Below are 85499 nucleotides of genomic sequence, written 5' to 3' on the forward strand. Positions count from 1 at the left end.
GGTTGTGTAATTAAATAACAACGAATCTGATGCTATGGGCTTTTCGTTTTTTGATTTGGATAATGGCCTGCCAACGTAACGCTTGGTGCGGGGATCAATACTCCCGCTTGCAAAAATCAGGTGATTTTTTTGATCAACCCTTATATAATCTGCATCCAGCTCAAAATCTTCATAGGTTACCCTGGCCCGGCCATACAGGTATAAAATATCATGCTCGTTGTCAACAACGGTTGAATCCTCGGCTACAGCCTTAACTTCTGATTGTATGCCTCCGCTTTTTTTAGTGGTATCATTTGCCGGCAACGCTCCTTTGCCTACTGGTGCAAGTTGCTTTCCATCTGCCTTTTTAATTTTAGGCGTATCTACTTTACGAACTGTATCACCCGCAGGGGTTATATTGAAGGTATTGTTTAAGCCCTGGCCGTCGGCATTTTGGGTTACCTTACTTTGCTTAGATTTCTTAACTTTAAGGAGTTTCCTATCTCTTGCCTTATTAGTGTCAAGTTTGATAATAGTATCTGCTACAGATTTGTGGCTATACCTGTTATATGTACCTTTGCTTTCAGCAACAAGTACATTTACCGTCAAAATAATTGCAAGCAGAAAAAAAAGAGATATGAATTTCAAAATTGATTATGAATAGTATTTTTGCAGATATAGTTAACAGCGTTCAAAAATAATGAAAAATAGGGCATTGAAAAGATTCATTTATAGTTTATCGGTTTTGCTGGCACTTGTTTCATGTTTTCCGGTTACATCTTATGGTTTTATAAAAGCAGATACTGTTATTAATAGCGGTTTTAAAATAAAAACTATTGTTATTGATGCGGGGCACGGTGGCAAACCTTCAAGCACAGAAGGTCATTTCTCTCATGGTGCATCCGGCTCTTTTTCTTCAGAAAGAAATGTAACGCTTGCCATTGCCTTAAAATTGCAAAATGCCATAGAAAAAGATATGACGGGGGTAAAAGCAGTTTTAACACGTACAACAGAAGATGATGTTTCTTTTGAAAGACGCGCGGAAATTGCCAACGAAAACAAAGGGAATATTTTCATATCCATACACTGCAATTCATTATCTGACAGGCGCGTAAGGGAACAGGTTGGCACCAAACATCATAAACCAGTTTACCGCACGGTTAGCTTACCAGACCGTTCTGGCAAAGGGGTTTTATTATTGGTGTACGGATTGCACCGTTCTAAAGAAGAAGAAAAGACGATTATACACAACCAGGTTGAAGAAGATTCTGGAATGGATGCCGGCTTAGACCCCGATGACCCTATCACCATCATTTTAACCAATGAGTATAAAAGAAAATTCAGGCAGCAAAGCATAAAGCTGGCCACGTTAATTAACAACGAGTTTGTGCAAACAGACGGCCGCCCAAGTGAAGGCTTAAGGGAGCAGGGTATATATGTGTTATGCCATACCGCAATGCCCTCGGTTTTAGTAGAAACCGGTTATATAAATAACCCTAAAGACGAAGAATACTTAAACTCGGAAGATGGACAAAATGAAATTGTAAGTTCAATAGTACGCGCTTTATTAAACTATAAAAACGAAGTTGAAAAGGTATCGCAATAATAAAAGCATTTACTTTGCGTTTTCTGCCAAACTTAAGTAGCAGGTTAAACGTATATTAAAAGTTAACAAATATTGCTCCTGGTACAAGCAAGTGCCCTCAAAGAATTTAAACAACATCACAATCTTACTTAATGAAAATTTCAAACGAAACAAAAATTGGAGCACTTACGGTAATTTCCATTACTATACTTATTTTAGGATATAGTTTTTTAAAGGGTAACGATGTTTTTTCGGGATCAAATAAATTTTATGCAGTTTATAACAGCGTTGAAGGCTTAGGCGTATCAAAACCTGTGCTGGTTAATGGATTCCAGATTGGTAGGATCTCTAAAATGGAACTTCAACCAGATGGCCGCACCATCGTAGAATTTAAAATTGAAGAAAAATACGATGTGCCAAACAACACCCTTGCAAAGCTGGAAAGCACCGACCTGTTGGGCAGTAAAGCTATAGTTTTTGAACTGGGCAACAGTAAAATACTTGCCGAAAACAAAGACACCTTGAAGGCCGATATACAGGGAAGCCTGGCCGAAAGCCTGCAGCCAATTCAAAAAAAGGCCGAACAGTTAATGACAAAGCTAGATTCATCCCTGGCCGCTATCAACAAAATATTGAATCCAAACTTTCAAAAAAATGTTGACCGCAGCTTCATGAGTATTGCAAACTCATTGCAAACATTAGAAGGTGTTACCAAAAAGATCGATAATTTGGTGGGTACGCAAACAACCCACATTGATGCCATACTTTCAAATGCCGAAGTAGTATCTGCTAATTTAAAAACCAGCACGATACACGTAAACGGCATCACATCCAATTTTGAAAAGGTTAGTAATGATGTTGCCGCATCAAACATTAAAAACACACTGGATAACGCTAACAAAGCCATGGCCGATTTGCAGGCTGCTATTGCCAGGATAAATACCAACCAGGGTACACTTGGTTTGTTAATGAATGATGATAAGGTTTATAAAAACCTGGCTGATGCATCAAACAACCTGAATAACCTGTTCATTGACTTGAAAGCGCATCCAAAACGTTATGTAAGTTTCTCTGTTTTTGGTGGTAAAAAGGACTAAAAACAATATCGCGATATAAAATAAAAAGCTGAGCAGATAATATCTGCTCAGCTTTTTATTTTTCCGCTATAGGCTTTAGGTGCCTCTTGTACAAACAACTTTATAAAAGAAGGCTCTGGGACTTTGCAGGGTCAGGATTGTTAGCAAGAGTCAAGATTGCTTTTTTAATAAATCAGTGGCATAGCCACGGCTAATATTGTAACAACGGATTTTAATCCGTTGAAAAAGAAGCAGCACATAAAAAGAACCATAGGTTCGGCCCATATTCTCTGCTGTTAACTGTTATTTAGCATATAATCAATGGGAAATTCCGGTATCTACCTAAAAATGCACCGTGCCTATGGCACTCATTTTCATTTGGTTTATGAGCAACGGATTAAAATCCGTTGTTACAATATCTTCGAGCCAATGGCACTTTAAAAAAGATAATTAACCGGGCATTCAAATCAAATTACTCTTAGAGGCTGTCTAAAAATAAATAAATAGATTGTCATTGCCGTAAGGTACGAAGCAATCTCTACATAAGCAGATTGGCACTGTAGAGCCCCTCTGTACAGCTTAGAGATTGCTTCGTGCCTCGCAAGGACGTGTAGATATGTGCTTCATTAGAAGTATAAAACATTAATAAATCAAATCTAAACAGCTTCTTAGAGCCCGTTAAAGAATTACGTTTAATGTCCATCCACAAAACAGTTGAAAAGGGCGGATTAAAGTTTAATTTTTAGATTTTCCTGATTGTGCGAGAGCCGTTTCAGGTCTGTTATATATTAAATATTCTTCCTTCAATGGCCAGTTCGGTTTCGGGGAAAACGCTCTTAGCTTCATCAAGTAACTCATTCAGTGTTTTATACCGGGCAGAGAAGTGACCAATCACCAATCTTTTGGCATTTGTTTTTAATGCAACTTCACCGGCCTGTAATGCGGTAGTATGATGGGTATCATTTGCCCTATCCAACATATCATTTAAAAAAGTGGCCTCGTGGTATAGTAGTGTAGCGTTCGCTATCTGTTTAAAATATTGTTCACCGTACAAAGTATCTGAACAATAAGCATAAGATTTAGGCTCGTCAGAATCAATGGTCAGGTCCTCATTCTTATAAACCCTCCCGGATGGTGAAGTATAATCGGCACCTTTTTTTAGGGCAGTAAAATACGGCACCGGGATCTTTATTTCTTCTATTACCTCCTTACGCAGCTTCCGTAACCGTTTCTTCTCTCTGAAGACAAAACCGGTACAATCGATGCGGTGATTTAGCGGAATTGTTTCTACAACGATATCATTATTATCTACAATAACTTCGGCTTTTTGAGCATTGGTTTGTGTAAACACCAAAGGGAAATGCAAGGTAGTTTCTGAATATTTTAATTGCAGATCAATGATCTCCATTAAATGCGGAGGGCCAAAAAGATAAAGATTTTTTTTTCGTCCGTTTAGATGCATGGACGACAGTAGGCCTACCAGGCCCAGGTAATGGTCGCCATGCAGGTGGCTTATAAATATATAATCGATACGGCTTGCTTTGATATCAAAACGCAGCATTTGCTGTTGAGTACCTTCGCCGCAATCAACTAAGTACAAGTGCTCATTAATATTGAGCACTTGTGCTGAAGGATTTCTGTTAAAAATGGGAGTGGCCGAACTGCTTCCAAGTATTGTTAACTCAAATTTCATACCCGGGAAACAATCATTGGATTATCTTGATTCTTTTTTTAGTTCCTTTTCAATCTCTTCCATAAAAATAAGGTCGATGCCTTCTTCAGAAGTTGGAACTATAGTGAGTACGTTATCCAGTTGAGATATAGTTATTAAACGCGAAACAGCGTCATTTAAACCCGCGAGTATAAAAACGCCACTGGCGTTTTTACATAAACGATGACCTACCAACAAGCTGCTTAAGCCGGATGAATCCGCAAATTTTACTTGTGAAAGATCAAGAATTATATTTCTTTGTCCTTCCGTATTGATCAATATCAACTCGGATTTCAACTGAGGAGTTACTAATGAATTCAATTTTGATTCATTGAGTTTCACCAAAATGTATTTCTCGTGTTTATCGACAGCAAATTTCATTCTTCCTGGGATTATTAAGCTAAGATAAGATTATTTTACGTGGAAATAAAAATTACATATTATTAAGCGCGAGCTTTATAGCCCCTTCAACCCTGGCTAAAACATTCTCCGTATCCGATTTCATGAAGGCCTCGCCTGTAATTTGCTCGTATAGCTCAATGTACCGTTCAGATATAGACTCCACAATTTCCTCCGTCATGACAGGAACAACCTGCCCGTCTTTACCCTGAAAACCGTTTTCTATAAGCCACTTCCTTACAAACTCTTTTGAAAGTTGTTTTTGCGGCTCTCCTTTTTGCTGCCGCTCCTCATACCCTTCCTTGTAAAAATACCTGGAAGAATCGGGCGTGTGGATCTCATCAATCAGATAGATATCATCACCAATCTTACCAAATTCATATTTGGTATCAACCAGGATCAATCCTTGCTTCGCTGCTATTTCGGTTCCGCGTTTAAACAGCGCTTTGGTATAGGCTTCCAGCTTTTCATAATCATCTGCGGCTACAATATGCTGAGCCAGTATTTGCTCTTTTGAAATATCCTCATCATGCCCTACTGATGCTTTAGTGGTTGGGGTGATGATAGGCTCAGGAAGAATATCATTTTCCTTTAAGCCTTCGGGCAAGGCCTCTCCGCAAACTTGTCTGCGGCCAGCAGCATATTCGCGCGCGGCATGACCGGCCAAATATCCACGAATTACCATCTCTACCTTAAAAGGCTCGCAAATACGACCGATGGTAACACTTGGGTCTGGAACGGATATAACCCAATTGGGTACAATATCACTTGTTGCCTCTAAAAAACGGGCAGCTATCTGGTTAAGCACTTGTCCTTTATAAGGGATAGCTTCTGGCAGTACAACATCAAATGCCGATATCCTGTCAGATACCACCATAGCCAGGTACTTATTATCAATAGTATAAACATCCCGTACCTTGCCTTTATAGTAGCCGATTTGCCCGGGGAAATTAAAATGTGTTTCTTTTATTGCGTTCATTCTTTTAGTATCAAGTAGTTAGTATCAAGTAGCAAGTAGCAAGTACAGTAGCAAGTTATTAGTATCAAGTAGCAAGTATTAACTCTTACGATTAAAAATCTTGATACTTGATACTGGCTACTTGATACTAAATCAACTACTTGATACTACTCCACTATTGTATATCTCCGTAAGCTGCTAATATTTTACGTACCAGTTTATGGCGAACTACGTCTTCGCCGCTTAGGTATACTATTTCTATTCCACTTATATCCGTTAGTATGCGTAACGCGGTATGTAAGCCCGATTGTTGTTTTTTTGGTAAATCTATCTGGGTAACATCGCCGGTTACTATAAACTTAGCTGATGGCCCCATACGTGTCAGGAACATCTTGAGCTGCATATCGGTAGCATTTTGGGCTTCATCCAATATCACAAAACAATTATCAAGTGTACGGCCACGCATAAATGCCAATGGTGCTATTTCAATGGTACGGTTCTCCAGGTAAAACTTCAATTTCTCCGCCGGAATCATATCATCCAAGGCATCGTACAGCGGCCTTAAATACGGATCAATCTTTTCTTTAAGGTCGCCGGGTAAAAAGCCGAGGTTCTCCCCTGCCTCAACAGCCGGCCGGGTTAAAATAATTCGTTTTATCTCTTTGTTTTTTAGTGCGCGCACGGCTAAAGCTACCGCGGTATAGGTTTTACCGGTACCTGCGGGCCCAATGGCAAAAAGAATATCGCTCGTATTAATACTATCAACCATTTTGCGCTGATTGGCTGTACGGGCTTTCACCATTACGCCATTCGGGCCAAAAACAATTACCTCGCCACTGGCAAATTTATCGGCTACCTGGTCTGTAGATGGCCCGGTATTAACTTTTGATCCTAAAATACGTTCAAGATCGGTAATGTTCAGGTTCTCGAATTTTTCTACATGTTGCAACAGATGCGAGAATTTTTCCTGGAAAACATTTAGTTCGTGATCATCACCCAAAACTTTTATTTCATTGCCTCGTGCAACTAATTTAAGCTTGGGATATTGTTTCTTAATGATCTCAAAATGATCATTATTAGGCCCCCACAATACGGCTGGATTTACGTTTTCAATTGATAGCTTAAGTTCGTTCAATACTAATTGATTTTTTAGTTACAGATTTTTATGAATTAAAAATTGAATATTTGTAGCTTCAAATGCTATTACAAGATTAGCAATAAATATTATAAAATTAATGGCAATAATAACATTAACTACTGATTTGGGCGATAAGGACATTTATCAGGCTACTTTAAAAGGAAGCATCTATAAATTATTGCCTACAGTGAATATTGTTGATATTACCAACAGTGTAGCGGCATTTAACGTACAACAGGCTGCGTTTATATTAAAAAACAGTTTTTATTACTTCCCCGAGGATACTGTGCATCTTATTGGTATTGATACTGTTTATAGTGATCATACAAAGTACCTGGCAGTAAGGTACAAAAAACATTATTTTGTAGGGGCCGATAATGGAATTTTCTCGCTGATGTTTGATACCGACCCTGAAGAGATTGTGGAGATCAACATTATGCAGGATCTTAAATTCCTTCATTTTCCGCTGGCTGATATTTTTGTTAAGGCAGCGTGTCACCTCGCAAAAGGTGGAAAACTTAACGAGATTGGCATCCCTACACACGAAATTGAAAACAAAATGAACCTGCAGCCTGTTATCGAGAAAAACCTGATAAAAGGCGTGGTTATTTATATCGATTCGTTCCAAAATGTGATCACCAATATTACCAAGGAATTTTTTAATAATGTGCAACAAGGCCGGCGTTTTGTACTCAATTTTAAGCGGAACGAAACCATTAACCACCTCAGCTGGCATTATAATGAAGTCCCTATCGGTGAAAAATTATGCCTTTTTGGCATCAGCGATCATTTAGAAATTGCTATAAACAAAGGCAACGCGAGCGGTTTATTAGGTTTAAACCTTAATGACAAAGTGATCATTGAATTTCAGTAAAGTATAATATATGAAGAAACTAATACTGCTTGGCTTGCTGTGTTTTTTTGCGGTGGGCGATCTTTTAGCGCAATCTCAGTTTAATGCAGATTCAATTGCATACCAGCTTCAGCGCAAAAAAATCAATTCCATGCTGGCCGTACGTAAACAAAAATTTGGGCAGTACAGCCAAAGTTTAAGTCAGCATACTGGGATCTTTGGTTTGCAAACCAAAGATGATATCCGCCGGTCAAACAGTATTTTGATGGATATCGTAAAAACGGACGACAATATTTATAAAGAGCTAAAGATATTACTGGAGTACCGCGCTTTTCAACAAAGGCAGATTCAAAGCCACAGTAAAGAGGCAGAAACCATAAACCAGGGTTTTATAGCTACCATAAAAAAACTTAGCGCGCAAAATGCGCAGCTTAAAGCCGCTGCAGAGCAAAAGGGAACCTCAAACTTTATCTATATAACTATAATTGCGCTCATGCTTGCGTCAATTTTATATCTTATTTACAAAAAAAATAAAGTTTAGGTGTAATTTCGCGCTCGTAACTATAAAACTATAAATGGCAAGAGGACGACTGAACAGTGGCGCTAAGACCGAGACCGAATTACCTAAAGCAAAAATAAACAGGCAAAGCATCCAAAACATACGGAAACTGCTCACCTACATAAAACCTTACCGGGGTAAATTTATAGCCGGTATGCTATTCTTATTTATATCAAGCCTGGTTGGCCTCGCATTCCCCGCTATACTGGGTGCTTTGATTGATGCAGCACAGGGCAAATTTAAATACCCTTATTTACCGCACAGCTTAAATGCAATTGCCATTGCTGGCTTTATCATATTGTTTGGGCAGGCATTTATATCTTTTTTTAGAGTGGTATGGTTTGTACAGGTTGCCGAGCGCTCATTGGCCGATATCAGGCGGGATACCTATTTTAAACTGATCACCCTACCCATGAACTTTTTTGCCAACCGCCGTGTTGGTGAATTGAACAGCCGTATATCTGCGGATCTTTCACAAATACAGGATACCTTAACAACTACCATTGCTGAAATCATCAGGCAATTAGTGATCATGGTGGGCAGTGTTATTTTACTGGCAATAGTATCTATTAAATTGACCCTTGCCCTACTGGCTATCTTGCCATTCCTGGTAGCATTTGCTGTGTTTTTCGGAAAATTTATTCGCAAACTTTCTCGCCAGGCCCAGGACAAGCTCGCCGAATCAAACACCATTGTGGAGGAAACACTTCAGGGTATTGCTAATGTAAAGGCATTTGTAAATGAGGCGTATGAAGCCACGCGCTATGATAAAATTTTGCGAAATGTTGTTGATATAGCGGTTAAAGGGGCCAAATTCCGCGGAATTTTTGCCTCGTTTATTGTATTTTGTTTGTTTGGTACATTTGTGGGCGTTATATGGTATGGCTCGGTATTGGTTAGTCATGGCGAAATTCTGGTAGGTGATTTAACCACGTTTATCATGTACTCTATATTTGTGGGTGCAGCCATGGGTAGTTTCCCTGATCTTTATGCCAACCTGCAAAAGGCCGTAGGCGCAAGTGAGCGTGTGCTGGAGATATTGGCCGAACATGGCGAAGATATCTCTATGGTCGAAAACAACAACCAGGTTGATAAACTAATCAAAGGCGATCTGTCTTTTAACAATGTAGTGTTTGCCTACCCATCCAGGTCAGAGCTTACCATTTTAAAAGGCATTTCTTTTGATGCTTCTGCCGGGCAAAAAGTGGCTATTGTTGGGCCAAGCGGTTCGGGTAAATCAACCATGGCTTCGTTGATCCTCCAGTTTTATCATCCGCAAAACGGCACAATTTTATTTGATGGCCGGCCGGCAGCAGATTATTCTATTACCGATATCCGTAACCAGGTGGCCATTGTTCCGCAGGATGTATTGTTATTTGGCGGATCGATAATGGAAAACATCGCCTACGGAAGGCTCAATGCTTCAAAAGAAGATATTATACAGGCTGCCAAACGTGCAAACGCGCATCAGTTCATTACATCTTTTCCAGAAGGCTATGAAACCATTGTTGGCGAGCGTGGTGTAAAACTTTCTGGCGGCCAGCGCCAGCGTATTGCCATAGCGAGGGCATTATTAAAAAACCCATCAATATTGATTTTGGATGAGGCTACGTCATCATTAGATTCTGAATCAGAACGCCTGGTTCAGGAAGCTCTGGAAGAATTGATGAAAGACCGAACTTCCATTATCATTGCCCACCGCTTGTCAACCATCCGCGAAGCTGATAAAATCATTGTGCTGGAAAAAGGTGAGATCATCGAGAGCGGCAGCCACCAGGAACTAATTGGCAACGAGCAGGGACTTTACCGGTATTTAAGCCAGCTGCAATTTGAATCGCAGAGTAACTAATTCGTAATTATCTTTCACGAATTATCATTATTTAAATAAAAGTTCGGATATTAAACCGAAAACCCAAGAAGTTATTTAGAGGCTATGGTATATTGACCATTGCCCATCGACTTATAAAATGAAATTAACCATACACGGGGCAGCCCAACAGGTAACCGGAAGCATGCATTTGCTGGAGGTTGACCAATATAAAATATTAATAGATTGCGGGCTGGATTATGAGAAGGACCGCAGCATACAATCAAACGAGAACTTCCCTTTTCGCGCCGAAGAGATTGACGTTGTAATACTTACGCATGCACACATCGATCACTCCGGAAATTTGCCCACCCTGGTCAGGTTGGGATTTAACGGACAGATTCTCTGCACCCCTCCTACTGCCGATCTTACCGAATTGCTTTTACTTGATTCTGTAAGTATATTCATGAATAAGGCTAAAGGTAACCGGAAACGTGGTAAAGGGAAATTTAACTCCGGCAATGGCCAGCAACCCCTATACCTGCAAAAACACGTAATGGATACGGTTGATCGTTTTGTTACCATAGGCTTTAACCGCCCTTTCAGGATAAACGGCAATATCGAACTTACTTTTATCCCGGTTGGTCACCTCTTGGGTGCCGCGGCAGCAGTTTTAAAAGTGATCGAGAACGGCGAAGAAAAATCTATTGCCTTTACGGGCGATATTGGCAGGAAAAACTACCCGGTATTAAATGATCCGCAGGAATTACCTCCTGTTGATTTCCTGGTATCAGAATCAACCTATGGCGGTCGTTACCACACCAAAGGTAAATCGGTAGAGGAAACATTGATAGAGGTTATTGATAAAGCCTGCGTAAGAGAGCAAGGACGTTTAATTATCCCGGCATTTAGCATAGGGCGCACCCAATCATTAGTATACTCTTTAAACAAGATCTTCAGCGAAGGCTTGTTGCCCCAGGTTAAGGTTTTTGTTGATAGTCCTATGGCTACCATAGCAACCGGCATCTTCAGAAAATATCATAGCCTGGTAAACCAGGAAGCTCAGGATTTTTATAAGGATAAAGGCGATGAGTTTGAATTTGATAATCTTACCTACGTTGAAAACCTGAAAGATAGCCGGCAGATATCGAACTACTACGAACCCTGTATCATCATCTCATCAGCAGGGATGCTGGAAGGTGGCCGTATCCAGGATCACCTGTTTTATAATATCCAGAATTATTACTGTACGATCCTCTTCATCGGCTATTGCGCCAAAGGAACTTTAGGCCACCGTTTATTGCGCGGCGATCCCATTGTTCACATTAAAGACCGCGAACTGGCTGTTTACGCCACCATTAAACAAACAGATGTACTAAGCGCCCACGGCGATCACCAGGACCTGTTAGATAACGTAAAACAGCAGGATAAAGCCAAATTGAAGAATGTATTCCTGGTACACGGCGAAGGTGAAAGCATGAAACTACTGGCTAACTCATTGGAAGAAGAAGGATATACGGTTACGATACCAGAGAAGGATTTGACTTACAACCTCTAATACACTATATCATTGCTGTAAGTTTTACTATCCGGGGGATACTGAAAGGAAAATGACGTTTGAAAAGTTTGTCATCCTGAGTGATAAAATCCGGGAGACACTGAAGGAGAAATGACGTTAAAAAAGTTTGTCATCCTGAGGAACGAAGGATCTATTCGCAAACAGTACAGGGCGAAGAAGCACGGTGGAGAGTAGATCCTTCGTTCCTCAGGATGACAAAAGGGGTTTTAGCGAATACGTCATGGGTAGGTACGAAGCATCTATTTGCAGACTGTACAGGGCGAAAAAGTATAGCGAATAATAGATCCTTCACTGCGTTCAGGATGACAAAATTTTTTTAGAGATGCTTTTTTAACACAAATGGCACAAACTCTTTAGGAATTCGTGCCATTCGTTTTATTCGTAAAATTCGTACCCGATTTAATTCGTGAAATTCGAATCAATTCGTAGAATCCGTGCTAAAATTATTTCTTAAAGTGATCTATGATCAGATTAGCCAATTCAACACCTATTCTTTCCTGGGCCTCGTTGGTGGCAGCACCAATGTGAGGGGTTAAGGAAATTTTAGGGTGTTTCAGGATCTCTTCGCGAGGAGTTGGTTCGTTATCAAATACATCTAAAGCAGCAAATGAAACCTGGCCGCTGTTTAAAGCGTCGATCAAAGCAAGCTCGTCAATTAAACCACCACGTGAGATATTTACCAGGCCAACACCTTTTTTAGTTTGAGCCAATTCTTCGGCGCCAAAAAGAGCTTTGTCGATAAATGGAGTGTGCAGGGTAATAAAATCAGCGGTTTTGATGATCTCATCTAAGGTTGAAGTTTTAACAGCTACTTTTACTGTTGTACCACCACCTAAAACAATATCCAACTCAGGGTTAAAAGGGAACAAATCGTAAGCCAAAACTTCCATGCCTACGCCAATAGCTATTTTAGCTACTTCTTTGCCAATACGGCCAAAGCCAACAATCCCTAAAGTTTTACCACGCAATTCAATACCTTTTGCGTAAGCTTTTTTCAGATCGTTAAATTTGGTACCACCTTCAACAGGCATTTTACGGTTGCTATCTGGCAAAAATCTTACCGCGCCAAATAAGCTTGCAAAAACAAGTTCGGCTACTGATAATGATGAAGATGCAGGCGTGTTATAAACGCTAAGGCCTTTTTCCCTTGCGTATTCAACATCAATGTTATCCATACCAACACCACCACGACCGATTACCTTAAGATTAGGGCAAGCGTCAATTAATGCTTTACGCACTTTGGTAGCACTGCGCACGGTAATGGCATCGTACTCTTGTAATTTAACAGATAGTTCATCCTGTGGGATGTTATTAGTATCAACAAAGAAACCAGCTTCTTCTAAAAGTTGTTTCCCAATTGGGTCGATACCGTCATTAGCTAATATTTTGATCATCTTGTTAGTTCATTGGTTCATTAGTTCATTGGTTCATTGGTATGTTGCGTTAAATATTTAACAACCTGATGAACAAACGGAGAACTAATAAACGATTTAGAGTTAATTTATTTAGTTTAATAGTTCACCGGGCTTATTCATCAAGTCCTAATGAACTAATGAACCAGTGAACTAATGAACGACGTCTACTTATTTAATTCAGCAAACTCCTGCATTACGTCAATCAGCGCGTAAACACTGGTTATTGGCAATGCGTTATATATTGATGCCCTGAAACCACCAACACTTCTGTGGCCTTTAATACCAACTATGCCTCTTTCGTCGCATAGTTTAAGGAATGGTTTTTCCAGTTCTGGATTTTCCATTACAAAGGTAACGTTCATGTGTGAGCGGTCTTCAACAGCGCAAACAGGTTTAAATATCGGGTTGCGCTCAATTTCTTCATACAATACCCTTGCTTTGGTAATATTTTCCTGCTCAATAGCTTCAACACCACCTTTGGCCTTTAACCAGTTTAAAGTAAGCATAGAAACATAGATAGCAAATACCGGTGGAGTATTGTACATAGAACCACCTTCAATTTGAGTTTGGTAATTCAACATAGCCGGGATCTTACGATCAACTTTGCCCAGGATCTCATCCTTAACAATCACCAAAGTAACACCTGCAGGGCCCATATTTTTTTGAGCACCGGCATAAATCAAACCGAAATCGGCAACGTTGATTTTGCGGCTAAATATATCTGACGACATATCGCAAACAACCGGGATTGGTGATTTAGGAAACTCCTGTAACTGTGTACCATAAATGGTATTGTTTGATGTAATGTGGAAGTAAGCCGCATCAGCAGGAATTGTATAATCTTTAGGAATGTAAGTAAAGTTGCTTGCTTTTGATGACGCAACAATCTCCACTTCGCCAAAATATTTAGCTTCTTTTAAAGCTTTGTTTGCCCATACGCCTGTTTCCAGGTAAGCAGCTTTGCCGTTTGATGGCAGCAGGTTATAAGGAGCCATTGCAAATTGTGTACTTGCGCCGCCCTGTAAAAATAATACCGAATAACCTTCTGGTACACTGAATAATTCTTTTACCAATGCAACAGCTTCATCCAAAACTGCTTCAAATTCTTTTGATCTGTGAGAGATCTCCAGCAATGATAATCCTGTACCATTAAAATCAATAACAGCCTCTGAAGCTTGTTTTAAAACTTCGTGAGGTAAAATGCCTGGTCCGGCACCAAAATTATGTTTCATATAATTAACGAATTGTAGGTTCTGAATACTTGATTAGGAACTTTGTATTTAGTTGGGCCGAAGTTAATTAATTTGACAAAATATATAGAGATTATTTACATTTTTTGAAAAAATATACAATTAATCAACAAAAGCCTTTTTGATTGCAAATTTTAAATTAATCCTATTGGGTTAGTAGTAATTATTACAATTGTAATAACTTTTCGGGGTATTTAAGGTTTGATATAGCACCCAGCTGATTGGCCGAGTAGAACACAGAATTGCCTGCAACAAGCACATTTGCACCAGCATCTAACAATTTTGTTACATTATGCTCACCAACTCCGCCATCAACTTCTATCAGTAAACCTGGACTTTTCTTTTGGCTAAGTTGTTTTAAGTCGTTGAGTTTCTTGTAGGTATTATCAATAAATTTCTGTCCGCCAAAGCCTGGGTTTACAGACATGATAAGCACCATATCCAGGTCGGCGATGATATCCTCAAGCAATGCAACCGGAGTATGTGGGTTAAGGGCCACTCCTGCCCTGCAGCCAAGTTCTTTGATGGCTTGTATAGTACGGTGCAAATGTGGGCATGCTTCATAATGAACGGTCATACCATCCGCGCCGGCATCCTTAAACGCTTTTAAATAACGGTCGGGATCAACAATCATTAAATGTACATCCAGCGGTTTGGTGGCGTGCTTTTTAGTGGCTGCAACAACCGGGAAACCAAAGGAGATGTTTGGCACAAACATGCCATCCATAACATCAACGTGCACCCAATCGGCATCGCTTTTATTGATCATTTCAATATCACGTTGCAAGTTGGCAAAATCGGCAGCTAAAATTGATGGTGCTATCAGGTGGTTCATATGCAAATATATAAAACCCAAGGTCGGCAAAAAGTAATTATTTGTAAAGTTTTTGGCAGCCCGTCCGCCTCAACTTGTTTCAGGATCACACAGGGCAAGTGATCAGCATGAATATACCCTGCAAGAGGGATGCCGAAATAAATTGAACTATTAAATTTGATGGAGAATTTTAAAAAAGGAACAATTACAACAGCTGCACATCTGAAATCTGAAATCTGCACATCTTAAATCTAAAATCTGCACATCTGCCACTTAATCGCAATTAAGCAACAAATCATAGTACTTTTTCATCAGTACCGTATCGTAATTAACTAAGGAGCCATAAGCCTCTGCTACCAGCTCATTCAAAATTGACGAGCCAAGCTGACCACCTCCATTGGGAATGGAATCGTAGTACAGTATTAATTCTTTAACGCGGATGATCTCATATAATAATTGCTGGACCAGATCGGTATGTGCACCTGACTGCTTTCCATGCGGATTATTGTTGAGAAAATCTAAAGGATCGTTAGTAGCAGGAGTCATGTTTTTTACAAGCAGGATCGAACTTTAAGGTTTTATCAACTATTTATTAACTGATATAAAGTTTAAATAAATGCCTTTTGTTTTAATTTATTTAAAAAAAGTGTAAAAAACACAAGTTAAATAACAAAACCCTCATAAAGAGGGTTTTGTTATTTATTTAAAACTGGAATTATTTATCTGTTTTTGGAGCTTCTGGTCTTGGCAATAACGCCTTACGGGATAACTTTAATTTACCTTGTTTATCAACATCAAGTAACTTAACCCTTACCTCATCACCTACTTCAAATATACCGTCCATTTTCTCAATCCTGCGGTGATCTATTTCAGAGATGTGTAACAAACCATCTTTACCTGGCATGATTTCAACAAATGCACCAAACGGCATAATTGATTTCACTTTACCTTCGTATATCTCGCCAACTTCTGGTTTAGAAGCAATATTGCGGATACGTGATAAAGCCTGATCGATAGATGCTTTGTTATCAGCAAAAATTTGAACGATACCCTGGTTGTCTTTTTCTTCGATAGAAATAGTTGCACCGGTTTCGCGTTGCATTTCCTGGATAATTTTACCACCGGGCCCGATAACGGCACCAATAAATTCTTTATCAATTTTAATGGTAACAATACGCGGAGCATGTGGTTTTAAATCAACACGCGGAGCAGTAAGCGTCTTAGACATTTCGCCTAAGATATGTAAACGACCATCTTTTGCCTGGTTTAAAGCGTTAGTTAACACTTCGTATGAAAGGCCATTGATTTTCAAATCCATCTGTACAGCAACAATACCATTAACAGTACCTGTTACTTTAAAGTCCATATCACCCAAATGATCTTCATCACCAAGGATATCAGACAGGATAGCGTATTTAGTACCCATTTCATTGGTGATCAATCCCATCGCGATACCTGATACCGGCGATTTGATCTTTATACCCGCATCCATCAAAGCCAATGTACCGGCGCAAACCGTAGCCATTGATGATGAACCGTTTGATTCTAAAATATCAGAAACGATACGGATTGTGTATGGGTTTTCATCCTCAGATGGTAATACTTGTTTTAATGAACGCATGGCCAGGTTACCGTGACCAATTTCGCGGCGACCAGCACCCCTGTTTGGACGAACTTCGCCGGTTGAGAAACCTGGGAAGTTATAGTGCAACAGGAATTTTTGATAACCATTGATGAACGCGCCATCAATCATTTGCTCATCATCCTTAGCACCCAATGTTACGGTGGTTAATGCCTGAGTTTCGCCACGGGTGAATACTGCAGAACCGTGAGCAGATGGTAAATAACTAACTTCGCTCCATATAGGGCGAATCTGGGTAGTTGTACGACCATCTAAACGTTTACCTTCATCTAATACAAGGTTACGGATAGCATCGTACTCTACATCATGATAGTATTTTTTAGCAAGGAATTTAGTGATATCATCAATCTCGCCTAAAGTAGCGATATAGGCATCACGAACTTCTTTGAACTTGGCAGAACGCTCATCTTTTGCAGATGCAGAAGATGCGATAGCGTAAACCTGGTCATAAGTAGCAGCGTAGATAGCTTTTTTCAAATCTTCATTGCTGTGCTCATGGCTGTAAACACGTTTTTCGGTTTTGCCAACTTCAATGGTTAATTCTTTTTGAGCTAAACACTGTAATTTAATAGCAGTGTGTGCAAATTTAATGGCTTCAACCAATTCAGCTTCCTGAATCTCTTTTGATTCACCTTCAACCATGTTGATGTCATGCTCGCTACCTGCTACAATAAATTCTAAAGTAGCACGCTCAAGCTGACTTAAAGTTGGGTTGATCACTAACTCGCCATCAATTTTAGCAACACGTACTTCAGAGATAGGGCCATTAAATGGAATATCAGATACAGCCAATGCTGCTGATGCTGCCAAACCGGCAAGGCAATCAGGCATGATGTCCTTATCTGCCGAAATTAAAGAAATCATCACCTGTGTATCAGCGTGATAATCTGAAGGGAACAACGGACGTAAAGCACGGTCAACCAAACGTGAGATTAAAACCTCATAGTCTGATAAACGCGCCTCACGGCGTAAAAAACCACCCGGGATACGTCCGGTGGCCGCGTATTTTTCTTGGTAGTCAACAGAAAGAGGTAAAAAATCAACTCCTTCTTTTGCTTCCCGTGATGATACTACAGTAGCCAATAACATGGTATCACCCATTTTAATAACTACAGAGCCATCTGCCTGTTTAGCCAGTTTACCTGTTTCGATCTCAATGGTGCGGCCGTCACCTAAATCAATAACTTTTTTAATTACGTTTAAACTCATCTTCTTTTGTTTGTGGTGCACTTTTCATCTTTCGGAGCACACCGGTTTTTTATGTGTGTAATATTAGTTTCAGTATATAATTGCCTGTTACCGGCAATGATTTATAAGCTTTTTAACAGGTGGCCTATAATGTATGCAAAAGTAAAAAAGCCATCCCCAAACTTGGGATGGCTTTTAAATAAAAAAGGAGAGAATTACTTAATGATATCCCTTAGCTGTAAAGCTTTGATGATAGCACGATATCTTTCAATGTCTTTTTTGAATAAGTATGCCAGCAATGCACGGCGTTTACCTACTAATTTTTGTAGTGACAACTGGGTTGAAAAATCATGTTTGTTCTTTTTCAGGTGACCAGTTAAATGTGCAATACGGGTGGTGAATAATGCTACTTGTCCTTCTGCAGATCCTGTGTCTGTAGCACCTTTACCGTGTTTTGCAAAGATCTCAGCCTTTGCTTCTTTACCTAAATACATTACTTGAATAATATTAAAGCGTTAAATATTCTGTTAATTGTGGGTGCAAAGATAGCGTGAATGTTTCACATATGCAAGGGAAATGACAAGATGCTTTTAGTACAAATGATAATATTTAGCCTGCCTTTTGATAAGGGATATTGAAGTAAAAACAGCTTCCTTTTCCAGCGTCACTTTCTACGCCAATGTTTCCTTGCTGTAAGACAAGAAGCTGGTGGCAAATATAAAGACCAAGGCCGGTACCCGGTTTACCCATTGAACGATCAGCCTGGTAATATCTTGTAAATAACTTGGCTTGTTTTTCTTTAGGAATGCCTGTTCCGGTATCTATTATACGCACTTCTAGTTTTTGCTGCTGTTCGTCAATCGACCGCAAACTAACCTTAACGGTTACGCCTCCACTCTCTGTGTATTTAATGGCGTTACCCAATAAATTAATCATCACCTGTTTTAGTCGGAAAACATCTCCAAGAACTAATACTTCTTCGTTCCCATCAAATTCTGCGGTTAAATAAATTTGCTTATTCTCTGCCAAAAAACTCATGGCCGCTATCGCCTGGCTAATTTCCAGGCAGGGGTTAAACTCAGATAAGTTAAGTACTTCATCTTTCTGATGATCTATCTTACTGGCATCCAAAATATTATTAATGGTTTCCATCAGCATTTGCGCCGCGTGATTCATGGATGCCAATCGTTTTTGCTGATCAGGCGCACGAATGGTCTTATTTAAAATATAAATTGTTCCTGTAATGGTTGTGAGCGGATTACGGATTTCATGACTCATAATGGCCAGCAACTCAGATTTTTGCTCGGCAAGAGCAACGGCCCTTTCATTTTCTGAAAGATAAAGATCTTCTGCCCTTCCTGCTTTGCGGATGTAAATAAGCAACAGAATGATAAAAACAAGGACCATAATAATGGCCACCCCTGTAAAATTGTTAAGCTCGCCCGTTGCCATCTGGTATTGCGCCAGTGCTTCATTCCGGCTTATATCCCAGGCGTTAATGTGCATATCCTTCAATTCCTGTATGAGCTGGTGAAGCTGGATAACCAGGTCAAGATTAGCACCAATCAGCTGTTTGTTTGACTGGGTAAGATGATTATTTTCTTCATTGAGCTCCCGCACCAGTTGTTCAACCGATAAATTCTGCTTTTTAACCAATGATCGCGTCACCGAATCGCTGATCTGTTTTACCCGGTTAACTGTAATCACCCTAACGGTATTACCCGCCTGGTTTTTATTGCTAAAGGCATCCCTAAGCCGCTTAAAGAACCCTTTTTTACTGCCGGGCGCTTTTATATCTTTTACCAAGGTATCAGCTTTGGCTTTTGTTATATTAGTATGGTGCCTGTGTTGATAAGCAGCCACAATAGTTTTATTGCTCTCCCCTTGTATGCCCCTAATGGTTGTTACCGTTAAAAGTGAATCAAACCGGTGTTTAAGTTCTAATACCTCTTTTGATATTTGTAATTTACGGTTAAATGCTTTTTCAAGCTGCCCCTTACCCTGTGGAAAATATTGAGGGATATTAGATTTATACTTATCGAGTATGATATTGATCTGGCTAAAAACATTGGTGAGTTTTGTTTTATAGGTTTCCAGTTTATCGCTGCCACCATATAAACTTGCCTTCTGAAAATCATTTTCGGCGCTGTTTAAATCCAACAGAATATTATTGATTTCCTGTGCCTGTAGCGGGTCTTTGTAGTGCTGGCCTACGTATTGCAGCTTTTCTGAAATGGAGTTTCTCAAAAACAGCGAGCCAGAAGTGAGGAGGAAAATAAATACCAGGAATATAATAAATATCCTACGGAGATAATGTGTTGATCCCGCTTTTGTAATTCCCGTATTTATCAGCATCGTTTAATCATTATAATAAGGAAAAATTAATTGGTTTAGGAGCTTATTAGTAACAGATTACCTACAGATGCCTTGCCATTTTAAATAGCCAATAAAATTTTTCAAATATAGGAATTTCATCCTTATTCATTTTTTAAAATACGCCATATAAAAGCAAATCAATAATACACAATTACATTGCGAGGCTAAATAATTGTGTATAAATAACATATACCCACAACACAAAATAAGCGCTGCAGGTCATAAACACTTTTACACGCAGTTTAAAGAATAAACTGAAGTATTTTTATAGATAATGGTATAAGGGAAATACTTTTATAAATGTACAGGATAAGCGGTTTCCTGCTTTGTTTCCGACAACACGAAAAAGCTTTGCATATTCAATACATCAGGCAACCCTGTTAGCTTTGTCATGAGCAATACATTATATTCGTTCATATCACTTATGGCTATCCGGAGTAAAAAATCAAAGTTCCCGGTCATATGGTAGCATTCCATAATTTCGGGCAACTTAACCACCTCCAGCTGAAAGGCCAGCAAAGCATCCCGGGAGTGCTCTTTTAACTGTACGTGGGTATAAGCGATAAGCCCGCGGCCAACCTTTTTAGGATCAACAATGGCCACATAGCGCTTGATGTATCCTTCATCCTCCAGGCGCTTTATCCTCAGATGGATGGGCGTAACACTTTTGTGCAGCAGGTAGCCTATTTCTTTATGCGTTATTTGCGCATCCTTCTGCAATAATTCTATAATAGCAACATCGGTATCGTCAAGTTGATTGTTCTGCATGGAAATATAAGCTATACTTTAATTAAAAATGGTTCAGCTTCATTAAAAGAAAGTACACCGGCTTCCAGCATAAAGTGCTCGGCCTGTTTTACCATGTTTACCGAGCCAATAAAAATTGGTGAACGCTGGTGTAGTTCCATTACATCAAGCTCCAGTATCCTGTGGCTACCATTAGTTGCCCTGCCCCCTGCCTGTTCTATAATAAAAGCCATTGGGTTACACTCATAAACCAGGCGTAATTTACCATTGGGAGCGGCGGCGGTAACCGGGTAAATAAAGATGCCGCCTTTAATAAGGTTACGGTGCAGGTCGGCCACCATTGAACCGATGTAACGCGAAGTGTAGGGCCGTTTAGTACTTTTATCCTCCACCTGGCAGTACTTAATGTATTGCTTTACCCCTTTAGGGAAATGCACATAATTCCCTTCGTTAATGGAGTAAATGAAACCATCTTCGGGGATTTGCAAATTGGGGTGCGATAAGCAAAACTCACCAATGGATGGATCAAGGGTAAAGCCATTAACGCCTTTTCCCGTAGTGTAAACCAACATGGTTGATGAGCCGTAAATTACATAGCCTGCCGCCACCTGGGCGGTACCCGACTGCAGCACATCAGCCAGCGTGGCAGGCCCCTCCTGCGATAATCTTCGGTAAATTGAAAAAATAGTACCTATGGGCACATTTACATCAATATTAGAAGAACCATCCAAAGGATCAATGGCCACAATATATTTGGCGTTATTTGCCACCGCCGCATCTATCCTGATGATATCTTCATTTTCTTCTGATGCTACTATGCAACATTCGCCACCGCTCGCCAGTGCAGATATGAATTGCTCATTGGCAAAAACATCAAGTTTCTGCTGACTTTCTCCCTGGATATTTATGCTCCCGGCTTGCCCCAGGATATCCATCAGGCCCGCTTTGTTCACCTCTCTGTTGACAATCTTAGCCGCGATTCCAATGTCGCGCAGCAGCCTGGAAAGCTCTCCTTTGGCGTACGGAAAATCGGCCTGTTTTTCAATAATAAACTGGCCCAAAGTTTTAACTATCGGCATATACTTAGTGTAAAGTTTACGTTTTAAATAATAATAATTGGTGCTTCCAAGTTAAGTACTTAAATCCTTAAAAAACAACATTTAAGTATAATTTTTTTTATAAATCGTTAAAATATCCGCATTATGCAAAAGATACTAAGTGTAAAACAGTCCAATTTTCAAACCTGTTATTTTGACATTAAACAGCGGGCAATAGCCGTTTTTTTTAAAAGCGATACAAATTGCCCCTTCTTTTAATCTTATCAATCACCAATTGCTGCATTTTTAGTTCTTTTTTCTAAATACTGCCAATCCTATAGTTTCAGAAACTAAATACACCAACCTTTACAGTATTCAGGATGACCAACATCCTTAGCTAACCAATTACAACAATTATAACCAATGAAGCCTGTAAAAATCCTGGTGATTGGTGCCTGCGGACAGATCGGCACCGAACTGACCCGTGCCTTAAGATTAAGGTATGGCAGTAACAATGTCATTGCGGCCGACCGTTTTTTCCGTAGTACGGATGATGGTCTTTACCGGCAACTGGATGTTTTAAATATTGACGCATTAACGCATCTCATCCGCGAGGAGCATATAACGCAGATATACCTATTGGCTGCCATGCTCTCGGCAAGCAGTGAGCAACATATCCATACCGCGTGGGAGCTTAACATGAATGGCTTGCTTAATGTGCTTAAAGTAGCGGCTTCCCAAAAGCTGGACAAAATTTTTTGGCCAAGCAGCATTGCCGTATTTGGCCCCGGATCTCCTAAACACCTTTGCCCGCAGGAACCAACTGCAGAACCAAACACGGTTTACGGCATCAGCAAACGGGCGGGTGAGTACTGGTGCCAGTATTATTTTGATAAATACGGGCTTGATGTGCGCAGTCTCCGCTATCCCGGCCTTATCTCTTACTCATCGCCTCCGGGCGGCGGCACCACCGATTACGCGGTTGATATATTTTACCAGGCCATTGAAAACGGCCATTATACCTGTTTCTTGCAGGAAGACACCTGCCTGCCGATGATGTACATGCCCGATGCCGTGCGCGCCACGATAGAGTTGATGGAAGCCCCCGCCTGGCAAATCAAAATACGCACATCCTACAATCTTTCTGCATTGAGCTTTTCACCATGTGATTTAGCGGCGGCAATTCAAAAATACATACCGGCTTTAGAGGTTACGTACCAGCCCGATAGCCGGCAGGCTATTGCAAGTAGCTGGCCGGCCAGTGTTAATGACCAATGCGCCCGCACCGATTGGAACTGGCAGCCACGGTTTGATCTTAATATGATGGTAAGAGATATGCTAAAAAACCTGAAACACAAAAAAAAGGCAACTGAAGCAGCGCAGATCTGGCTCAACGATGATAATTGTGTTTTTACAAGAATAGATGAAGCATGAGAGAACTGCAAATAACCCAAACCATTACCAACCGGGAAACCCGCGCGGTAGAAACCTATCTCCAGGAACTGGGCAAAATGAACCTCATCAGCTCCGAGGAAGAGGTAACACTGGCCAAACAAGTGAGGCAGGGAGATAAGGCGGCACTTGACAGGTTGGTTAAAACCAACCTGCGTTTCGTAGTTTCTGTAGCCAAAAAGTACCAGCATCAGGGTATGCCCCTATGCGACCTGATTAGCGAGGGGAACCTGGGACTAATCAAAGCGGCCAAAAAGTTCGACGAAACCAGGGGCTTTAAATTCATCTCTTTCGCGGTATGGTGGATAAGGCAGAGTATCCTTGCGGCCCTTACAGAAAACTCACGCATGATAAGGTTACCGATGAACAAGATTCACGATATATCAAAAATCAACAAAGCGATGGCCGTGGTTGAACAGGAAACCTTACGCAAACCTTCTGCAGAACAGATTGCCGAATACCTGGATATATCACCCGAAAAAGTTAATGAAGCTTTGTCTGTAGCGCCGTGGATAACCTCACTGGACAAGCCATTTGGGGATGATGATGACTATTCGCCTTATGAGCGGCTCTACGAAAAAGATAACAGAACTGATGCGGCCCTGATGGCTGAGGATGCATCATTGGAGATAACCATGCTCCTATCCCGTTTAAGCGAACGGGAACGTTCCGTAATCGATATGTCTTTTGGGCTTTCGGGAGATGGAGAAGTGCCCGCAGCAGAAATAGCCCGGTGTTTGGGGCTCAGCAGGGAACGGGTAAGGCAAATCCTGAATGAAGCCCTATATAAACTACGCAACATAAAATCCACATGAAAAAGGTAAATGATATTGCTCAGAACCTATCACTGAAAAACAGGATTAATTACCAGTTGCCAACTGTTAAATTGGTGGAACAATGCCTGCAAAGGCAGGAAGGCGTATTAAATGACACAGGGGCCCTGGTGATATGCACGGGTGAGTTTACCGGGCGCAGTCCAGCTGATAAATTCATTGTAAAAGATGCGCTGACGGATAAAACGGTTGACTGGAATAAATTCAACAACCCAATATCTGAGGCGTCTTTTCTAATCCTTCGCCGGGATATGACTGCCTACCTCAACCAGCAAGCCGAGGTATGGGTAAGGGATGGTTACGCCTGCGCCAACCCTGAATTTCAAATCAGCATCCGGATAGTAAATGAATGCCCTTCGTCAAATCATTTTGCCGCTAACATGTTTATTGCGCCGGTTGCTGATGAGTTGAAAACCCTGCAACCCGACTGGACCATCATCCAGGCTGCCGGGTTTAAAGCAAACCCTGCAAAGCATGGCACCAGGCAAGGTAATTTCACCATTGTTTCCTTTACCCATAAAACCATCCTTATAGGCGGTACCGGGTATACCGGCGAAATCAAAAAAGCCGTATTTACCGTGCTTAATTTTATTTTACCTGTTAATCACCGGGTGTTAAGCATGCACTGCAGCGCCAATGAAGGGCCGGAAGGCGACACCGCCCTGTTCTTCGGTTTAAGCGGTACCGGTAAAACAACGCTAAGTTCAGACCCATCCCGCAGGCTGATAGGTGATGACGAACACGGCTGGGATGATACGGGTATTTTTAATTTTGAAGGGGGCTGCTACGCAAAAGTCATTAACCTTTCCGAAGAGCATGAGCCGGATATTTACCGGGCTATCCGCAAAGGGGCATTGGTTGAGAATACCTGTTTTACCAGCGATACTAACCGGATTGATTTTGCAAACAAAACGATCACTGAAAATACAAGGGTAAGTTATCCATTAAATTTTATACCAAATACCAAAGCTCCTGCCCTATCCGGCATCCCCCAAAACGTGTTCTTTCTTACCTGCGATGCCTATGGCGTATTCCCACCAGTGAGCAGGTTAACCCATGAGCAGGCCATGTATTATTTTATCAGTGGATACACGGCCAAAGTTGCCGGCACAGAAGAAGGAGTAAAAGAACCGCAGGTTACTTTTAGCACCTGTTTTGGCGCACCTTTTTTGCCGCTGCATCCTAACCTTTATGCCTTACTGCTACAGGAGAAACTCGAAAAGCATCAAACCAAAGTATGGATGATAAACACCGGCTGGTCTGGCGGACCTTATGGAACCGGTAGCAGAATAAGCCTGGCATACACCCGGGCAATGATCTCTGCAGTTCTTGCCGGGCAACTGGAGAAGGTAGCTTACCGCTCGCACCAGGTTTTCGGCGTTTTTATTCCTGAAAGCTGTCCCGGCGTTCCTGCTGCTATTTTGAACCCAAGGGATACCTGGGCAAACAAACAGGATTACGATTTTATTGCGGGCAGATTGGCCGATAAGTTCAGGGAGAATTTTAAACCATACCAGGATCAGTTACCCTCATCATTGGCTCATGCCATGTGAAGCATATGCAAATTAACTGCGGCCCGGCCGTTGTTTACTGATTGATTAGGATTTTAAAATGTCCGTCTTGGGCGTTTTTTCTTTACAGAACCGTCTGGCTTCTCCACTTTGTGATAACCGGGTGATTCAAAAGAGGGTTTGCTTGCAACAGGCGATGGCTTTTGCGCAGACGCTCTTTTATCCTCGGCTATCCTCACACTTAGTTGCCTGGTTTCTATCTCCATACCGTCAAAAGCGGCGATAGCCCTGTCTGCACCCGCCTGATCGGTCATATGAACAAAGGCATAGCCCTTGCTTTCACCTGTATCTATATCCGTAACAATCTTCACCATTTCTACCTGGCCTTCAGCCATAAACAACTCCAGCAGTGCAATTTCCTGCATGGTTCGTGGTATACCCACAACAAATAATTTTACCATATTATAATTTTAGGTATTTTACCATATAAATCTACTCAAATAACGGAGAATAGTTTCCGGCAATCATAAATTGTGCAACGTGCACACCCCTTTTGCCTTTTAGCACATGTATACCAAAACATGTTTTTTAAAAAAATTCACCGTTCAAATTGTTCGTCCGTTGATGGTTTTTACAAAATCTTTGCCGCCATCATCCAAAACCAACACCCAGTCTTGCCCATACCCGTTTGTCGGCGGTATAACCTTTTTAGTTACGTTTGGCATGTTGCCAATAGCCGTCGTTTTTCCATCACGCGGGTTATACCAGTAAGCGTATAAATTGCCTAATCATATAATGTTAGTTCTGCTTTTATACCGCCGGGCTAACCATGTGGCAAATATAGCAGCATTATTATCATTAAAAACCTCCAGACCAGCGCCCCAGGTATTTTTATATAATTTATCACCCCATGTTGGCAAAACAGCAATATTCAGGTGATACTTTTCTGCCCGGTCAATAAAAACACATTTCCGCATGAACGAAGATAGGTAAAACGCTAATCACTAAGCCTTTATTTATTCAACCAACAGCGTAGCTTAAACCCCTATAAAAATACTTATAGTCAATAAAATAATAACCAATCACCTCATCAGTATACTCACTAACAATTAATTGAAAGAAACCGTTGCCAACCTAAAAATACCTCTGCCGTATAGGGGCAATTGGGCTGTGGCCCTGCCTGATGTTTGCCTAAAGCAGAAAAAATTTAAGAATGCAATCTCATGCCTAAAAAAGAAACTTCCACTACTAATAAATAAAATTATTTATTAAGAAACACGAAATGACTTAATAGTATCCAAATTATAAATTTGGCAATTTTTTATCCATAACGATGGCCGTATTTTGATTTTTACAATTTGATTTTATATACTTACAAAATCTATTAGGTAAGCATCCTGCTTACCATTGTGATAAGGTTTAGGTTTAAAGTCCCCGGCGGCGAGCGCTTAGGGGACTTTTATTTTGATTTCGAATATTCTGCAATATGGTGTTGCCACAAAACCTTGTATTATTACACTTGCTTTCAACAGAAATAATAAATACTGATCACATAAATTACCCGGTTGTTTTCGTAATTATTTTTTTTAAAAAAAATTCGCTTTCCTGCCAGCAATAAAAAGTAATTTCGCCACCTGTTCATTCAGGATACTACTTAATTAATTTATGTCTGCAGATAATTCCATTTCACCCGTTCAAGCCGACCTTGTCCAAATTATTTCTAAATATATTTTACTTGAAGAAAGCCGCAAACACTTAAAAGGGCGCTGCCCCTTTCATAAGGACCTGGCAACCTCGTTAATGGTTTCTCCTGATAAAAATATATTTCAATGCTTTGGCTGCGGCAAAGGTGGTGGCCCCGTTGAGTTTGTAATGGCAATAGAAAATAAAACACGCGAAGAAGCGATACACCTTATCGCCACACAAAAACCTTTTTAAAGGCGGCGGGTAGCTAAATATCATCTATATTTCCAGCCCACGTTCTCCGGCCATCCGAGAACTCCCCTTTTTAATGAAATAAAAAAAGAGGCTGTATCAATTTTACATGATACAGCCTCGTTAATTAAAGGCTTTAAAAAGCGGCTATCGGGCCCTGCTATCAGGGGAATTTAACACTGTTATATGAAGATATATCAGCCGAAGGAATATTAGCATTGTATTGTTTATTAATAGCGCTTATAAACTGATTAGCCACAACGGCATAACCCCTTGGCGTTAAATGTATCCCATCCAACGAAAAAATGCCCCCGCTAATATAATTGGAGTTTAAACTTACTCCATTAATAAGCAAGCCCGATTGTTTTATGTTATTCAGGAAAGTAAAAGCATCAAAAACAGCCAGGCCTTTTGCGGCCGCAACAGATTTAATGGTTCCATTGTAAGAGTTAACATAATCAAGTGTCATAGCTGCTTCGGCTTGATCAAGCACATATTTATTATCTATAGGGGTATAAGGCGTTAGTCCGTAAGGCAGGTTGCCAAATGGCGTTGATACAGGTGTCCCAATCATACTTGTTGGAAAAGTAAGTATGATTAAATCAGACGCTGTAGCGGCCCGCGGCGCATAAGTGGTACCAGACACCAGCGCGTTTATATAAATTGCTGTAACAGCCGGATTGACCTTCTTAACCCCCGCCAAAATTGCATTCACGGTTATTGTAGTAAAGTAAGGTACCGAAGTAACATCTGGTATAGTAGCCACCACACCTTTTGCGCCACCTGTGGTAAGCTTGCCAATAAGCAGGTTATATAGCTGTGCAAAGGTATTTTTGTCTGTTAAAACATCACCTACACCACCGGCTGTTGCATATCCAAGGGCATCGTTATTACCAAGCCAGTTGGAGAAAAAGGTAAAAGGCTTCGCGGTAACAAAATCAAGATACGTAGTATTGTTTGTAGGTGCGTTACCGGGCAGCAAACGTTCAAAGTACCCATTTAGATTACCGTATGGGGCATAGGTGATGTGAAATAATTTTATGCCCGGTACTCCATAATTATTAAGTTCGCCGGCATATTTGGTATATAAAGTAACGTTACCGAAACCAGGTACCGCTAAAAAACCTCTTATAGCCAGGTTTGTTGTTACCGGCGTAGTCATAGGAGTTCCATCTGCATTAAACCCGCCCAGTTTCAAATAACCAGAGCCATTTGCCTGTTCGGGGGTAAAAAGTGGTTGCGTAAATGCCCCTCCTCCTACGCTTAACATTTGTTTGGCAATGATACTTGGGTACGAGTTTAATTGTCCTTCGCGGTAAAGGCCACCATCAGCATAACCGGCGGTTAATGAATTACCCACGGATATATAGCGTGTAAAATCTGCGGATCCTTTGGATGGTTTAAAGGTATTAATCTCTGGCTTGCAGGCTGCAAAGCCCAATACACCAAGGATAAATAAGTAGCGATAGCAATATTGTTTAAAAGTCTTCATCTGTTTTGTTGTTTAGGATTTACCAGTGGTAAGCAAGAGAAATGCCGGGGATGTATACGTCGGTTTTAAATGTGCCTGATAGTTGCGATTGAGTATTGGTTTGCGTGCGCGACATCAGGTGCTCATATTCAAAACTAAAGTCAATATCAATGTGGCTGGTGGCATGATAGCCTAAACCTGTTGTTAAAAAAATACGATTAGCATCGGGTGCTTCCGGGGTAACGTAACCATCACGAACGGCTGTGCTGGCATAACCGCCACCGGCACGGATATCAAATTTGTTATTTGCCTTGTATTGCGCGCCTGCCCTTAATGAAACCGCGTTTTTATAGTTGCGCTGAGAGTAAGTATCCTGCAATTGAGCAGTATTGGTTGCATAATTAAAAGCAAGTTGCTTGTAAACACTCCAGTTTACGTAATTAACATCAAATGCCAGCATGAGTTTTTTGTTGGGATATATACCAAAACCGATTGATGCCGTTGCAGGCAGAGGTAAAGAGGAACTAAAAGTATTAGGCTGTGGGAAACTGCTCTGGAGGGAAGCCGGTACGGTAAATATCGCGTCTCCTTTTTTAATGGTGGTATTTATTTTTGACCGATAAGATAAGCCTACGGTAAACATCTCCGATGGCTTATAATAAATACCCGCGTTCCATCCGTATCCGTTACCACTTCCTTTTATCTCGGCTTGTCCGTCCTGCCCGTTTTGATTTGATATTGGGATGGCTTGGGTTAAATCAACTGTGCTGCGGTTATAAACAAAACCTGCACCTATACTTAAATTATTAGCCAGTTTAACACTCAATGTAGGCTGAAAATAAAAGGCTTTAAGATTAAGGCTTTCCAGCGAATATCTCCCGGCCCAATCATGGCCCCAATCGGTTAGCCCGCCAAAAGGCGTATAAACGGCCAGTCCAAGTTTCCACCAGGATGATTTTGGGCCTACCGCAGCGTAAACGCTAAATGGAGTGGCAACCTTGTTGGTGGTGTGGTACTGAGCCGATGTACCATTTGGGTTAAAAACGGATTTAAATACAAGCGGGCTTATTCCGGCCTGGATGTAATTACCGGGCAACATAACAACCGCGCCGGGGTTAAAAAATACAGAAGCTCCATCTTGCACCACCCCGGTGCCAGTGTGCCCCATCCCGATCTGTTTCTGACCTTCAAGGTTAACCTGAAATCCCTGGGCGAACGCCAGAACCGGTAATAACGCGAACGCTAAGAGTAATAGTTTTCTCATAATATAATTGGTATAATTTAGGCCGCAGTTTGGGATTGCGCCTATTGTTTATTAAAAATTAAAATTACTTCGTTAAACAATCAAAAAAAGGGCTATAATGCGGAGATATTAGTCAAAAAGTCGGTTATGAAATATTTAAACCTTTTTAAGCTTTAAAATGAAGAAGATAGGACAACTCAGTTTATCAAAGTTTGCGGACCTGTATGCGGACAAGCTGGTAGGCCCTGATTTTTTTATTACAGACGAAAAACAACTCCTCTCCCTTAGTGAATACCCTTACCGCTCAGATGGTTATATTATAGGTATCTGTACGCGCGGAACCGCGCTAGTAGAGGTAAACCTGCAGGTTTACGAAGCTAAACCTGATGCCATGCTACTGGCTACCCCTTTTCATGTATTAAGGATATACCAAAGCAGTCCCGATTTTTTGTGCAGATTTATTGTTTTTTCAAAAGCCTTCCTCATAGAAAATAATGTAAATAGTCATTTCCTTGAATCTTTCAGCTATTTTAAAAGTGCATCCCTGCCGGTAATCTATCCCGATCATGAGGATGCTAAAATGCTGCTTGAAATTTATGTCCTGCTTCAGCAAAAACTCGACAGGCAGGATCACCCCTACCGGATGGAGATTTCCAGGAGTATCCTTATTACACTATTATATGAAGTAGGATCTATTTATGAAAAACAGCATGTGATGGTTAAAGGAAAACTAAACCGTAAGCAGGAGTTGAATGTACTTTTCCAGGATTTAGTATTTCATCATTATAAAGAGCACCGTAACGTGCAATATTATGCCGATGCTTTATGTGTATCATCAAAACACCTTACCGAAACCATAAAAGATGTAACCGGCCGAACTGCAGGCGAATGGATAGACGACGCCGTGATTCTTGAAGCTAAAGTTTTGTTAAGGAACCAGGAAATCAGTATAGCTAATATCGCGTATGTAATTCATTTTCCGGATCAATCATCTTTTGGCAAATATTTCAAAAAACAAACCGGCTTATCACCTTCAGATTACCGGATGGCTATTCCCCGTTAGTTAAAGCCATACTTTAGCCAATATTCTTCTTTCCGACTTTTTGACTAATATCTCCGTACTGCCGCCCTTTGCGGCAGTAGCCTTCACTTCTAATTTTACCCCCTGATTATATAACCGGATGGCGCTTGCTATCAAAATAACAGGGGGCCGGTAAAGCCTTGTAAATTTTACCAGATTTAACATAATAACCTATATGAAGATATTAGTATACATTAGCCAGGTGCCCGATACTACCACCAAAATAATATTAAAAGATAATGACACGGCCATTAATAGCCAGGGCACTACCTATATACTCAACCCCTATGATGAGTGGTACGCACTGGTTCGTGCTATTGAGTTAAAGGAAAGCGGGATTGCTACTGAGATCCACCTGGTAACTGTTGGCAAAGCTGATGTTGAGCCGGTAATACGCAAAGCACTCGCATTGGGAGGTGATGAGGCTATCAGGATTGATGCCGAAAGTATCGACCAATACCAAACCGCAGTTTATATTGCCGATTACGCTAAAAATGCGGGGTACGACCTGGTATTTTGCGGTAAAGAGTCAATAGACTATAACAATGGTACTACAGGCGTCTTGCTTGCCGAACTGCTTGATATGGATTACATAGGTTTTGCCACAAGTGTAAAAATTGAAGGTAATGTGGCCGTAGTAAATCGTGAAATTGAGGGCGGTGAAGAAACCGATAGCTGCAACCTCCCGGTTGTAATTGCCTGCCAGAAAGGAGTAGCCGAAGCACGCATACCCAATATGCGGGGCATCATGGCTGCACGCACACGCCCGTTAAAAGTGATTGCTCCATCAGCCGTAACTCCTCTGACTGCTATACTATCATACGAATTACCACCTGCCAAAGCAGGCGTAAAATTGGTAAGCGCAGATAATATGGACGAACTGGTAGCCTTACTGCATACCGAAGCCAAGTCGATTTAATAAATAGTTATTAGTACTGTAAAAACATCAAACTAAATTAAAACACATGTCTGTAATTGTATTGGTAGAACATACCGGGGGAAATATAAAAAAGAAAAGCTTTGAAGCTGTACAGTATGCTGCCCAAATTGCACAACAAACAGCCACTACCGTAACGGCCGTTGTTTTAGGAAGCATAGCCGATGCAGAAATAGAGACGTTAGGAAACTATGGAGCCAGCAAGGTGATTCATATTTCCGATAGCCGCCTTGATGAGCTTCACGCCCGGGCTTATACTACCGCTTTGGTAAATATTGCCCGCGCAGAGGATAGCAAGATCATTATAACACTTTATGATATTAATGGCCGCGCCGTTGCGCCAAGGGTTGCGGCACAACTAAAGGCCGGCATGGTAGCCGGAGCGCTCTCCTATCCCAACCTTGATAAAGGGTTCGCTATTAAAAAGTCTGTTTTTTCGGGCAAGGCCTTTGCCTGGGTTAATGTACTGAGCGAGGTAAAAATAATTATGCTGATGCCTAATACCTTCCAGCTTAGTAAAACTGAAGGTAAGGCAACGATAGAAAAAAAGGACATCAGCTTTGGCGAAAAGGATTTTGGAATTAAGGTAACCGCCGTAAATAAAGTTACAGGCGAAATAGCGCTTGCTGATGCTACCCTTGTGGTATCTGGCGGCCGTGGCATGAAAGGCCCCGAAAACTGGGGGCTGATAGAGGACCTTGCAAAAGAACTTGGTGCTGCAACGGCATGCTCACGCCCGGTAGCCGATACACATTGGCGTCCTCATCATGAGCATGTGGGGCAAACCGGGGGAACCATACGCCCTGATCTTTATATAGCCGTAGGTATATCTGGCGCCATACAACACCTGGCAGGGGTTAATGGTTCAAAAACCATTGTTGTAATTAACTCAGATCCCGAAGCTCCGTTTTTTAAAGCTGCTAATTATGGTGTTGTAGGCGATGCTATGGCGGTTTTGCCGAAGCTGACAGCAGCCGTAAAAAAGTTTAAAGAACAACATCATTAATAGTAGTATGCACGTTTTTTATGAAGGCCAGGTACTATGGTCACAGATAGATGCCAACCAGCACATGAGGCATTCGGCTTATGCCGATCTTGCCGCACAGGCCAGGTTGAATATGCTCGAAAAAGTAGGCTTAAATCCCATAAAACTTTTTGGATTCAAAATAGGCCCGGTGCTTTTCAGGGAAGAGCTATTTTACCTGCGCGAAATAGCGCTGGGCGATTATGTTACTGTAAGCTGTGAAATTACCCGCTCAAGGGCAGATGGATCTCGCTGGACCATCAGGCATGACTTGTATCGTGGTGATGGTATCAAAGCTGCCGTAATTATTACCGAAGGTGCCTGGATTGATATGGAGAAACGAAAGTTAACCATATTACCTGTTGAGTTAAGCAGCCTATTTATGCACTCGCCCCGGAGCAGCGATTATGTTGAAGACTTCCCCAAACCAAAAGAATAATAGCCCTCAATTAACTAACCATAAAATTACACCCATGAGTTTGAAAGAAAACTTTGAAACAGCCGTTAAAGAAAGCAAGGAACTAACCAAACGGCCCGATAATGAAACGTTGCTTAAATTATACAGCTTATACAAGCAGGCTACCGACGGTGACATAAGCCCAGACACACCTGTACCAAACATGTTTGATTTTGTAAATAAGGCTAAGTATGAAGCATGGAAAAGGTTAACAGGAATAACGCCCGATACCGCGATGACTGATTACATTGATCTAATTGAACAGCTAAAACGCCCGGCGTAAACTGCAATTAAAACAACCGAAATTTTGACAAATGTTTCCGCCATATGGCCCTATAGAATCCCTTACTTAATAGGATATTTGTTAACATAAACCAATTATAAATTATTCACCGCTCAGGTGGTTAAGTTTTCTGTTAAGATGCATTTGATTACTGCCAGGTTGCAGAGAGCTTCATGCAGGTGCTTTTTAGAATTATTTAATCACATGGCTATAACCCTAAAACAATGTCAGTTTGTAAAAAACATCTCACCAGGTTAGTATTAATAATGCTCACCGTAGTATCCGCAGGGTTTGTAACCAAAGCGCAGAGCGAAAAAGACAAAATTGAAGGCTTGTGGTATAATGATGTTAAAAGTGCCAAAATACAGATAACGAAAGAAAAGGATGGCAAATTTTATGGCAAGGTGGTTTGGCTTAAAGAACCATTAAAAAACGGCAAGCCCAAAGTTGATGAGCTTAACAGCGACGAAAAATTGCGCACCCGGCCCAGGCTTGGCCTGCCTGTATTAACGGGCTTTGAAAAAGATGGTGATGATAAATACACAAACGGTAAAATTTATGACCCTAACAACGGTAAAACTTATAGCTGCAAAATTACCCATAAAGGTAAAACGCTTGATATAAGGGGTTATATCGGCATCTCGCTATTTGGGCGTACCACCACCTGGGAAAGAGCAGAATAAATTATAATAAAAAGATCTATCTACATTAATACAAGCATAAACACATGAGTGCTAAACGAATTATAAAAAAAGTAGCTGTATTGGGTTCGGGTGTGATGGGCAGCCGTATAGCTTGCCATTTTGCAAACATTGGCCTGGAAGTACTGCTATTGGATATTGTACCAAAAGATGCCGATGCCAAATCAAGAAATAGGCTGGTAAATGATGCGCTGGCGGCAGCTTTAAAATCAAACCCCTCTCCCGTTTATTCGAAGGCCGTGGCTAAAAATATCAGCACCGGAAATTTTGATGATGATATGCCCAAAATCGCCGGCTGCGACTGGGTAATTGAGGTGGTGGTTGAGCGGCTTGATATTAAGCAAAAAGTATTCGAGAATGTAGAGAAATACCGTAAACCCGGCACCCTCATCACTTCCAACACATCGGGCATCCCTATTCACTTAATGGCCGAAGGACGAAGTGACGATTTTAAAAAGCATTTTTGCGGCAGCCATTTCTTTAACCCGCCCCGGTATTTGAAATTGTTGGAGGTGATACCTACCAGTGATACCTTGCCCGAAGTTGTTGATTTTTTATTGCATTACGGCGAAAAATACTTAGGCAAAACAACGGTATTAGCAAAAGATACGCCTGCATTTATCGGCAATCGTATCGGGGTGTTCAGCATCATGAGCATATTGCATTATGCAGAAAAAACCGGCATCTCCATTGAAGAAGTTGATAAACTTACCGGCCCGGTAATAGGTCATCCTAAATCGGCCACTTTCCGTACCAGTGATGTGGTAGGCCTGGATACCATGGTGCATGTGGCAAACGGCTTAAGCCAGGGCGTTCCCAATGATGAAGCTAAAGATCTGTTCCAGATTCCGGAGTTTGTAACCAAAATGGTGGCCAACAACTGGCTGGGCAGCAAAAGCGGACAAGGCTTTTATAAAAAAGAAAAAATTAACGGCGCCAACGTATTTTACACGCTCAACCTAAAATCGCTTGAATACGAGCCATCTAAAAAGGTAAAATTCCCATCGCTTGAAACAACCAAAACGGTTGATAATTTAAAAGAGCGGATGAAGATACTTTTTGCCGCTAAAGACAAGGCCGGCGATTTTTACCGTGCCATATTTTATCAGCTGTTTGCCTATTCCAGCAATCGTATCCCCGAAATTTCTGATGAACTATATAAAATAGACGCCGCTATGAATGCCGGCTTCGGCTGGGAAACAGGTCCGTTTGAAAAATGGGATGCACTGGGTGTTGAAACCACTGTTAAAGCGATGGAAGCCGGGGGCCACAAACCTGCACAATGGGTTTATGATATGCTGCAAAGCGGCGTAGCAAGCTTTTATAAAATACAGGATGGCAAACGCCTTTATTATGATATCAAATCCAAAGCATACCAGGTAATTCCCGGTACCGAAGATTTTATCCTGCTGGATAATATCCGCGCGGCAAATACCATCTGGAAAAACAGCGGCACTACCATTACCGATCTTGGCGATGGCATCATTAACCTGGAATTTCATACCAAAATGAATACCATTGGCGGCGAAGTGATAGAAGGCATTAACAAAGCCATTACCCTTGCCGAGCAAAGTTATAAAGGGCTGGTTATCTCCAACGAAGGTGGAAATTTCAGTGCCGGGGCCAACGTGGGAATGATATTTATGATGGCCGTAGAGCAGGAATTTGATGAATTGAATATGGTGATCAAAGCATTTCAAAACACAATGATGCGTATCCGGTATTCGTCTATCCCTGTTGTAGCAGCTCCCCATCAAATGGCCTTGGGAGGCAGCTGTGAGCTGTGTTTACATGCCGATAAGGTGGTAGCGCATGCCGAGCTTTATATGGGTTTGGTTGAATTTGGAGTTGGCCTGATTCCCGGTGGTGGTGGTACCAAAGAGTTTGCCCTGCGTTTAAGTGACGAATTGCAGGATGGCGACATCGAACTAAACAATTTCCGGGACAGGTTCCTGACCATTGGCCAGGCTAAAGTGTCCGCCTCAGCACAGGAAGCTTTTGAGCTGGGTTATCTTAAAAAAGGACGGGACATGGTTGTTGTATCCCGCAACAGGCTGTTATCCGAAGCCAAAAAGCAGTGCCTGGTAATGGCCAATGAAGGCTATGTACAACCGGTCCAGCGCAAGGATATCAGGGTATTGGGTAAACAGGCGCTTGGACTGGCTTATGTAGGTGCAAATACGATGTTTAGCGGTAATTATATCAGCGAGCATGATGTTAAAATATCACAAAAACTGGCCTACGTACTTGCAGGTGCTGATCTATCGCAGCCAACATTGGTAAGTGAAGAGTATTTATTGAACCTGGAACGCGAAGCCTTTTTGTCACTCTGTACCGAGCGCAAAACATTAGAGCGGATACAATCCATTTTAACCGGCGGAAAAGCATTAAGAAACTAATTTAAACACAACAAAATGAACGCATATATAGTAGCAGCATCCCGCAGTGCAGTTGGAAAAGCAAGCCGTGGCGGTTTTAGGTTTACCCGACCAGACACTCTTGCTGCCGAAGTAATTAAGCAACTGGTGGCATCTGTACCCAATGTGGATAAAGAGCAAATTGAAGATGTGATTGTAGGCAACGCCACCCCCGAGGCCGAACAGGGTTTAAATGTAGCCCGCCTGATCTCGCTGATGGCATTGGATACCGATAAAGTTCCAGGGATGACAGTGAACCGGTATTGCGCTTCGGGATTAGAAACTATTGCCATTGCCTCGGCAAAGATACATGCTGGCATAGCCGATTGCATTATAGCCGGCGGTGTAGAAAGCATGAGCCTGTTACCCATGGGTGGGTGGCGTATTGTACCCAATGCCGATGTTGCCATAGTACACCCCGATTATTACTGGGGTATGGGATTAACCGCCGAAGCTGTTGCCAGAGAATATAACATTAACCGCGATGAGCAGGACCAGTTTTCCTATCAATCGCATCAAAAGGCTATCAGTGCTATTGCAGGGGGGAAATTTAAAAATCAGATTGTTCCGGTTAATGTATCTGAAAACTATGTTGACGAAACTGGAAAAAGAAAAACAAGATCATCTATAATAGATACAGACGAAGGGCCGCGTGCCGATACATCCATAGAAGCATTGGCAAAACTTAAACCTGTGTTTGACGCCAAAGGGCTGGTAACTGCGGGTAATTCATCACAAACCAGTGATGGTGCCGCCTTTGTGATGGTGGTAAGCGAGCGTTTTATGAAAGCAAACAACCTTACACCTATTGCCCGTTTGGTAAACTATTCCGTTGTTGGCGTTCCACCACGAATTATGGGTATTGGCCCCTTGTATGCTATTCCCGCAGTATTAAAAAAGGCGGGCCTAAAACAAGATGAAATAGACCTTTTTGAACTGAACGAGGCTTTTGCATCGCAATCATTAGCAGTAATAAAGGGGCTGGGCTTAAATCCTGATATTGTAAATGTTAACGGTGGCGCTATAGCATTGGGTCACCCGCTGGGATGCAGCGGTGCCAAACTTTCGGTACAGCTGTTTGATGAGTTGAAACAACGGGATAAAAAATACGGCATGGTTACCATGTGCGTTGGTACCGGACAAGGTGCCGCAGGAATATTTGAATTATTAAATTAAGATAAAAACATTAAATACATACAATTATGAGCACAGCAACAGAAAACAAGCATTTAAAAGGTGGTGAGTTCTTGGTAAGAGAAACAAATGCTGAAGATGTGTTTATTCCTGAAAACTGGGATGAAGAGCAGCTGATGATAGCCCAAACCTGCCAGGACTTTGTGGAACAAAAAGTTGTTCCGGTGCTTGATCGTATAGATTTACAGGAAGAAGGGCTGATGATTCGTTTAGTTAACGAAGCCGGCGATTTGGGCATCCTGGGTGTTTCCATCCCCGAAGAATATGGCGGTTTTGGTAAAGATTTTACCACAGCCATGCTTATCAGCGAAAAAACCGGTCCGGGGGCATCATTTTCGGTAGCGGTTATGGCCCATACGGGTATTGGTACATTGCCTATACTATATTACGGTAACGACGAACAAAAAAACAAATACATTCCTAAACTGGCTACCGGCGAATGGAAAGGCGCCTATTGCCTTACCGAACCGGGTGCGGGTTCAGATGCAAACTCGGGCAAAACGCGCGCCACACTATCTGCCGATGGTAAACATTACTTCATCAACGGGCAAAAAATGTGGATCACCAATGCGGGCTTTGCAGATGTATTCACCGTTTTTGCCAAAATTGACAATGACGAAAATCTGAGCGCCTTTATTGTTGAAAAAGGTTTTGAGGGCTTATCCCTTAACCCCGAAGAGCACAAAATGGGCATTAAGGGCAGCTCAACCCGCCAGGTATTTTTCAATGATTGTAAAGTACCTGTAGAAAACCTACTTTCGGAACGGGGTAACGGCTTCAAGATAGCGGTAAATATTCTAAACCTTGGTCGTATAAAATTAGGCGGGGCCGCTTTGGGAGCTTCCAAATCTGTTATAACAAGTTCTGTTAAGTATGCCAACGAGCGTGAGCAATTTGGTCGCCCTATTGCAAAATATGGCGCAATCCGTTATAAATTAGGTGAGCAAGTTATCCGCGCATACGCTGCCGAATCTGCTATGTACAGGGCAAGTCAGAACATTGAAGATGCCACACATAACCTAATTGAACATGGCATGGATGCATCACAAGCCAAGCTTAAAGGCACCGAACTATTTGCTATTGAAGCGGCAATTATAAAGGTACATGCATCAGAAGCGCTTGATTATATTGTGGATGAAGGCGTACAGATTTACGGAGGTATGGGTTACAGTGCAGAAGCACCAATGGACAGGGCTTATCGCGACAGCCGCATTAACCGCATATTTGAGGGTACTAACGAAATTAACCGTATCTTAACAGTAGATATGATATTAAAGCGCGCCATGAAAGGCGAGCTTGATTTAATGGGACCGGCGCAAACAGTTGCTACCGAATTAATGAGCATTCCTGATTTTAATATTGTTGAGGAAGATCTTTTCACCAAAGAAAAAAAGTATGTATCAAACTTTAAAAAGGCAATTTTACTGGTAGCGGGTGCAGCAGTTCAAAAACTGATGGCCAACCTTGCCAAAGAGCAGGAAGTTTTGATGAATATTGCCGATATGGTTATTGAAACCTATGCCAGCGAATCAATTCAGCTGAGGGTAGAAAAATTAGCCGGCCAGCGTGGTGAAGATGCTGTTAAGGATCAGATTGATATGATGCAGGTTTATATAAGGGATGCCGGTGATAAAATATTTAAAGCAGGTAAAGAAGCATTGAATGCTTTTGCCGAAGGCGATGAACGAAGGATGATGATGACCGGCCTAAAACGCTTTACCAAAACGGAGGATATTAACACCACCGCTGCCCGCAGAAGAATTGCGGCAAAACTGATTGAACAAAATAAATATTGCTTCTAACCGGGCTCATTTAATATTTTAAAACAGGTTATATGAAGAATGTAGCAAGATTGTTTGATTGTATAAGCACACAGGCCCAAAATCCTAAAGCCGACCTGTTAAACGCCAAGGAAAACGGTGTATGGGTTTCCTATAGTACAACCGAGGTGCATGAAAAAATCTATCAATTAGCTGTGGCTCTTCTCGGGATGGGCATATCAGCCGGTGATGGTACCACGGTAGGCAGGGATAAGGTTGGCCTGATCAGTAACGGCAGACCCGAGTGGGTCATAGTTGATTTGGCAGTTCAGTTAATAGGCGCCATACTGGTACCTCTTTACCCCAACAGCAGCTTAAAGGAAATTGAGCTAATTTTAATTGAAGCAGAGGTTAAGTGCATTTTTGTAAGTGATGCCGATCTTTGCGGCAAGGTAAATACCGTAATTGATCATGTGCCATCCTTAAAATCCGTTTTTTCTTTTAATGATTTAAAAGACTGTAAAAGCTGGAAACAACTGCTTAAACCCATTACGAACGCCGACAAAGACAAAGTAAATGCAATAAGCGCCACAATTAAGGAAGATGATGTAACTACCATCATTTTCACCTCGGGCACCACGGGCCGGCCCAAGGGCGTAATGCTTAGCCACAAAAACATTGTAAATAACGTAACCGGATCGGGCGATGTACTAGACCAAATCCCTTTAGAAAATAAACGCGCGTTAAGCTTTTTACCGCTTAACCATATTTTCGAAAAAATGTGTACCTATATTTATCTCTTTTACGGTTTCTCTATTTATTATGCCGAAAGTATGGAGACTATTGGTTTTAATATGAAGGAGGTAAAGCCTTATATTTTTACAGCAGTACCCCGCTTATTGGAAAAAGTATTTGAAAAAATTATCATTGAAGGGCAAAAACTTACAGGCATAAAAAGGAGAATCTTTTTATGGTCAATTGTAATTGCAGAGGGGTTTGAGCTTACCGGTAAAAGCCCCTGGTATAAACTGCAATTAGCCATTGCCGATAAGCTTGTTTACAGTAAATGGCGCAAAGCGATAGGCGGCAATATAAAGGCGATAGTTGTAGGTAGTTCAGCATGCCCCGTTAGATTGGAGCGAATATTTACCGCCGCTAACATGGTTATTTTAGAGGGCTACGGCCTTACAGAAACCTCCCCGGTAATTTCCGTTAACCGATATGACCTTGCTCACAGAAAATTTGGTACAGTTGGGCCCTTGATAAAAGATGTGCAGGTTAAAATTGCCAGCGATGGAGAAATACTCACTAAAGGACCAAGTGTAATGGTAGGCTATTACAAAAACCCCGAACTTACTGCCGAGGTGCTGGAAGATGGCTGGTTTCATACCGGGGATATTGGCGTACTGGATAAAGAAGGTTTCCTGAAAATTACCGACAGGAAGAAAGAGATCTTTAAAACATCAGGTGGTAAATATGTTGCCCCGGGCCCCATTGAAAACCGCATGAAGGAGAGCCCATTTATTGAGCAAATGATGGTGATTGGCGCCGACAGGAAATTTACATCGGCCTTAATTGTACCCTCCTTTCCTAATCTTAAATTATGGTGCACTCAAAACAAGCTCGATATTTCTTCCAATAATGAAATTGTGACTAATGCCACGGTAATTGCATTATTTCAATCAATTATAGAATCATTAAACACGGAGTTCAACCATGTTGAACAAGTTAAAAAATTCACTTTGATTCAACACGAATGGACCATTGATGGCGGGGAACTTACCCCCACCGGTAAAATGAAACGCCGCGCTATTTTAGAAAAATACGATAAGGAAATAGAAAAAATGTATACCAGCGACATTGACAATCCAGCTGTTACTCATTAATTTTCACTTCCCTATTCTTTTTATAACCCATGTAAATGAATACACTTCAGTTAACTATTCGGGATAACCTTGCCATCATCACGTTAGATAGGGGCCGATCCAACCCCATAAATACAGAAATGATCACAGAACTGATATCATCAGTAAAGGATATTGACGCAAACGATAACATAGCAGGACTAATCATCACCGGCAAAGAAGGTTTCTTTTCTGCCGGTATCGATTTAATGGAGGTATACAATTATAACGAAGAACAGAGTAAAGATTTCTGGACCAGTTTTATGTTGATGCAAACGGTTTTGATAAACTTTAAAAAGCCCTTTGTAACCGCAATAACAGGGCATAGCCCCGCAGGCGGCTGTATCATAGCCCTATGCAGCGATTACCGGGTTATGGCCTCCGGCCAATACATTATTGGTTTAAATGAGATTCCCATAGGCATCATAGTACCTGATACCGTATTTCACCTCTATGCATTCTGGTTAGGTAGCCGCAAGGCTTACCAATGCCTGTTGGAGGGTAAATTGCTGGCTGTTGAAGACGCCCTTAAAGATGGATTAATTGACGAGGTTTGTGCCGCTGAAGATGTATTAGCATCGGCAGAAAAAAAAGTACGGGCATACATGAAATTGAACCCCGCTACCTGGAGCCAAAGCAAAATGAATTTCAGGAAAGAGCTTTCTGAAAAGCTACAGGTTGATCAAAGCGCTGCCTTAAACAGGATGCTACAGCAATGGTGGGCGCCAGAAACACGCTTAACGCTGCAAAAAATAATTGATAAATTGGTGAACCCTGTTAAAAGCAAATAATTATATGCAAGCACCTGGCAATAATGACTTTTTGAACCATCCCGATGAAGAAGAAGGGATGTTGAAGGCAAATGCATTTAAAAACAAAACCATTATTATAACGGGTGGCGGTACGGGGCTTGGTAAAGCTATGGGTACTTACTTTTTAAAGTTGGGGGCCAATTTGATAATTACAAGCCGCAAGTTGGATGTGCTGCAACAAACAGCTAAAGAAATGGAGGCCGAAACCGGCGGCAAGGTATTGGCATTAGCCTGCGACGTACGCAACTATGATGAAGTAGAAAATATGCTTACACAGGCTATTGAAAGCTTTGGTAGTGTTAACGCGCTGGTAAACAATGCTGCAGGCAACTTTATATCACCTACAGAACGGCTATCCGCCAACGCGTTTTCAACCATTATTGATATTGTACTTAAAGGCTCTGTTAACTGTTCACTGGCCCTGGGTAAGTATTGGATAAAAGAAAAAATGGCAGGCAATATTCTCAATATCATTACCACCTATGCCTTTACAGGTTCTGCTTACGTAGTGCCATCTGCCTGTGCAAAGGGCGGCGTATTGGCCATGACCAGGTCATTAGCAGCAGAATGGGGACGGCACCAGATCCGTACAAATGCCATTGCCCCCGGCCCATTCCCTACCAAGGGCGCATGGGAACGCCTGTTGCCCGGCGAAATGGCACAAAAATTTGATTTTAAAAACAGGGTACCACTTAAAAGAGTAGGGAAACACCAGGAAATTGCAAATCTTGCCGCATATTTGATCTCAGATTTTTCTGGCTATATTAACGGCGACGTAATAACCATTGATGGCGGCGAATGGCTACAGGGTGCCGGTCAGTTTAATGGCCTGGAAATGGTAACTAATGATATGTGGGATAGCATTGAACAATTAACAAGGCATCCCAAAAGCAGCTAATCTGTCAATAAACTTTTAGTAATGATTGCACAAATAATATTTATTATCATTCTTGCTGCCGCTGTTTACCTGTTCACCAAAAACGCGGGTAAAATAAGACGCAATATCCTGTTGGGCCGCGATACCGACCGCAACGACAACCCGGCCGAACGCTGGAAAACCATGGCCAAGGTGGCCCTTGGGCAAAGCAAAATGGTAAAACGCCCCTTAGCCGCGGTAATGCATATATTTATTTATGTAGGCTTCGTGATCATTAATATCGAGGTATTGGAGATTATGATTGATGGTCTCTTTGGTTCGCATAGGATATTTTCAAAGCCGTTGGGAAGTTTATACGGATTCCTGATTGGCGGGTTTGAAGTACTGGCTGTGTTAGTACTTGTTGCCTGTGTTGTTTTTTTAGCCAGAAGAAATATTGTGCACCTAAAGCGTTTCAGCGGTAAAGAAATGACCGCATGGCCAAAATCGGATGCCAACTATATCCTCCTCATAGAAATATCGCTCATGGTTGCTTTTTTAACCATGAACGCTGCCGATTACAAATTACAGGCCCTTCACGTTGGCCATTATCTAAAAGCGGGCAGTTTCCCGGCAAGCAGTTTTATCGCCCCATTGTTGCCCAACCAGGCAACAGCATTGGAAATGATTGAACGCGGGTGCTGGTGGTTTCATATCACGGGCATTTTGGCATTTTTAAATTACCTGCCCTATTCCAAGCATTTTCATATCCTGCTGGCATTTCCAAATACGTACTATTCAAAACTTACGCCTAAAGGGCAATTCAGCAATATGGCTTCTGTTACCAACGAGGTAAAAGCCATGCTTGATCCGTCTTTTGTTCCGGAGGCTACAGCTCCCGGTCGTTTTGGTGCTAAGGATGTAACCGACCTTACCTGGAAAAACCTGATGGATGCTTACACCTGTACCGAGTGCGGCAGATGTACAAGTGTTTGCCCGGCCAATATCACGGGCAAATTGCTATCGCCCCGTAAAATCATGATGGATACCCGCGATCGTATCACAGAGGTGGGTAATAATATTGATAAGTTTGGCAAAGATCATAATGACAACAAATCATTGCTTGATGATTACATCAGCAGGGAAGAGTTATGGGCATGCACCACCTGTAATGCCTGTACAGATGCTTGCCCGGTAAACATCGACCCACTGAACATTATTACCGAAATGCGACGCTACATTGTGATGGAAGAATCACAGGCCCCAGCCAGCCTGAATGGTATGTTTGGCAATGTTGAAAATAACGGCGCTCCCTGGAAATATAGCCAGGCCGATAGATTGAATTGGGCAGAGAAATAGCAGGCGGTTTTAAGCTTGCCTTCATGAAATAAATCCAAGGTTATGCCCTGGGAAAATAATAAATCCGAAATGGAAGATCCGAAATCCGAACTAAAGATACCTACAATGGCGCAAATGGCTGCCGAAGGCAAAGAACCTGAATTATTATTCTGGGTTGGCTGTGCCGGAAGCTTTGATGAGCGGGCGCAAAAAATAACACGCGATATCTGTAAGATTTTGCAACATGTTGGCATCAGCTATGCCGTGCTGGGTACCGAAGAAAGCTGCACAGGCGATCCTGCTAAGCGTGCCGGTAATGAGTTCCTGTTCCAGATGCAGGCCATGACCAATATTGAGGTATTGAATGCCTACGCCGTAAAAAAGATAGTAACAGGTTGCCCTCATTGTTTTAACACCATTAAAAATGAATATCCCGGCTTGGGTGGTAGTTATGAAGTAATTCATCATACACAACTTATTCAGCAACTGATTGATGAGGGAAAATTAAAAGCCGAAGGCGGTGAAAGCTTTAAAGGCAAAAAAATCACCTTTCATGACCCATGCTATTTGGGCCGTGCTAATAATGTTTATGAGGCCCCTCGCGCAGCCCTGGAGATGCTGGATGCCGAACTTGTTGAAATGAAACGCTGCAAAAGCAACGGCCTATGCTGCGGTGCAGGCGGCGCCCAGATGTTTAAAGAGCCAGAAAAAGGAAACAAAGAAATAAATGCCGAAAGAATTGAGGATGCAATAAACGCCAACGCTCAAATTGTTGCGTCGGCCTGCCCTTTCTGTATGACCATGCTTAGCGATGGCGTTAAACTCAAAGAAAAAGAACAGGCAATACAGGTACTTGATGTTGCCGAATTAACCGTTAGGGCGAATGGCTTGTAAGGCTTCAACGTTATACTCAAAGCAATAAATATCTTTAGTCATATACAAAGTCAGTCTTCGGGGCTGCCTAAATTTAATTAACTTGTAATGAATCACATATAACCACACCTCATTGCGAGTTGTAAAATCCGGTGGCCTTTGAAGGAGAAAATGACAAACGGCGAAAGACTTACGAAGTTTTTAAAACTTCGTAAGTCTGGGATTCTGCAACTTGTCATGGGTAGGTACGAAGCAATCTCTACATAGGTAGATCGACCTTGTAGGTCCCCTCTTTACAGCTTGAATATTGCTTCGTACCTACCCATGACGTATTTACTAAAAAAGCTTTTGTCGTCCTGAACGATTTGAAGGATCTATTCTCCGCTATACTTCTTCGACCTGTACAGTCTGCGAATAGATCCTTCGTTCCTACCCATGACGTATTGAATTTTGAGGCGTGTGGACCTGTCAGTCTGAGCCTGTCGAAGACTCGCGCGGAGAGGCCTTTGCCCGCTATCCTTCGACAGGCTCAGGATGACAGCCTTTTTTGTTACGTTATTTTCTCCTTCAGAGGCCACCAGATTTTACAACTCAGGATGACAAACTTTTCAAACGTCATTTTCCTTTCAGTGTCCTCCGGATAGTAAAACTCGCAATTGTAAAGCTTCTATAAATCACGTCATAGCTGTTATGCAGGCCTAAAAATCTCCTGCAGGTTTATTTTTAATAAGGATTTGATGTTATTGATTTACAACGTAATCTTGCAGGCATAAATCGACTATTAAAACCAAAAATATGAAACAAGGACTTTTAATTGATATGGATGGCGTGATCTACAGCGGTGAAGAGCTGATTTCAGGAGCCGATAAATTCATTAAGCACCTTATAGATAATAATATACCATTTGCTTTTATGACCAATAACAGCCAGCGTACAAGCCTGGAGGTGGTGCGTAAATTAAAAAGAATGGGCATAACTGTAGAAACCAAACATGTATATACCAGCGCTATGGCAACCGGAAAGTTTCTTGGCGACCAAAGCCCAAATGGTACAGCTTACGTATTGGGCGAAGGCGGTTTATTAACCAGCCTGCATGAAAACGGCATCACTCTTGTCGACTCGGATCCGGAATTTGTGGTTTTGGGCGAGGGCCGTAATTTCACGCTTGAAATGGTGCAGCGGGCTGTTGATATGATACTTGCCGGTGCAAAGTTTATCACAACCAACAGAGACCCTTCTCCTAAAAAACCGGGATGGAACAATTTGGGTATCGCGGCAACAACCGCCATGATTGAAGAAGCAACCGGCCGCAAAGCATTTGTAACCGGTAAACCAAGCCCGGTAATGATGAGATCAGCCCGCAAATTCCTGGGTTTGGAAACCGCAGAAACAACGGTGATTGGTGATACCATGGAAACGGATATACAGGGTGGTGTTCAAATGGGCTATAAAACTATTTTAGTACTGTCTGGCATATCAAGTAAAGAAACGTTGGGCAACTATGCCTTTAAACCCGATATGATTGCGAGTTCGGTTGATAAGATAGTTTTCCCTTTAAAATGGTGGTAAACTATTTTAAATTTATAGTGGCTTTATATTAGCCTGAGGAGTTCGAAATTAAAACGCGGACGTCATGCCGAATTTATTTCGGCATCTCACAGGACAATCACGCCTGCCAGGTCACCAACTTACCTGCTGCAGACCTATCCCGTGCTCAATGAATGTGGGATGCCGAAATAAATTCGGCATGACGTGGCGTTTTTTTTAAGGGATTCCCTGTGATCCTCTATTATCATTTATCGTATGTAATAATTTCTTTACATTTACTGCGCGCCTCTAGGTAATGCATTACAAGAAATTGTTTTTAATTGGCTGTCACTTTGAATATACATGAGCTTGTTCACTTAATCCGATTTAATAACGATGAGTCGGCATTTAACGAGCTTTACAAAGCACAGGTAGTTAAGCTTTGTCAGTTCGCTAATTCTTTTCTGGACGATAATGAAGCCAGCGAGGAAATTGTGAACGACGTGTTCGTGAAGATCTGGCTCAACCGCAGCACGCTGGATAAAATCAGGAACCCACAGGTATATTTATATGTTGTTGTAAAAAATGCTTGCCTTAATCATATCCGCAGCAATTCGTCCAGAACAGTCAGGGAACTAAATATTGCCGAATCATTTTACTTTCACCTCAATGCAGATCCGGCACAATTACTTATCAGTAAGGAACTTCATGCCGAAATCATCAGTGCTGTTAACTGCCTTCCCCCCCGCTGCAAACTCATTTTTAAAATGGTAAAAGAAGATGGGCTTAGCTGCAACGAAGTAGCATCTATCCTTGACCTATCAAACAAAACGGTGTTTGCCCAATTATCCATCGCGCTTAAAAAACTCGAAAGCGTCCTCAGCTAAGTTTCTTCCAAATTTACCGTGCACAAACCTTGGTAAAACAAATTTTAATTTTATTTCAAAATCTTTTAGGAAAATCTTAATTGTTTGGTGTCTTTATATCAGATTAACTAAACTATGGGAAAATCAAGGTTTATTGAGCTGATGGCCAAAAGCATGGATGGGTCGGCCAGTAAAGATGAATTAAAAGAACTCGAACTATTTTTAAAACAGTATCCGGGATATAAAAAGATACAGCATGTAACGGATGCTTTAACCAGCACAATTAATAAGGATGATGCTATTTTAGAGGTAACGGCGATAAACAACAAGCTTGATGAGCTGTGGGTTAAAATCAAAAGTGCAGAAGGATCAGCAACTGAAACATTAAATGATAATATAAGATCGTTCAATTATTGGAAATGGATAGGTTCGGCAGCGGCGGTAACGGTGTTTGCTTTGCTAAGCTTTTTGTTTTATTACAAACAACAGGTGGGCCGGCAGGTTGCTGAAGTTACCATAAAAAGAGTAGATGTACCTTTTGGTAAAATGATGCAGGTTACCCTAGCAGATGGCACCAAAGTTAAACTTAATGCCGGCAGCCATTTTACCTATCCATCTGTTTTTTCAAATGCGCAACGGGAAGTAAATTTAGAAGGAGAAGGTTTTTTTGAAGTGACCAAAAATGCTAAGAAACCATTTTTAGTACACACCGCCGGGTTTACTGTAAAGGTTTTAGGCACTGTGTTTAATGTAAAAGCTTACCGGGATGATAAATCAACCGAAACTACCTTATTGAAAGGTAAGGTGCAGGTAGAGTTAACAGACGACCCTGAAAAGAAGATCATTTTATCGCCTCATGAAAAGCTCACTATAAATAACCCGTTACCAATGGCTAATCACCCGGCAATTAAGGTGGATGTGGCAAAAATAAAATATGAAGTGGCTACACTGCCCAATATTAGTAATGACATTTACCAGGAAAATGCCTGGACAGAGAACAAAATCATGTTTGTTAATAATGATTTTGAAGATGTTGCCCGGCAAATGGAACGCAAATATGATGTGCACATCGTATTTGAAGATGAAGCACTTAAAAAGGAACAGATCAGCGGTGTGCTGAAAAACGAAACCCTGGAAAGTGCGCTATTGATCCTAAAACAGATTATGCCATTTCAATCAAAAATTGAAGGCAATACTGTTTACCTGGCCTATAAGCTTAAAAAATAAATACCCCAACTAATACTAACTTAATTACGAAACATGAAGAGAAACATTTACTTATCAGATTCCTGAAAACCCATAAATAAACAAGGGAAGAGTTGCACCTCTTCCCCGCAAAAATCTGGGATTTATTATTAAGAGTAAGTGTGTTATGAAGGCGCTTACTCTATCCATTAATTTTCAAAACAAATGTAATGAAAAAAACAAGAAGGGCATTTGCAAGTCCATTTGCCCCCGTATGCCTTAAAGTTATTTTGCTAATGAAAGCAGTATTCTTTCTAATTCTGGTTACTTGTATGCAGGTTTCGGCCAATGTATATTCGCAACAGAAATTCACACTCAGCATTAAGCAAACAGATGTAAGTAGTATACTTACCAAAATTCAAAAACAAAGCGATTACCGCTTTTTTTACAACTACGCGTCCCTTAAAAAATTGGGCAAGGTTGATCTTGATGTGCAAAATGCAACAATTGAGCAGGTATTAGGTGCGCTTATTGATAATAAACTACCCTACAAAATGACCGATGGCCATGTAGTTATTATCTCAACTCCCGAAGACGGTAACATCCAGCTTATTGTTAAAGGAAAAGTTGTTGATAACAAAGGCGAACCGCTAATTGGTGTAAACATCAGGTTGCAGGGTACCAACCTGGGCACCACTACCGATATTAACGGTAATTTTGTGATTAACGCTCCCGACAAAGGTGTACTGGAGATCAGCTATATCGGCTATGAAAAAAAGATTGTAACTATAAACGGAGATCAGCCTTTGGCTATTACCCTTACCGCACTGCCATCGGCCTTAACCGAGGTTGTGGTAGTTGGTTATGGTACCAGTAAAAAGATAGATGTAACCGGCGCAGTGGCCAGCGTTAAAGGGGCCGATATTCAAAACCTGCCGGTAGCTTCTGCCGCACAGGCTTTGGATGGCCGTGCCAGCGGCGTAAATATCGTTCGTAACGACGGCTCACCAGGTGCAGCTCCAAGTATCCGTATCCGTGGTACAGGTACTATTAATGATGCCAATCCGCTGATCGTAATTGATGGTGTGCCAACCAGCAATCCCGACGCTTTGAGCGATATCAACCCAAATGATATTGCGTCTGTCGATATCTTGAAAGATGCGTCATCAAGTGCAATATACGGTACCCGTGCTGCAAATGGTGTGGTATTGGTTACTACCAAAAGAGGTACATATAACCAAAAACTGGCCACATCGGTTAACTTTTACAACGGTTTTTCAAATTCAACCAAATACATTGATGTATTAACCGCCCCCGATTTGTATAAATTGAAAAGGGAGCGTTATACTAATGACGGTGCTACAATAGGCGCCCCCTGGAATGATACGTATTACGCTACCCAAAGAACAGACTGGCAACGCGCCATTATGGGAACCGGCCATGTAACCAATGGAGATGTAAGCATCAACGGAGGTAACGAGCAATCAAACTACTACTTTTCAAGCGCTATTTATAACGAGGACGGGATCATTGATAAAAGTAACTTTAAACGTTACAGCACCCGCATCAACTCCGAGCATAAAATTACGTCGTGGTTAAAACTGGGCGAAAACATCCAGTTATCGTACGGAAACCAAAATGGTTTCAATAATAACGATTCGCAAACTGGTTTAATATTCTCGGCTTTACGCTTTAACCCGGCTATCCCATTGGTTAACCCAGATGGTACGTATGGCACATCAAAGGCATTTGGTAACCAGTTAGGCGATATCAACAGTCCTTATGCAACCATACAGGAAACTGACAAATACACCAAAAAATACCGTGCCCTCGCCAATGCCTTTGCCGAAATTACTTTTTTGAAGGAACTGAAGTTAAGGGTAAACTACGCTTTTGATGGTTCATTGATCCGCAATTATAATTTTAACCTAGCCGATGTTAACCAGGCAAGGCAAAATCCAACATCTACATTAACCCAATCAGAAGAGGAAGTTTCTTCACAACTGTTGGAGTCATTCCTTACTTATGATAAGGTGTTTGGCAAAAGCCATGTGACCTTTACCGGTGGTTACTCATACCAAAACTTTAATGATTTTGGATTTAATGCCTCACGTGTTGGTTATAACGATACCAGCATTGATCAAAGGGTACTTAACACGGGAAATCTGCAATATAACTCCAACATACTGGTTCAGCCAACTTCCCTTCAATCGGGTTTTGCAAGGTTGTTCTATGATTTCGATAGCCGGTTTTTAGCTACGCTTACTTTCCGTGCAGATGGTTCATCAAAATTCCTTCCAGGCAAACAATGGGGCTACTTCCCTGCGTTTTCTGTAGGATGGAGATTATCTAATGAGGAATTTATCAAAAATATCAGCTGGATAAGCAATCTTAAACTAACCGGTGGCTACGGCGAATTGGGTAACCAAAATGTGAGGCCTTATCAGTATTTGAGCCTTATTACAATAGGCAGCACTTATGAAAATAACGGTTATACCTTTGGTGGTACAGGCGTAAGCGGTGCGGCGGTTGCCACGGTAGCAAATCAGGATATTACCTGGGAGCGTGCTGCCATGACCAATATTACGCTCGATGCCGGTTTTTTAAATAATCAGTTAAATACAACCATTACCTGGTTTAATAAAAACACCAAGGATATGCTCATCCACCCGTCGCTGGTAAGCACTTACGGCTCGGTAGCTATCCCCGATCAAAATATAGGCACCATGAATAATAAAGGTATCGAGGTTGATATTAATTACCAGGGTGGCAACAAGTTGAAATATTCATTTGGCGCAAATGCATCGTTCATAAAAAACAAAGTAACGCAGCTTAATGGTGTGGGTACTTATATCCCTTCGACGTTTTACGGCCGTTCAAACCAGGAAATTTCAAGAACCTACCAGGGGCAGCCAATTGCGTCTTTCTACGGATGGAAAACCAATGGCTTGTATCAAACCCAGGCAGACATTGACGCCGACCCGGGACTAAAAAATGATCCTAACAAAGCTAATATCCGTCCGGGCGACGTACGCTTCCGCGATTTGAATGGCGATGGGGTCATTGATGGTAGTGACCGTACAGCATTGGGTAGCCCTAATCCTAACGTTACAGCGGGTTTACAGGGAAGTTTATCATACAAGGGTTTTGACCTGGCTTTAAACTTTACAGGTGTATTTGGTGTAAGCCTTTACAATGCCGATAGGATGCAGGGCTTAGACCCAACTTATCCGTTTAACCTGTATGCCGAAGATTTAAAACGTTGGACAGGCCCGGGTACAAGCAATTCTATCCCAAGGTTATCGCTCGATCCTACAAACAATAACTACCGTACATCAGACCTGTTTGTTGAAAGTGGTAATTATGTAAGCCTTAAAAATGCTACGTTGGGTTATAACCTGCCTGTTAGCTGGACTAAAAAGGCAGCACTTAAAGGCGTGAGGCTTTATGCGTCAGGGCAAAATTTATTTTATATAACCAAATACAAAGGCTACACGCCAGAGCTTGGTTATACTAATGGTAACCTGCAAAGAGGAGTTGATGTGGCCCAGTACCCATCTGTTAGGACAATCACATTTGGTTTAACTGTTAAACTGTAAGATCATGAAATCGAAAATATCATTATATATAAGTATTGGGTTGGTGTTGTGTGGCAGCGCCTGTAAAAAAGCGCTCGATTTAAAACAGCAGGGCGTTTATACTTCCGACAACTACTTCCGTAACGAAACCGACGCTGTAACTGCCGTAAACGGTATTTACAGCCTTTTAGAAGAAGAAGACTATATTGGCCATGCCGAGGCTACGTTTGATACCCCATCTGACGATTACTGGCGTTCTGGCGACCACGGCGAGGATGAAGGGATAGAAAATTTAACCTATGACGCTTCAAACGCCGCTATCAGGTACCCATACAAATGGCGTTACGAGGAAATTAACCGTTCAACTAACTGTATCATCAACATCCCTAAAATAACCGCTATATCTGCTGATATTAAAAACCGCAGCATGGGCGAGGCCTATTTTTTGAGGGCTTTTGGATACTGGCGCATGATGCTTATTCATGGCGATGCCCCTATCATTACCGAGGATGATTATGCAAAGCAATTGTTTAACGTACCCAAGTCGCCTATTGAAGAGGTGCGTAAGCAAATAGAATCTGATCTGTTAAAAGCGGTTGATCTCTTACCTGAAACTTATGCCGCAACCGAGCATGGCCGTGTAAGCAAGGGCACAGCGCTTGGCCTGTTAACCAAACTGTATATGTACTGGGAAAAACTCCCTCAGGCTATCGCTACAGGGCAAAAACTGATATCAAACCCGGCTTATGCTTTGGCTGCCAATTACAAGGATAACTTTACCCGTGCCAATGAAAGCAGCACCGAGCTGTTGTTTTCTATCCAGGCGGTGCAAAACGTGGTTCAAAACGATTTTACAGTTTACTACATCCCAAGGCCATGGGGCGGTTACGGTTTTAGCCAGCCTTTACAAGGATTGGCCAACGAGTTTGAAGCTAACGATCCCCGCAAAGCAGCAACATTGTTAAGCGTAGGTGATAAAGTTGACCTGGGCGATGGTAACGGCCTCACAACTTTTACTGCCGATCTTTCGGCAACAGGCTTTGCATTTAAAAAGTACGCGGTATTTAATACAGCAGCAGCCGGTGGTGGAGTAGACCACTCGTTTGCAGTACCGTTGCTGCGTTCGGCCGATATTTATCTGTTGGTAGCCGAGGCGCTGATCCGTACCCAAGGTGCCGGCGCTGGCGACGCGTTGATCAACCAGATCCGTCGCAGGGCTTCACCTTTGTTAAAACCGGTTGTTGGCGCAGGTATGACACAACTGATCCATGAGCGCCGTGTTGAGTTAGCCGGCGAAGGCGAGCGTCACCAGGATTTGATGCGTTGGGACAAAGTTAAAATTGTTGATATAGCTGCTATATATGCTCTGCCTGTTTCAAAGGCACCAATTGACCAGTCAAAAACAGTGACATTCCAAAGACCTAAAAATTATTATTTCCCATTACCACAGGTAGAAATTGATAAGAGTAAAGGAGTTTTAGTCCAAAATCCAAACTTTTAAGTAATGATCAATTAAAGGCCGGTAGCCAGCAATAATTTATTAAGTTAATTTACGCTGGTTACCGGCTTTTTTATTTAAATAATACCCTATACAAAAAGACCCAGCTTAAATGATGAAAAAAGGTTTATTGATATTTATTGTTACCGCATTTAGTTTAAATACCTACGCACAGGTTGATCAAAAAGCTTCCTATGATTTTATTGAAAGGATTATTCCGGGCAAATCAGCTGCCTTTTTAATTGAACCCATAGCTCAGGACAACGGCAAAGACGCATTTGAGCTTGATAACCGCGATGGTAAAATAGTTTTACGTGGCAGCAACGGCCTATCGGTAGCGGCAGCTTTAAATTATTACCTTAAAACGTATTGCTTTTGCGATATCGGCTGGAATGGTACCAATTTAAAACTCCCGGCAAATTTGCCTGCGGTTAACAGTAAAATCCATAAATCAACGCCATACCAATATCGCTATTACCTTAACTATTGCACCTTTAATTACACCATGGCCTGGTGGGATTGGGAACGCTGGCAAAAAGAAATTGACTGGATGGCTCTCAATGGCATCAACATGCCGCTGGCCATTACCGGCGAAGAAGCGGTTTGGCAGGATGTATATAAAAGCATGGGCTTTACAGATAAAGAACTGGACGCGTTTTTTAGCGGACCAGCCTATTTCTCCTGGTTTTGGATGGGTAATATTGATGCCTGGGGCGGCCCGCTGCCACAGCACTGGATGGATAGCCATAAGGCATTGCAAAAAAAGATACTGGAACGTGAACGTTTGTTCGGGATGAAACCGGTGTTGTCATCATTTACCGGGCACGTGCCTCCTTCTTTTAAGGATAGGTTCCCAAAGGCAAAAGTTAAGAAAACCAATTGGGATGCCGGCTTCCCCGATGTGTATGTTCTTGATCCTGATGATGAGTTATTTGAATCCATCGGCAAAAAATATATTGAGGCACAAACCAAAGAGTTTGGAACAGATCACCTTTACTCGGCAGATACTTTTAACGAAAACGTCCCTCCTACCAATGATTCTACCTACCTGGATGGGATGAGTAAAAAAGTTTTCAGATCTATGACCGCTGCCGATCCCAAAGCGGTATGGGTAATGCAAGGCTGGATGTTTCACTACAACAACAAATTTTGGCAGCCACAACAAATCAAAGCATTGCTAAATGCTGTACCGGATGATCAGATGATCGTTCTGGATTTGTACAGTGATGCCCACCCGGTTTGGAACCGTACCGAAGCCTATTACGGTAAACCATGGATCTGGAGTATGCTGCAAAACTTTGGTGGTAACATCAGTTTGTTTGGCCGCATGCGTCATATAGCCGCCGATCCTGCCATTGCCCTTCATGATCCCGAATCAAAAAACATGACCGGTATAGGTGTAACACCAGAAGGGATTGAGCAAAATCCCGCATTATTTGCCCTGATGCTTGAAAACGTTTGGCGCGATACCCCTATTGACGCGGATGCATGGGTAAGCAATTATGCCCGCAGGCGTTATGGAAAAACAAATACCCATGCCGATAATGCATGGCATATATTATTGAATACCGTTTACAGCGGTGGCCTTACCGAAGGTGGCCCGGAATCTATCATTGTGGCCCGGCCAGCTATGCAAAAAACTATCGATAGGGTGTTAACTAAACTGAACTATGACCCTAAGCAATTGGCAAAAGCATGGGAGCTTTTAGTAAACGCGGCCGATAGCTTAAAACAAAGTGACGGTTTTCAGTATGATCTGATTGATGTAACGCGCCAGGTATTGGCTAATTATGCAACGCCATTACAGCAAAAAATGGCATCTGCCTATAAAAGCGGTGATAAGGAAGCATTTAAACAATACAGCACCGCGTTTTTACAGTTGATGGATGATATGGATGCCTTGCTAAGTACCCGTAAAGATTTTTTACTGGGCAAATGGATCAACGAGGCAAGGGCAAACGGCATTACCGAAAAAGAAAAGAACCTTTACGAGTTTAACGCGCGCGACCTGGTTACCCTTTGGGGCGATAAGGAAAGCGGCCTGCGCGAGTATTCAAACCGGCAATGGGCAGGTTTAATAAAAGGCTATTATAAACCCCGCTGGGAATTATATTTTTCGCAGCTTAATAAATCATTGGCAACAGGTACCGCTTTTGATGACAAAGCATTTGATGCACAGGTAAAAAACTGGGAATGGCAATGGGTTAATAAGCACGATAATGCATACCCCGATGCCGCCAAAGGCGATGGCGTTGAAAAATCAAAGGCTTTATTTGCAAAGTATAATAGTTTGGTGCAGCAGGCAGCGTATTAACCAATACCTGTTTTTTTGTAGAGACGCATAATTGCGTCTCCCGCAGGACATTCCGAATTTGCAAAGTCGATTTGCACGCTGGAGACGCAATTATCGTCTCTACATTTGAAAAACAAAACGAACCCTACGCTACCATAACAAAAAACATTGAATCATAAAACACATGATCAAAAGCACATACTTATTTGTAACAATTCTCATTTGCCTGGCATATAGCAAAACCATAAAGGCCCAGTCAAACAACGACCACATTTTTCCTCCATCGGCGGCAGCCAAACCTTATATTGATTTTGATAGTAAAGGTTTTTTGATAGATGGCAAGCGTACCTTTTTGGCATCGGCAGGGTTAGAATATGCAAGGATCCCGCACCAGCTTTGGCATGATAGATTGCTGCGTATTAAACGGGCCGGCTTCAATTGTATCGAGATCTATACCATCTGGAATTTTCACGAAGCCCGGGAAGGTAAATTTGATTTTACCGGCGACCGTGATCTCAATTTATTTTTAAAAGAAGTTAAAGATCTGGGCATGTATTCCATTGTACGCGTAGGCCCCTACTATTGCGCCGAATGGGATAATGGCGGCTACCCTATCTGGCTCAAATTTAAAAAAGGATTGCGGGTTAGGGAAGACAACCCACCGTTTGAAAAATATGTTGATCGTTTTTTCGATCACCTTTTACCCATCATATTTAATAACCAGGTAAACAAAGGTGGTTCTGTCATATTGGTTCAGTTGGAGAACGAGCATCCTAAAGGATGGGGTACCATCATGCCCGATGGCTATTTTAAACATTTGCAAACCAAGGCCCTAAGTATAGGCTTGCAGGTGCCTTACTTTTTCAGCGGCCTGCATCATGACAGCGATCCGGCTGGTAATGGTAAACTGGATGATGCAGCAAGACCCAATCCCTGGTTCTCCACGGAATTTTGGAGCGTATGGTATTCGCAATATGGTGCTAAACCGGGCGATGCAGCGCTTTATGACAGGCGCACCTGGAAAATCATCGCCAATGGCGGTAATGGCTATAACTATTACATGGCTCATGGTGGATCGAACTTTGGCTATAGCAATAATGATGAAGATGCGGCATCCTATGATTATGGTGCAGCCATCGGGCAAACTGGTGATCTGCGACCTATCTATTGTACCTTTAAACGCGCGGCATGGTTTGCCCGCAGTTTCCAGGATGTTTTGGAAAACAGTGTAAATGATTCTGCATCCTACAGCAAAATAATAACAGATCCATCATTAAGGGTAACCGCACGAAAAAGCCCTGCCGGGGGAATTATATTCCTTGATAATTCGGGTAAAGAAGCTATTACCACACAACTGCATTTAAGCGATGCTAAAGTTTTAAGCGATAAAAAGGTAACCATTTTACCGGGTGAGATTTATCCCCTGGTTCATAATTACAAGGTTAACGACCAGGTGACGCTCAATTGGGCCTTAACCAGGATCTTTGCCATTGTAAAGCAGGATAATACCACCACCATTATTACTGATGCTGAAGCAGGTATGCCAGTATCCATGTATTTTAACACAAAAGACAAAGCCTCAACGGAAAATTCTGATGTAAAAATAGATGGCGAAAATGTGCTTATCAATGAAACGATGCCTGCCAGTAACAAACCTTTGGAATATACTTTTAAAGCCGGCACTCAAACCATCCGTGTTTTAGCCATGAACAGGCAATGGACCGATAAAACCTGGATAACCAACATGGCAGATAAAAACTACATCATTACTGGTACTGCTTATTTAGGTAAAGCAGACATTAAAAACGGTCAGTTTATTGGAGAAATAGAGCGCCCGTTATCAGCAGATAAGCCCGACGAAGTATGGATCTATACAGATAAAAAAGCTATAGTTTTAAACCAGGCTCCATCCCCCAATACAAAACAAACGCAAGCCATTGCATTAAATAACTGGCAGTTTAAAAATGCTTCCGGTTTTGCTGTTGCAAATTATAACACCAGCCAATGGCTATCCTCAAAAGCCCCCTTACCTATGGGCGCCGATGGCGATATCACTGCTGATGCATGGTACAAAACATCGCTGAATATTCCTACTGCCGGGAAATACACGCTACAGGTTAATGGCAACGGCCGCGGCCAGGCTTTTATTGATGGAGAGCCAGCTGCAAATTGGAAGCTGAGCAATGCCGAAGTTTCACTTAACTTAAAAAAAGGTAAACATACCCTTGCCGTTTTTACCGCCCATGACGGCCGCGACAAACTGGCTGCCTACCTTGGCCCAATTGATGAGGTGGATAGTAAAGGTATTTTTGGCAACGCCGTTATTAAAAAAGGCGGCCCGTTCATTAGTGAATTAAACAATTGGTATTTTGTTAAAGCAGCCCATCGTGATGATGCTAAACAAGGCCCGCCGCCATTTGATACTACACTATATAAAAAATATAAAATAGGAGCTGATGCTTTTAATTTAAAGGAAGGGTACGGGTGGTTTACCACAATTATACCGCAACAACCCGCTGGCACATCAAAAATAACCATGTTATTTAAAAGTGTTGATGAAAATGCAACGGTATTTATCAATGGTAAGCAGGTATTGAGCCATGAAGGCTGGAACCAGCCTTTTGAAGTTAATATTGCAGATGCCAATATTTTAAAAGGGCCTGTTACACTTAGTGTGTTTATCGAAAATTATTCAAACGAGGGAGGTATAGATCAGCCGGTAAAAATAAATGCCATTGGTGATGCCCAGGCAGTAACCGGCTGGCAGTTAAAGGGTGGTCCGGGTGATCCGCAAGCGGTAAAGGGTTGGCAAACGTTAACATCGGGCAATAAGATAAACAGCCCTTGCTTTTACCGCAGCTCATTTACTGTTCCGCACATAAAGGGACAAACTTTCATATGGCGGTTTGAGCCTAAGGATTTAGGGCATGGCTCGGTATGGGTTAACGGGCACAACATTGGCCGCTATCCCGAAAAAATAGCGGTATCCAGTTTATATATCCCAGAATGCTGGCTCAACAAGGGCTTAAACCAATTGGTGATCTATGATGAAGATGGTAAACGCCCAACCCAAACATTAATCATAGCCGAGCCGGAAGCTGGGCGTACAATAACTCAAATAAGTGCTGATCTTAATTAATAAATAAAAAATGGCTTTAACTACTGAAAGATTTACAGCGCTCGATATCTTCCGCGGAATGACCATCTGCTTCATGATCATTGTGAATGCACCCGGTTCGGGCGCCAATGTATGGACACCGCTCGATCATGCCCCATGGATAGGTTTTACTCCAACCGATCTTGTTTTTCCATCTTTCTTATTTGCTGTAGGTAACGCGCTCAGCTTCTCTAAAAAGAGGTTTGAGAGTGATGCGGCTTTTATAAGTAAGATATTTAAAAGAACAGTCATTATATTTTTACTCGGTTACCTCATGTATTGGTTCCCGTTCTTCCATCGTGTAAATGATGGCTGGGCCTTTAACCCATTAAGTCATACCCGTATTATGGGGGTATTACAACGCATTGCCCTTTGTTATTTCTTCGGCGCTTTGATAGTTCATTATTGCTCTCAAAAAACGGCCGTAATTATATCAGTATTACTTTTAGTTGGTTACTGGGCGTTTTTAGTACTGTTTGGCGAACCCGGTAAAGAGTTCACTATGCTGGGCAATGCCGGCACAAAGCTAGATATTGTATTATTGGGCAATGATCATTTATACCACGATAAAGGCGGCCCCATTGCCTTTGATCCCGAAGGTTTATTAAGCACATTAACGGGCATAGTGAATGTAATTGGCGGCTTTTTAGCAGGCGCGTTTATCCAACGTAAAGGAAAAAACTATGAAACAGTGGCTAAGCTATTCTTGTACAGCGGCTTACTGATAGTTGCCGCTTTATTCCTGGGCCAGTTTTTCCCGATAGCCAAAAAATTATGGACAAGCACCTTTACCTTACTGACCGTAGGTATCGACCTGGCCATTTTAGGCCTGCTCATATTTATCATCGAGATTGAAAAGATAAAGCGCGGCACCAATTTCTTCCTTATCCTGGGTCGTAACTCACTGGCCATCTACTTGCTATCGGAGTTATTGCTCACTGTACTGCAAACCATATGGGTACGCCCCCAATTAAGCTTTTACGATTGGGTAAACCAGGTATTTTACCAGCGTTTATTCCCCGGGGCTTTGGGTACACTGGTATTTGCCATTTGTTATATGATGCTTTGCTGGCTGGTGGCTTATATCCTCGATAAAAGAAAAATTTATATTAAAATATAGTGGAGGGTTGAAAGAGTTGAAATCTTATTTTTTGAGAATGTTACAAGCTGGTAAAACACCTATTCACCCGTCATTGCGAGGCACGAAGCAATCCCAAACTGTACAGGGTGGATTTGCAAAGTTACTCTGTAGGGAGGGGATTGCTTCGTTCCTCGCAATGACGGGTATGTTATTAATGTACTTGTATAAAAAAAGCCATGTCATCCTGAACGTAGTGAAGGATCTATTCGCAGACTTTACAGGGCGAAGAAGCATGGCGGACAATAGATCCTTCACTACGTTCAGGATGACAAACCTTTCAAAAGGTCATTTCCCTTTTGGGGTCTACCAGACTTTTCCACTATCAATAACGATCTGTTCATTCATTTCCAAACGGCTCTTCAAACCTGTTTTTGTTTTAACCGCTACTTTAACACTCTTGTTAAACTATGATGTTTCTGCCCAACAGGCAGATCACGTGCCTTATGTAAACCCATTTATTGGTACCGCAAAAAGCGATGTTTTTACCAAATGGGGAAGCGAAGGCGGTACATATCCGGGAGCGGTTGCGCCATCGGGCTATATTCAGTTAAGCCCCGAAACAAGGGTTGCAAAAGGATATAACTACAACGATAGCAGCATTTACTATTTCAGCTGTTTTAGGCACATGAGTGGTTTTCCCGAAGGCTCTGCAGGCCGGTTTTATGTTATGCCTGTCGGCAAGAGTGCCACATTTGAAGCCGGCAAATACAGCAGGAAGTTTTCGCATGCCAATGAAAAAGCAACGCCCGGCTACTATAAAGTAATGTTTGATGACGACCGCACCATAGCCGAAGCCACAACCACGGCGAGGACAGGTATTTTTAAATTCACCTTTACGGCAGATAATATCCCGCAGATATTCATAGCCGATGCCGGCGAGATCAGTGTAATCTCCTCAAAAACATTACATGCTGCAAACGGTAATACCGTCATCAACTTTTCAGAAAACTATACATCAAAAAAGCAGGTTCAGGGCGGCTGGATCTTCACTTTTCCATCAATAGTGAAGCAAAATAAAGTTATTGAGGTTAAATTAAGTACTTCTTCGGTTAGTTATGCAAGCGCTCAAAACAATATCGATAAAGAAATTGGAGCTTTAACATTTAACCAGGTACGCAAACAAACGAGGGATAAATGGCTCAAAAAACTGGCTGCTATTGATGTAACAGACAGTAATGAGCAACATAAAACTGTTTTTTATACCGCACTTTATCATTCACTTTTAATACCATGGGTTATTAATGATGTGGATGGCCGTTATAAAGGTTACGATGGTAAAATCCACCAAAAAACAGGGGCCGATCAATATGGTGCTTTCTCTCCCTGGGATACCTTTCGTTCCCTGCACCCCCTGCTTACCCTGCTTTATCCGGATAAACAAAAAGATGTTGTTTTATCTATGCTGGATATTTATAAGCAAACCGGCCACCTGCCCACCGAATCAATGACCGGTAACCATGCTATCCCCATTATTGTGGATACTTACCTGAAAGGCATTACCGCTTTTGATAAACAGCTGGCTTATACAGCCATGAAAAAGAGTATTGTTGAGCCGCCATTTATACAGCCGGATATGGAGATCTATCAGCAAAATGGATACATTCCATTTACCCGTTCAGAATCGGTAACCCGCACGGTTGAATACGCTTATGATGATTGGGCCTTATCGCAGTTTGCCAAAAATATCATCCACAACGATAAAGACTACCAGCTTTTATTAAACCGGAGTTACAACTACAGGAACCTCCTGAACAATGATGAATTGTTGCTATTGCCCCGTAACAACAATGAGTTTAAGTTGCAGCCGGGTATGTCGGGCTATAAAGAGGGCGACAAATGGGTATACTCCTACTTTGTTCCTCACAACGCAAAGGATCTGATCAACCTTACCGGTGGCAATGAACAATTTGCCGGCAGGCTTGATTCGGCGCTGACCAACAATGTAATCCCCTTTGATAACGAAACCGTATTTCATTTGCCTTACCTGTTTAACGAGGCTGGCAAACCTGCATTAACACAAAGATGGGTACGGCAGATCATGCTTAACCGTTACAGTGCCAACCCAGGTGGTTTACCCGGCAATGATGATCTTGGTTCAACATCCAGCTGGTATATTTTTAACGCAATGGGTATTTACCCCGCCTGCCCCGGCCGGCCCTTTTACGCCATAGGCGCACCTTTATTTCAATCGGTAACGCTGCACCTTTCAAACGGCAAAAACTTCACCATTAACAGCGCCAATACTACTTTAAATAACAACTACGTCCAATCGTTAAGTGTAAACGGAAACGCCTGGCAACAGTTAACAATACCACATTCAATATTAACAAAGGGCGGTTCCATGACATTTGCTATGGGTAGCCGGGAAAGCAAGTGGCCGACGAATAAGGATCAGGCCGTGTTATCAGAAACGAAACAAAACCCGGATTTTAAGATCCTGAATTATACGGTTTCAAAAAGTATTGTTGAGCCAAACGAGCCGGTTACCATACTTTTTTCTATCGCCAACAGTGGCAGCACCGGCGTAAAAATTGTTAAACTGTTTGTAAATGGAAAACTTTATGCCTCCAAAAACTGCATGGTGGTTTCCGGAGGCGTTAAAAATGATTCCCTCGTATGCCGGTTTTATCCCGAAGGTAAAACCGAACTTCAATTACAAGGCATGGCCCCGGTAACGATTAATGTTAAATTACCGGCAACGCCATCTGCCCATCCCTTTAAAATTACAGATTTGGCTGCAAAGCCAATGGTTAAGCTTAACCAGGTGCAACAGGTTACTTATATCATCCAAAATATTGATGGTTTAAACCGAACTTTTAATATCCCGGTGATGATAAATGACTCCTTACTTTTTACAGATACAATAACACTTGCAGCAGGCGAAAGAAAAAGTATTGCGCATACTTTGCACTGCACTGTAAAAGGATTTAAGCACATCAGGGTTGATGATGCAAGCGTAGACTATAAAGTATACTATGATCATAAAGAATCGCTTCTGCTTGACCTTTCCGCCGTTGGCTATAATTCAGATAAGCTGGTAACAGATAATTCGGGATACCATAATAATGGACATATTATGCTTACAAATAATTTTGTTGAAGATAAGAAAGCTGCAAAATTAGGCTTTGAGGAAAATATTTTTGTTGAAGTTCCCAATTCGGCAAGCCTGGATAATATGGGTGAAACAATCACGATGATGGGATGGATTTACCCAACCGGAAATGAAAATGGACTGGTTGATATGATAACCAAGGGGGATAGCCATGTTTTGCAGGTAACTGACCATAAAACCCTCACCTTTTTTGCCGGCGGCTGGGGACGCGGAGATTGCACAGTTAACCTGTCCGCAAACTGGAAAAACAACTGGCACCATATAGCAGGTGTATGCACCGGCAAAACACTTTACTTATACATTGACGGTGCATTGGCAGGTAAAACGATAGTGGAAAATGATGCCGACCTATCCAACGGTAACAAGTGGACACTGGGCAGGAATGAGGAATTCCCCGCTGAAAGAATATTTCATGGATACCTGGATAAAGTAAAAGTATTTAAAGAACCCTTAACTCCCGAAGAAATTAGCACGATTGTCAACAGCGAGCGTGGTAGTTTTAAATAGCCAGGAACAAATCATATATACTATGCCTTTAGCCCAAGAGAACATTTCCTGAATAATACAGGCTGTATTATTCAGGAAATGTAAAATGGAATGATGGCAGCAAACGCAGGAGTAAACTTGAAAGGCCATTTTTGTTGTTTAAAGACGGCAAGACTACCCATTTATTTGCGGCTACCAGTGCAAGCGGCAAGCCTTATCAACCGAAAAGATCATGGAATATGGTTATCCAAAGCAAATAATAAACAATAACTGCAACTATAACAAAACAAATTACCGATTTTAACCTTTAATTAAAATACATTCAAGTCGCATTAATTATATATTTATATCGTATATAATTAAAACGTTACGTATTAATCTCTAACTAATTATTGTTTACGCTATGCCTAAAACAATCTTATTTATTGAAGACAATAAAGAGATCAGGGAAAGCACGGTGGAACTTCTTGAATTGGAAGGCTATAACGTATTGGTAGTTGACAATGGCTATGATGGAATTAATATCGCTAAGAATAATCTCCCTGACTTAGTTATAAGTGATGTTATAATGCCGGGTATTACCGGTTACCAGGTTTTTGAATCACTGCTACAGGATGAAAGCACCCGGCTCATCCCCTTTATTTTTACATCAGCCATGTCTGAAAAATCTGATGTAAAAAAAGCGTTCGCTATTGGGATGTGTCATTACCTGATCAAACCCTATGATGACAAGGAGCTTTTTAAGATAATTGAAAAAATGCTGACACCCGTTTTATAGTCTCCCTTTTGCATTAATATATACTTCATTCTTTCTTTGGATCTAAAAAATGTGCTTTAGATCAATTTACAGTATGATGATTATCACCTATGCTATATGATGAAATAGTCATATTTGTTCTGTCCCCCCAGCTACTTTACATAGCCTAAAGTATACGCTTTAATCTAATAGACCTGTCATGAAAAAGATACTTGTACTAACCAATTTTAGTGATAATTCCAGTCATGCAGCAGCTGCTGCTGTTCCGCTTTGCGCTAAACTAAATTCAAACATCATTCTGTTTAATACTTTTATTAGTCAGCCGGTTTTATCCGAGTTTGGCGGCTCGCCATATGCCATTGAGCGGATGTTATGGGAAGATGAAAGCGAGCAAAAAATGGATTTTTTGAAAGAAGATCTGCAACTACTTATTGAAGCACTACTCCCAAACCAGCACCGCCCCACTATTGACTGCCAGCGAGAGGAAGGAAGCCTTAAATTCCTGTTAGATTCTTTTAAAGAAAGAAAGGATATAGAATTGATTATAATGGGTGCCCGTACAGGCAGCACGATGGAACATTTGCTTATTGGCAGCGATACAAGCTTAGTGATAAACCGTACTAACCGGCCTGTTATCGTTATACCAGAAAATACAGACCTGGGAGCATTAAAAAAAGTAACCATTGCCTGTGATTTTGACGATAGCGATATCAATGCAGTACATTACTTAATCCAATTAGGTTGTATTTTTCATTTTCAGCTCGAAATTGTGCATGTATCACTATGGGGGCACAACGATGGCAACAACATAGAAAAGAAACGCAAATTTATCGATCAGGTGTCCAGGTTCGGGTATGAGGATGTCACCTATCAAATTCTTGCAGGCAAGGAGTTAATTAATCGCCTTAACCGCCATTGCAAAGAAAGCAAAACAGATTTGTTGGTACTGGTGCACGACAAGCATAGCCTTTTGAACAGGATATTTAAAAGCACTAACACTGATGAGTTGCTAAAGCAACAACAGGTGCCCGTAATGATTATTCCTTCGGTGATGAAAGATTAAATGAATGTTGTTAAATAAAAAAATGCCAATCTTTTCGGAAAATCAAAATCCTATTCTTTACGAAATTAATTTAAACCTACCCCTATCGGATTAAACAAAAGTGGCGTTGACAACCGGGACTGGCTCTGCCATAGGCAAATTGCCTCCTTTATTTGCGGCTACCGGTGCAGCCAGCATTCCTTACGAATGGCCAAAATCATGGAATATGATTATTCAATCAAATAAAAAATAATAATTTCAATTATAACAAAACAAATTGCCGGATTTAACCTTTAATTAAATACATTCTATTTATAAAAATACTATAAACAAATTTAGGTAGCATATAATATTAGAATATTTGGGGAAAAATGCCAAAACCTGCCTTATAATTCTCTTTTAAAATCCATTTCTAAAAAATATACTTCTTTCGCTTCCCCCTGCCGTCTGCTCAAAAATATGTTCAAATCCATTATTTAGTATGATGATTATCGCTTCGCACGGGTATTAATTGGACATATTTACTTCACAGCCAGAAATATAGCTATTAATTAATAATATTTCTTTAAAAAAATCACCTTGAGAAAGATACTTGTGCTAACCAATTTTACCGAAAATGCCAATCATGCAGCAACAGTTGCCGTTTCGTTTTGTGCTCAGCTATATTCAAACATCATACTGTTAAACACATTCATCAGCCGGCCTGTTCTGGCCGGATTTGGAAGCATACCATGTTCCGTTGTGGAGATGTTATGGGAAAATGAAAGCCATAAAAAACTAAATTTCCTGAAAGAAGATTTAGAAGAGCTTATTAAAACGCTCCCTGCAGATCATCATCACCCCAGTATTGATTGCCGGTACGAGGAGGGGAGCCTTAGATATCAGTTAGAGTTTTTTAAGAACAAAAAGGATATCGAATTTATTATCATGAGCGCCCGGGCGGGCAGTACGATGGAACATTTGCTGATTGGCAATGATACCAGTGTTGTGCTCAATCGAGCCAGCCGCCCCGTTATCATTATCCCCGGCGGTACCGACCTGGGACAATTTAAAAAAGTAACCTTTGCCTGTGATTTTAACGACACCGATCTGGATGCAGTGCATTACCTTGTTCAATTGGGCCGCATCTTTCATTTCCAACTCGAAATTGTGTATGTATCCCTCTGGGAACATAATAACGAGCAGAACATAGAGAGGAAAACAACCTTTATTAGCCAGGTCGCCCGATTTGGGTATCCAGGTATCACTTATCGAACCATCGTTGGCGAAGAATTGATTAACCGTCTTAACCGCCTTTGCAAAGAAAACAAAACCGACCTGCTTGTGTTGATACACGACAGGTTTAGCCTTTTGAACCGAATATTTAAAAGCACAAACGCAAATGAACTGTTAAAGCGACAACAGGTACCGGTTATGATTATTCCCTCCATGATGAGAGATTAATAAATTTTCTTAAACACCCCGGGCGTCAATTATCAACCCGCAGGCTTAATTAATAGAAGTGTTATAATGCAGATAACTGTTGGAACGGCTTATTAATGCCCCTTGAATTATTATATAGCATAAAACAGGGCTGTACTTTAATTGGCTGCAGTCCTATTTAGGCAGGTACTTACGGAAGGCATTACCGCCCGCGAATTATAACCACTTAGCGGCAAAATGGTTAAACTCATGCCGCAATTCGTTGATCATTTTTTCCTCCGTTACATAATCATCAGAAAGCTGATTATAAACAGCGAGTTCCCTATCGTCAATAAATTCCGGTGAGGCACTGATTTCATTTTCCAATACGCCCTGATTTCCACGGATCCGGTGTTTTAGCCCATCCAGGTAATCACGGTGGATAATCAGCTGATTCTGAAAATGTTCAACATTTTCGCCAACCTCCCGGCCGGTATTGCCGCCGGCGACTTCTTCCAGTCGTTCCCGCAAAAAATTTAGTTCCAGCTCGTAAAAACCGAGCCCTCTCATCCACGCATTATGCGCAAATTTTAAATGTTTTGTACTGATCTGTTTCATAATACAAGATACCTGAATTTGGTTATATAAAAAATAACTTACTGATTAACAGTAGCTGCAATCCTATTTTTTTGGACGAAAATACGATCTGCCATTCTACTTCATCACCAATACCGCTGCTCCATTTATTTTACCTGCTCTTAACCTGTTAATTGCCTCATTTGCCTCTGATAATTGGAATACCTCCGTTTGTGTATGTACCGATACCGATTTAAGGATATTAAAGAAATCCAATCCATCCTGCCGGGTAAGGTTGGCAACGGATTTAATCATTCTTTCGCCCCATAAAAGATCATATGAAAAGGCGGGAATATCGCTCATATGTATGCCGCCGCAAATTACCTGCCCTGCTTTATCTATATTTTTTAACGCCATTGGCACCAGTTCGCCTACAGGTGCAAAAATGATAGCGGCATCCAATCGCTCTGGCGGCACTTCTGAGCTGTTACCAGCCCACCCGGCTCCCAGGCTTTTAGCAAAGCGCTGGGCTTGTTCATCACCATCGCGGGTAAAGGCGAATACTTTTTTCCCCTGTGCAATCGCAATTTGAATAAGGATATGCGCCGCCGCGCCGAAGCCGTAAATGCCCAGGTTAATTGCGGCGGGATCTATCATTTGGTACGATCTGAAACCAATAAGCCCGGCACAAAGTAAAGGTGCCGATGAGTATTTAGCATACGCCCCATCCAACCGAAAACAAAAACGGGCGTCCGCTACAGTGTATTCGGCATACCCACCATCAATTGTATAGCCTGTGAATAAAGGATTATCGCACAGGTTTTCTTTTCCCTGCTTACAAAACTTGCAATGGCCACAGGTGTAGCCCAGCCATGGAACACCCACCGCCTCGTTTACTTTCAGCGCTGTTACCCCATCTCCCACTTTAACAATCCGACCGATAATTTCATGGCCAGGAATCAGGGGCAATTTGGGCTGACTAAGCTCCCCATCCAGAATATGAAGATCGGTACGGCATATGCCACAGGCAATAACCTTAAGCAATACCTGGTCATTAGCCGGCTGCGGAACCGGTAGCTGCCTGAGTACAAGTGGCTGCCCGGCCTTCTCAAAAACCATGGCCTCCATTAAGGTAGGTATTTCCAAATTGAATAAATTTATACGCTTAATTAAAATACAATTAACCGCTTAAAGCTGTTTTTATAATGACATATTATAATCGGGCGGAAAAACCAATAGTGGGATCTTGATGTGCCGAGCCATGTGGTGGGTATGGCAGCCGGTTAAAACCCTGTACAACAAACTATGTGGCCGGTGCACCATGGCTAATAAATCAATTTGCCCGTGTTCGCAAAGCCACTCGAGGCCATCATTAATATTCATGCCCCTGAAGTGATGATAGGATATATTTGAATAATGCTCTTCCCCGGTCAATTTTTCCATAAAGGTATCTGCCTGGTTACGTTTCACGTTCCTTTCATACTTTTCGCCGGTGATATGATAAATACGGATCTCCGCCTTAAATACCTTGGCAATACCGGCAATTGACTTAATTACCTCTATATCGCCATCGCTCAAATCTGTTGCAAAAATAATTGTTTTAATACCCTTAAAAACCGCGCAACCCGGAATCAGCAAAACCGGAAAATCTGCCTTATCAACCAGATCCTTGCTTTTACTTCCCATAATTAAACGACCGAACCCGCCCGTTCCGGAGATCCCCATAACCACTAATGATGAGTTTGGATCGTCCATAAAATTCACTACAACATCGGTTACCGGCCCTATCTCATTATCAAAGCTAATGGCTGGTTTATGGGTTGATGTGGGGCCTTTCGCGGCATCATCAATAGTATCTTCCAATTCCACGGCTAAGCCTTCCAGTTGTTTTGCGGCGGCATCTTTTAAAAAAGCATAATCCTCCAAAGGCCATAAACCCGGATCGGCCATGGGTAATTCTATCGGCACAAATAAAGCATGACACAACTTAACATCTCTTTTCATTTCCCTGGCTATACCGATGGCATAACGGGCGGCATTATCGGCCTGTGCAGTAAAATCGGTGGGTACTATAATGGTTTTCATGCTGCAATATTCTTTGAAGGTTAGGGTAAACAAAGTTTGCAATTATAAGCCGCAAAATAAATGACGCTTATCATAAAGAACTATGTTATAGGGCAAAAATTATACCAACGCGTACTCCTATTGTTCTCAAAATATCAAAAATATCAGCAACGGAGCTTTGGCTGTTTTTCGTCAGCAGAACAGCTTCGGGCGAAAACGGGTAAAACAATGTAGGGTTGTGCGGCTGCAGGGCATAGGAAGCTTTTGCATGTGGGAGATAGGCGGGCAAGGGCAAAATAATTCCAGCCCAGGTTTTGCCCGTTTTGCAGGGCAGAGGCCTTGTGCGGCAAAGAAGCATTTCTGCTGACTTGAATTTTGGTTCTTTATTTCAAGACAAAGAACTAGGCCCTCCCGCGGCCATGAGCGGGACAATGCCCTTTCATTATGACAAAGTAAATTTAGTACCCAAATCATCCCCTCCCCGCCCATTTTATCAACACCCGTTGCACAGCCCTCAGTATTTCAATACATTCGGCCACTGGTAAATGAATGATGCTGCTGAAGGCTATTTTACTTAATACAAGAACTTTATGAAAGTCATTATAGCCGAAAAACCATCCGTTGCGCGCGAAATTGCCAAAGTATTTGGTGCTACCACCAAAAAAGATGGCTATATGGAAGGCAAAGGGTACACATTTACCTGGGCTTTTGGGCACCTGCTGCAGTTAGCTGCCCCGCAGGAATATGGCTATTACGGCTGGAACGTTCAAAACCTGCCCATGCTGCCGCCCAAGTTTAAACTCTCCATCCGCAAGGTAAAAACAAAGGCCGGAATGGTCGACGATCCATCGGTTAAAAAACAACTGGACATTATAAAAGGCCTGTTTGATGAAGCTACCGAAATCATTGTAGCCACGGATGCCGGGCGCGAAGGTGAACTCATCTTCCGTTATATATACTATTACCTTAAATGCAAAAAGCCCTTTAAAAGATTGTGGATCTCGTCGCAAACAGACGAAGCTATTAAAGAAGGCTTCCGTAATTTAAAGCCCGGTACCGATTATGATACCCTGTTCAATTCGGCCCATTGCCGTTCGCAGTCGGATTGGCTGGTGGGGATGAACGCTACGCAGGCGCTTAGCCTGTCGTCGGGTAACCGGGCGGTGTTGTCGCTGGGCAGGGTGCAAACCCCTACCCTGGCCATGATCTGCTCGCGCTATCTCGAAAATAAAAACTTTGTACCCCAGATCTATTACCAGGTAAGCATCCAGCCCGATAAAGACGGACAGGTATTTAAAGCCATTTCTGTACAAAGCTTTAAAACCAAAGAGGAAGCCCAGGCCATTGTCGACCTGGTGCAGGATGTAAACAGCGGCTTTACCAATGGCGGCCATATTTTAAATGTAGAGGCCAAGCCCCGTAAAGAACCGCCGCCGCTCTTGCATGATCTGAGCAGCCTGCAGCAGGAAGCCAATAAACGCAAAGGCTTCACCGCCGATCAAACGCTTACCATACTGCAAAACCTGTACGAGAGCAAGCTGGTAACCTACCCGCGTACCGGCAGCAGGTATATAGGCGATGATGTATTTGCCGGCGTACCCAATTTAATTGAGAAGCTGAAAGAGCATCCCGATTTTGGCAAACAGGCCACCGTATTATCAACAGCCAAGCTAAACAAGCGCAGTGTGAACGCCAAAAAGGTGACCGATCACCATGCCGTACTGCCCACCGGCGAAACACCCTACCAGTTAACGCCCGATAAACAGGCCGTTTATGACATGGTTGCCGGCCGCATGCTGGAAGCCTTTCACCAGGACTGTATCAAAGAGATCACCAAGATCACCGTCGAATCCGGCTCCACCTTTATGGCCAGCGGAACGGTGATCCAAACCCCGGGCTGGCGCGCCGTATTTAACGATACCGACGAGGAAAAGAAAGAGGAAGAAAACCCTACCCTGCCCAAAGTGCAGCAAGGCGAAAACTTGCCCATTACCGATAAGGCCCTGTTAGAGAAGCAAACCAAACCCAAGCCCCTGTACAATGAAGCCAGCTTATTGAAAGCGCTGGAGACCGCGGGCAAAGAGATTGACGACGAAGAACTGCGCTACGCCATGAAAGAAAGCGGACTGGGTACCCCTGCCACCCGCGCATCTATCATCGAAACCCTGCTAAAGCGCAACTATATCTCGCGCGAAAAAAAGAACCTCGTACCTACCGAAACCGGGCTCTCGGTATACCACGTAGTAAAAAACCAGCAGATAGCACAGGCCGAGCTCACCGGTACCTGGGAAAAGCGACTGGAAGAGATCCGCACCGGCGCTTCGGTAGCCGATTTCCAGGAAGAGATCAAAACCTATACCCGCGCCATTACCCAGGAATTATTACGCGAAGGTAAGTCGCTGAAAATAGCGCAGCCGGTTGCAGCGGTGGCTAAATAAATACAGGCTGTCATGGTGAGCCTGTCGAACCATAGCGGGTAAAGGCCTCTGAAGATAGAAATGACAAAGTAATTTAAACCCAATGTCATGCTGAACTTGTTTCAGCACCCCACTTGCTAAGTATATTACATGTGGGCTACCTGTCCTGTGAGGTCCTGAAACAAGTTCAGGATGACTTCATTTTTTTAACTTCCCAAACCCTCTTTTCCACCGCAGGTGAAGAGAGGGTCGGCCAGCGGAGCGCAGCCGGGGTGAGTCGTTGCCACTTATTTTACAATTTTTATTTCATTTATAACTACCTTTATATCAACACACTTACACCACCCCGTCCGGCTCCGTAAACCAATAAATCTTTGCTTATGAAACGCAATAAATTTATCAGCTCCATTTTAACCTTTGCGGCTCTCCCCTTAACACCTTTTGCCAATGGCATTAAAAAATACGTGCAGTACCGTGCCGGTAATGGCTTTAAAATACAGGCTGGCGAAGGCAGGATCCATGGGCATATTAAACTAAAAGGGGTAAATGAAAATATAATGGATGTAAAAATATCGGGGAAAGATACCGATGGCGACCTGGCTATTTTCGAACAAACCAGTTTATCCCAAGGGCGGGGTACTCCCCTGCACGTTCATCCAAAGCAGGACGAAATTTTTTACGTTTTACAGGGATCATATTTTTTTAAAGCAGGCGATGATAAGTTTCATTTAAGCGCCGGCGATAGTATCTTTTTGCCCAGGGCCGTGCCACACGCGTGGACCCAGGTAAGCGAAAAAGGAAAAATGACCGTTATTTTTCAGCCGGCAGGTAAACTGGAAGAGTTTTTTATAACCATGCAGGCATTAGACCACGACCCATCACACGCCGAACTTGAAAAAATTTTCGCCGACCATGAAATGCAGCTGGTAGGTCCACCTTTAAAATTGGAGTAAGCGGGTCAACTCGCCCCTTTTGTCATCCTGAGCATAGCGAAGGATCTGCACGTCATGCCTCTTCGCCGGGATAGCACGCGGGCAGATGCTTCGTTCCTACCTATGGACAAGTTATAAAACTGAGTCGTCCTGAACTTGTTTCAGGATCCCACAGGACCGGTGGACCGCATGAAGTACACTTAGCAAATGGGGTGCTGAAACAAGTTACCTATGACAAGTTATAAAACTGAAGTCGTCCTGAACTTGTTTCAGGATCCCACTGGACCGGTGGACCGCATGAAGTACACTTAGCATTGGGGTGCTGAAACGCCTTGTCATTTCCACCTTCAGATTCCTTGGATTTTAAAACTCAACATGACAAAAATTTTTTGAGTCAAACCTCCCTTTTTGACTTTTGAATTAATTATGGCGTTCCCTGCGGGCCGTGCTGTCCGTTCATACGCGCACGAGGCATTAGGCGCGGGCCGGTATCCACTTCCATCACTAACGCGAGCCTACGGGTAACTGTAGGCTTAAGGCTTTACAACAACATCGTGATTTGCATGCGGGCACACAGGCCTGGAGGCCTGCGGCAGCGGGAAGTGCTTGCGGTAGCTGGGGTTTCTCAATATATTTCGTCAATAAAATCACAAGTGGCCTAACCCGCATGCGGCCACACAACACTTGCGTTAAGAAGGGTTTATTAAGTTATAACGGGCAATATCGCTTTGTAAAACACCAACATGACTAATACCAAACTTATTATGAAAGAAATTGCAGCAATCATCAATATTAGGTGACTAAAAGCAGATTGTTTGGTTTGGTTCTTACGAGCTTGGGCGAGAAACACTTTTTCGTCATGTATTTCTGTTTCCGACCAATGGGCATTCTCAAGCCTTTTCAAACTCCTCATAATTAACACTTGATAATAAAGACAAGATGTTGAAAAGAATCTATGACACAAAACTGCCGCCAAAGACAACACAATGCATATTAATGCAACAACCATTATGTAGACACACGTGGAAGTAAGCTTATTAGATTTCTCTAACACAACATCTTTTATAAGAAAGCCGAATCCACCTATAGCGAGAAGATCTATTCGCATAAGTTCATTTGCAAAGCTTTGATAGCGGTCAACGATATCAAAATCAGGTTTCCATACCTCGTCGGGTATATTAATGTCCGCCAAAGATTTAGCAGCAACCCTATTTTTTACAATCTTGTACATTTTTAAGTAAAAATCAAATAAACACCTACATTTATTTAGTTAATCTCTAAATCAAATTCCATTTTTTCTAAGGCAAAATGATATAGGAAAGTGGCACTTGTGTACGCGGCATACTTTTGATAGTCATCATTTTTTTCGTGGTCACCGAAATCGCTCAATGACTTAAAAGAAGCAACAGTATATGGCCTGGGTTTGGAACAGTTTTTACTGGTATAGTAAACACCATAAGTTTCCATGTCAATTCCGATCAATTTTCTACTATGGCCTTTAATTTCCTCAATAATCTTTTTATTCTGAATAACCCCTGCACCGCTGGCGAATGGTCCGATGTGGATGTTTAATTCAGGAGACGGTTTATTACCCATCCACCGTTTCTTAATGTCATCGAGAAAACTACGATCTGTTTTACATGACAATACAGCTTCTTTTAGATCTACATTAAGATCAATCGAACGATAATCAGGCTCAAAAATAGTGTTACCTTCCTCATCTGCTTTTATTTTACCACTTCCACTATCGTAGGAAATCTCGGCAACAAGAATATCGCCAAAGTTACCGACGCCCTTAACACCGCCTGCGATACCTGTCATAACAACATGCTTGGGTCTGAAATTAGTAATCAATTTATCCGTTAGAACAGATGCTGCCACCATACCCATTTGGGGAGCTGCCGCTGCAATGACAGTAATTTTCTTTTCGTGCTGAATAAAGCATCCTTTGAAATATTCCGTCGCGTCATTTGGAAGTTTAAACGCTTGCCAGGATGCTGGAAGAGCTAGCACAGCCTCTAGTTCCGTATGGCGTAACGCTGTAATAATAGCCAAATCAAACTGATAAAATAAGGCCCTGGGATTCAAAAGACTTCTTTTAGAGTCAATCAAATAAGTAAGCTTTCCTTTGATGAGGTTTTCCCAATACGTTGAGCCCGATTCATATTTAATCAAGGCCCATAGCTGATTTTCAAATTTCTCCTTAAATTGATCTATATATCCACCGAATTCGGACAAGCCGACAATATGGTAGGGTTTAATAATTCTGTTTACACGATTGATGTCATCGAGAAAATTGATTCCATTTTCTGGGGTTGGGTCATCGCCATCTCTCAATGGCAAACATAAATCCAATATCAATAAATCATAGTGTTGCGAAGCCATCAATTTTTTGGCCGCAATAATATTTGTTGCCGTATCAAAACCTTCAATCTCCGGAATGGAATCCAGCAATGAGCGGATATGTTTTAATTTGTTCTGATCATCATCAGTTACTAATATTTTAATCATTGTACACTTTTAATAAGTTCTTTTAGTTGCCTTTTCCATATTGATTGATTGGGGCTGTAAAAAACGGTGTCTACATAAAGGTTGCCATATTGATCTCTTATCATCTTCTTTAAATCTTGAAGTTCAATATAGGATTCATTCTCTCCAAAAGTTTCAAATTGCGTGACTACAATGACCTTACACATTTTGCGTTTGCGCTGGATTTCTCTCAATATGTCTACACCGGCCAATTTTCTGAAGCGATAACCATCCTCGCCTGATTTTATGTCAAAGTTTGGTAGTTGCATGTCCAGTAAAATAACATCATAACTATTTGAAAAGATTTCTTTTAATCCGGACTGATACGATCTCCGCAGTTCAATTATTCCCTCAGGGAAACCTTCTCTTAAGGAGTCGATGATTTGATTTGATTTGTTCCTATCATCCTCAATTAACAATACTTTCATTAGATTCTTTCTGGAGTTTTAATAAGTTAAACTTTATCTCTGTTTTAAAAATCCGGCGCTCATCCACTTCGGATATATTAATCTGATAGCTCTCTTGCTTTAAATCAGTAATTATCGTTTTTCTGATTTTCAGATATCCCGTCCCGCCCTCATCCCTTGTTCGGTCATTGTCGTGCGCCTGTGTCAAAAGCTGTCTGGTGTTGCTAATCTTTTGATTTAATTCTTCGAGATCAATGTCGTCAGAGAAATTATTCGTTACTAAAAGTGATAATTCACCATAGGCCTCAGAAGCAAACACTTCTGCATTGACTTGATCTATCGGCAGTTTTGCATGCTTTAAAATATTGTGTAATAGATTCTGCATGATATAAGTAAAGTGAGCGAATGTATCTCCTTCAAATTTCATCATGCATGTGTTATGTATGGTGGGGATAAAATTCGAGTATTCTTTTACCCTTTTCAGAGTTCCAACACTGGCATCTATAGGTAAGGGCAAATAAAAGTCATTAATTACTTTATTATTTGTTCTATTGAACCATTCAGCGATTTTATCGAGTTTGTTGCTAATTTCTGTTTTACAAAGCGTAATATTCCGAATCAGGTCATTCAGTTCAGGGTGTTCCTGTTTGTTAACACGTTTCTCTAGATTTTCACCCATCTCAGACAATAACCTCAACATATTGTTTTTAATGGGACCAGATATTTCCTCCCGGATGATTTCCAACATAAGCTGAGTCCTTTCCCAGAGTAATTCGATAGACTTATCAAAAAATTCGGAATGGTCACTAACGACCCCAAGCCAATTCAACAACGGCAGCAGTTCGTTCTCAAAGAATGAATAATCGAATAATCCTGCGGATTGTTTTTTCTCAGTATTGATCTGAAGCTGATCATTCTTGAGTTCATTGGAAATATTGTCGATTTGTTCAGAAAAACCTGCTAAGATCAAATCAAATGCGGATTTCTCCTCTTGAGTTCTGAAACTCATTTTTTCTATCCAAAATCTATTTTCCTGGTATTTTTCCGATGACTCATCCTTTTTGGTGATTAGTTGATAATCCTCGAAAACGCTTCTAATCTCACCCAACAAGGTGCCATGCCGAATGCGCATACTTAAATAGGTATCAATACCAAATTCATTACTTGCAATAAACATATCCCTTACTTTAAAGAACAGCTCCACACATTGCCCGAACCGAGAATATGTTGTGATCATTTTTATCTTGGAAGTAGCAATTTTGCTTGCTTCACTTGACCTATCGTAATAAGAGATAAGATAGTCATCATTCGAGGTGTCAAGTTTGTCTATTTGAGAAATAGGAAGACTTAAGAGGTTCATCAATCGATTAAATCCTTCCAATAGATCCTTATCGATTGCTTTCCTGATTCCTTGGACATCAACATAGATTTTGCTTTCATCTATTTGTTTAATGCCTTGGCGAATAAGTTGATTCCGACTAATCTCAGATATTTCATTAAAGTAATCCTCAAAATTCTCTTCATCCAGCTTACTCAGCAATAAGCAAACCTCCACGCGTTCATTCTCAAGGTGCTCCTGGCTTTCAAACAAGTATGAAGAATCATAAACTTCAGGCCTGCAGATATACTTTAAAAAATAAATCAGTTTCTCTTTATTAAACTCATCTTTGATCAATTCGATTTCGCTTGGAAAATTTAACCCGTGAGCATTAAGGAAATTATCATAAGCAATCCATAAATCATTGGGCGTAATATATTTCTGATATTGGTGGAGAAATATCGGAGTTGATATATCTCGAATAAGAGCATCGTCTTCTGTAAGTCGAATTTTTCCGATAAGAAAATCATTTCTTAAACGAATGGCGATGTTAGGACATTCCAAGTTTGCGTCAGTAATAAGCTCCATCGCACCATGCCAATTCCCCATAGGTATGTGACAATAAACCATGCCGTAAATAACTTCTTCTTGGTTGAAAATATATGACCATTCGCTAGAAAATTCATTATCCTCATACAAATCTTTGAACCCGGCGAGAGCCCCTATGAAATCTTGCTTAATCTGAAGAATTTGCGGCGCATAAATTCGCTTTCTAAACGCATCAGCATAATTTGGAAAATCAGGCAAATTTATCGACCCTAGCTGGAGACAAATATTTTTCCAAAAGCTGATAATATCAGATCCGGCAGTATTATCGGCTATAGTATCAAGATAGTTTTCGGCGGCGATATAATTACTTGTAAATATCGATAATGCTGGGTTTAAAGTAAAAGAATAGACATGAGACATCTTTATGATGTTCACATACTCATCAACTACGGAATGCTGATTAAGAAAGAAGGTCCATGCTTTAAATGTCCATGGCGTTCGGCCCAATACATTAAACGTTTTTTGCAAATTGGTAAGTGACGCTTGAGTCTCTTCATTTTTCAAAAAAACGTTATTGATATCAATTAATGTTCGATAACCTAAAGCGTCCGCCGCCATTATTTTTTCAGGTGACACACCTAATCGGATACAACATTTGATGTAAATAACGAAAAGTTCAAAACAATTTACATCAGCCTGAAAATAGTGTTCACATTGTTTCTTAGCCTGGCCGTAATTACCGACAGTGTAAATGTTTAAAATCTTTAGATATAAACTATGTGGGCTTTTAACCTTAGCTTCAAGCCGGCCTCCTAAAAGGTGACTAACGATGTAAAGACGATTGTCATCAATTAATGCGTATAAAACTTCCGTCACCTCAGCCAATGTCTTTTGCTCGTCCGTATTTATTTGAGTTTGCGCAGCCGTCATCGTTGCCATATTGATAAACGACAAGTACATGTCTACAATAGAGGTAGAGCTTTCCGCTGCCAGGATAAATCCTTTAAATTGATAAAAGCTTTTTGAATAAGAGTTCAGTTTATATTGCAGGTATTCCCGGATCCGTTCATCTTCGAAACCTTGAAGATAATTATTAGCTATTTCTTCATATTTTACGAAAGATTGGCTTCTTTCTACTTTTATACTCAAGTATTTGGAAAAGATCCGCGTAATAAGATGAACATTCTTACTTAGAATTCCTGTCAGAGTCTCTTTGTTTTTCTTGAAACCATATTGATATTCCGCCAAAAGCAATCGTTTCTCAATTGACCAGTGCGATACGCAAATCTCAATCTCTATTTTTGACAAAATACTTTCGCAGTCTCCGTAACGTCCCTGTAAAAAAGCAGAGTCAAATTTCTGCTCGGCCTGTATAAACTCATTGATTTTGCCGCTATATCCAGCCAAAATCTTCTTATACCAAAGTAATTCCTTGTTAAATTCGTTTTTCGAATAAATTATACTTTTATCACCGATCTTATCATATGTCAAGGGCAACAAGTCGCCTATAATGTGATTGAATTGTGTTTCCGATAAAGTTGAAAGTAAATATTCGGACTGTGTAGCAGGGAGCTCATACTTTATTTTGTATAAAAGCTTCGATGGAGGAATGTTATCGAGTTCTTCGCTTTTTTTTTCAATTGAACGTTCAAGTTCTCTACGTTTCGCTCGGTTTGATTCCGATTTAATACGTCTTTTTTTATACAACATGTGAATATCAATAATTTACGGTTTAGGCTAACGTCTGTACCCGCTAATATATAAGATTACGCGAGATAAAAAAACATATAAAATATATTATTACTGCCAATGGCCTCGTTCATTCATTGTCATCGCAGATTTAATTATGAGCAGAAGATATAAAGTCTTACCAAACTACTAATTACTTTCCCGCGCTACCGCAAGCACTTCCCGCTACCGCAGGCCTCCAGGCCTGTGTGCCCGCATGCAAATCACGGTGTTGTTGCAGAGCATTAAGCCTGTTTATTTACCCGCGTTCGCGTTAGGGATTGAAATGGGTACCGGCCCACGAGCGTAATGCCCGCGACGGGTATCGGGGCAGGCCTGCAGGTGTATGAATGGAAAGCCCGGCCGCCGCTGCTGCAGGTGTGTCGTCCTAAAAAATCTCTACACATTTAATGAGTAGCATTGGGTATAGCATCTTGCGCCCAACTAAGTTCTGAGCTTCGGATTACAGGCGTTGAATAAACAAAAACTTTACCCCCCCACCTACCTAACAAGGAGAATGTAAGGGGTTGGCCTGAATGACCAATAATCGGAACGGCATAGGGAGATCCGTGCGGGCTGCCATTTAAATGAATGTCTACTGTTGTATACCCACTTGCGTTGCTGCCATACTTCAGCTGAAGATGTTGATTTGCATTTGGCGTCGTTGTGAAAAATTCCACAAAAGACCCAGGATACACATAGGATGGAGCATTCCAGATACCATCCAAAACTACACTCTGAGCCATTCTTGTTTGAACCTGAAATCTAGTCCTGTCACTAATTACTTTCAAGATATCTTCAGAGTTTATTACCCGAGAGTCTATTTTTGCAAGGTCTGATCTGAGACTTTCAATTTTGTCATCTTTTTTAGTTAAAAGGTTATTTGTATAAATTTCCTTAAAGGTGCCAATTGTAAATACGGAAAAAAGGCAGAATAACGAAATATACCCTCGCTTTGTAATTCGCTTTTTCAGCGGCTGATCTGGTGCCTCAATCCAAGTCCGTCCACCAAATGCCGAAAGGGTGGCAATTAGGCTTAACAAGGCTAACAAAATATTAATTACGGTTACCATATTACTGTGATAAGTTAAATGCTTCGCTTACAATGCCTTGTTAAATATATAAAATTTAAATATCTAATTTTATATATTTTTTATTTTTACTAGCTGACTTAAAGTAATTTAGGGTTTGCATGTATGGTGTCTTCTTTCGTTATTTTTTTGAAACTTCGTTGGTTGGCTATTGCACAACGACGGTTACAGTTACATTTTCAGTTGTCCGCCGCCGGCGCACGTGCGCCAGCAATCCATATTCAAAAACATTGTTACCTACTAAAGCCTGTTTATTTACCTGCGTTCGCGTTAGGGATTGAAATGGATACCGGCCGACGAGCGTAATGCCCGCGACGGGTATCGGGGCAGGCCTGCAGGCGTATGAATGGAAAGCCCGGCCCCGTTTCTATCAACGGGGAAACGCCATGGGAAAGAATCAAGAGGTTAGAGTCAAGAATTAAGACAGGGGGATTTGGGAATAGGATATTATTTGGTTGAGGGCTTAGGGCGTTGCCGGAGCAGGGAAGAATTAGGACAAAGGACCTTTAGCTAAAGGATTTAGGGAATAAAGACTATTTAAACGCCAAATTTTGAAATCAAATTAATCCGGAATCATCTGCCCATTGATGTACTTTCGGCTCAGCACGCCCTCCCTCCGCCCCGCCCGGGGGTTATGATGGGTGCAGATCTTGATCATCAGGCTTCTTAAAAAAAGGCTGTCATTGCTGAGTCCGTTGAAGTACGTGGGCAAAGGCCTCTGCGCGCGATCCCAATGTCATGCTTGTTTCGGCACCCCAATGCTAAAGTGTATTACATGTGGGCTACCTGTCCTGTGGGGTCCTGAAACAAGTTCAGGATGACTTCATTTTTATAACTTATCATAGGTGGCGATTTAACCCCATTGTCATGCTGAACTTGTTTCAGCACCCCAACGCTAAGTATATTACATGTGGGCTACCTGTCCTGTGAGGTCCTGAAACAAATTCAGGATGACTTCTTTTATAACTCGTCATAGGTAGCGATTTAAACCCAATGTCATGCTGAACTTGTTTCAGCACCCCAACGCTAAGTATTTTACATGTGGGATACCTGTCCTGTGGGGTCCTGAAACAAGTTCAGGATGACTTCATTTTTAACTTGTCAACAGGTAGCGATTTAAACCCAATGTCATGCTGAACTTGTTTCAGCACCCCACCCGCTAAGTATATTACATGTGCGCTACCTGTCCTGTGGGGTCCTGAAACAAGTTCAGGACGACTTCAGTTTTATAACTTGTCATAGGTAGCGATTTAACCCCAATGTCATGCTGAACTTGTTTCAGCACCCCAACGCTAAGTATTTTACATGTGGGATACCTGTCCTGTGAGGTCCTGAAACAAGTTCAGGATGACTTCATTTTTATAACTTGTCATTGGTAGCGATTTAAACCCAATGTCATGCTGACTTGCTTCAGCACCCCAACGCTAAGTATATTACATGTGGGCTACCTGTCTTGTGGGGTCCTGAAACAAGTTCAGGATGACTTCATTTTTATAATTTGTCATAGGTGGCGATTTAAACCCAATGTCATGCTGAACTTGTTTCAGCACCCCAACGCTAAGTATTTTACATGTGGGATACCTGTCCTGTGAGGTCCTGAAACAAGTTCAGGATGACTTCACTTTTATAACTTGTCAATAGGCACGAAGGAGCTATTAGCAGACCATACAGGGCGAAGATGCATGACGAACAATAGATCCTTCACTCCGTTCAGGATGACAAAAAGGAAAAATCAAAAATCAAAAATTTCAAAATCCAAATTCCCAAATCCGAAATCCGAAATTCCCCCATCTGCACATCTGAAATCTGAAATCCGCACATCTAACCTCTCGCCCAATTCACCATCTTGTTCACCGTGGCCAGGCCAAGTTTGAGTTTGGCCGCTATCTGGCGCTGACTGAGGCCCTGGGTATGGAGCCCGGCAACCTGCTGGGCCTGGCGGTCGCGCAGTTGCTGGGTATTGCTGAGCAGGTGGTCGAGCTCGTGGCAGTTACCCTGGAAAATGAATTGTAAAAAACTGCTGCGGCGTTCGAGGCAGCAGAGGCAAACATTTTCGGCCCCGTAGGTTTCTTCGGTACTGCGTTGTTTGATTTGTTTGAGGTAGCGGTAGCCGGGCATAGTATGGCTTTCGCCAATGGCAAAGGCGCTATCGCAAAAGTTGATGAGCATTTTACTGCCCTGCAAATCGTTGCGGCTAAGCGGCAGGGCGGCGTTGCGCTTGGGTGTATGCGCCAGCACCAGGATACTGAGGCCATGGCGGGTTTTAAGGTACTTGAGCTGTTTCATGAGCGGCAGGGCCTCGTTGGCACGTTCGGTTCCCTTGCGCATACAGGTAATATTATCAATAATGAGCACCGTGGCGCCGGTGGCCTTGATGCCGCGGGTAAGATCGGCAATTACCTCATCGTTAAATTTATTGATTTCGCCGTAGTGTTTGTAGAGCTGGTTGTATTCGCCCCGTAAAAAATTGTCGTTAAATTTAAAGGTGCCCCGCTCGTCGGTATAGCGTTGTTCAAACTGTTTACCGGCCAGCTCAAAGTCGATATACAGCACGGTAGCTGGCTTTGCATTCAGCTGGAACCCCTGGATAGCCTTGCCCGCGGCAATGCTGTTGCCCAGTTGCACGGCCAGGATGCTTTTACCCATATTGGTATCGGCAAACAGGATGCACAGCTCGCCCTCGAGCCAAAACCGGCCAAACAGCATTTGCGGCGTGGCACATTCGCGCTCCATAGCCATCCACTGGTTGGCCCGGTAAATGTGGAACAAGCCATTGGTTTCGTACAGGTCGGGTTCCACATGGTCAAAGTCTGCCTGGTCGGTAGTGTGGGTTTCGGGCTCTTCCGGTTGGTTTTTATAAGAGATGTCGATGTTGTAGGTATTCATGGGGTTCGGGGTTGCGGGGTTCGGGGGGCGTGTTGCGAGATTCGGGTTGTGGGGGTCGGGGGAGAAACTGATCCCGTTAATTTCCCTACTGCCAATCTAAACCATACAAACTTACAACCCACCGTTTACAAAAGTGGTGACACTACTTTGTCAGTACCCCTAAACAAAGGAGTTTGGAAGCATGACAGGCATCCCCCGATAATGGTCAAAGGGTCTGGAAAGGATAGACAAAAAAACATTATTAAAAACCTGTACATTTTTGCATTTAATGTTTCAGAATGTCGCGTAAAGCTGCCCGTTTTTGATCATTTATTGTGCATAATTAAAGTATTTGAAACACCTCTATTTACTGACTTCCCCGGGTGTTCGGGTCAGCAGCATGCAGGTGTTCGGGGGTGTTCGGGGTGGGGTTGGTTAAAAAGTTAAGCTACTGGTTTACAGCAGTGTCTATTTTCAGGTGAGGATATGGCGAACAGGTAATGTATTGTTGATCAGCATGTTAATTTTGGAGAAGTAGCGATTAGCCTGGATGCTTCGTTAAAAGCGAACACCCGTCTTGGATGGAGAAGCATTGTAAACGCAAAAACCCCTCATCAGATAGATGAAGGGTTTCACGATTCAGCCTTTTGGGGCTTTTAAGATTGGGCACCGACCTACTCTCCCACGTTTTACCGCAGTACCATCGGCTCTGGCGGGCTTGACTTCTCTGTTCGGAATGGGAAGAGGTAGACACCGCCGATATAGGCACCTGAATTTCTTTTGAG

Annotated in this window: 65 protein-coding genes, 1 rRNA gene and 1 pseudogene (1 of these 67 only partly in view); 38 read left to right on the plus strand and 29 right to left on the minus strand. The window is 41.8% G+C overall.

The window, feature by feature from the left end; translation table 11 throughout:
- Positions 1 to 627 carry the 5' end (the start) of a putative LPS assembly protein LptD gene (locus AC1D0K_RS03935; protein ID WP_477399355.1) on the minus strand. Its footprint begins 2223 nt before the window's first position, so 627 of the gene's 2850 nt are visible here — the first part of the coding sequence; its start codon is at positions 625 to 627; its stop codon lies off the left edge, out of view.
- A 52-nt stretch (positions 628 to 679) separates the two neighbouring features.
- Here AC1D0K_RS03935 and AC1D0K_RS03940 point away from each other — a divergent pair, with 52 nt between their 5' ends.
- Positions 680 to 1585: an N-acetylmuramoyl-L-alanine amidase family protein gene (locus AC1D0K_RS03940; protein ID WP_295715346.1), complete on the plus strand. Its 906-nt coding sequence runs from the start codon at positions 680 to 682 to the stop codon at positions 1583 to 1585.
- Positions 1586 to 1716: 131 nt separating this feature from the next.
- Positions 1717 to 2661 carry an MlaD family protein gene (locus AC1D0K_RS03945; protein WP_295715348.1) on the plus strand — a complete coding sequence of 315 codons (945 nt, stop codon included), beginning with the start codon at positions 1717 to 1719 and terminating at the stop codon, positions 2659 to 2661.
- Between the two features lie 760 nt (positions 2662 to 3421).
- On the opposite strand, the gene AC1D0K_RS03950 is transcribed toward AC1D0K_RS03945, so the two are convergent.
- From AC1D0K_RS03950 to AC1D0K_RS03965, 4 genes are all read right to left on the minus strand, one after another.
- Positions 3422 to 4333, minus strand: a complete 912-nt coding sequence (locus AC1D0K_RS03950; RefSeq protein ID WP_477442475.1) for a ribonuclease Z — start codon at positions 4331 to 4333, stop codon at positions 3422 to 3424.
- A gap of 21 nt (positions 4334 to 4354) precedes the next feature.
- Positions 4355 to 4732, minus strand: coding sequence for an STAS domain-containing protein (locus AC1D0K_RS03955; protein ID WP_295715351.1), 378 nt, complete (start codon positions 4730 to 4732; stop codon positions 4355 to 4357).
- Positions 4733 to 4784: 52 nt separating this feature from the next.
- On the minus strand, positions 4785 to 5729 hold the full coding sequence (locus tag AC1D0K_RS03960) for a phosphoribosylaminoimidazolesuccinocarboxamide synthase (protein WP_477399396.1): 945 nt from the start codon (positions 5727 to 5729) through the stop codon (positions 4785 to 4787).
- 154 nt (positions 5730 to 5883) lie between these two features.
- The gene (locus AC1D0K_RS03965; RefSeq protein WP_295715355.1) at positions 5884 to 6843 is read right to left on the minus strand and encodes a PhoH family protein; all 960 of its coding nucleotides are present in this window, start codon (positions 6841 to 6843) and stop codon (positions 5884 to 5886) included.
- A 100-nt stretch (positions 6844 to 6943) separates the two neighbouring features.
- Here AC1D0K_RS03965 and AC1D0K_RS03970 point away from each other — a divergent pair, with 100 nt between their 5' ends.
- From AC1D0K_RS03970 to AC1D0K_RS03985, 4 genes are all read left to right on the plus strand, one after another.
- The gene (locus AC1D0K_RS03970; RefSeq protein WP_295715357.1) at positions 6944 to 7720 is read left to right on the plus strand and encodes an SAM hydrolase/SAM-dependent halogenase family protein; all 777 of its coding nucleotides are present in this window, start codon (positions 6944 to 6946) and stop codon (positions 7718 to 7720) included.
- A gap of 10 nt (positions 7721 to 7730) precedes the next feature.
- A complete protein-coding gene (locus AC1D0K_RS03975; protein ID WP_295715359.1) occupies positions 7731 to 8240 on the plus strand; it encodes a hypothetical protein in 510 nt (169 codons plus the stop codon).
- Positions 8241 to 8274: 34 nt separating this feature from the next.
- A complete protein-coding gene (locus AC1D0K_RS03980; protein ID WP_477399394.1) occupies positions 8275 to 10107 on the plus strand; it encodes an ABC transporter ATP-binding protein in 1833 nt (610 codons plus the stop codon).
- Positions 10108 to 10225: 118 nt separating this feature from the next.
- A complete protein-coding gene (locus AC1D0K_RS03985; RefSeq protein WP_477442477.1) occupies positions 10226 to 11623 on the plus strand; it encodes an MBL fold metallo-hydrolase in 1398 nt (465 codons plus the stop codon).
- 464 nt (positions 11624 to 12087) lie between these two features.
- Here the strand turns inward: AC1D0K_RS03985 and AC1D0K_RS03990 are convergent, their stop codons facing one another.
- From AC1D0K_RS03990 to fbp, 9 genes are all read right to left on the minus strand, one after another.
- A complete protein-coding gene (locus AC1D0K_RS03990; protein ID WP_477394714.1) occupies positions 12088 to 13038 on the minus strand; it encodes a D-2-hydroxyacid dehydrogenase in 951 nt (316 codons plus the stop codon).
- 185 nt (positions 13039 to 13223) lie between these two features.
- Positions 13224 to 14291, minus strand: coding sequence for a 3-phosphoserine/phosphohydroxythreonine transaminase (serC, locus tag AC1D0K_RS03995; protein ID WP_295715367.1), 1068 nt, complete (start codon positions 14289 to 14291; stop codon positions 13224 to 13226).
- Positions 14292 to 14475: 184 nt separating this feature from the next.
- On the minus strand, positions 14476 to 15144 hold the full coding sequence (gene rpe / locus AC1D0K_RS04000; protein WP_477394716.1) for a ribulose-phosphate 3-epimerase: 669 nt from the start codon (positions 15142 to 15144) through the stop codon (positions 14476 to 14478).
- Between the two features lie 252 nt (positions 15145 to 15396).
- On the minus strand, positions 15397 to 15669 hold the full coding sequence (locus AC1D0K_RS04005) for a hypothetical protein (protein ID WP_295715371.1): 273 nt from the start codon (positions 15667 to 15669) through the stop codon (positions 15397 to 15399).
- Positions 15670 to 15838: 169 nt separating this feature from the next.
- Complete coding sequence (pnp, locus tag AC1D0K_RS04010; protein ID WP_295715373.1) at positions 15839 to 17974, minus strand: polyribonucleotide nucleotidyltransferase; 2136 nt, start codon at positions 17972 to 17974, stop codon at positions 15839 to 15841.
- 194 nt (positions 17975 to 18168) lie between these two features.
- Complete coding sequence (rpsO, locus tag AC1D0K_RS04015) at positions 18169 to 18447, minus strand: 30S ribosomal protein S15 (RefSeq protein WP_076379122.1); 279 nt, start codon at positions 18445 to 18447, stop codon at positions 18169 to 18171.
- 115 nt (positions 18448 to 18562) lie between these two features.
- Complete coding sequence (locus tag AC1D0K_RS04020; protein WP_477394719.1) at positions 18563 to 20308, minus strand: sensor histidine kinase; 1746 nt, start codon at positions 20306 to 20308, stop codon at positions 18563 to 18565.
- 315 nt (positions 20309 to 20623) lie between these two features.
- Complete coding sequence (locus tag AC1D0K_RS04025; RefSeq protein ID WP_295715380.1) at positions 20624 to 21097, minus strand: Lrp/AsnC family transcriptional regulator; 474 nt, start codon at positions 21095 to 21097, stop codon at positions 20624 to 20626.
- Between the two features lie 11 nt (positions 21098 to 21108).
- The gene (gene fbp, locus AC1D0K_RS04030) at positions 21109 to 22155 is read right to left on the minus strand and encodes a class 1 fructose-bisphosphatase (protein ID WP_477394721.1); all 1047 of its coding nucleotides are present in this window, start codon (positions 22153 to 22155) and stop codon (positions 21109 to 21111) included.
- Positions 22156 to 22536: 381 nt separating this feature from the next.
- Between fbp and AC1D0K_RS04035 the strand changes: the two genes are divergently transcribed.
- Genes AC1D0K_RS04035 through pckA form a run of 3 tightly spaced genes read left to right on the plus strand, consistent with a single transcriptional unit; the run spans position 22537 to position 25951 of the window.
- Complete coding sequence (locus AC1D0K_RS04035; protein ID WP_477394723.1) at positions 22537 to 23547, plus strand: NAD-dependent epimerase/dehydratase family protein; 1011 nt, start codon at positions 22537 to 22539, stop codon at positions 23545 to 23547.
- Complete coding sequence (locus AC1D0K_RS04040; protein ID WP_477394725.1) at positions 23544 to 24380, plus strand: sigma-70 family RNA polymerase sigma factor; 837 nt, start codon at positions 23544 to 23546, stop codon at positions 24378 to 24380. The genes AC1D0K_RS04035 and AC1D0K_RS04040 overlap by 4 nt, the downstream gene beginning before the upstream one ends.
- Positions 24377 to 25951, plus strand: coding sequence for a phosphoenolpyruvate carboxykinase (ATP) (gene pckA / locus AC1D0K_RS04045; RefSeq protein WP_477394726.1), 1575 nt, complete (start codon positions 24377 to 24379; stop codon positions 25949 to 25951). Before AC1D0K_RS04040 ends, pckA begins: the two co-directional genes overlap by 4 nt.
- 53 nt (positions 25952 to 26004) lie before the next feature.
- Here the strand turns inward: pckA and AC1D0K_RS04050 are convergent, their stop codons facing one another.
- The 3 genes and pseudogenes from AC1D0K_RS04050 to AC1D0K_RS04060 all read right to left on the minus strand — a co-directional run bounded on the left by AC1D0K_RS04050 (position 26005) and on the right by AC1D0K_RS04060 (position 26886).
- Entirely contained in the window at positions 26005 to 26370 is a 366-nt protein-coding gene (locus AC1D0K_RS04050; protein ID WP_295715390.1) for an RNA recognition motif domain-containing protein, read from the minus strand.
- 144 nt (positions 26371 to 26514) lie between these two features.
- Positions 26515 to 26676: pseudogene (locus AC1D0K_RS04055) on the minus strand (putative collagen-binding domain-containing protein); the annotation flags it as partial.
- 21 nt (positions 26677 to 26697) lie between these two features.
- Positions 26698 to 26886, minus strand: coding sequence for an apiosidase-like domain-containing protein (locus tag AC1D0K_RS04060; protein ID WP_477394728.1), 189 nt, complete (start codon positions 26884 to 26886; stop codon positions 26698 to 26700).
- 688 nt (positions 26887 to 27574) lie between these two features.
- Between AC1D0K_RS04060 and AC1D0K_RS04065 the strand changes: the two genes are divergently transcribed.
- On the plus strand, positions 27575 to 27847 hold the full coding sequence (locus tag AC1D0K_RS04065; RefSeq protein WP_295715394.1) for a CHC2 zinc finger domain-containing protein: 273 nt from the start codon (positions 27575 to 27577) through the stop codon (positions 27845 to 27847).
- A gap of 160 nt (positions 27848 to 28007) precedes the next feature.
- On the opposite strand, the gene AC1D0K_RS04070 is transcribed toward AC1D0K_RS04065, so the two are convergent.
- Together AC1D0K_RS04070 and AC1D0K_RS04075 are read right to left on the minus strand one after the other, a co-directional pair.
- Positions 28008 to 29336, minus strand: coding sequence for a G-D-S-L family lipolytic protein (locus AC1D0K_RS04070; protein WP_477442727.1), 1329 nt, complete (start codon positions 29334 to 29336; stop codon positions 28008 to 28010).
- A 19-nt stretch (positions 29337 to 29355) separates the two neighbouring features.
- Positions 29356 to 30579, minus strand: a complete 1224-nt coding sequence (locus AC1D0K_RS04075) for an OmpP1/FadL family transporter (RefSeq protein WP_477394734.1) — start codon at positions 30577 to 30579, stop codon at positions 29356 to 29358.
- A gap of 157 nt (positions 30580 to 30736) precedes the next feature.
- Here AC1D0K_RS04075 and AC1D0K_RS04080 point away from each other — a divergent pair, with 157 nt between their 5' ends.
- The 26 genes from AC1D0K_RS04080 (at position 30737) to AC1D0K_RS04205 (ending at position 68280) form a co-directional block, all read left to right on the plus strand.
- On the plus strand, positions 30737 to 31621 hold the full coding sequence (locus AC1D0K_RS04080; RefSeq protein WP_295715401.1) for a helix-turn-helix domain-containing protein: 885 nt from the start codon (positions 30737 to 30739) through the stop codon (positions 31619 to 31621).
- A 193-nt stretch (positions 31622 to 31814) separates the two neighbouring features.
- On the plus strand, positions 31815 to 32558 hold the full coding sequence (locus tag AC1D0K_RS04085) for an electron transfer flavoprotein subunit beta/FixA family protein (RefSeq protein WP_477394736.1): 744 nt from the start codon (positions 31815 to 31817) through the stop codon (positions 32556 to 32558).
- A 46-nt stretch (positions 32559 to 32604) separates the two neighbouring features.
- A complete protein-coding gene (locus tag AC1D0K_RS04090; protein WP_477394738.1) occupies positions 32605 to 33582 on the plus strand; it encodes an electron transfer flavoprotein subunit alpha/FixB family protein in 978 nt (325 codons plus the stop codon).
- Between the two features lie 7 nt (positions 33583 to 33589).
- Positions 33590 to 34039 (plus strand): acyl-CoA thioesterase, encoded by a 450-nt coding sequence (locus AC1D0K_RS04095; protein ID WP_477394740.1) that lies wholly within the window; start codon positions 33590 to 33592, stop codon positions 34037 to 34039.
- A 34-nt stretch (positions 34040 to 34073) separates the two neighbouring features.
- Positions 34074 to 34340 carry an acyl-CoA-binding protein gene (locus tag AC1D0K_RS04100; RefSeq protein WP_477394742.1) on the plus strand — a complete coding sequence of 89 codons (267 nt, stop codon included), beginning with the start codon at positions 34074 to 34076 and terminating at the stop codon, positions 34338 to 34340.
- A gap of 224 nt (positions 34341 to 34564) precedes the next feature.
- On the plus strand, positions 34565 to 35023 hold the full coding sequence (locus tag AC1D0K_RS04105) for a DUF2147 domain-containing protein (protein WP_477394744.1): 459 nt from the start codon (positions 34565 to 34567) through the stop codon (positions 35021 to 35023).
- A gap of 44 nt (positions 35024 to 35067) precedes the next feature.
- Positions 35068 to 37440: a 3-hydroxyacyl-CoA dehydrogenase NAD-binding domain-containing protein gene (locus tag AC1D0K_RS04110; RefSeq protein ID WP_477394746.1), complete on the plus strand. Its 2373-nt coding sequence runs from the start codon at positions 35068 to 35070 to the stop codon at positions 37438 to 37440.
- A gap of 15 nt (positions 37441 to 37455) precedes the next feature.
- Positions 37456 to 38634, plus strand: a complete 1179-nt coding sequence (locus AC1D0K_RS04115; RefSeq protein ID WP_477394748.1) for an acetyl-CoA C-acyltransferase — start codon at positions 37456 to 37458, stop codon at positions 38632 to 38634.
- Positions 38635 to 38660: 26 nt separating this feature from the next.
- Positions 38661 to 40454: an acyl-CoA dehydrogenase family protein gene (locus AC1D0K_RS04120; protein WP_477394750.1), complete on the plus strand. Its 1794-nt coding sequence runs from the start codon at positions 38661 to 38663 to the stop codon at positions 40452 to 40454.
- A gap of 32 nt (positions 40455 to 40486) precedes the next feature.
- Positions 40487 to 42298, plus strand: a complete 1812-nt coding sequence (locus tag AC1D0K_RS04125) for an AMP-dependent synthetase/ligase (RefSeq protein ID WP_477462999.1) — start codon at positions 40487 to 40489, stop codon at positions 42296 to 42298.
- A gap of 35 nt (positions 42299 to 42333) precedes the next feature.
- The gene (locus AC1D0K_RS04130) at positions 42334 to 43107 is read left to right on the plus strand and encodes an enoyl-CoA hydratase/isomerase family protein (RefSeq protein WP_477394754.1); all 774 of its coding nucleotides are present in this window, start codon (positions 42334 to 42336) and stop codon (positions 43105 to 43107) included.
- 58 nt (positions 43108 to 43165) lie between these two features.
- Positions 43166 to 44026, plus strand: coding sequence for an SDR family oxidoreductase (locus AC1D0K_RS04135; protein ID WP_477440375.1), 861 nt, complete (start codon positions 43166 to 43168; stop codon positions 44024 to 44026).
- 21 nt (positions 44027 to 44047) lie between these two features.
- Positions 44048 to 45343 carry a 4Fe-4S dicluster domain-containing protein gene (locus AC1D0K_RS04140; protein WP_477394756.1) on the plus strand — a complete coding sequence of 432 codons (1296 nt, stop codon included), beginning with the start codon at positions 44048 to 44050 and terminating at the stop codon, positions 45341 to 45343.
- Positions 45344 to 45412: 69 nt separating this feature from the next.
- The gene (locus AC1D0K_RS04145) at positions 45413 to 46216 is read left to right on the plus strand and encodes a (Fe-S)-binding protein (RefSeq protein ID WP_295715428.1); all 804 of its coding nucleotides are present in this window, start codon (positions 45413 to 45415) and stop codon (positions 46214 to 46216) included.
- 774 nt (positions 46217 to 46990) lie between these two features.
- Positions 46991 to 47764 carry an HAD-IIA family hydrolase gene (locus AC1D0K_RS04150; RefSeq protein ID WP_295715430.1) on the plus strand — a complete coding sequence of 258 codons (774 nt, stop codon included), beginning with the start codon at positions 46991 to 46993 and terminating at the stop codon, positions 47762 to 47764.
- Between the two features lie 311 nt (positions 47765 to 48075).
- Complete coding sequence (locus tag AC1D0K_RS04155) at positions 48076 to 48609, plus strand: RNA polymerase sigma-70 factor (RefSeq protein ID WP_477399973.1); 534 nt, start codon at positions 48076 to 48078, stop codon at positions 48607 to 48609.
- Positions 48610 to 48723: 114 nt separating this feature from the next.
- The gene (locus AC1D0K_RS04160) at positions 48724 to 49815 is read left to right on the plus strand and encodes a FecR family protein (protein WP_477442574.1); all 1092 of its coding nucleotides are present in this window, start codon (positions 48724 to 48726) and stop codon (positions 49813 to 49815) included.
- Positions 49816 to 50003: 188 nt separating this feature from the next.
- On the plus strand, positions 50004 to 53372 hold the full coding sequence (locus tag AC1D0K_RS04165; RefSeq protein ID WP_477396543.1) for a TonB-dependent receptor: 3369 nt from the start codon (positions 50004 to 50006) through the stop codon (positions 53370 to 53372).
- 4 nt (positions 53373 to 53376) lie between these two features.
- Positions 53377 to 54852, plus strand: a complete 1476-nt coding sequence (locus AC1D0K_RS04170) for a RagB/SusD family nutrient uptake outer membrane protein (RefSeq protein WP_477396541.1) — start codon at positions 53377 to 53379, stop codon at positions 54850 to 54852.
- 109 nt (positions 54853 to 54961) lie between these two features.
- On the plus strand, positions 54962 to 57163 hold the full coding sequence (locus AC1D0K_RS04175; RefSeq protein ID WP_477396539.1) for an alpha-N-acetylglucosaminidase: 2202 nt from the start codon (positions 54962 to 54964) through the stop codon (positions 57161 to 57163).
- Positions 57164 to 57326: 163 nt separating this feature from the next.
- The gene (locus tag AC1D0K_RS04180; RefSeq protein ID WP_477396536.1) at positions 57327 to 60281 is read left to right on the plus strand and encodes a beta-galactosidase; all 2955 of its coding nucleotides are present in this window, start codon (positions 57327 to 57329) and stop codon (positions 60279 to 60281) included.
- 10 nt (positions 60282 to 60291) lie between these two features.
- Positions 60292 to 61419 (plus strand): acyltransferase family protein, encoded by a 1128-nt coding sequence (locus AC1D0K_RS04185; protein WP_477396534.1) that lies wholly within the window; start codon positions 60292 to 60294, stop codon positions 61417 to 61419.
- A 253-nt stretch (positions 61420 to 61672) separates the two neighbouring features.
- Entirely contained in the window at positions 61673 to 65059 is a 3387-nt protein-coding gene (locus AC1D0K_RS04190) for a GH92 family glycosyl hydrolase (RefSeq protein ID WP_477463000.1), read from the plus strand.
- A 382-nt stretch (positions 65060 to 65441) separates the two neighbouring features.
- Complete coding sequence (locus AC1D0K_RS04195) at positions 65442 to 65816, plus strand: response regulator (RefSeq protein WP_477442567.1); 375 nt, start codon at positions 65442 to 65444, stop codon at positions 65814 to 65816.
- Between the two features lie 178 nt (positions 65817 to 65994).
- Positions 65995 to 66858 carry a universal stress protein gene (locus tag AC1D0K_RS04200; RefSeq protein WP_477396527.1) on the plus strand — a complete coding sequence of 288 codons (864 nt, stop codon included), beginning with the start codon at positions 65995 to 65997 and terminating at the stop codon, positions 66856 to 66858.
- Between the two features lie 558 nt (positions 66859 to 67416).
- Positions 67417 to 68280 (plus strand): universal stress protein, encoded by an 864-nt coding sequence (locus AC1D0K_RS04205; RefSeq protein ID WP_477396525.1) that lies wholly within the window; start codon positions 67417 to 67419, stop codon positions 68278 to 68280.
- 195 nt (positions 68281 to 68475) lie between these two features.
- On the opposite strand, the gene AC1D0K_RS04210 is transcribed toward AC1D0K_RS04205, so the two are convergent.
- From AC1D0K_RS04210 to AC1D0K_RS04220, 3 genes are all read right to left on the minus strand, one after another.
- The gene (locus tag AC1D0K_RS04210; protein WP_477396523.1) at positions 68476 to 68856 is read right to left on the minus strand and encodes a hypothetical protein; all 381 of its coding nucleotides are present in this window, start codon (positions 68854 to 68856) and stop codon (positions 68476 to 68478) included.
- A 96-nt stretch (positions 68857 to 68952) separates the two neighbouring features.
- Complete coding sequence (locus tag AC1D0K_RS04215; protein ID WP_477396521.1) at positions 68953 to 69960, minus strand: zinc-dependent alcohol dehydrogenase family protein; 1008 nt, start codon at positions 69958 to 69960, stop codon at positions 68953 to 68955.
- Between the two features lie 54 nt (positions 69961 to 70014).
- The gene (locus tag AC1D0K_RS04220) at positions 70015 to 70899 is read right to left on the minus strand and encodes a universal stress protein (RefSeq protein WP_477396519.1); all 885 of its coding nucleotides are present in this window, start codon (positions 70897 to 70899) and stop codon (positions 70015 to 70017) included.
- 569 nt (positions 70900 to 71468) lie between these two features.
- Between AC1D0K_RS04220 and AC1D0K_RS04225 the strand changes: the two genes are divergently transcribed.
- Positions 71469 to 73316 (plus strand): DNA topoisomerase 3, encoded by a 1848-nt coding sequence (locus AC1D0K_RS04225; protein WP_477396517.1) that lies wholly within the window; start codon positions 71469 to 71471, stop codon positions 73314 to 73316.
- Between the two features lie 359 nt (positions 73317 to 73675).
- Positions 73676 to 74248 (plus strand): cupin domain-containing protein, encoded by a 573-nt coding sequence (locus tag AC1D0K_RS04230; protein ID WP_477396515.1) that lies wholly within the window; start codon positions 73676 to 73678, stop codon positions 74246 to 74248.
- 682 nt (positions 74249 to 74930) lie between these two features.
- Here the strand turns inward: AC1D0K_RS04230 and AC1D0K_RS04235 are convergent.
- The 7 genes from AC1D0K_RS04235 to rrf all read right to left on the minus strand — a co-directional run bounded on the left by AC1D0K_RS04235 (position 74931) and on the right by rrf (position 85487).
- Entirely contained in the window at positions 74931 to 75458 is a 528-nt protein-coding gene (locus AC1D0K_RS04235) for a hypothetical protein (protein ID WP_477442563.1), read from the minus strand.
- Positions 75459 to 75493: 35 nt separating this feature from the next.
- Entirely contained in the window at positions 75494 to 76738 is a 1245-nt protein-coding gene (locus AC1D0K_RS04240; RefSeq protein WP_477399213.1) for a 5'-methylthioadenosine/S-adenosylhomocysteine nucleosidase family protein, read from the minus strand.
- Positions 76735 to 77184 (minus strand): response regulator, encoded by a 450-nt coding sequence (locus AC1D0K_RS04245; RefSeq protein ID WP_477399215.1) that lies wholly within the window; start codon positions 77182 to 77184, stop codon positions 76735 to 76737. Before AC1D0K_RS04245 ends, AC1D0K_RS04240 begins: the two co-directional genes overlap by 4 nt.
- Complete coding sequence (locus AC1D0K_RS04250) at positions 77165 to 80740, minus strand: hypothetical protein (protein ID WP_477399217.1); 3576 nt, start codon at positions 80738 to 80740, stop codon at positions 77165 to 77167. Before AC1D0K_RS04250 ends, AC1D0K_RS04245 begins: the two co-directional genes overlap by 20 nt.
- Positions 80741 to 81165: 425 nt before the next feature.
- Positions 81166 to 81831, minus strand: a complete 666-nt coding sequence (locus tag AC1D0K_RS04255) for a hypothetical protein (RefSeq protein ID WP_477399219.1) — start codon at positions 81829 to 81831, stop codon at positions 81166 to 81168.
- Between the two features lie 1839 nt (positions 81832 to 83670).
- Positions 83671 to 84735: an AAA family ATPase gene (locus AC1D0K_RS04260; protein ID WP_477397210.1), complete on the minus strand. Its 1065-nt coding sequence runs from the start codon at positions 84733 to 84735 to the stop codon at positions 83671 to 83673.
- 640 nt (positions 84736 to 85375) lie between these two features.
- Positions 85376 to 85487 (minus strand): 5S ribosomal RNA (rrf, locus tag AC1D0K_RS04265).
- Positions 85488 to 85499 lie beyond the last annotated feature (12 nt).

The organism is Mucilaginibacter sp. P1_A3, assembly GCF_056406855.1.

What these genes read in the sequence shown, in the direction of transcription:
- AC1D0K_RS03940 (WP_295715346.1), top strand. Translation starts at nt 680, where the DNA reads ATGAAAAATAGGGCATTGAAAAGATTCATTTATAGTTTATCGGTTTTG.
- AC1D0K_RS03945 (WP_295715348.1), top strand. Translation starts at nt 1,717, where the DNA reads ATGAAAATTTCAAACGAAACAAAAATTGGAGCACTTACGGTAATTTCC.
- AC1D0K_RS03950 (WP_477442475.1), bottom strand. Translation starts at nt 4,333, where the DNA reads ATGAAATTTGAGTTAACAATACTTGGAAGCAGTTCGGCCACTCCCATT.
- AC1D0K_RS03955 (WP_295715351.1), bottom strand. Translation starts at nt 4,732, where the DNA reads ATGAAATTTGCTGTCGATAAACACGAGAAATACATTTTGGTGAAACTC.
- AC1D0K_RS03960 (WP_477399396.1), bottom strand. Translation starts at nt 5,729, where the DNA reads ATGAACGCAATAAAAGAAACACATTTTAATTTCCCCGGGCAAATCGGC.
- AC1D0K_RS03970 (WP_295715357.1), top strand. Translation starts at nt 6,944, where the DNA reads ATGGCAATAATAACATTAACTACTGATTTGGGCGATAAGGACATTTAT.
- AC1D0K_RS03975 (WP_295715359.1), top strand. Translation starts at nt 7,731, where the DNA reads ATGAAGAAACTAATACTGCTTGGCTTGCTGTGTTTTTTTGCGGTGGGC.
- AC1D0K_RS03980 (WP_477399394.1), top strand. Translation starts at nt 8,275, where the DNA reads ATGGCAAGAGGACGACTGAACAGTGGCGCTAAGACCGAGACCGAATTA.
- AC1D0K_RS03985 (WP_477442477.1), top strand. Translation starts at nt 10,226, where the DNA reads ATGAAATTAACCATACACGGGGCAGCCCAACAGGTAACCGGAAGCATG.
- AC1D0K_RS03990 (WP_477394714.1), bottom strand. Translation starts at nt 13,038, where the DNA reads ATGATCAAAATATTAGCTAATGACGGTATCGACCCAATTGGGAAACAA.
- serC (WP_295715367.1), bottom strand. Translation starts at nt 14,291, where the DNA reads ATGAAACATAATTTTGGTGCCGGACCAGGCATTTTACCTCACGAAGTT.
- rpe (WP_477394716.1), bottom strand. Translation starts at nt 15,144, where the DNA reads ATGAACCACCTGATAGCACCATCAATTTTAGCTGCCGATTTTGCCAAC.
- AC1D0K_RS04005 (WP_295715371.1), bottom strand. Translation starts at nt 15,669, where the DNA reads ATGACTCCTGCTACTAACGATCCTTTAGATTTTCTCAACAATAATCCG.
- pnp (WP_295715373.1), bottom strand. Translation starts at nt 17,974, where the DNA reads ATGAGTTTAAACGTAATTAAAAAAGTTATTGATTTAGGTGACGGCCGC.
- rpsO (WP_076379122.1), bottom strand. Translation starts at nt 18,447, where the DNA reads ATGTATTTAGGTAAAGAAGCAAAGGCTGAGATCTTTGCAAAACACGGT.
- AC1D0K_RS04020 (WP_477394719.1), bottom strand. Translation starts at nt 20,308, where the DNA reads ATGCTGATAAATACGGGAATTACAAAAGCGGGATCAACACATTATCTC.
- AC1D0K_RS04025 (WP_295715380.1), bottom strand. Translation starts at nt 21,097, where the DNA reads ATGCAGAACAATCAACTTGACGATACCGATGTTGCTATTATAGAATTA.
- fbp (WP_477394721.1), bottom strand. Translation starts at nt 22,155, where the DNA reads ATGCCGATAGTTAAAACTTTGGGCCAGTTTATTATTGAAAAACAGGCC.
- AC1D0K_RS04035 (WP_477394723.1), top strand. Translation starts at nt 22,537, where the DNA reads ATGAAGCCTGTAAAAATCCTGGTGATTGGTGCCTGCGGACAGATCGGC.
- AC1D0K_RS04040 (WP_477394725.1), top strand. Translation starts at nt 23,544, where the DNA reads ATGAGAGAACTGCAAATAACCCAAACCATTACCAACCGGGAAACCCGC.
- pckA (WP_477394726.1), top strand. Translation starts at nt 24,377, where the DNA reads ATGAAAAAGGTAAATGATATTGCTCAGAACCTATCACTGAAAAACAGG.
- AC1D0K_RS04050 (WP_295715390.1), bottom strand. Translation starts at nt 26,370, where the DNA reads ATGGTAAAATTATTTGTTGTGGGTATACCACGAACCATGCAGGAAATT.
- AC1D0K_RS04060 (WP_477394728.1), bottom strand. Translation starts at nt 26,886, where the DNA reads ATGCGGAAATGTGTTTTTATTGACCGGGCAGAAAAGTATCACCTGAAT.
- AC1D0K_RS04065 (WP_295715394.1), top strand. Translation starts at nt 27,575, where the DNA reads ATGTCTGCAGATAATTCCATTTCACCCGTTCAAGCCGACCTTGTCCAA.
- AC1D0K_RS04070 (WP_477442727.1), bottom strand. Translation starts at nt 29,336, where the DNA reads ATGAAGACTTTTAAACAATATTGCTATCGCTACTTATTTATCCTTGGT.
- AC1D0K_RS04075 (WP_477394734.1), bottom strand. Translation starts at nt 30,579, where the DNA reads ATGAGAAAACTATTACTCTTAGCGTTCGCGTTATTACCGGTTCTGGCG.
- AC1D0K_RS04080 (WP_295715401.1), top strand. Translation starts at nt 30,737, where the DNA reads ATGAAGAAGATAGGACAACTCAGTTTATCAAAGTTTGCGGACCTGTAT.
- AC1D0K_RS04085 (WP_477394736.1), top strand. Translation starts at nt 31,815, where the DNA reads ATGAAGATATTAGTATACATTAGCCAGGTGCCCGATACTACCACCAAA.
- AC1D0K_RS04090 (WP_477394738.1), top strand. Translation starts at nt 32,605, where the DNA reads ATGTCTGTAATTGTATTGGTAGAACATACCGGGGGAAATATAAAAAAG.
- AC1D0K_RS04095 (WP_477394740.1), top strand. Translation starts at nt 33,590, where the DNA reads ATGCACGTTTTTTATGAAGGCCAGGTACTATGGTCACAGATAGATGCC.
- AC1D0K_RS04100 (WP_477394742.1), top strand. Translation starts at nt 34,074, where the DNA reads ATGAGTTTGAAAGAAAACTTTGAAACAGCCGTTAAAGAAAGCAAGGAA.
- AC1D0K_RS04105 (WP_477394744.1), top strand. Translation starts at nt 34,565, where the DNA reads ATGTCAGTTTGTAAAAAACATCTCACCAGGTTAGTATTAATAATGCTC.
- AC1D0K_RS04110 (WP_477394746.1), top strand. Translation starts at nt 35,068, where the DNA reads ATGAGTGCTAAACGAATTATAAAAAAAGTAGCTGTATTGGGTTCGGGT.
- AC1D0K_RS04115 (WP_477394748.1), top strand. Translation starts at nt 37,456, where the DNA reads ATGAACGCATATATAGTAGCAGCATCCCGCAGTGCAGTTGGAAAAGCA.
- AC1D0K_RS04120 (WP_477394750.1), top strand. Translation starts at nt 38,661, where the DNA reads ATGAGCACAGCAACAGAAAACAAGCATTTAAAAGGTGGTGAGTTCTTG.
- AC1D0K_RS04125 (WP_477462999.1), top strand. Translation starts at nt 40,487, where the DNA reads ATGAAGAATGTAGCAAGATTGTTTGATTGTATAAGCACACAGGCCCAA.
- AC1D0K_RS04130 (WP_477394754.1), top strand. Translation starts at nt 42,334, where the DNA reads ATGAATACACTTCAGTTAACTATTCGGGATAACCTTGCCATCATCACG.
- AC1D0K_RS04135 (WP_477440375.1), top strand. Translation starts at nt 43,166, where the DNA reads ATGTTGAAGGCAAATGCATTTAAAAACAAAACCATTATTATAACGGGT.
- AC1D0K_RS04140 (WP_477394756.1), top strand. Translation starts at nt 44,048, where the DNA reads ATGATTGCACAAATAATATTTATTATCATTCTTGCTGCCGCTGTTTAC.
- AC1D0K_RS04145 (WP_295715428.1), top strand. Translation starts at nt 45,413, where the DNA reads ATGGAAGATCCGAAATCCGAACTAAAGATACCTACAATGGCGCAAATG.
- AC1D0K_RS04150 (WP_295715430.1), top strand. Translation starts at nt 46,991, where the DNA reads ATGAAACAAGGACTTTTAATTGATATGGATGGCGTGATCTACAGCGGT.
- AC1D0K_RS04160 (WP_477442574.1), top strand. Translation starts at nt 48,724, where the DNA reads ATGGGAAAATCAAGGTTTATTGAGCTGATGGCCAAAAGCATGGATGGG.
- AC1D0K_RS04165 (WP_477396543.1), top strand. Translation starts at nt 50,004, where the DNA reads ATGAAAAAAACAAGAAGGGCATTTGCAAGTCCATTTGCCCCCGTATGC.
- AC1D0K_RS04170 (WP_477396541.1), top strand. Translation starts at nt 53,377, where the DNA reads ATGAAATCGAAAATATCATTATATATAAGTATTGGGTTGGTGTTGTGT.
- AC1D0K_RS04175 (WP_477396539.1), top strand. Translation starts at nt 54,962, where the DNA reads ATGATGAAAAAAGGTTTATTGATATTTATTGTTACCGCATTTAGTTTA.
- AC1D0K_RS04180 (WP_477396536.1), top strand. Translation starts at nt 57,327, where the DNA reads ATGATCAAAAGCACATACTTATTTGTAACAATTCTCATTTGCCTGGCA.
- AC1D0K_RS04185 (WP_477396534.1), top strand. Translation starts at nt 60,292, where the DNA reads ATGGCTTTAACTACTGAAAGATTTACAGCGCTCGATATCTTCCGCGGA.
- AC1D0K_RS04190 (WP_477463000.1), top strand. Translation starts at nt 61,673, where the DNA reads ATGGCGGACAATAGATCCTTCACTACGTTCAGGATGACAAACCTTTCA.
- AC1D0K_RS04195 (WP_477442567.1), top strand. Translation starts at nt 65,442, where the DNA reads ATGCCTAAAACAATCTTATTTATTGAAGACAATAAAGAGATCAGGGAA.
- AC1D0K_RS04200 (WP_477396527.1), top strand. Translation starts at nt 65,995, where the DNA reads ATGAAAAAGATACTTGTACTAACCAATTTTAGTGATAATTCCAGTCAT.
- AC1D0K_RS04210 (WP_477396523.1), bottom strand. Translation starts at nt 68,856, where the DNA reads ATGAAACAGATCAGTACAAAACATTTAAAATTTGCGCATAATGCGTGG.
- AC1D0K_RS04220 (WP_477396519.1), bottom strand. Translation starts at nt 70,899, where the DNA reads ATGAAAACCATTATAGTACCCACCGATTTTACTGCACAGGCCGATAAT.
- AC1D0K_RS04225 (WP_477396517.1), top strand. Translation starts at nt 71,469, where the DNA reads ATGAAAGTCATTATAGCCGAAAAACCATCCGTTGCGCGCGAAATTGCC.
- AC1D0K_RS04230 (WP_477396515.1), top strand. Translation starts at nt 73,676, where the DNA reads ATGAAACGCAATAAATTTATCAGCTCCATTTTAACCTTTGCGGCTCTC.
- AC1D0K_RS04235 (WP_477442563.1), bottom strand. Translation starts at nt 75,458, where the DNA reads ATGTACAAGATTGTAAAAAATAGGGTTGCTGCTAAATCTTTGGCGGAC.
- AC1D0K_RS04240 (WP_477399213.1), bottom strand. Translation starts at nt 76,738, where the DNA reads ATGATTAAAATATTAGTAACTGATGATGATCAGAACAAATTAAAACAT.
- AC1D0K_RS04245 (WP_477399215.1), bottom strand. Translation starts at nt 77,184, where the DNA reads ATGAAAGTATTGTTAATTGAGGATGATAGGAACAAATCAAATCAAATC.
- AC1D0K_RS04250 (WP_477399217.1), bottom strand. Translation starts at nt 80,740, where the DNA reads ATGTTGTATAAAAAAAGACGTATTAAATCGGAATCAAACCGAGCGAAA.
- AC1D0K_RS04255 (WP_477399219.1), bottom strand. Translation starts at nt 81,831, where the DNA reads ATGGTAACCGTAATTAATATTTTGTTAGCCTTGTTAAGCCTAATTGCC.
- AC1D0K_RS04260 (WP_477397210.1), bottom strand. Translation starts at nt 84,735, where the DNA reads ATGAATACCTACAACATCGACATCTCTTATAAAAACCAACCGGAAGAG.